The sequence below is a fragment of the Pseudoflavonifractor hominis genome, assembly GCF_014288125.1.
Lineage (GTDB): Bacteria > Bacillota > Clostridia > Oscillospirales > Oscillospiraceae > Pseudoflavonifractor_A > Pseudoflavonifractor_A gallinarum.
Window position 1 is genome coordinate 1 of record NZ_JACOPR010000006.1, and the last position, 114155, is coordinate 114155.

The following is a 114155-nucleotide window of genomic DNA, read 5'->3' on the forward strand; positions in this document are numbered from 1 at the left end:
TTGTCCATGAAGCGGTCAAAGGTGAGGACGGAAGCCGGGAACAGGAGGTAGAAATCTTCTACCGCTTTATCGGCAAAATTGATTAAATGACACCAATATTTTTAACTATGTGATACCGGGTTGAGCCTGCCCGATGTGACGCTCCTTCTGCCGCTGGCCGACTGCCTGGGGGTGAGCGTCACCGAGCTGCTCCGGGGGGAACGGAACCAGACAAGGGAGCTTCCGGTGGAGGAGGTGGAGGCTCTGGTGAACGCCTCCCTGCGTCTGAGTGAGGGGGAACAGAGCGCGCGTGCGCAGCGCCGGAGGAGATGGCAGCTGGCTTTTGTCCTCTGCGCGCTGGCCGGACTGGTGCAGACCGTGCTCCTGCTGACAAGGGGTGGGTATGGCTGGACCGATCTGGAGGACACGGTGATACTGGTGGAACTGCTCTCCCTTCTCTTTGGAGCCTATCTGTGCTTTGGCGCAAAGGAGCAGCTGCCTGCCTACTATGATCAGAACCGCATCAGCAGTTACAGCGACGGGCCTTTCCGGATGAATCTGCCCGGAGTACGCTTTCATAACAGCAACTGGCCCCATATTCTGAACGCCATGCGGGGGTGGCTGCTGGGGGCGCTGGTCCTTTTTCCGGCACTGTGGTGGGGGCTCCGGCATCTGTGGCCCGGATTGGCCGGACAGGGGGAGCGTTTTTTGGCCCTGGCGGCCATGCTGGGCATGCTCCTGGCGGCGACCATCGTGGGCAAACGATACGAATAGAATTACCATTGGAGTGACGGAAAGCCCAGAAGGCCTCTCCAAAGGGTAATTGACAAGAAATCGAACTTAAATTAAAATAAAAATATCCAGAGAACCTAAATTTGAGTCAAAACAGAAGCAGCTGGCAGAGGAGAGGACGAGTCATATCCGGAGGGAGGATTGCTATGCTCATGGTATGGAATCGCTGTGAATTGACCTCTTGCTTTACCATGGAAGAATGTCGGGACATTACCTCCCGTTTGCGGGAGAATCAGATCGAGTGCACCGTGAAAACGATCAACAGAAGTTCTCCGTCAGTCCTCAACAGAGGAACAAGACCGTCCTGCGGCACCCTGTTTGAGGACAACAGCTACCGCTATCGGATTTATGTGAAGCGCGCAGATCGAGAGGCGGCAAAAGAAGTGCTTGGGATCTCAGACATTCGATAAGGAGCCGCATACAAAAAGAAGCCCGGAAGGCCAATGGCCTTCCGGGCTTGTTGTTATGATGGGATTTAGTTGGAGGCAGTGTCCAGATCCTGGTCGCCGCCCCAGATCATGTTCTTGCGCAGCTCCTCGCCCACGACCTCCATCTGATGCTTCTTGAGGAGGGCGCGCTTGGAGTTGAAGAAGGTCCGGCCGTTCTTGTTCTCGGCGATCCACTTGCCGGCGAAGGTGCCGTCCTGGATGTCGGAGAGAACCGCGCGCATGCGGGCCTTGGTCTCCTCGTGGGGGATGACACGGGGACCGGAGACATACTCGCCGTACTCGGCGGTGTCGGAGATGGAGTAGTTCATCATGCCCACGCCGCCCTTGTTGATGAGGTCGATGATGAGCTTCATCTCGTGGATGCACTCGAAGTAGGCGTTCTCGGGCTCGTAGCCGGCCTCCACCAGCACCTCGAAGCCGCAGCGCATCAGGTCCACCACGCCGCCGCACAGGACGGTCTGCTCACCGAAGAGGTCGGTCTCAGTCTCATCGTGGAAGGTGGTTTCCATCACGCCGGCACGGGCGCCGCCGATGCCCGCGATGTAGGCCAGAGCCAGCTTCAGAGCGTTGCCGGTGGCATTCTGCTCCACAGCCACCAGGCAGGGCACGCCCTTGCCGGCCACATACTGGGAGCGGACGGTGTGGCCGGGGCCCTTGGGGGCAGCCATAAAGACGTCCACACCGGCGGGAGGCACGATCTGGCCATAGCGGATGTTGAAGCCGTGGGCAAACGCCAGGGCCTTGCCCTCGGTCATGTGGGGGGCGATCTCGCTCTTGTAGACATCGGCCTGGACCTCGTCGTTGATGAGGATCATCACGATGTCGCCCCACTGGGCGGCCTCGGCGATGGTCTTAACGGTGAGACCGGCCTTCTCCGCCTCGGCCCAGCGCTTGGAGCCTGCGCGCAGGCCCACGCACACGTCGCAGCCGGAATCCTTCAGGTTGAGGGCGTGGGCGTGTCCCTGAGAGCCGTAACCGATGATCGCGATCTTCTTACCGTCCAGGTAGCTGAGTTCGCAATCCTTCTCGTAATACATCTTAGCCATGATCATACACTCCTTTTGGTTTGAGGTGGATTATTATTGTTCCTATGATACCATGAATGGGGAAAAAAGAATGATAACTAGGTTACAATCTCGGAAAAGATTTGGGCGGCATCCCCAATGCGGGCGTGCCCTGCAGGGCACGGAAGTCAATCCAGTACTCGTTCCAGCTCGATCTCATCCTCGTCTGCCCGGCCGGTAGCAGAGAAATGCAGGGTCTGGTACAGATGACAGGCGGCGGAATTTTCCGGGTTAACGGTCAGCCGGACGATGTTGGAATCTCCAAAGGGCTTAGAACGGATATAATCGAGTGCCGACTCCATGGCCGCTCGCCCATAGCCCCTGCCCTGGTACTGGATATCAATCATTAGATGCCAAATAAAGTAAGCCTCTTCGTCGTAGTCATAGATGACCATCAGGTATCCGATCGCTTGACCGGCGCGGCAGACCGCAAAAGGAGTACACTGCTTGCGGTATACATACGCCTGGGCCAGACTCCGAATAGGGTGGGATACAAATTTCTCCTGCTGGGCATCTAATTTCAGGGAAAAGCAGGCAAGAAAGTTGGATTCATCAACTTCCTGTAAGGTAATACAGTCCATATTTCCTCCTTTACAGCGGGAGGGCTAACGGATGAAAACCCTCCCTTTGGTTGACAGGAACTTGTTTTCATACAATTTCATACCTGATCTCCCCCTTTCCTTGAAGAAAGAAATATCTATATATGAAAACACAGAGGCCTCTGTGGAATTTGCTAAGGCCCATGTTTTTCGTGCGAAACGCTTGGCCCCTGTCGGGGGGCTGGTGGCCCTTACAGGAAATTCTTGCCCAGGTTGAACTCGGCCTTTTCCTTGTTGTCGTCGCTGATGGTGTAGGCGCCACGCTCCAGCGCCACCATGCCGGTACGGACCAGCTCCAGAATGCCGAAAGCCTCCAGCAGGCCCTGCATGGCCTCGGCCTTGTTCTCATCACCGATGAGGGCAAGGGTCAGGGATTTGAGGGAGACGTCAATGATGGACGCCCGGAAGATGTTGGCGATCTGGATGATCTCGTTGCGGATGTCGGGGGTCTCGGCCTTGACCTTGAACATGACCAGCTCCCGGCGGATGGAGCGCTCGGGCAGCAGCTCCTGCACCGAGTAGACGCAGAAGAGCTTGCTGAGCTGGTTCATGACCTGCTCGATGGTCTTGGCGTCCCCCATGACCTCAATGGTGATACGGGAGACTGCCGGGTCATCGGTGGTGCCCACCGCCAGGGATTCGATGTTGTAGCCCTTGCGGGAGAAGAGCCGGGAGACCTGGGAGAGAACGCCGGCGGAGTTCTCCACCAGGACCGACAGGGTGTGGCGGGTTATCGTGATCGGATTGGATTTCATGGCGTTCCCCTCCTTTTAATCCAGCAGAAATTCGGTTGCGGGTGCGCCGCCGGGCACCATGGGATGGACCATGGCGTCCTTGTCGATGGCGCAGTCGATGACCCAGGCCTCACCGCTGTCCACGGCGGTGCGCAAGGCGGCCTCAAATTCTGCCTGGGTCTTGGCCCGGGCGCCGCGGAGGCCATAGGCCTCTGCCAGCTTGACAAAGTCGGGGCCGCGGTCCAGGTCGGTCTGGGAGTAGCGCTCCCCGTAGATGAGGTGCTGCCACTGGCGGACCATGCCCAGCGTGCCGTTATCGAAGATGACAATGATGACCGGGATGCGGTAGTGCTCCACGGTAGCCAGCTCGTGGCAGTTCATGCGGAAGCAGCCGTCGCCGGTGCAGAGCACCACGGTCTGGTCGGGATTTCCCACCTTGGCGCCCATGGCGGCCCCCAGGCCAAAGCCCATGGTGCCGAAGCCGCCCGAGGTAACCAGCTGGCCGGGACGGGAGAAGTGATAGTACTGGGCCGACCACATCTGATGCTGGCCCACGTCGGTGGCGATGATGGCCTGGCCATCGGTGACATCGGAGATGGTCTCCAGGATCTCGTGGGGGTGGAGGATACCGTCCTGGACAAAGGGGACCTCCTTGTGGGAGAAGACGAACTCCTTCCACTCGGGATAGTCGTGGGCGGGGAGTTTTTCATTGAGCAGTTCCAGCACACGTCTTGCGTCGCCGATAATGTGGTGGTCGGTCTGGACGTTCTTGTCGATCTCGGCCCGGTCGATGTCGATATGTACGATCTTGGCCTGGCTGGCAAAGGTGGCCGGATCGGTGGCCACCCGGTCGGAGAACCGGCAGCCGATGGCGATGAGCAGGTCGCACTGGCTGGAGGCGATGTTGGACGCATGGGAGCCGTGCATACCGATCATGCCGGTAAAGAGGGGGTGGTTGCCGGGACAGGCACCGCCGCCCATGATGGTGGAGGCCACCGGCGCACCCAGACGCTCAAAGAATCTGCGGAACTCGGGCACCGCGCCCTTGGAGCGGATGACGCCGCCGCCCACCAGAATGAGGGGACGCTTGGCCTCCTCGATCATGGAGAGGAGCTTTTCAATGTCTCCATAGTCGGGCTCAGGTGTCTTGAGGTCGTGGCTGGAGCGGCGCAGCATGGCGCCCAGGCGGCCGTGGCGGCCGTGCTCCGAGACGGGGAGAGGCTCATAGTCGGCCTCCGAGGCGGTGACATTTTTGGCAATGTCGATGAGCACGGGGCCGGGACGGCCCGAACGGGCGATGGCAAAGGCCTCCCGCACCACGTCGGCCAGCTGGTCCGGGTCCTTGACCAGGTAGTTGCACTTGGTGATGGGCATGGAGATGCCGGTAATGTCCACCTCCTGGAAGGAGTCCTTGCCGATGAGACTTTCCACCACGTTACAGGTGATAAAGACCACCGGAGAGGAGTCGTAGTAGGCGGTGGCAATGCCGGTGGTCAGGTTGGTGGCGCCCGGTCCGGAGGTGGCAAAGCACACGCCCACCTTGCCGGTGGAGCGGGCATATCCGTCGGCGGCGTGGGAGGCGCCCTGCTCATGGGCGGTCAGAATATGGCGGATCTTGTTCTTGTATCCGTGCAGCTCCATCTCATCATAGATGTTCAGGATCGTGCCTCCGGGATAGCCAAATACCGTATCCACGCCCTGCTCCAGCAGACACTCCATCAGAATTTGGGAACATTTCATTCTCATAGGTCTAGGGCCTCCTTCATACTGGTCTATATACGCAAAACGGCCTCGTCCTGAAAGGACGAAGCCGCTATACTCCGTGGTACCACCTTAATTCGCGGAAGCCATGCTCCCGCGCACTTGCTGCCCCGCTAACGGAGGGGAAACCGGCAGAGCCTACTGGCGGGGTATGTCCCCGGGTTCAACCCGCTGCTCCTGGGTGATGTTCGAGGTGCGGCGGTCCCGGGAGCTTACACCATCCGCTCCCTCTCTGCGCATTTCCACCGCTTCTACTTGCCCAGTCATCGCCTTTGACGATTCATAATTTCCGCCCGACGGAAGCCTGGAACGAGGCCTCTGCGGCGGAGAGTGAAATTATGATAAGAATACTCCTGAGACGGACATTTGTCAACTGTGGTTTTTTACAAAGACAGCGCACTAGCGCTTTAAAGTATAGTGAAAATGGAAAGAAAAGCAAGCCAAGATCGACCTCTGGCGGAAAAAAGAGGCGATATTTTCGAACGAAAAAAAGTGATATAAGGATAAACTGAATGGTTTATAGAAAAAAGCGTAATTTTTTTGCGGAATCACTAGACTTTTTCGGCTGGCTGCGATATGATAGTATCTGTTTGAAAGTGCGGTTTCGCACGGAAAAGAGAGCGGCGGAAACGTGCCACAGTTTCCGTCCGAGACTGGCCCCGGGAGGGGCCTGATTTGTGAGGTGGACCTATGAAATTATCCTTTTATGGCGGCGTGCATCCCAACGAGCACAAGGAGCTGACCTGTACCAAGGCAGTCGAGCCGCTGCGCAAGGCCCCGGCTCAGGTGGCTCTGGCCATGTCCATGCACGTGGGAGCACCCTGCGCACCTGTGGTGAAGGTGGGCGATCAGGTGACCGTCGGTCAGAAGATCGCGGAGGTGACCGGCCTGGGCGCGCCCATCCATGCCAGCGTCTCCGGCAAGGTCGTGGCCATTGAGCCCCGTCCCTACTGCGGCGGCGGCAAGGTGATGGCGGTCGTGATCGAGAACGACTTCCAGAATACCTTTGGCTCCGAGCTGACCCCCCATCCCGACTATGAGAAGCTGACCACCGACGAGATCATCAACATCGTCAAAGAGGCCGGCATCACCGGTATGGGCGGCGCGGGCTTCCCGACCCACGTGAAGATCAGCTCCGGCATCGGCAAGGTGGACACGCTCATCATCAACGCGGCGGAGTGTGAGCCCTATCTGACTTCCGACCACCGGCTCATGCTGGAGGATGGCGAGCGCATCATCAAGGGCCTGAAGATCCTGATGAAGACCTTCAACCTGAACAAGGCCTATATCGGCATTGAGGACAACAAGCCCGACGCCATTGAGAAGATGAAGAGCCTGGCGGACGGAGGCATCGAGATCGTGGTGTGCCGCACCCGTTACCCCCAGGGCGCAGAAAAGCAGCTCATCCAGCGCATCACCGGCCGCGAGGTGCCCCCCGGCGGACTGCCCGCCCACGTGGGCTGCGCCGTGTTCAACGCCAGCACCACCGCTGCGGTGTATGACGCCGTGGTGGAGGGCAAGCCCCTCACCCAGCGCATCGTCACCCTCACCGGCGGCGCTCTGGCTGAGCCCCGCAACGTGCTGGTGCCCTTCGGCACCCCCATTGAGCACCTGGTGGAAGAGGCCGGCGGCTTCAAGGAGACCCCCGACCGGGTCCTGCTGGGCGGCCCCATGATGGGCATTGCCGCCTACGACCTGTCCGCCTGCACCATCAAGGGCAACAACGGCGTGCTGTGCATGACCAAGGCCGAGGCGGCCGAGCATGTGGAGAATCCCACCTGCATCCGCTGCGGACGCTGCGTCAACGTCTGCCCCATGCACCTGACCCCTGTGTACATGCACCTGTATGCTGAGAAGCGCCGCTGGGATGAGGCCGAGGGCCTGCACCTGATGGACTGCATCGAGTGCGGTTCCTGTAACTACATCTGCCCTGCCCGTGTGCCCCTGGTCCAGTCCTTCCGGATGGCCAAGTTCGAGATCCGTACCCTGGCCATGAAGCGTAAGGCCGAGGCAGAGAAGGAGGCTAAGAAAGCATGATTGACACCAAGAATCTGAAGCTCTCCGTGGCTTCCTCCCCCCATGTCTGTTCCCCGGTGAACACCAGCCGGCTGATGCTGGATGTGCTCATCGCTCTGGTTCCCGCCCTGTGTATGGCGGTGTATGTCTTTGGTCCCCGCGCCCTGACCATGACCGTGGTGTCGGTGCTGGGCTGTGAATTCTTCGAGTGGGGCTACCGCAAGCTCCTGAAAAAGCCCTCGGCCAACGGAGATTTCTCCGCCGCCGTTACCGGCGTGCTGCTGGCCTTTGTCTGCCCCGTGACGCTGCCCTACTGGACCCTCCTGATCGGCGACTTCTTCGCCATCGTGGTGGTCAAGCAGCTCTTCGGCGGCCTGGGTCAGAACTTTATGAACCCCGCGCTGGGCGGCCGTGCCTTCCTGATGATGTGCTACCCCATCGCCATGACCACCTGGGTGCTGCCCGGTGTGAAGAACTGGGCGGGCGTCTTTTCCGCCGCTGACGCGGTGACCGGCGCCACCCCCATGGCCTCTCTGCACGCCCATCTGGATGTGGCCACCGGCACCAATGTGCACACCCTGCCTGCCGACGGCCTGGCCAACCTCTTTGTGGGCAACGTGGGCGGCTGCCTGGGTGAGGTCTCCGCGCTGCTCCTGCTGCTGGGCGGCATCTATCTCATCTGGCGCGGCGTCATCCGCGCCCGCATCCCCGTGGCCTATCTCGCCACCGTGGCGGTGCTCTGCTTCCTCTTCCCCCAGGGCGGCATTGCCCGGGTGGACTGGATGCTCTACAACCTGTGCGGCGGCGGTCTGATGCTGGGCGCCTTCTTCATGGCGACCGACTATGTGACCAGCCCCGTGACTAAGATGGGCGAGATCTACTTCGGCATTGGCTGCGGCCTGCTGACCATCTTCATCCGCTACTTCGGCGGCTATCCCGAGGGTGTCAGCTACGCCATCCTGCTGATGAACATCTGCGTGTGGCTGCTGGATAAGGCCGGAAAGCCCGGCCGCTTCGGCGTCACCAAGGAAATGAAGGCCAAGGCAAAGGAGGGCGCGGCGAAATGAGCGAGATCGTGATGAACAAAAAGAAAGAGCCGAGCCTGGCCATGCTGGTTGTGGTTCTGACCGCTATCAGCCTGATCACCGCCCTGCTGCTGGGTGCGGTCAATATGGTCACCGCGCCTCAGATTAAGCTGAACACCGAGAAAAAGACCGCGGAGGCCATGCAGGCCGTGCTCCCCACGGAGGACGGCGTCTACACCCCCGTGGAGTACACCGGAGAAGATTCCACCGTGCAGGCCGTGTACCAGGCCGGCGACGCCGGCTATGTGGTCCAGGTCAAGCCCGCCACCTCCTTCAGCGGTACGCTGAGCGTGATGGTTGGTGTTGGGACCGACGGCACCTGCACCGGCATCTCCATCGTTGAGACCGGTGAGACCTCCGGTCTGGGCTCCAACGCCGGCAAGCCGGATTGGCAGGCCCAGTTCGTGGGTAAGAGCGGCAAGGTCTCCGTCACCAAGGACGGCGGCGAGATCAACGCCCTTACCGGCGCCACCATCACCTCCCGCGGCGTGTGCGAGAGCGTCACCAGCGCGCTGGCGGCCGCCGCCAGCCTGGGCTAAGGAGGGTATTGTAAATGAATGTGAAAAAGCAATTTCTGGACGGCATGATTTATCAGAATCCCGTCACCGTTCAGCTCCTGGGCATGTGCTCCACCATGGCGATCACCACCACGCTCTTCAACGGCATCGGCATGGGTATCTCGGTGCTGGTCATCCTGACCTGCGCAAATATCGTTATCTCCCTGCTGCGTAAGATCATCCCCAGCAAGGTGCGTATCGCCTGCTACATCGTCGTGATCGCCGGGTTCGTGACCATCGTGGACCTGCTGCTCAAGGCCTATCTCCCCAGCCTGTCGGAGAACCTGGGCCTCTTCATTCCCCTGATCGTGGTGAACTGTATCATCCTGGGCCGTGCCGAGTCCTTCGCCTCTAAGAACGGCGTGGCGGCCTCCGCCCTGGACGGTATCTTCCAGGGGCTGGGCTACACGGTGATCCTGGTCATCATGTGTGTGGTCCGTGAGCTCCTGGGCAACGGCACCTTCGGCGGCGGCATCCTCAACGGCGGCGACGGCATCCGCCTCATTCCGGAGGGCATCCCCGCACTGGGTATGATCCTGCCCGTGGGCGGCTTCCTGACCCTGGCCGTGGTGATCGCTGCCATGCAGTATTTCCTCAATAAGCCCAAGAAGGGCAGCGACAAGAAAGAGGAGGTGGCCAAGTAATGCTGAGTTTCACCGAACTCTTTGGCATCGCGCTGGGCGCAATTCTGGTCAACAACTTCATTTTCGCCCAGTTCCTGGGCATCTGCCCCTTTATGGGCGTGTCCAAGAAGATCGATACTGCCATGGGTATGGGCATGGCCGTTATCTTCGTCATGGGCGTGGCCAGCGCCGTGTGCTGGCCCATCAACCACTTCATTCTGGAGAAGTTCAATCTGGTCTTTATGCAGACCGTGACCTACATCCTGGTCATCGCCTCCCTGGTGCAGTTCGTGGAGATGTTCCTCCAGAAGGCTATGCCTTCTCTGTATGAGGCTCTGGGCGTGTACCTGCCCCTCATCACCACCAACTGCGCCGTGCTGGGCGTGGTGCTCCAGAATACCCAGAACAGCTATGGCTTCATCGAGAGCCTGGTCTACGGCGTCACTGGCGGCGTGGGCTTCCTGCTGGCCATCGTGCTCTTCGCCAGCGTGCGGGAGCGGCTGGAGTTTGCCGAGTGCCCCAAGGCCTTTGAGGGCTTCCCCATCGCGCTGGTGACCGCCGGCCTGCTGGCCCTGGCCTTCCTGGGCTTCTCCGGCCTGAAGGTATTTTAAGGGAGGCTGGAAAGAATGAACACTGTTATTGCTGCTGTTGTCGTGCTCGGCGTGCTGGGCGCGATCTTCGGTCTGATCCTGGCCTATGCCTCCAAGGCCTTTGCCGTGGAGAAGGACCCCCGTGAAGAGGCCATTTCTGCCTGCCTGCCCGGCGCCAACTGCGGCGGCTGCGGCTATCCCGGCTGCAGCGGCTATGCCGCTGCCGTGGTGGCTGGTAAGGCTGCCACCAACTGCTGTGCTGCCGGCGGCGACGCCGTGGCGGTCCAGATCGCCGAGATCATGGGCGTGAAGGCTGAGGCCTCCGCCAAGATGATTGCCCAAGTGCAGTGCACCGGCGGCTGCCGTGGCCACGAGCAGTACGAGTATGTGGGTATCCACGACTGTGCTGCTGCCGCCCGCCTGCCCGGCGGCGGCCCTGCCGGCTGCTCCTTCGGCTGCCTGGGCTTCGGCACCTGTGAGGCCGTGTGTCCCTTTGACGCCATCCACGTGGTGGACGGCGTGGCCAAGGTGGACGAGGAGAAGTGTAAGGCCTGTAAGAAGTGCGTGGACGCCTGTCCCCGCCACATCATCCTGCTGGCTCCCTACAAGACCAAGCGCCACGTGGCCATCACCTGTTCCTCCAAGGACAAGGGTGCTGACGTGCGCAAGGTGTGCGACAACGGCTGTATCGGCTGTGGTCTGTGCGCCAAGGCCTGCCCCAAGGAAGCCATCACCGTGGACAAGAATCTGGCTGTCATTGACTATGACAAGTGCGTGGGCTGCGGCCTGTGCGCCCAGAAGTGTCCCCGCAAGCTCATCACTGTGGACGGAAAGGTCCCCGAGGTGAAGCCCGCCGCCCCCAAGGCGGCCCCCGCTGCTGCCAAGCCTGAGGCAGCGGAGTAAAATCTGCAATTTGTACGACCAGCCCCGGACGATTGTCCGGGGCTGGTCGTATTTATTTGCCTGTTTTAATTGGAAAAATTTTCATTAGTACTACTAATGCGTTGAAAACCTGAATTTTATGCTATAAAATCAAAATATAACCGCAAAAATAAAATGATTTGCGGAATTTAAGCGCGGAAGGATGAAACGGTAGATGGAGAAGTTTGTAACGATGGATTTCCCGGTAGAGCAGATCCGGCTGACACCCCTGATGCGTGATGAAGAGGCATTGGCAGCCATTCGGGCCATTTCCCCCGACGCACCCACGCCGGAGAAAATTCGTCAGGTGTATAGCGATGTGTATTTTCCCCCGGCGCCCGCAGACCGGCCCTATCTGTTTGCCTCGATTGTAGAGTCGGTGGACGGAAAGATTTCCTTTACCGACGACCGGCATGGCGAAAAGATTGCGGGAAATAATTTCCGGGACCCCGATGGGGCGCTGGCCGACTTTTGGGTACTGAATATGCTGCGCTTCTATGCGGATGGCGTGATCATCGGGGCGCGGACACTGCATACCAACGAGGTGATGTGGGCCAACTGCTTTGATGAGGAGCTTGCCAGCCTGCGCACCACGCAGATGGGGATGAAGCACTACTGTCCGGCCCATATCGTGGTCTCTTTTGACGGCACGGATCTTCTCTTTGACCATATGCTCTTTGATGTGGACGCCCCTGTGGTGGTGGCGACTTCTCCGGATGGATTGGAGTATGTCCGGGCCCATTGTCCCTGGAGCTTCCGGGCACTGGGGCCCTACACCAGCGCGGAAGAGGTGGACGTGGACGCGGTACAGGCGGCCGCCGCATCCGGAGAGCGAATCGTTTTGGCCACGGGAACGGGAGCGGTTACCGACGGGCTTGCCATGCTGAAGGTACTCAAGTACCTGGGGATGGAGCGTGTGATGGTGGAGTCCCCCTCCTATATGACCTATCTCATGAGCATTGAGGCTATGGATGAGATGTTTATGAACTATTCCACCGTGTTTGCCGCAGGACAGGTGGGGTTTGGTGCGTTTCTGCATTTTGGTGCGGAGGAGCATCCCCACTCGGACTTCCTCTCCATTGCGCTGCACGAAAAGAACTTTATCTGCACCCGGCAGAAGATGATCTACGGACTGCGCCGCGGCGCGGAAAAATAAGTAGAAACGTCCCCGGTTCCCATTGTGTGGGAACCGGGGACGTTTGCGTCAGGCCGGAGCAGCCTCCGGACTCAGCGGCCTCAGCCTCTGCTGCGCAGCTGGAACGAGGCGCACTCGGTGGAGTCGCAGCTCTTGGGAGCGGCGGCGCCGCAGCAGCCCACCTTGATCTCGTTGAGGGTGCAGCAGTTCTGCTCGCAGTGATGCGCACAGCTGGAGACGGAGCACTTGATGTTGTGATTGACCTGGTTGTTCATAACGCATTTCCTCCTTTGCGGTGATGATCTTAGTATATCCGCACAGGAGAGAAGCATACGTACCGGGCATTATTTTTTCGGTTCAGAACTGGGGGTTTCCGGAAGCACCTGGGGGATGAAGCGCCGGGCGAAGCGTCCCTTGCCCCGGGACTTTACATAGAAGTAGCCAATGAAGGAAAAGACCACTGCGCCGATAAAATTCACGAACAGGTCCTTCATGGTATCCAGAATGCCGATATCCAGATAACCTCCCAGGCCCAGCGGGATCTCGCTTCCGTCCGCGGTGACCACAATGACGTCGGTGATATTATGGATGGCCGTGGGGACATTGCCGCCGTTGGGGTCCAGCATGACCGAGGAGATGGTGTTTACGACGGTATCCTTCTGCATATCCAGATGGAAAAACACGTCCATGGTGCACTCAAAGAACTCCCACAGCACGCCGATGGTCATGGAGAAGCAGAAGGCCATTATGGCCAGATACAGGGGAGAGAGGGAGAAGGAGAGCCGCTCATGCCGGTTGAGGATATCCAGCAGGGAGAAGCCAATGGCGGCGCAGAGAAAGCCGTTGAGGGTGTGGAGCATAGTATCCCAGTAGGGGATGGAGATGTAGTAGGCACGGATTTCACCCAAAATTTCCGCGGCAAAAATAAAGAGGAGAATGATGACTTCCAGCGTGTCGGGCAGATCGATCTGGATCTTCCGCTCAATAAAGCTGGGAACCAGAAACAGGATCAGGGTCAGGATACACAGGAAGACATTTTCAAAGTTCCCGTTGAAAAACTGGGCGATCATAACCCAAATTACCAGAAACCGGAGAATTTGATAAAGACGGGCCACCATGGGGGAACTTTTCACCTGGGCGCGGAACGAGGAATCACGCCAACGTTTCATCGGGAGCCCTCCGCCGAAAGCTGGAGGGAGAGATGCTCATATTCCCGGGCGGACTCCAGGTTGCCCGCCTTTTCCTCCTCTGTGAGCGCACGGCGGACTTTGGCGGGAGAGCCCATGACCAGACTGCCCGCCGGAATCACCGTGTTCTGGGTCACCAGGGCCCCGGCAGCCACGAGAGAGTCCTCGCCAATCACACAGCCGTTGAGGAGGGTAGCGCCCATGCCGATGACACAGCGATCGCCCACCGTACAGCCGTGCAGGATCGCCCCATGGCCCACGGTCACGTCCTGACCGACCTGAACGGGGAATCCCTCGTCTCCATGCACCATGCAGCCATCCTGAAGGTTGGAGCCGGTCCCGACATGGATGGTGGTGGTATCGGCGCGGAGGACCGCACCATACCAGACACTGGAGCGCGCCTCCAGGGTGACCTGTCCCACCAGGGTGGCATTTTCCGCGACCCGGGCATCGGGATGGAGCTGGGGTGTATGTCCTTCAAAGGATTTAATCATATGTGAATTCCTCCGTTCTTGGATTGCGGCATGTGGACAAGGCCGGACAGGGCCGTTGAGCCGCCAGACCGTCACTTTTATTATAATGCGTATGCGAGAAAGCCGCAAGCCTGGGAAAAAGAGGATGAGTCCCCGGGGGGCGCGTGTAAAATTTGATTTGGGTCGTGCATAGAGTGAGGTATCACCACAACAGGAGGAATGTACCATGGACTTAAAGCACAATCAGATCACGGTGGGCCAGCTGCTGTCAGATCCCCGGAGCCGGAGCGTCCTGCAAAAAAAGCTGCCCGCCGTCCTCAAGCATCCCCTTACCGGAGCGGCCAATACCGTGACCTTGGAGCAGCTGCTGGCCTTTGCGGGAGCCTATCTGCCGCAGAAGAAGATCGATGAGGTAATGGAAGCGCTGCAGAAAGCCTGAGCAAAGACGTTTGATATGGGGAGGGGCGGAGCTTCCGTCCCTCTCTCTGCATCAGGAGTCGCGCAAAGGCAGTCTGGAAACACGGCGATACCAGCATAGAATGTCGGTGCTGTGGGTGCGCCGCAGGAGGACCAGCGTAAGGGCTCCGTCCAGCAGAAGCAGACATGCCGCAAGGGGCCATAAAAAAGACGGAATGAGCGCGGTAAACTGAGCGACCAGCGGGTGAAGAACACGGACTGCACCCACACCGAGCATGCCCCAAAAGACAGAAAAGAGCAGGCATACCCTGCCGTGGAGCTGGAAGGGGAGATGCCGGTAATCCCAGAAATGTACTCCGGTCAGCCGCTCATAGAAGAGGGACATGAGATACTCTGCTCCGGTTGCGGCCAAAGCGGAGCCAAAAAACAAGAGGAGATTACTCTGTAGGACAGGGGCGGGGAGCGCCAGAATCCATAACGCACCCAGACCATAGACCGGGCAGAGAGGCAGGAGAAAAAAGCACTTTCGATCCCGCTTGGACTGGTGTGTTGCCCGCGCAAAAAGCACTTCCAGACAGAAGCCCAGGAAACTATAAATCCCAAAATACCAAAACCATTCCACGTCGAATTCCTCCTCCGGCCTGTTTTGTCTAGCATGACCGGGGGAAAGAAAAAAATACAGGCGAGATTTTGGCAAAATGGCAAGAAAGAAAATGGCTTGAGATTCTTGTCGAGTTCCTTAAAATGTGGTAAGATAATACGAAAAAAATACGACAAGGAATGGAGAAGATGGTATGCGACATCTGATCGATTTTGGGGATCTGTCTCGGGCGGAGTGGGAAGCGCTGTACAAGAGCACCAGTGCTATTATTGACCACCCCGCCGATTTTATGGATGTGTGTCGGGGTCGTGTGGCCTCCACACTTTTTTTTGAGCCTTCTACCCGGACCAACTTTTCCTTCCAGACCGCCATGCTGCGGGTGGGCGGAACGGTGTTTGGCTTTGCCGATCCCAAATCCTCCTCGGTGGCAAAGGGCGAGTGCCTGAAGGACACCATCAAGATGGTGTCCGGCTATGCCGACGTGGTTATCATGCGTAACCCCCGGGAGGGCGCGGCCAAAGCCGCTTCCCTGTATTCCGATGTGCCTGTGATCAATGCAGGCGACGGCGGACACATGCACCCCACCCAGACCACGACCGATCTGACCACCATTACCCGGATGCTGGGCGGTGTGGATGGCATCTCCATCGGTCTGTGCGGTGACCTGAAGAACGGCCGTACGGTCCACTCCCTCATCAAGGCGCTGGCCAAGTTTGACAATGTGAAGTTCTACCTCATCTCTCCCCGCGAGCTGGCCATCCCGGAGTATATCCGTGCCTTCATGAAGGAGAAGAACCTGTGGAGCGTGGAGGTTACCGGTCTGGAGAACGTCATTCCCCAGCTGGATGTCCTCTATATGACCCGTATCCAGCGGGAGCGTTTTGTGGACCCCCTGGAGTACGAGCGCAACAAGGGTATCTATGTCCTGACCAAGCGCAAGCTGGAGCGGGCCCGCAAGAACATGCTGGTCATGCATCCCCTGCCCCGTGTGGATGAGATCGCCCTGGACGTGGACGACGATCCCCGTGCAGCCTATTTTGAGCAGGCCCGGTACGGCATGTTCTCCCGTATGGCTCTGCTGGCGGACCTGGCCAACCAGCCCCGCATCAAGCCGGAGGCGGTGGAGATCGGTACGACTCCGGTCTGCTCCAATCCCCGCTGCATTACCCAGACCGACCCCTATCTGCCCCCCCTGGTCAAGCAGAACGGCGGTGTGGATTGCTGTGCCTACTGCGACGCAGCCCTGCATTAATTGAGAAAAACCGGCGCGCGGAATGTTTTCCGTGCGCCGGTTTTGTTATTCCTGTATTCCAAGCCGGTCAGCCCAGTCGGGCGCCTTGAAGCCCACCAGAACAAAGTCTTCCGCGATGAGCATGGGGCGTTTGACCAGCATTCCGTCCGAGGCAAGCAGAGTGTATTGCTCTTCTTCCGGCATGGAAGGAAGGCGGTCCTTGAGTTCCAGGGCCCGGTACTGAAGGCCGCTGGTGTTGAAAAAGCGCTTGAGGGGCAAACCACTGCGGCTGTGCCAGTCTTTCAACTCGCTGAGGGAGGGATTGTCCAGCTTAATATCCCGCAGGGTGTAGGAAACGCCATGGGCATCCAGCCAGGCCTTGGCCTTTTGGCAGGTGGTACACTTAGGGTAGCAGAGAAAGATCATGTTGTTTCACTCCTTTTTCTCTACTTTAACGGAGAATCCCAAAACTTGCAAGAGGAAGCTGGAAAGAAATCCGCAAAGAGCCCTTTACAAAATGAGGAAAGCCTGCTATAATAATCGGGTACTTGGGAAAAGTTCATATGCGTCCGTAGCGCAATTGGATAGCGCATCAGATTCCGGTTCTGAGGGTTGGGGGTTCGAGTCCCTTCGGGCGTGCCAGAGCGAGAGCCTGTAACTGCATTGGTTACAGGCTTTTTTTGCATTTATATTTAGCTGCGCCGGGGAAAAATTCACTGACCGGCAGCATGAAAAAAGGAGTGGCGCTGCTGATGCAGCGCCACTCCGATTACTATCTTATATTGTGCGATTACCGCGGATTTTTGATAGCAGCCTGGGCGGCAGCCAGACGGGCAATAGGCACACGATAGGGAGAGCAGGAGACATAGTTCAGTCCCACGCGGTGGCAGAACTCCACGCTGGTGGGATCGCCGCCGTGCTCGCCGCAGATGCCCAGGTGCATTTCGGGACGGACCGAGCGGCCCAGCTTGACGGCCATGTCGACCAGCTTGCCAACACCCTTCTGATCCAGGTGGGCGAAGGGATCGGACTCGTAGACCTTCTTGTCATAGTAATAGCTGAGGAACTTGGCAGCATCATCACGGCTGAAGCCGAAGGTCATCTGGGTCAGATCGTTGGTGCCGAAGGAGAAGAACTCGGCCTCCTTGGCGATCTCGTCCGCCGTGAGAGCGGCGCGGGGGATCTCGATCATGGTGCCCACTTCATACTTCATGGACAGACCGGACTCGGCAATCAGCTTGTCAGCGACGGCAACCACCACGTCCTTGACGTACTTGAGCTCCTTGACCTCGCCCACCAGGGGGATCATCATCTCGGGGACCATGGTCCAATCGGGATGCTTCTTCTGCACGTTCAGGGCGGCAGTAATGATAGCGGTAGCCTGCATCTCGGCGATTTCGGGATAGGAGACAGCCAGGCGGCAGCCGCGGTGACCCATCATGGGGTTAAACTCGTGGAGGCTGCTGATGACATTGTGGAGCTTTTCCACGGTGATGCCCATCTCGTTGGCGATCTCCCGGATATCCTCTTCCTTAGTGGGAAGGAACTCATGCAGCGGGGGATCCAGGAAGCGGATGACCACCGGATGGCCCTCCATAGCCTCATAGATGCCCTCAAAATCGCTCTGCTGGAAGGGGAGGAGCTTCGCCAGAGCGCGGCGGCGGTCGGCCTCGTTGTCAGCCACGATCATCTCGCGCATGGCCTTGATGCGGCTCTCCTCAAAGAACATATGCTCCGTACGGCACAGACCGATGCCCTGGGCGCCAAAGGCGCGGCCCTGGCGGGCGTCAGTGGGGGTATCGGCATTGGTGTAGACTTCCAGCTGGCGGTAGCGGTCAGCCCACTCCATAAAACGGCCGAAGTCGCCGGAGGAGACATCGGCGGGAACGGTGGGGATGGCCTCACCGTAAATGTTGCCGGTAGAGCCGTCCAGAGAGATGTACTGGCCCTCCTGATAGACCTTGCCGCCCAGCTCAAACTGCTTCTTGGCGTAGTCCACCACGATCTCACCGCAGCCGGAAACACAGCAGGTGCCCATGCCGCGGGCCACCACGGCGGCGTGAGAGGTCATGCCGCCGCGAACGGTCAGGATACCCTTGGCCGCGTGCATGCCCTCGATATCCTCGGGAGAGGTCTCCAGGCGGACCAGGATGACCTGCTCGCCCCGGTCGGTCCACTCCTTGGCGTCCTCAGCGGTAAAGACCACCTTGCCGCAGGCAGCGCCGGGAGAGGCGGCCAGGCCCTTGCCGATGGGTACTGCCTTCTTGAGGGCGTCGGCATCGAACTGGGGATGGAGCAGGGAGTCCAGCTGCTTAGGCTCCACGCGGAGGACGGCCTCCTTCTCGGTGATGGCACCCTCGTCCACAAGATCCACCGCGATCTTCAGGGCGGCGGCGGCAGTACGCTTGCCGTTGCGGGTCTGGAGCATATAGAGCTTGCCGTTCTCAATGGTAAACTCCATATCCTGCATGTCCTTATAGTGCTGCTCCAGCTTGGAGGCGATGGCGGCGAACTGGTTGTAGACCTCGGGCATCTCCTCCTGGAGCTTGGAGATATTGCTGGGAGTGCGGACACCGGCCACCACGTCTTCGCCCTGGGCGTTGATGAGGTACTCGCCGAACAGGTGCTTTTCGCCGGTGGCGGGGTTGCGGGTGAAGGCCACGCCGGTACCGGAGGTGCTGCCGAAGTTGCCGAAGACCATGGACTGCACGTTGACGGCGGTGCCCCAGTCATAGGGGATCTCGTTCATGCGGCGATAGACATTGGCGCGGTCGTTATCCCAGGAGCGGAAGACGGCCTTTACCGCCTCCATCAGCTGCTGCTTGGGGTCCTGGGGGAAGTCCTCGCCCTTCTCGTCCTTGTAGAAGGCCTTGAAGCGCTCTACCAGGGTCTTCATATCCTCGGTATCCAGGTCGATGTCGTGCACGACGCCCTTTTTGGCCTTGACATCGTCGATGATCTCCTCAAAGCGGCTCTTGGAGAGCTCCATGACCACGTCGGAGAACATCTGGATAAAGCGGCGGTAGGAGTCATAGGCAAAGCGGGGATTTTTCGATTTTTCAGCCAGGCCCACCACGACGCTGTCGTTGAGGCCCAGGTTCAGGATGGTGTCCATCATGCCGGGCATGGAGGCACGGGCGCCGGAGCGCACCGAGACCAGCAGAGGATTGGAGGCGTTGCCAAACTGCTTTCCGGTGGTCTCCTCCAGTTTGGAGAGGTACTCCAGGATCTCAGCCTGGATCTCCGGGGCGATGGCACGGCCATCCTCATAATAACGAGTGCAGGCCTCGGTGGTTACGGTAAAGCCCTGGGGTACAGGCATACCGAGATTGGTCATCTCGGCCAGGTTGGCGCCTTTACCGCCCAGCAGCTCACGCATTTTGCCGTTGCCTTCACTGAACTGATAAACATATTTGTGGCCCATGTGACATTCCTCCTCAAAGCTTTGACACTTTGCATTATAGCATTTTCACAAAAGAATGCAAGTAAAACTGTCAAAAATTATATATAGTCTAAAAAGAGACAGAGATATTCATTTAATTGCACAGAAAAGAAAAAAAGCGCCTTTTCTTGGATGAGGATTGCAAAAGCAGGTGCCAAAAGCCTGTATGATTTGGAAAAAGAGGAAGGAAAAGATAGGTATAAAAAAGCGGCCTGGTGGAGAATGGTACATTCTCCACCAGGCCATATCAAAATTCTGCTTACTTCAGGGCGTCCAGCGCCTTTTGTGCAGCATCCGCATCGGCGGCCACTGCCAGCAGGACGGAGTTGCCCCGCTGCTCCAAAATAGCGTTGTCCAGCTTGGAGACCTCGTTGGGCTGGTAATTCTCCAGCGCCTCCTTCTGGTCCGCGACCCGCTGGGTCAGAGCGTCCAGGGCACTCTTCGCGGCATCCTCATCCACCAGGGTGAAGACAGCGATCTCTTCCGCGCCGGCGGTGGGCGTGGTGTAGACGGCACATCCGGTCACATCGGCGCTGTCAATGGCGTAGAGAGTCCCGCAGGCCAGGTCCTGAGACATGGACTCCAGAGGCTCAGAAAAGGCGCCGGAGTCCTGAAGGGCTTGGGCCGTGGCCGCAGGATCAAAGGGAGTGGCAGCTTTTCCGCCGCAGGCAGAGAGCAGGAGACAGAGGGCAGCCAGAGGAAGAAGCCGCCGGAAGAGGGAGGGACGCATGGAGCAAGACTTCCTTTCTATTGTTATAGTGTCATGTAGGTCACATGGGTTACAGGAGAGCGGGGTCCACGGTGTGATTCATCAGATAGGTGAGCCAGGTCTTGTACCAGCTGGTGGTGAAATGCACGCCATCCACGGTGTTTTCCTGGGCCAGGATCCCGTCGGAGTTGGAGAGGGCAGAGGCCACATCCAGCAGAACCACCTGCTTCTCCTCGGCGAGCTGCTCAAAGATGCCGTTGTAGACGGCGACCTTGTCGTTGTTCACATAAGAGGGCCAGTTTTTGGCGCAGAGCGTGGGATTGACCGGCACCTGATTCTGGAGATAGATAATGGCGTTGGGCTGGGTTTCCCGAATGTGATCGATGAGGGCGGCGAATTTGTCGTGGAAGCCCTGGTCGTCGTAATAGCCCAGCTCGTTGATGCCGAGGGAGATGTACACCTTGCTGTACTTCCCGGCCTCAGCGGAGAGCGCGTCCACAATGGAATATTTCTGCCCGTTGATGGTGATGAGCTTTTTGGGATTCTCCTGCATCACGTCAAAAATGGTGATGCCCTTATAGCAGTAGAAGGAGGCGCCCTCAATGCCGCTGTAAAGCTGGAGGCCCTCGGTACGGGAGTCTCCGATAAAGAGCGCGTCGGAGAAATAGGACATATCGACCGGGTCGGAGGCGGGAGCCGGCTTGGTATAGTCGTAGGTACCGTTACCGGCAGGCGCAGGGGACTCGGCAGCAGGTGTGGGGGTGGGAGAAGCCTGGGGCGCGGCGCTCAGCGCGGCAGGAGGCGGCGTGGCAACGGAAGGGGCCACCGGAGTCACGGAGGGAGCGGCCGCAGAAGGGGAGGGGGTGGGACTGGAGGAAGAGGGGGAATCCAACGAAAATGCGCGGGTCAGCGTAGGCGCCAGCAGCAGTCCTGCGCAGACCACCAGGCCGGCGGCCAGCAGAGGGAGAGAGGGACGCCGGGGCGGGCGGCGGTAAGAGGAACGCTTGACGTTAGACATGGGATATGTACCTCATTTCAGGAAATAAAATCAGCACAGGAGCAGCGTGCGCAGCGCGTCAAAATCCGATACCTCAAATGTGGGGAACGGGCCGTTGGGATTGGGAAGCTTCCGGGGATTGTACCAGATGGTGTCAAGACCCGCGTTGATCCCGCCCTGAATATCGGAGAGCAGATTATCCCCTACCACGACAGTACGGGCATGGGACGGGATATGCAGGTCCTGAAGGACTGCATCAAAAAAGGCCTTTTGGGGCTTGCTCACGCCCAGTTCGCCGGAAATATACAGTCCGGAAAAGAGAGGCGGGAGGGGCGAGGCATAGAAGCGGCCCCGCTGGGCATGGGAGACACCGTTGGTGACAATGGCCAGGGTGCAGTGGGGCGCAAGGGCGCGGCAGAGGGCCTCTGCACCGGGAAGCAGATCGCTCCCCTCGGCCAGGCGGTCCAGATAGAAGCGGTTGAATTCCTCCGGATCGTCCTCTCCGCCCATCACACGGGAAAAGACGGCAAAGCGCTCCCGCAGGAGGGTATCCTTGTCAATGGTGCCCAGATCAAACCGGTGCCAGAGCGCCCGATTCACGGAGAGATAGAGCTGCTCCGTCAGGTCATTGAAGGGATAGCCGTGGGCCTCCAGCGCAGCCTGGAGCGCCCGGCGCTCGGCCAGATCGAAGTCAAACAGGGTGTTGTCCGCATCAAAGAGCACATAGTCGTAGCGGGGCAAGAGATCATCTCCTTTGCGCGGAAGTCCGCCTGGTCCGGCGGCAGAAGAGGGTCCACATACGCATGATGGAGGTCACCAGCAGGATGCCCAGCGCCAGCGCGCCGGCCAGGCTCAGCGTCTCCATTCCCTGCTGAAGGAAGAGGGCGGTCTCACCGTGGACGGCATACTCCATCGTATAGTAGATGCCGGCGCCCGGGACCAGAGGGAAAATCGAGATCAGAAGATAGGAAGTGGCGGGACATTTGCGCACCCGGGCCATCCCCTCGCAGTAAGCGGTGAGGGCCAGGGAGGCCAGAAAATACCGCACGACCTCACCCGGGAACCAGGGGGCGGAGAGCAGATAGACCAGCCAGCCTACCGCGCCGCCCAGGGCGGAAATGGGGATCTCACGGCCGTGGATATTGAAGGAGACGGCAAAGGCCACGCAGCCCACAAAGGCGTAGAGGCAGGGGAGAAAGTAGGAGAAGGTGAACAGTTCCAACACATCCACCCCCTTAGACCGCCGGAGCCAGGCTCAGAACAAAGCCGGTTCCCAGTGCGATGGCGGTGGCGATGAGGAGGGCCTCCACCACTTTGTTGACCCCCGAGGTCAGATCGCCGGCCATGATATCCCGCATGGCATTGGTAAAGGCGATCCCCGGCACCAGGATCATCAGCGCGCCGATGGTGATAAAGTCCGGATTGTGTCCCAGACCCATGCCCACCAGAACCAGTGCGCACAGGGCGGCTACCGCTCCGGCAGCCATGGTGCGCACAAAGGAGTTGGCGCCAAGGGGGCCCAGCAGCCGGAGACACAGCCCGATGGCCACGCCGCACAGTCCGCCGCAGATGCCGTCGGTCCAGTCCCCGCCAAAGAACAGGGAATATGCCCCGCCGCCCACAAAATAGGCCAGGAGCATCACGGGGAAGGGGTAGACGAAGTGCCGGGCGGAGATGGCCTCCATGCGTTTCAGGGCCTCCTCTAGCGGGGGAGGCGACTGTACGATGTTCCGGCAGAATTCGTTGTAGGACTCCAGAAGCGAGATGTCCGTTCCGTGGGCGGGGATCCGCCGCACCCGTGTGCTGGCGTGCCCTGCGGTATCGGTGAGACTGACGATCAGGCAGTTGGGAATGGCAAAGACCTCGCCGGTCTCCACACCGTATGCCCGCAGAATGTATTGTACGGATTCCTCCACCCGGTAGATCTCGGCTCCCGTCTCCATCAGACGGAAGCCAAGCTCGGTGGCCAGATCCAGAAGCTGGTCATAATTGATGCTCAAAGTGCGCCGCACCTGCCTTTCCATAGACTGACGGCAGGGGTAAGCCCTGCGTCCGATCGCTACCGAACACTAAGCTTACCTCTTTTTGACGCACGGGACAAGCAAAAAGTTGTTTTTGAGAAAAATTTTATAATCTTGCTTAATAAAATAGAGGATTGTCGAAGTCAATCGGGAGAATTGCCATCTTCAATGGCCTGCCGCTCCTTACAGAGCTCCTGATAGAGCTGATAGAAAGACCAGGAGGCATTTCCAGGGGTCAGGACGGCCTTGTAGACCGAGCGGGGGATCCCGGCCTTGCGCAGGGCGGCCAGCGTCTGATCCAGCGCACGCCCCGGAAGGCCGGAGAAGACCAGAATGCTCTCCTCAATGGAAACAGGATCGGCAGCGGGAGGGGGCGGTACCTCCAGACCCGCAAAGGAGCCCACCGCCTGTCCCAGTTCTTCCATGGAGATCAGCTTGATCCGCAGACCCATACGGATGAAAACGAGACGGGCTTTCGCGGCTTCCTGCGGGGTGGAAGCGTTATAATAGAGGACAAGTCCCTGGGATTTGGGCATGAAGAAGACCTCCTGGCACAATAGATTTTCCACAACGGAGCCGTAAAATGTGGAGAATTCAGTTTACAATTTCAGCCTTCGGATAGATCCGTTCCATCCGTGCGTCGGGGAAGCGGGCATCCAGGAAAGCGGTCACGGCATTCTGAGGGGCATCCGGCTGGGTCTGGCGCTGGGAGTAGCGGGCCAGTGCCAGGGCGGAGAGGGACATATTGCACACCATAAAGACCAGAAGAATCCAGGTCCCCACACGGCCCCAGCGGATGGGAATGCGCTCGATGAGACGGGAGAGCGGGGGGTAGATGTACTTGAGCCAGACCACTGCGGCAATTCCCCAGAAGAAGCAGAAGAGCAGATTGATCCGCCCGCCCAGGTTGAAGGGGAGGTGGCTGTAATCCCAGAAGATGGTGCCGAAGACCAGCTCGGTAAAGACGCTGCACACATATTCATAGGCGCCGCCCAGGATGGTCCCGGCCAAAAAGATGGAGCCGTCGCTCTTATCCTTATATTTATAGAGGGCCGCGGTGAGCATGACTGCGCCCAGTCCCCACACCACGCTGAAGGGGCCCCACACCACGCTGGAACGGCTCATCCACCAGCCAAGGGTAAAGCGGCAGAAGACCGTCTCAATGATATCGCCCAAAAAGGCGGCGATGACAAAGAGCCACACCAGCTTGTGAAAGCAGCAGCCCTGTGCAAAGACAAGGGACTTTTCCCGGCGGTTAGCTTCCTTCTGTGTTTTGACGATTTTTTCGGTTTCCAGGTTGGGATAGGCGTGGATCACACGGCGCTGAATGCGTCCGGTAATGGCATTTCCGAACTGATTGGACAGATTGCGGAAGTCCTCCTCCAGTTCGGTGAGCTTTTTGACCCGGAAGCGCAGCTGGAGGACCGAGACCAGGGAGAGCAGGAAGTCCAGCCCCACCAGTCCGTAGACCACAGCCAGAATGGTCTGGCCGACGGAACGGGGGATGAGCTGTGTCAGATGCAGAAGAAGGGGATTTCCCAGCCGGATGCATACCACGGCCAGGGCGCCCCAGAGGGCCAGAAGGGGAACCGAGATATACCCCTCAAACTGAAAACGGTGCTGGGTGAAGTCCCACCACTTCCGGTGAAAAATGCGCTCCAGCAGGAAGCCGGTCACAAAAATCAGGAAGGCGGAGAGTACTGCGCCGCCCAGGAAGAGGAAGAAGAGGTTTTGGGCCAGTTCCGGGAGAAAAATGGAAAAGAGGACGGCGGCCGTGCCGTAGATGGGGCACAGGGGCAAGTTGAGGAAACCGGTGTTGATAAACGCATGTTTGCGCAGGGAGGACGCCACGACGCCGGCACACCAGCCCAAAAGGGAGTAGAGCAGGAAGAGCCAGAGAAGTTGATAGAGAGAATAGGTCATAAAGACTCCTTTTCAGTGTGCCCCGGGTCAGCAGGGGCGGACATGGCGGACGGTGAGGACGCCTTCCCAAATGGTAAATTGGATATCCCATCCGGCGAAGGCCAGGCCGTAGAGACGGTCGGAATCCTTCTGATAGCTGGGACGGGGGTCCCGGGAGAGCACCCCCAGCAGGGCGGAGCGGTGCACCTCGGGAATCTGCTCCAGAAGAGCGGGGGGAAACTCCACCTCCAGTCTGCGCTCGTCGAGACCGGAAGTAAAGCCGCCCGCGGCATCCGGATGGAGGTCGGTGGCGATATAGGGCTTGATGTCATAGATGGGCGTGCCGTCCATCAGGTCAGCCCCGGCCACCTGGAGCACAGGTCCCAGCTCCGGATGGTGTTCCACGCCCAGAAGGCGCACGGAGGAGAGCCCGATGGGGTTGGGGCGGAAGGGAGAGCGGGTGGCAAACACACCCATCCGCCGGTTGCCGCCCAGACGGGGCGGGCGGACGGTGGGGGACCAGTTCTCCCGTACCGCACCGGAAAACTGCCAGATCAGCCAGATGTGGGAAAAGGCCTCCAAACCCCGCAGGGCGTCGGGATTGCGGTATTCCGGCTCAAAGACCACCGTCCCCCGCAGTTCTTCCACCAGACCACTCTGACGGGGGATGCCGAATTTCGTGGGGAACTGGGTGTGGATGTGGGCGATGACATGGATGGAATGGGTATCAGACATAGTATCCCTCGTTTCACGGTTGGGCGTCGGTACGCCCTCTGGCCACGTCGCGGAGCAGAGCGGCGAGCTTTTCAAATTCCACGGGTTTGGCGATGTGGCCGTTCATACCTGCCGACATGGCCTCGGAGACATCGCTGGCAAAGGCGTTTGCAGTCATGGCGATGATGGGAACGCTGGAGGCGTCGGGGCGGTCCAGCGCCCGGATGGCCCGGGCGGCCTCGTAGCCGTTCATCACCGGCATCTGGATGTCCATGAGCAGGGCGAAATAGGTCCCCGGCGGGGTGGCCTGGAACCGCTCCAGAGCGACCTGCCCGTTTTCCGCCACATCCACCAGAAGACCCTTTTCCTCCAGAATGGTGGCTGCGATCTCCTGATTGAGCTCATTGTCCTCCACCAGCAGTACGCGCTGCCCGTCAAAGTGGACCTCCTGGGCCTGTTGTCTGTGATGGCGGGCCGACGAGGTGAGTACGGCGCGCAGATTGTGGGGCTGAAGCGGCTTGGAGACAAAGAAGTCCACACCGGCCTCCCGGGCTTCTGTCTCGATATCACTCCAGTCATAGGCGGACATGACGGCCACCAAGGTCTCGCCGCCGGTCAGGGTGCGGATCCGCCGTACGGTCTCAACGCCGTCCATGCCCGGCATTTTCCAGTCCACCAGAACAATGTCGTAGTGCTGCTGTTTTTCCAGCTCGTGTTCCAGCATGCTCAGGGCCTTGGCGCCGCTGCCGGCGATCTGAGCCGTGACCCCCATCTGGGAGAGAAGGGTGACAGCCTGTTCCAGAACGGTGGAGTCGTCATCCACCACCAGCACCCGCAGGTCCACGGGGAGATCATCCTCGGCAAAGCCGGATTGGACATCGGGATATTTCAGGGGGATCTCCACCGTAAAACAGCTTCCCTTGCCAAATTCACTCTCCACAGAGATGTTGCCGTTCATGAGATGGACCAGGTTTTGAGTAATGGCCAGGCCCAGGCCGCTGCCCACCCGGGCGTCGGTCTGGCGGTCCTGGGAAAAGGCGTCGAAGATATGGGACAAAAAGTCCTGCGTGATGCCGATGCCGTCGTCCTGCACCTGGAAGGTGAGCAGATCGGAATCTGCCGTCAGCCGTTTGCAGTCGGCGCGGAAGGAGATATGGCCATGCTCGGGCGTATACTTCAGGGCGTTTCCGAGCAGGTTCATCAGGATCTGATGGAAGCGCAGGGCATCGCCGGTATAGGTGCGCCGCAGCTGGGGAGAGACAATCATGCGAAACTCCTGCTCTTTGAGCAGGGCCTGGGAGGAACACACCGCGTTCAGATCCTCGATCAGCTGTAACAGATCAAAGGGCTCCTGGGCAATGGAGAGCTTGCCGCATTCAATGCGGGAGAGATCCAGAATATCGTTGATGAGAGAGAGAAGATACCGGGAGGAAGAGGTGATCTTCTGCAGACAGTCGGCGATTTTTTCCGGTTCCTCCAGGTGGGAGGAGGCAATGGTGGTCATGCCGATGATGGCGTTCATAGGTGTCCGGATGTCATGGCTCATCCGGGAGAGAAAGTCCGTCTTGGCGTCGTTGGCCTGTTCGGCCAGCTTGAGGGCGTCTCGCAGGGCCTGCTGCCGGCGTTCCTGTTCGGCCTTCTGCGCCTCGATATCCTTGAGGTAGAGCATGATGCGCAGAACATGCTCCTCCCGCTCCACCAGCTGGACCTGGAGGCTGAACCAGTGGTATTCACCGGAGACGAGAAGGTTGGGCGCCTCCATGGAGCACTCCTGCCCACCGCTGAGAAAGAACTCCAGCAGCCGTTCCTGGGTGAATTGGGCCAGGAAGCGCTCCCGGTAATCCGGATGGACAAAATGGTCAGCCACCGTCTGGATGTGCTCGGACAGGGTAACACCGCTCTCCATGGGGGTGAGGCCCCCCTCCGACTCCTTCCAGATAATCAGATCACCGGAATAGAGCTCTGCCTCATAGATGGCATCATAGAACCGGCTCACCGCGCTGGAGAAGCGGCGGTTGGCCCGCCGGTTTTCCTCCAGAGCCTCCGCCAATTGGTGCTGGGCGGTCTGGATTTGGGCCTTTGGCTCGTCAATGAGGCGGAAGGTGCCGATCACCCGGGTGATCTCCCCGCCGTCCAGAAGCGGATTTCCCTGGAGCAGATACCAGTGGGGCTCGGCCTCCTGGTAGGGGATAATGCGGACCTCAGCCTGCCGGAGACTGCCGCACAGGACTTGTCGGAGCCGCTCCAGGTCTGCGCCGGAACAGCGTTCCCGCTGCACGACATCGCCCAGATATCCGGGAATGGCAAGGCTGGATTCGCTCTGGCTGTATTGGATACAGAGGTGGTCCTGATGAGGGAAGTACTCAAAGACGATATCGGCGGCCCCTTCCGCCACCAGGCGGTACTTGGCCCGCTCCTGTTCCAGTGCCTCCACCGCTTCGTGGCGGAGGGTCACATCCAGCAGCAGGAAGAGATAGACCGGGTATCCGCCGTCTTCCTCCACACAGGTTCCCTCGCACTGGGCCCAGATGGAGCGGCCATCCCGGCACAGCATGGGAAATTCCAGCGAGATGGGCAGGCGGCGCCGGGCCTTGCTGTGGATTTCTGAGAGAATATGGGCCCGGTATTCGTGGAGAATGCTGTGCCCCATACCCTTGTGGGGCGGGGTACCGAACATCTCCAGGAAGGTGGAACTTCCGCCCAGGAAGGTAGTCTGTTCGTCGATCCGGAACTTGGCCACCCCGCCGGGGAGAGAGTCGTAGAGCGCCCGCTGCTCGGCGGCATGCCGTCGGGCAGCCATGGTCTGGTGCTGGGTGCGGCCGGTGAGCAGGACGCGGTCCGGACCGCAGGCGGAGGGAGAGAGGGGCAGCAGGGTGAGGACGGCATGGTGCTCGCTGCCGTCGCTTTGCTTCAGATCCAGCTCCAGCGGGGGGAGGGGAGCGGTCAGTGCCTGACGCAGCTGCTCCGGGGAGAGGAAATGCTCCAGCAGAGAGACACGGTCCGAGGAGACCTGGCTACACAGCTGCGTGCGCAGCTCTTCTAATGTGCCCCGCTGACCCGAGAGAGCGGGCGGACAGATGCAATATGTGCCCGCGGTAAGGTCCAGCACGTAGGAAAACAGATCGCAGCAGGCGGAGAGCGCCGATACCGGTACCGCACCGGTACAGGGGGAGGAAGTGTCCCCCACCTCCCGCGGAAATGTGCGGGAGAGCATCTCCGCTTCTGTGTCGTCCTGCCAGTGAATGGGCGCGACAGAGGCGTCCGGAAAGGCGGGACAGGGACTTCCGGGCATCAGTTCGGGTGTCAGGGCAACGGCGGCCTGATTGCGGAAAAGAAGTTCCCGGGTCTGGGGATGGACGATGTAGACCGCAGTGGTCTTTAGGCCGTCCAGAATCTCCGTGAGAGAAGAGCGGGGATTTGTCATAGCAGTACCTCCATGGGCACACAGCAAAAGTCCGGGATAGGCCGGCCCGGAAGGCGCTGCGAAGTATCAGTGAATGTAGTTGAGGCGGAGCGGTTGACTCAGCGGCTGGCCCGGATGAGCTGACAGACCGTCTCCACATGGGCGGTGCGGGGGAACATATCCACGGCCACGGCCTTCTGGGTGGAATAACCGCACTGGGCAAAACGGGCCAGATCCCGTGCCAGCGTGGCGGGATCACAGGAGACATAGACGATGCGCTGGGGAGCCATGGAGGCCACCGTCTCCACCACGTCCTCCCGCAGACCCTTCCGCGGAGGGTCCACACACACCACATCGGGGCGGAGTCCCTCCTGGGCCAGACGGCGGGCGGCCTCACCGGCATCTCCGCACAGGAAGCGGGCGTTGGTGATGCCGTTGCGCTGGGCGTTGGCCTGGGCGTCCCGGATGGCCTCCGGGACCACCTCGGCGCCGATGATGGAGCGGGCCTTTCCGGCCATGGTCAGACCGATGGTGCCGATGCCACAGTAGAGATCCAGAACGGTTTCCGTTCCGGTGAGGGCCGCAAATTCGGCCGCTTTGCCATAGAGGATCTCGGTCTGCTCCGGATTGACCTGATAAAACGAGGGGACGGACAGGCGGAAGGTAAGTCCGCAGAGGGTGTCATCCAAAAAGTCATTCCCCCACAATGTGCGGTAGGAGTCACCGAGGATGACGTTGCTGCGCGTCTCGTTGACGCCCAGTACAACACCGATCAGGCCGGGCTCGGCGCTGCGCAGGGCCTGCACCAGCTCCTCCTCGTGGGGGACACTGGTTCCGTTGACCAGAAGGCAGAAGAGAGACTGGCCGCGGCGGTTGGTGCGGACATAGACATGACGTACCAGGCCCTTGCCGCTCTTCTCCTGATAGGCGGGGATGCGGAAGGCGGTCATCCACTCCTTGGCGGCGGTGCGCAGCCGGGCGGCCGCTTCGCTCTGGAGAAGGCAGTCGGCGACATCGGTGACAGTATGGGTCCCGGCCTGATAGAATCCGATCCGGGGACCGGGACAGACGGGGAACTGTGCCTTGTTGCGGTAGCGCTCGGGATGGGCCGCGCCCAAGATCTCCTCCACCGACAGATCCAGTCCGCCGATGCGGCGCAGAGCATCTTCTACCCGCTGGCGCTTGGCGGAGAGCTCCTCCGCATAGGTCATATGGCGAAAACGGCAGCCGCCGCACTGGGCGTCATAGGGACAGTCAGGAGTCAGCCGGTTGGGGGAGGGAGTCAGGACCTCCACCACATGGCCCCAGACCGCGGTGCGTCCCACCTTGTCCAGGTAGACCCGGCAGGTCTCACCCCGCAGGCCGCCCGCCACAAAGACGGCCGCGCCGTCCAGACGGGCGATGCCGGCGCCGTCGCTGGAATAGGCATCGACAGTCAGTGTTTGTATGGTGTGTTCCATCATCCGATCCATGAGACAAGATACTCCTTCAAGGCAGAATAGGGGACGGGGATCTCCACAGGGCTGTTGTTGGCGCCCAGATCCCCGGATTGGAACCAGAAAACGAATCCATCCTTGGTCAGATAGAAGTTCTCCGGCTGAAAAGCGGCCTGGAGCTGTGCTTTCTCCACGCCCTGCTGCATCAGTCCGGCAGCCGTATCCGAGGCGAGAATATACTCCAGCGCCTGTTCCGAGGCGGCAATGGCGTCGGTAAAGCACTGGGTAAAGGTCAGCGAGGCACCGGTGGTCAGGTCAAAGAGCTCCCCCATACGGAAGACAGTGGGGTGCGCGGCCCCCTCCGAGGAGGCATAAAATTCCCGGGCAAAGGAGATGACTTGCTCATTCTGATAGAGGGAGGTGTAGGTCATTTCCTCTTTCATGGGCTGAAACGGAAGCCTGAGAGGACCGGAGAGCTCATAGTCACTGAGGGCGTCCTGGGCGGTGGTGGCGGTGGTATTGTCCAGAAGAGCCTGCCCCTCGGCGGCATACCAGGCGGAAATGGCGGCGAGGGCGGGGGACTCGGATTTATTTTCGAAATCCGGCAGAGTATAGGACACCGACAGTACGGTGGTGCCGTCGTCGGCTGTGTAGTCCTGGGTAAAGACCTGCTCGGAGAGAACAGGTGCAACATAGGTATAAGTGGGGGTGGGAGAGGGAGTAGGAGGAGCCGAAGGTGTGGGGACTGGTGCCGTGGAAGAAGACGGAGCAGGCGCTTTGGGAGAACAGGACACCAGGGCCAACAGCAGAGCGGTCAGCGGGAGAAGTGCGGATCGTTTCATACAGATCTCCTTTCCGGTGCGGCAAAGCCCGCACCTTAAGAGCGCTAGAATATCTTATTATACTCTTCATCTGAGCTGGCGTAAATGGGCAAAGCTTGCATATGGGGGAAAAGAGCAGTAAAATAAAAAAATATAAAATAAATTAGGGAGGGACGGTCGAGATGGACTGGTGCAAAAAGGCGCAGGAATTTGGGTTTGAGCATGTGGGAGTGGTGCGTGCACAGGACCTGGAGTGTCTGCCGGAGGTGCGGGATATGTGTGCGGCAGGCCGGTGCGGGGCCTTTGGTACCCGGTGGACCTGCCCTCCCGGCTGCGGAAGTCTGGAGGAGTGCGCGGCCCGGCTGAAGGAATACGGGGAGGGCGTGCTGGTACAGAGTACCGGCATGCTGGACGACCCCTTTGACGCAGACACCATGATGGAGACAGAGCGGATCCACAAGGAGCGCTTTGCCGCCCTGGCAGAGGCGGCCCGGGCGGAGGAAGCCGACTGCCTGCCCCTGGGGGCTGGGACCTGCCAGCTGTGTGCTCAGTGTACCTATCCGGATGCGCCCTGCCGCTTCCCCCAGCGGGCGGTCATCTCCATGGAGGCCTTTGGACTGCTGGTATCCAGCGCCTGCGAGCGGGCCAGCGTACCCTATTACTACGGACCTAACACCATTACCTATACCAGCTGCGTTCTCTTTCACGGGAAGTGTGCGACAGATACGCCAAACGGCTAAAAGCGCAGCGCCAGTTTGCCGCCGCAGCGGCAGCGATAGCGCTCCGGGTGCTGGGTCAGGCGGGAGGCGCGGGAGCGGGGGAATTCCCGGCCGCAGGAGAGACAGACCACCAAGTGACGCACCAGCTTTTCGTCGGCAAGCCCCAGAGAACTGGGGAGTGCGGTGCGGGTGATGGAGTAGCCGTAAGCGGCATTCATTTGCCCAGCATAGCGCTGCCAGAGCGGCCCGTGGTTCTGGCAGCCGGGACAGGTGTGGAGCAGTTCGTGGGCCAGTGTCTGGCGGATGGCCCGCTCCGGCGCATCCAGAAGGCGGTGGGTCAATTCAATGTGGTATGCTCCGTCCCGAAAGGAGCAGCGGCCAAATCGGGTGAGTGCCCGGGTGTTGATGTGCACGTGGGGGACGATCTGAGCAGAGATCGGGATGCTCAGAGCATGTGCCTCCTGCTGTACCTGGAGCAGGAGCCTGTCAAATGGATGCAAAAGATCCCCTCCTTTTGGAGTATGATACCATGTGCTTCGGTGAAACAGAAGTGGGTAGAGGGATCCTTTTTTTACACAGAAGTTGAATGAAACGCGTTGAAACATATATGTTTCAACGCGTTTCATTTTTTGAAACAAATCGTGAAACAAAATGAAGCAATTGTTCCAAAGCGCAACTTCATAAAAAAATTGAAAACTTTTTGTTAAGAATTTCTGGGGGGAAATATAAGGACATTTTTTAAAAAGACACAGGATAATTTGTACAAAAAGCACCGAAAGAAAAAAGAGAAGTTTGAAAAAATGGGAGATTGGCACAGGCGTTGCTTTTTTATTTGGGCAGAATGAGGCCCGCGTGAGGGTCTTGACCGCCTGCAACTGCATCGGAGGAGGGTAATGTACAGTCGATATGCGTGAGCGGGCAAACTCCGGCGACTCCGCCGGACGGCTGGGCCATAGGAGCACCGGCCGGAAGCAAGAGAGGAGAGATAGAACGTGGAGAAAAAGAAACTCAACACACGGGCACTGATCCCGGTAGTCACTGCCATTGTGGCCATCGTGTTCATTGCAGTCGGCATGATCGACTTTGGATTTTGGGACGCGGGTCCCACCCCTGGATTTTTCCCCATCATCATTGCGGTCGTCCTGCTGCTGGCCAGCATCGCCAGCTTTATCCAGGTGGCCCGGGATAAGGACGGGAAGGACGTTCAGTATAACCGTGCGGAGCTGATGGTCATTCTGGGCGCCGCCGGTATCATCATCGGCAGCATGGTGATTGGTCTGATCCTGAGCTGCCTGGTGTACCTGGTGCTGTGGCTCAAGCTGGTGGAGCATGCACCCTGGAAGCATGTGATTATCATTGAGGCCATTCTGGCCGCCATCATCATCGGCGTGTTTGTGGTCTGGCTGCAGGTTCAGTTCCCCATGGGCCTGTTTGAGCTCTTCATGTAAGGAGGTCTGAAAAAGTATGGAAAACTTTGCAATGCTGTTTGCCGGATTTCAGACCGTTCTGGATCCCGTAAACATCGGCGCCTGTATGCTGGGCGCTATCCTGGGCCTGGTGGTCGGCGCCATGCCCGGTATCGGCAGCCTGGCCGGCGTGGCTCTGCTGCTCCCCCTCACCTATAAGTTTAACCCCACCACCGCGATCATCATGCTGGGCGCCCTCTATTACTCCAACATGTACGGCGGCTCCTTCAGCGCCATCCTGCTGAACATCCCCGGCGATACCCCCGCAATTACGACTGCCCTGGACGGCTACCCCATGGCCAAGAAGGGCCGTCCCGGCCAGGCTCTGGTGGCCGCCAACCTCTCCAGCTTCATCGGCGGCACCATCGGTATCCTGATCCTGACCATTACCGCCTCTGGTCTTGCCCAGGTGGGACTGATGTTCGGCTATGCCGAGATGACCGTGGTGCTGCTCATCGCCATGACCAGCATCAGCTGGCTCATCGGTGAGAACCCCATCAAGGGCATCGTTATCACCATGCTGGGTATTCTGGTGGCCAGCATCGGTATGGACACCCTCTCCGGCGTGCCCCGCTACGACTTCGGCAACATCTACCTGCTGGGCGGCATTACCTTTACTCCCTTTGTCATCGGCTGCGTAGGCTTTGCCCAGGTTATCAAGCTGGTCAATGAGCGCAAGGCTGACGAGGAAAAGCGTCATAATGAGGAGCAGAAGGTGAAGCTCTCCATCCGTGGCAGCCTCCTCAAGGGCCACGATTTCCGCCGCATCCTGCCCCCCATCCTCCGTTCCGGTGTGCTGGGTACCTTTGTGGGCGTTCTGCCCGGCTCCGGTGCCACCACCGGCTCCATGGTGGGCTATGCCATGCAGAAGAAGTTTAAGAGCGAGGAGCCCATGGGCACCGGTGCCATTGAGGGTATCGCCGCCTCTGAGGCCGGCAACAACGCCGCTGCCGCCGGCGCCTTTGCTCCCCTGCTGGCTCTGGGCATTCCCGGTTCCGGCACCGGCGCCGTTCTACTGGGCGGCCTGATGATGTGGGGCCTGAATCCCGGTCCCCTGCTCTTCGATACCAACCCTGAGTTCTGCTGGAGCCTGATCTCCTCCCTGTATCTGGCCAACGTGTTCACCCTGCTGGTGGCCATCCTGATCATCCCTGTGCTCATCAACATCCTGAGCGTGCCCGTCAAGTACATGATCCCCATCATCACCTGCGTGTGCATCGTGGGCGCTTACAGCACCTCTTACTCCATGTACGGCGTGGTCATCATGTTTATCTCCGGTATCATCGGTTACCTGCTGGAGAAGAATGGCTTCCCCACCGCCCCCATGCTGCTGGCCTTTGTTCTGGCCCCCATGCTGGAGGAGAACATGCGCAAGGCCTTTATCGCCTCTCAGGGCAAACTGGGTATCTTTGTCAACAGCCCCCTGAAGCTGGTCCTGCGGGCCATCTTCCTGGTGCTGGTTCTGACTCCCGCGGTCAAGAGCATCCTGCGCAAGGTCAAGGGCAGCAACACCAAGGCTGCGGTCTGATATTCTCTGGACGTATCCTATATCTATAAGAATTCATAAGGAGAAGATGAATCATGAATATGAAGAAGAAACTGCTCTCCCTGTCTCTGGCGGCCATGATGACCGTCTCTCTGGCGGCCTGCGGCGGTGCCTCCGACATCAATGAAAACGGCGAGTTTAACCCCACCAAAAATATTACCTGGATCTGCACCTCTTCCGCGGGCGGCGGCTCCGACCTCTTTACCCGCAAGCTCAGTGAGATTATGACCAACGAGAAGTTGGTCAATGACCAGACCATCGTGGTCTCCAATGAGACCGACGGCGCCGGTGAGGTGGGCCGCAACAAGATCGCCACCATGAAGAGCGGCGCGGACTACAATCTGCTGACCTTCAACTCCGGCGACCTGATGCCCATGGTGGACAACACCAAGAACCGCGCGGAGAACTTCCGGATCCTGGCCATCATGGCGGTGGATAAGCAGCTGCTCTTCACCAGCGAGACTGCGGCCGAGCACAAGACCGACTATGCCAAGGCTGGCGGCGATCTGACCGACTTTGGCGCTGCCATTGAGGCCGCCAAGAACGGCACCTATGTGGTCATCGGCGGATCCAAGGGCGACGATATCGCCACCTACAACGCCCTCCTGGAGGAGCTGGGCCTGACCCAGGATCAGATGGGCTACATCACCTATGACTCCACCGGCGACGCCATCACCGCTGCTCTGGGCGGCAACCTGGACCTCGTCATCTCCAAGCCCGCCGCCGCCTCCCAGTATGTGGAGTCCGGCGACCTGACCCCCACCCTGGCCCTGTCCACCGAGCGCTTCACCGGCAATCTGGCCGACGCCCCCACTCTCTCTGAGATCGGCGACTATGAGAACGTAGAGAAGCCCGTGTGGCGCGGCGTGGCTGCCCCTGCTGCTATGAGCGATGAGGCAGCGACCTACTGGAGCAACGTTCTGGGCCAGTGCGCCGAGAGCGAGGCCTGGAAGGAGTACCTGGAGCTCAACCAGCTCATCGACGAGTACAAGGCCACCGAGGAGGCCACCCAGTATGTGGCGGACTTCCAGGCTGACTACCTGGCTTCCAAGGAAGGTTGAGCCGAAGGCTAAAATATAGTATCATGGGAGCGGACCTGCGAGATCAGAGGGTTCGCTCCCTATTTTCTGTGAGTGCCCCGGCCGGTGGACCGGGGGGAATCAAAACGGATGGGAAAGGAGAGGTCTGATGGTCAATGTCATCGTATTTGTCCCTGCGCCGGAGATGCTCAAGCCGGTGGAACGCCTGGTGGAACGGATGCAGAGCGATGAGGTCCACATTGACGCCGTCCATTGCTTCGGCACGCCGGAGATCCTGCACCATCTGGAGCGCTATGACGTCATTGTAGCCCGAGGGATCACCTATGGAAAGGTCCAGGAACTCTATCCGGAAAAGCATGTGACCCACCTCAGCTTTGACGGGATGGATATCATGGGCGCGCTGCTCCAATGCCGGGAGGACTTTCACCCGAACCGGATCGGCCTGTGCCTCAAACGGGAAGAGGTACAGAGTATTCTGGGCGGTCTGGAGGAATTGTGCCGGGCAAAGATCCGCATTTATGAGGTGACAGACGAGCAGAGTGCCATTCAGGCGGTGGACGCCTGTCAGAGCGACGGGATGGACGCCGTGGTCTGCGGTGGAACCGTCGGGCACATCTGCCAGGGCAGAGGGATGCCATATACCTATATCCACATTCGCTCCGAGACGCTGGAGCATGCTCTGGTGGAGGCCAAGAATACGGCGATCAGCATCAATACAGAGCGGACCAAGAGCAATATCATCCGCATGATCCTGGATGGGAATGAGGACGCTGTGCTGGCCGTGGATGAGTCCGGCCGTATTCTGGAGGCCAATGACCAGGCCTACCAGCTCTACCATCTGGCCTTCGTGGCGGACTGGAAGGGACGGCGGGTGAGCGATATCCACCCGGACCTCACCTTTATTGGGAACCGGGAAAATCCCTGCCGGGACGGCGATGAAAATTTCCTCAATCTGTACGGGCAGCGCTTTCTCGTCAAATACAAGCTCATTTCCGGCGAGACCTCCGGTCTTGGAACGCTGATCACCACCCAGGCAGCGGATAAGATCTTGCAGGAAGAGCGCAAGATACGCCGGGGCCTGCTCTAGAAGGGACTGAGCGCCAAGTACTCCTTCCGGGACATCATCGCGGTCAGTCCCGCTATGCAGCACAAGGTGGAGATGGCAAAAAAATTCAGCCAGGCCCCATCCAATGTGCTGATCACCGGGGAGACCGGTACCGGAAAGGAGCTCTTTGCCCACAGCATTCATGCCGCCAGCAGCCGGGCGGGCCAGCCCTTTGTGGCGGTCAACTGCGCCACCCTGCCCGAAACCTTGCTGGAGAGCGAGCTGTTCGGCTATGAGCCGGGGGCCTTCTCCGGGGCGTCCCGGGAGGGAAAGACGGGCCTCTTTGAGCTGGCCCACCACGGGACCATTTTCCTGGATGAGATCGGGGAGATCCCCGTCACCCTCCAGGCCAAACTCCTGCGGGAGCGGCCGGACGATATTTTGCCTCTGGTAGAGAGCCAGATCCGTGTGTTGGCTGCCGAGCAGGGAAAAAGTCCGCCTCTGCTGACGCCGCAGGCCCGGGACCTGCTGCGCCGCTACGCCTGGCCGGGCAATGTGCGGGAGCTGCGCAATGTCTGTGAGCGGCTGGTGGTGCTCAGCAGCGCCCAGGCGGTGGATGAGGAGGCCCTGCGGGATCTTCACCTCTTTTTCCCGGAGCGGGAGAGTCCGCGGACGGTGGAAGTGGAGCGGCCCATGCAGGAACCCATCACCTTCCAGATTCCGGTCACCATGAAGAAAAAGGACCTGGCCAAGGAGTTGGGGATCAGCCGTACCACCCTCTGGCGTATGACCAAGCGGCAGGAGGCCCTTCGAAAGCAGCAGGAAGAAAAGACACCCTGAGCCCTCCTGTGGCATACCCTGAGGCAGGAGGGGATGCCATATGCCGTCACAGAGACCGCCCGGATGCTGCCTGTGCTGTGTCCCGGGCCCGCCGGGTCCACAGGGGCCAGCAGGCCCGCCGGGTCCACAGGGGCCAGCAGGCCCGCCGGGTCCAACCGGCCCGACCGGCCCCATCGGGGCAACCGGCCCGGCTGGCGCTGCCGGCCCCACCGGCCCTCAGGGGTTGTCTGCTTTTACGGACTATGCCCAGTTCTTGGTCAACCAGGGCAGCTACAGCGATGGGACCTATGTGCGCTTCCATGATTTTTTGCCTGGTCAAGGCACCTTTACACTCCAGAACGGAGATACTGTGCTGACTCAGCCCCGGCGGATTGCCTACTGCGCCTGTCATCTGGTGGCGCAGCTGCCGGCCGGGGGAAGCTGTGCGGTGATTCCGGTGACCGGTCTGGCGGAGGAGGATATGCTGCGTGCCGTGATACATGCTGCGGATGAGCAGCCGCTGTCCATGGTAACACAGTTTCTCTTTGTGGTGCCGGTCCAGACCGGACTGCGGTTTCTGGTCCGCAGCAGCGGGCCCGTGACCCTGGATGGCGCACTTTCTCTTTTTTCGGTTACAGAGTACTGAAAATCCCCCGGAGGTATCCTCCGGGGGATTTCAAATGAACATACGTTATCCAAACAGGGGCTGTGCGGTAAGCGTGGGGCCGTGCCCGCTTATGCCATAAAAGGCGTACTCATCTGCCCGCAGCTCCGAATGGGAGAGGAGCGAGCGGGCTTCATCGGCCGCGTCAGGGGCGAGACGGACGGCAATGCCGCAGCTGGCCGAAATCTCCCGCAGGACCGGCATGGTCTGAAAGGGAAGGTGGCCTTTCAGGGCCCGCTGAGCCTGGATGGCCCCGCTGGAGGAAGAGAAGGTAATCAGACAGTAATCCATGACTTAGAGAGAGATCACCTTGCCCGCTTCCTGCATACGGGTGAGAATGTCATACATATTGCTGACGGTACCGGCGGCGAGCTGATCGGCGATCCCGTAGAAGTTCAGGCAGGTACCGCAGACCAGTACCTCCACGCCGCGGTCAAGCAGGGTCTGGAGGTGCTGGGCCACCTGCTCATCCCCGGCGGGCAGTTTTACGCCGGCATTCATGAACAGGATGGAGCGGGGGAGATCGTCGGACTGGGCCAGCGTATAGAAAAACATCCGCATGAGATTGGTGCCGAGCTCCCGGTCACCGTCGCCAATGATGTCCCGGCCCACAAAGATGGCGTAGCCGGCAGAGGAAGCGGGCGCGCAGACCGGCTCCTCCGCAGAGGCAACAGGCAGGGAACCATTTTTCAAAAAGGACAGGCAGTAAGCCCCGTCCTTCTCCTCCACCGAGGCGTCAAAACCCTGGTTCGCGGCAAGACGCTGGAGGTTTCCAACGGCAGTGGTATTGTCCACCAGAACGGTGAACTGACTCTCGCCCGCGGAGATGGCCTCCTTGGCCATGAGCACCGGCATGGGACAGGCCTTTCCCTTGGCGTCAATGATACGAGACATAGTAAAATCTCCTTCAAATGGTTTCTTTTTGTGAAAAATATTATAGATTTGAAGCGGGAAACTGTCAACTGGAGTGGAACGGCAGGGGGAGAAGAAAGCGGTTTTCTTCCGGAAAAACCGGACTGGAGAGGAGCACTTTCCGCGAAAATAGAGGGATATGATCCCTTTATAAAAAAAATCAATATTAGCTTGCGTCTTTATTGAATAAATGACGTGAAATGGACACTGGAAACTGTTGTGTCGGATACGAAACTTCTTGACAGGGGAAGCGCTTGGTTCTAAAATAGATTCGGTGTAATATTTTGAAAAACAAGAGGGGAAGTTTTTCGAATTTTGTGTGGATTGGCCAAAGGAAACCGATTCCACAGACATCATAACAACAAAAATTACAAATAAACTATATGGAGGTGTGTTCAAACCTTGATGCAGACAATCATTGCCTGTGTGATCACAGCCGTGGTCGCACTTGCCATAGGAATCCCCGCCGGCATTCAGTGGCGGAAAAACGTGGCCGAGAAGGAGATCTCCAGCGCGGAAGAGGAAGCCAAGCGCATTATCAACGAGGCCATCAAAGGCGCGGAAGCGAAAAAGCGCGAGGCCCTGGTGGAAGCCAAAGAGGGGATTCTGCAGGCCCGCAACGAGTACGAGCGCGAAGTAAAGGAGCGCCGTGCCGACCTGCAGAAGCAGGAGCGCCGGCTCCAGCAGAAGGAAGAGAACCTGGACCGCAAGACCGAAAATATGGAGAAGAAGGAAGAAAACCTTCAGAACAAGCTGACCGAGCTGGAGAATGCCCGGGAAGAGGTGGCTGTGGTCAAAAAGACCCAGATGGAAGTTCTGGAGCGGATCTCCGGCTTTACCGCGGAGGAGGCCAAGGCTTACCTCATCCATCAGATCGAAGATGATGTGACCCACGAGGCCGCCATGAAGGTCAAGGAGATCGAGACCCGCTATAAGGAAGAGGCCGACACCAAGGCCAAGGAGATCCTCTCGCTGGCGATTCAGCGCTGTGCGGCTGACCATGTGGCCGAGGCCACCGTCTCTGTGGTTCCCCTGCCCAATGATGAGATGAAGGGCCGTATCATCGGCCGTGAGGGCCGCAACATCCGCACGCTGGAGACCCTGACCGGTGTGGACCTGATCATCGACGATACCCCCGAGGCCATCACGGTCTCCTGCTTTGACCCGGTCCGCCGGGAGATTGCCCGTATTGCCCTGGAGAAGCTGATCCAGGACGGCCGGATCCATCCCGCCCGCATCGAGGAGATGGTGGAGAAGGCCAAGCGCGAGGTGGACGCCACCATCAAGGCCGAGGGCGAGCGCGCCGTGTTCGAGACCAATGTGCACGGCCTGCACCCCGAGCTCATCAAGCTCCTGGGCCGCATGAAGTACCGCACCAGCTACGGCCAGAACGTGCTCAACCACTCCATCGAGGTGGCGCACCTCTCCGGCCTGCTGGCTGCCGAGATCGGCGCCAATGTGGCGGAAGCCAAGCGCGCCGGCCTGCTGCATGATCTGGGCAAGTCCATCGACCACGAGGTGGAGGGCTCCCATGTCCAGATCGGCGTGGAGCTGGCCCGGAAGTACCGGGAGAATGAAAACGTGGTCCACGCCATTGAGGCGCACCACAACGATGTGGAGCCCCGGACCATCGTGGCCTGCCTGGTGCAGGCGGCCGACGCCATCTCTGCGGCCCGTCCCGGCGCCCGGAGAGAGAACCTGGAAAACTACATCAAGCGTCTGGAGAAGCTGGAGGAGGTCACCTCTTCCTTCCCCGGGGTGGAGAAGTCCTTTGCCATCCAGGCCGGACGTGAGGTGCGCATCATGGTCAAGCCGGATCAGGTGTCTGAGGATCAGATGGTCCTCCTGGCCCGGGACATTGCCAAGAAGATCGAGGACGAGCTGGAATATCCCGGACAGATTAAGGTTAACATGATCCGGGAGACCAAAGTCGTCGAGTATGCCAAATAAGCCGCGGCGGACAGTCGCTGCGGAACACCAGGCGGAGGCCCCGGCGGTAAACGCCGGGGCCTCCCCGCGCAGAAGGAGAAAATACTATGGCAGACACACAGGCAGTCAAGAAGGAGAATGAGCCGGAGGAGCAGGCGACCCTGGGGCAGAGTCTGTACAGCTGGCTTCAGGCAGTGGCGCCTGTCATCATCGGGATCGTGCTGGTCTTCACCTTTGTGGGACGGCTGACCCCCGTGGACGGACCGTCCATGGAACCGACCCTGTGGCATGGGGATATGATGGTCGTGCGTAGTCTGGGGTATACCCCCAAGCAGGGGGATGTGGTGGTCCTCACCAAGCCATTTGAGAATATCACCGGGCCCATTGTCAAGCGTGTCATCGCCGTGGGCGGACAGACGGTGGAGATCGACTATGCGGCCAATACGATCTATGTGGATGGCGAGGAGATCCCCCAGGACTATATTCTGGAGCCCATGGAGCAGAAATCCTGGCAGACCATCTCCACCATTACGGTGCCGGAGGGAGAGGTCTTTGTGATGGGAGATAACCGCAATGTCTCCAATGACAGCCGAAATCCCGATCTGGGTACGGTGGATACCCGCTATATCCTGGGAAAGGCGGAGCTGGTCCTCTTCCCCTTTGGAGATCTGGGACTGATTCGCTGAGCCACAGAATCATTCATCCATAAAAGCGGCAGAGCGTCCCCGGAGCCATCGGCTCCGGGGACGCTCTCTTTTCCGATCCGGGACGATGTTGCCAGTTTTCGTGTAACCCGCTATAATAAAAGCATATTTGTTCCACGCAATTGGGCATGGCGGAAAGGCGGGAATGCAAGGTGGAGTGGAAGGGGAAAGCGAAGGAGATCATGCCATGGGAAGGCCGGGTGACCCTGGTTTCGGGTCTGGTGCTGGTGCTCCTTCTCATTGCGTTCGTATTTATGACCATTCTGAACACCTATCGTCTGATGGAGCAGTTGGAGCAGATCTCCGAGCATCCCTTCCGGGTGCTGGGCTCCGCCTCCATCCTGCAAAATGACCTGGAGCGGATACAGGTCTATACGGAACGCCTGCAATATAACAACGATCCCGACATGGTGGCCGAGGTCCGTGAACAGATCGAAACGATCTATTTGGAGGTGGAGGAGCATCTTCAGATAGTGGAAGAGCGCTATCTGGGAGAACATTCGGAGGTCGCCGCCCTGCGCGAGCAGCTGGAGCGGCTGAAAACAGCCAACGAACAGCTCTTCCAATATGCCGCCGCGGAGGAGCGCAGCGAATCCGAGATCGTTGCCTTCACACAGCAGGAGATTACATCCAGCCAGGCCGAGATGGAAGAGATCCTCTCGGGCATCATGGACTATGCCAGAGACCGTTTTGATTACTATTATAGCGCGGCGGGAGACATCCGTACCGAGGGTACGATCTTTGTCATCCTTATTACGGCCGCAGTGGTAGCGGTATTGAATTTTTACCGCACGCGGATCCGCCGTCAGACCAGAGAAATCCTGCGGCAGAACCGGCTCTTTGATCTGCTGGGCAGAACCGTGGATACCGTCTTCTTCATCAGCTCTCCCAGAAGCGGCCGGGAGGACTATATTTCCCCCAATGCGGAGCGCATTCTGGGCGTACCCGTGGAACAACTGATGAAAGACCCCTATGTCCTCAGACCCTATATTACCGAGAAGGAGCGGGAGAGCATTGCGGCCGCGCTGAAAGACGGCGGGGAGAGCTGCTGGAAGAGCACCGTGTGTTACCGCCATCCTCATACCGGTGAGGACCGGGATCTGTTGATTCAGGTCTACCGGGTATCCGGTGGAGAAAAAGAGGATGAGCCCCAGTATATCACGGTCTTTACCGACGAGACCCAGCTGCTGCGTACCCAGCGGGAGCTGGAAGAGGCCACCGCCCGGGCGGAGCAGGCCAGCCGGGCCAAGAGCGAGTTCCTCTCCCGCATGTCCCATGAGATCCGCACGCCTATGAACGGCATCATCGGCATGACCCTCATCGCGCTGCAAAAATCCGATGACCGGGAAAAGGTGGTGGAGTGCCTGCGGAAGATCAGCATGTCCTCCAAGCACCTATTGGTGCTCATCAATGATGTGCTGGACATGTCCAAGATCGAGAGCGGAAAGCTGGAACTCAAGCGGGAGCCCTTTGATCTCCGGCGGCTGCTGGAAGGCGTGGCGGATCTGGCCTATGGACAGGCGGCCCAGCGGGAGATCACCTTTGGAATGCAGCTGGTGGGGGATATGGACGAGCAGCTCATCGGCGATTCGCTCCGGGTGAACCAGATCCTGATGAATCTCCTCTCAAACGCGCTGAAATTCACACCGCGTGGCGGAAAGGTTGCTCTGCGTGTGGAGCTGCTGGAGAGCAATGTCCAGACCCAGCAGATCCGCTTTGAAGTGCAGGACACCGGGTGCGGCATCGCGGAAGAGAACTTTGGAAAGATCTTTGAGACCTTTGAACAGGAGAGCGCCGGAGTGGCCCACCAGTATGGCGGGACCGGCCTGGGCCTTGCCATCTGCAAACGCTTTGTGGAGATGATGGGGGGGCGGATTGGGTTGAGCAGTACCCTGGGGAAGGGGAGCACCTTCTTTGTCCACATTCCCTTCCAGCGTGTGGAGAGTGCCGGTACACCGCCGCGGGAGGAGTACCGACAGCTGCGGGCTCTGGTGGCAGATGACGATCTGGAGAGCTGTGAGCACATCGCCCTGCTCCTGCGCAAGCTGGGCGCCCGGTGCGACTGGGTGGACAACGGCTATGAGGCCCTGGCCCGGGTGGAGCGCGCCCGGGATGAGAGCGATCCCTACGGTCTGGTGCTGGTGGATTGGAAAATGCCCTTCCTGGACGGCGTGGAGACCGCTCGCAGACTGCACGGAGAGGCCCCGGAAACGGCGGTCGTACTCATCACGGCCTTTGATGAGGATGAGGTGCGGGAGAAAGCAAAGAACGTGGGTGCCCGGGATGTACTGAACAAGCCGGTATTTGAGTCGGCTCTGGTGGACCTGCTGGACCGGCTGTGGTCGGAGCGGGGGGCCTTTCCGGCCCGGGAAGAGGGCCCGGCCGACTATGATTTCCGGGACAAGTGCATTTTGATCGTAGAAGATAACGATTTGAACCGGGAGATTGCTGTGGAGCTACTGGGACCATCCGGCGCCCGGCTGGAGACGGCCTGCGACGGCCAGGAGGCGGTAGAGCGGTTTGCGGCCTCCCGTCCGGGACACTATGATCTGATCCTGATGGATGTGCAGATGCCCCGGATGGACGGATATGCGGCCACCCGGGCCATCCGCGCCATGGAGCGGCCCGACGGAAAGTGCATCCCCATTCTGGCCATGACGGCGAATGCTTTCTCCGAAGATGTGGAAAAGAGCCGGGAGGCCGGGATGAACGGGCACATCTCCAAGCCCATCGACCTGGCCGAGGTGTACCGCACTCTCTCTGCTGCGCTGGGCGGCGGAATGTGAACGCCCCTTCCGGGAAGAATGAAAACTGTGTGCCTTTTCAATTGCTTTTTCCCACGTCATGGTGTAAAATGAGGAGAAATCAGACTTGAAAGCGCTGCGATTGCCGCGTGAAAGGAGACTTCCGCATGGACGAGCGTATGCAAGAATTCCTGGACCGAACGAAAGCGGCGGCGGCCACGATGGGAACAGCAGCCCAGGCGGCGGCGTGCTATGCCGGGAAAAAGACCGGGGAAGCCCTCGGCGCGGCCAAACTGAATATGAAGGCGCTGGAGTTGGAGCGGGAGTGTAAGGGCCTGCTGCGTGACATCGGAGAAAAGGTCTATGAGTCTCTCCAGACCGGGGAAGACCACAGCGATTTTCTGGAGGAGCGCATGGAAGAGCTGGAAAAACGCTACGCCCAGATCGAGCATCTGCGGGAGCAGGCTGCCGCGCTGCGGGATGTTAAGGTGTGCCCGGCCTGCGAAAAGCACTGCGGTTTACAGGATCGATACTGCAAACACTGTGGAGCGGTTCTATAAGAGGCCAACCAACACAATCAAGAGGGGAGGACGCCGGACGGAAGTTCCGTCCGGCGTCCTGTTCCCCCATCCATTAGGAGGAATTGAACGATGAACTATACCTTTGCACAGTACCAGGAGAGCGCCGACTACATCCGCGGAAAGATCGGAGATTTTAAGCCCCAGGTCGCCATGGTGCTGGGTTCCGGTCTGGGCTTTATGGGCGATGTGGTGGAAAATCCCATCGTGGTCTCCTACCGGGACATCCCCCACTTTAAGGCGTCCACCGCGCCCGGCCACAAGGGCCAGCTGGTCTTCGGCACCCTGGAGGGACGCCGGGTGGCGGTCATGCAGGGCCGGATGCATCACTATGAGGGCTACTCCTACGAGGAGGTGTCCTATGCTGTGCGGGTGCTGCGTCTGCTGGGCTGCGACACCCTGGTGGTCACCAATGCCGCCGGCTGCGTGAATATGGACTGGAAGGCGGGCGACCTGATGCTCATCACCGACCAGATCAAGATCTTTATGGAGTCTCCTCTGCGCGGCGAGAACCTGCCTGAGTTCGGCGTCCGCTTCCCCGACGCCTCCAAGCTCTACACCCCTGCCCTGCGCCAGGTGGCCCGCAATGCGGCCAAGAACCTGGGCATCGAGCTGAAGGAGGGCGTGTATATGTACTTCCCCGGCCCGCAGTATGAGACCCCTGCCGAGGTTCGGTTTGCCCGCATCGCCGGGGCCGACGCGGTGGGCATGTCCACCGCGCCCGAGGTCATTACGGCCGGCCACTGCGGCATGCAGGTGCTGGGCTTTACCCTGCTGTCCAACATGGCGGCCGGTATTCTGGACCAGCCCCTGAGTGAGCAGGAGGTGCTCGAGGCGGCCGAGGCCTGCAAGGATAAGTTCTCCCGCCTGGTGCTGGAGTGCCTGAAGCAGATGTAAGGGGGCGCGGTATGAAGACCCTGATTTCCAATGTCCGTGCCGTGCTCATGGATGCGGCAGACACCGTTCTCTCCGGCGCCTTTGTGGCGGTAGAGGACGGCAAGATCTGCTCTGTGGGCACCCAGCGCCCCGACGGTCCCTTTGACCGGGAGATCGACGGTGGCAACAACGTCCTGATGCCCGGCTTCGTCAACGCCCACACCCATGTGCCCATGACGGCCATGCGTGGCTACGGCGACGGTAACAACCTTCAGGACTGGCTGGAGAAGTATATTTTCCCCACCGAGGCCAGATGGGATGACCGGGCGGTAGCATGCTGCACCGATCTGGGCCTGGCTGAGATGATCGCCTCCGGCGTGACATGCATTGCCGATATGTATATGCGCACCGGGGTTATCGCCCAGCGGGTGGCCCAGTCCGGCATCAGCGCCAATCTGTGCTGCGGCGGGGTGCTTTTCTCCGATACCTTTGACCCGGAGACCGACCATGAGTGCCAGGTGCAGCGTGCCCTGACCGAGGAGTGGCACGGCTACAACGACGGCCAGATCCGGATCGACGCCTCCATCCACGGGGAGTACACCTCCCGGGCCGACCTGTGGGAGTGGATGGCGGCCTATGCCCGGGAAAAGGACCTGGGCATGCACGTGCATATCTCTGAGACCCGCACGGAGCATGAGGCCTGCAAGGGACGCCATAACGGCCTTACGCCCATCCAGACCCTGAACCAGTACGGCGTGTGGGACACCCGGGCCATCGCGGCCCACTGTGTCTGGACCACCCCTGAGGATTGGGCCATCATGGCCGAGAAGGGGATCTCGGCCATTCACAATCCCATGTCCAACCTGAAGCTGGGCTCGGGCATCGCGCCGGTGTCCGCCATGCAGAAGGCGGGGGTCAACGTGGCGCTGGGGACCGACGGTGTCTCCTCCAACAACTGCACCGATCTCTTTGCGGAGATGAAGCTGGCGGCCATTCTCCAGAACGGCGCCAACTGCGACCCGCTGGCCGTTCTGCCCGCACAGGCCCTGCGCATGGCCACCGCCAACGGCGCCGCCGCTCTGGGCCGCAAGACGGGGCGCATCGAGGCGGGCTATGACGCCGACCTTATCCTGATCAACTTTGACGCGCTCAACCTCACGCCCTGTCACGACGTGATCTCCAATCTGGTCTACGCCGCCCGTGGATGCGACGTCATCATGAATATGGCTCGCGGTCAGGTCATATACCAGAATGGTGAGTTCCTCACCATCGACATTGAGCGGGTCAAGCGGGAGGTCCAGGACTACGCCCTGCCCCTGCTGTTCCAAAAGTAAGGGGGAGAACCGTTGTCCAGTCAGCAGAAAAAAAATACCTTTTTCGGCGGTGTGGCCGTGCTGATGGTGAGTACCATCATCATCAAGGTCATCGGTGCCATTTATAAGATCCCGCTGGGCATCATCCTGTCCGATGAGGCCTACGGCGATTTTGGCGCGGCCTACAACATCTATTCCTTTTTCCTGACGATCTCTACCGCAGGACTGCCCGTGGCCCTCTCCAAGACCGTGTCGGAGGCCAATGCTCTGGGCCGGTATAATCAGGTGCAGAAGGTCTTCAAGGTGGCCTTCTTTGCCTTCCTGACCATGGGCCTGTTCAGCTTTATCTGTATGTCGGTCTTTGCGCTGCCCGTGGCCACCTATGCCCTTCAGAACGAGAAGGCAGTGTGGTGTGTGGTGGCCCTCTCGCCGGCAGTGCTCTGTACCTGCTGCTGCTCGGCCTTCCGGGGCTATGCCCAGGGGCATATGAATATGATGCCGACGGCCATCTCCCAGGTCACCGAGAACCTCTCCAAGCTGATCATCGGCATGGGGCTGGCCCTCTTCATCGGCTCGCTGGCCATCCAGCCCGCCGATCTGGGCGACCGGATGATGGCGGTGGGCGCCATTGCGGGCGTGTCGGTGGGCAGCATCCTGTCGGTCTTTTATCTGTTCTTCAACCACCGGCGCACCAATCGGCTGCGCCCCGGCCCCTTTACCGACCGGGCGGACAGCTCCAAGGTGATCCTGGGGCGGCTTCTGAAGCTGGCCATCCCCATCACCATCAGCTCTTCCACCAGCGCCATTGTGACGCTCATTGACACCAACCTGGTCAACGGACAGCTTCAGAATGTGTTCCAGAGTATCCAGGACGCGGGGCCCACGGTCACCGAGGGCGTGCGCGGACTCTTTGACATCGGCAACAAGGCGGTCCTGATCCTCCAGCAGAACATGCAGGCTGCCCTGACCGATCCCAGCGTAGTCCCGGTGCTGGACTCTGCCCGCGGACTGTACGGCGCCTATCAGAAGTGTATGAGCATCTACAACCTGCCCTTCAATCTGATGGTGCCCCTCACCGCCAGCATCATCCCCGCCGTGTCGGCGGCCCGTGCCCGCCGCAATGACCTGGAGGCCCGGAAGGTCTCCGAGTCGGCGCTGCGCTTTGCCGCGCTCCTGGCCCTTCCGGCCGGCGCCGGACTCTTTGTCCTGGGTGAGCCCATCATCCGCCTGCTCACCGGCGGCAGCACGGACTACACCATTGCCGGTCCTCTGCTGTCCATCCTGGGACTGGCGTCCATCTTCGTGTGCGTGCAGCTCATTGCCACCTCCATCCTGCAGGCCAACGGCATTGTGAACCTGCCCATCGTCACGGTGGTGATCGGCGGCGTGGTGAAGATCCTGGTCAACTACACGCTGGTGGGCAACCCCAACATCATGATCTACGGCGCGCCGGTGGGCACCCTGTGCTGCTTTGCCATTGCGGCAGTGCTCAACCTGCTCATCATCAAGGCGCGGGTCCCCAGTGCACCCAGCTATACAAAAGTCTTTGTGAAGCCGGTCATCGCGGCGGCCATTATGGGCGGCGGCGTATGGGCGGTCTACGGAATGATGGAGCGCATCCTGGGCGGCGATCAGCTCGGCTTCCTGGACAATGCCGTGGCGGTGGCCGTGGCCATCGGCGTGGGCGTGGTGCTCTATCTGGTGCTGGTACTGGCCCTGCATGTGATTTCCAGGGAAGATTTGGAACTCATGCCCAAGGGAGAGAAACTTGCAAAGATTCTGCACATTCATTAAAATGAAGTGTAGGAGCTGTTGCAGGAGGAATGAAAATATGGTAGATTTTGAATACAAGCAGCACTATACGGTAAAAGATTTAGAAGAGATCGTGCGCATCCTCCGGGCCCCCGGAGGATGCCCCTGGGATGCCGAGCAGACCCACGAGTCCATCCGCCGCAACTTCCTGGAGGAAGCCTATGAGGCGGTGGAGGCCATCGATGAGGGCAGCGCCGAGCACCTGCGGGAAGAGCTGGGAGATGTCCTGCTCCAGATCGTTCTCCACGCCCGTATGGAGGAGGAGCAGGGACGCTTCGACCTGGACGGTGTGGCGGATGGGATCTGTCAGAAGCTCATCTACCGCCATCCCCATGTCTTTGGGGATGTGAAGGTGTCGGGCACCGGGGAGGTCCTCTCCAACTGGGAGGATCTCAAGCGCAAGGAGAAGGGCCAGAAGACCAACACGGATGCCCTCTCTGCCGTGGCCCGGAGCCTGCCCGCCCTGTGGCGGGCCGAGAAGGTCCAGAAGAAGGCGAAGAAGGCCGGATTTGACTGGCCCGATGTCTCCGGTGCGCTGGACAAGCTCTCCGAGGAGATCGAGGAGCTCAAGACCGCTGTTGCCGAGGGCTCCAACATCGAGGAGGAGCTGGGGGACCTGCTCTTTTCTGCGGTCAATGTCTCCCGTTTTGTGAAGGTGGACACGGAGCAGGCGCTCACAAAGGCCACCGATAAATTCATCGACCGGTTCCGCAAGGTGGAGGCCCAGGCCAAGGCCGAGGGACGCCCCATGGAGGAGATGTCCCTGGCGGAGCTGGACGCGCTCTGGGAGCGCGCGAAACACGCATAAAAGCGGGAGACTTCCGGCCCAGAGAGGGAACGGCGCGATTCGCGCGCCTGGAAGCCGCTTTTAGGATACAGGGTGAAACCCGCCCGCAACAATGCACAGGAGGAAAAAACCATGAATAAAACTGAACTCATCGCCGCTGCTGCCGAGAAGTCCGGCCTGTCCAAGAAGGATACGGAGAGCGCTCTGAACGCTGCCATCGACGTCATCACTGCCGCCCTGACCGAGGGTGACAAGATCCAGCTGGTGGGCTTTGGTTCCTTCGAGGTGAAGAACCGCGCCGCCCGTACCGGCCGCAACCCCAAGACCAAGGAGCCCATTGAGATCCCTGCCTCCAAGCTGCCCATGTTCAAGCCCGGCAAGGCCCTCAAGGATGCTGTTTCCAAGTAAGCATTGAAACGGATCGCGGCCCCGGGCATCTGCCCGGGGCCGCTGTGCAGCTGGAAGAGGAGGTATGCGGATGCGTCTGGACAAATGGCTGAAGGTCTCCCGTCTCATCAAGCGCCGTACCGTGGCCAATGAGGCCTGTGACAACCAGCGTGTCACAGCCAATGGCCGCCCCGTCAAGGCGTCTTACGACGTGAAGGAGGGGGATGTGCTGGAGCTGCGGTTTGGAGAGCGCACCGTAAAGGTGCAGGTCCTCACCGTGGCCGAGCATGTGGGTAAGGCCGATGCCCCCGCCATGTACCGGGAGCTGTAAGAAGCGCACCAGAAACAAAATATCCCGCTCCGGTAAAGCCGGAGCGGGATATATTTTTTTACTTTCGGCCGCCGCGGCGGGAACCACGCTTGTCCATGTAGCGCAGCTCGGAGAGCTTGCTGTCCGAAGCCTGCATGAACTGCTTGAGGCGATCCTCAAAAGAAGTGGGCTCCTGGGGAGCCGCACGGCGGAATCCGGCGCCTCCGCCGGCCGCCCGAGGGGCGCCATTGGGCCGTCCGCCGGAACGGGGACCACCGGCGGGACGGGGAGGAGGATCCATAGCCTTCTTGATGGAGAGATTGATCCGGCCGTTCTCGTCGATCCCGATGACCTTGACCTTGACCTCCTGTCCCTCCTTCAGATGGTCCTTGACATCACTGACATAGGAATAAGCGATTTCCGAGATGTGGACCAGACCGGACTTGTTCTCCGGCAGGGACACGAACGCACCGAACTTTGTGATACCTGTTACTTTACCTTCCAGAATCGAACCAACACCGAACTCCATACTGACTGAAATATCCTCCTTTAAGTTAAAACGGGGACACAAGGCCCGCGTCAGTCGGTGAACAGGATGACCTGATCGCCGGGAGCAGCCAGCCCAAGCTTGGTGCGGGCCATGTCAGCCTGACGGTCGGGATCGTCGCTGTTGTCTACGGCGTCCTGCAGATCGGCGTTGATCTGAAGCTGAGCATCCCGCTCCGCCTGCAGTGCGTCCCGCTCCGCCTGGGCGCTGAGAATCTGGGTGCGCAGATTGAGCAGTGCGCTTGCGGTGACCACCAACAGGGCAAACACGACCAGTTTGGTCAGAAATCCCGCCGGTTTTGTCTTCATGGGCTCCGCCCCCCTTTCGCTGCGCGGCCCCGCGGGGCACGGCATCATCCATTTCACCGATTAGTAGCTTTATTCTATACCATTTCCGGCGATAATGGAAGTTCTTTTTTGTGTTCTGTACTATTTTTTTACGGATCCGCCGCAGAAGGATCAGAGGAGAGACCGCCAGACGAAAGAGAATGCCGGCAAAATCAGCCATCCGGTAACCCAGAAAGAGAAACAGAGGACTGAGCAGCAGGAAGTAGCCGATGGCGCCGCCCAGTACGGCGGCCACCATGTAGAAGCGGAGGACCCCGCCGCCGGTATCCAGAGCGTGGAGGAAGAGGCCAAGAGTCACCAGAAGCCAAAAGAGAAAATCCAGCAGACCGCCCAGCCAGCGCCACCGGCACCGGCAGCGGAGGATGCGGAAGCAGTCATACACCATCCCGGTCCCCAGGCCCAGGCCCAGGGCCGAGAGGAGGGCGGTGAGCTGGCCGGAAATGGAGACACCCATGGCTCAGCGGAACAGGCGGGCAAAGAGACCGCCCTGTGCATTCCGGCGTTCTTCGTAGGTCAGGGAGTCAATGCTGCCCTCTACTTTCAGATCGCCCCCGTCCAGACTGAGCTTTTCAATGTGGAGGTTTTCCCCCCGCACGATCAGAACACCCTTGATGGTATCCATTACAATGCTGTTTTCGTCAAAGCTCTCCACCTCTTCCACGCCGGAGACGGTAAGCTGCTCCCGCCCTTCGAGAATGATGTGGTGGAGCACATCCGCACCGGGGCGTGCTTCGTCATATGCCATGGTACATCCCGCCTTTCCCAAATCTTGCTACTATGTATATGGAACGACAGGAGAGGATATGCCCGGGAGGGAGTTGACGTAAGTCCCTGCCAGCAGGTACAATGGGAGCAATGGAAACGAGAAGGAGGAACCGATATGCTCCGGGAAGATGTGCTGAAACTGCTGAAAGAGGGGGAGGGGCCCCAGTCCGGGGAGGAGATGAGCCAGCGGCTTGGTGTGAGCCGGGCGGCCGTCTGGAAGGCTGTGAGCGCCCTCCGGGACGAGGGCTATCTCATCTCGTCCGCGCCCAATCGGGGCTATCGGCTGGAGGCCTCGCCGGACCGGATCTCTGCGGGAGAGCTGGCCGGAAGTCTGGCGGGATGCGTTCTGGGCCGGGAACTAATATGCTTGGATACGGTGGACTCCACCAACAGTGAGATCAAGCGCCGGGCGCTGGAGGGCGCTGCGGAGGGCCTGACCGTGCTGGCAGATCAGCAGACGGCGGGCCGCGGACGGCGGGGCCGTGGATTTGTCTCCCCGGCGGGGAAGGGGCTATATCTCTCGGTCCTCCTGCGGCCGGAGAGCGCCCTGCGGGAGCTGCTCTGGCTCACGGCCTGGACCGGCGTGGCGGTCTGCGATGCGGTGGAGGAGGTCTGCGGCTTCCGTCCGGGCATCAAATGGACCAATGACATCGTCTGGAATGGGCGGAAGCTGTGCGGCATCCTCACGGAGCTGGGGATGGAGGGCGAGGGCGTCCAGCCCCAGTATGTGGTCATCGGCGTGGGAATCAATGTCTCCCAGACTGCCGAGGACTTCGGGCCGGAGGTGGCGCCTCTGGCCGTGTCGCTGGGAGAGATCCTGGAACATCCACCCCGCCGGGCGGAGCTGGCAGCGGCGCTGCTCCGGTCGCTGGACACCCTGCGGGCGGAGTTTCCCCGGAGCAGGGAGCGCTATTTGGAGCAGTACCGGAGAGACTGTGTGACCTTGGGGAAAGAGGTGCGGATCCTCCGGGGCAGCGAGAGCTGGGCCGGTGTGGCGGAAGAGATCGACGAGGATTTCCAGCTGGTGGTCCGCCGGAGCGATGGACGGCGGGAGATCGTCAACGCGGGCGAAGTCTCTGTGCGGGGCATGCTTGGTTATGTATGAGAAGAGCCGGCAGGCCGGAATTATTCCGGCCTGCCGGCTTTTGTATCGCATATCGCGGGACAGGAGCTCAGGGGAGGGAGTGGATGCAGATCCCATCCTTCCGGTGGTGTTTGACCTGATAGAGCAGCTGATCCGCCTGGACATACAGGGAAGAAAAGGAACGAGACTGGTGGAAGAAGAGTCCCCCAATACTCATGCCGGCCTGATGGCCTGCACAGAGGGTGGACAGACTCTTCCGATAGGCCTCACAGAGAGACTGGGTGCGAAGCTGAAAGACTTCAAGCTCGGAGAGGTTGGGGACCAGGACCACAAATTCATCCCCGCCCAGACGGGCACAGATGCCATCCGGGAAATGGGCCCGCAGCTGTGCCGCGGCCATCTGGAGTACCCGGTCTCCGGTCGCATGGCCAAAGCGGTCGTTGATCTGCTTGAAATCGTCCAGATCCAGCAGCAGGAAACCATAGGACGCCCGCTCTGCCGCCAGGAGAGCGGACATGCATTCCTCTGCGCCCCGGCGGTTATAGATCCCGGCCAGGAAATCCCGGATGGAATTGTCCTTCAGAAGGGTTTGATAGGCCACCCGCTCCGAAATATCCACCAGGACGCTGATGATCGCGGGGCGCCCTTCCTCTGTGACGATCTTTCGCCCCACGTCATGGACCCAAAGATAGGAGCCGTCTTTTTTGCGCAGGCGGTATTCCACATCGTACTTGTCACTGGCGGCAAAACTATCCGCGATGGCCCGGATCACGCCGGGGAGGTCATCGGGATGGATCGTGTTGGCGATCTTTTCCTCTGTGTCGGCGCAGAATTCCGAATAAGTATAGCCCAACATATCCAGGGCGTGGTCGTTGATGATGTAGAGGGGAAAATCCGGCTCCAGATAGCCGCCCATGATGCCGCCCGGTACGATTTCATTGAAGAGCTCGGCGAGTTTGCTCTGGGAGTCGGCATTCATTTTTTTCAGTTCCTGAGCGGCGTAATGGAGCGGGAAAAATTCCCGCTCCTGCTGAATGGGATTGGCGCAGGACATGTGCAGGCTGAAGGCCCGGTATTTGCCCTCCTCGGCCCGAAAGCCGGCCGTAAGACGGGTGGAAAAGTAGGCGCGGCCCTCACCGGGGACCTCGGCGGAAACCTCGATTTGACAGAGGCAGCTGTAAATCCCCGGGGCAACTTCTTTTTCCCAATAGGAATGGATCTGATAATGATTGGGGTTTGGTTCCGAGTGCAATTCCTCCTGGAGCAGGGCGGCAAATTCGGCCCGGCCATGGGCTTCCTCGTGAACACCGGTTCCAAGACTGTAAATATCCTCTGTGACCTGGGCAAGGGCGGCATCCAGATCGCGGCGGACAAGATAGGCGTCAAAAAACGCGCAGAGAGACTGATATACGGGGGAGGAGGTCGATAAGTTGGTTCCCAGCATGATATGGCTCTCCTAATAATGAATGGTAGATGCGCGAAACGCAAGAGTTTATTTACAATTATACTAAATACAGATAGGAAAAGCAAGTTTATATGGAAGGCCGGGAACCGGGAAAGCAAACCGCCTGCACGGTTACGGCGTCCATGCGATTTTGCGGGAACCCCAATCCAGGAAATGCAAAAAATGCCGCCCGGAACGGGCGGCATTTTTGAAAATCCAAAGGAAAAAATCAGCGCTTGCTGAACTGGGGAGCGCGGCGGGCAGCCTTCAGGCCGTACTGGCGTACAGTTTAGCGCCGGTTTTCCTTGATATTACGGGCTTTTTGGACCCTGCCCTCAAATGTTGCCCCAGTATTTAATCATAAAAATGGGGGCATTTTAGACACCAACAGATGGAGCAAATGCAGCATTTACAACACTCAGAAGTTCCTCCGGTTTATTATACTTCACCTGCGCGTAAATGTCCATAGTCGTCTTACTGTTTTCATGCCCGGCAAGATATTGAACAGTTTTTGGGTCAATGCCTGCATACAGCAGGTTAGTAATATAGGTGTGGCGAAGTTGATGTGGGGTCACATCAAAGTCAATAGCATACACCAACTTAGGGTTATTTTTCTGATGACTGCCAGGGGTGGGCGTTACCGTACACTTCACGCACTGGTCATTTACATACTTATAATAGGTATGCGGTTTTGTGGATCGGACGGTTACATATTTCCAAACCCGCTGGAACTGCGAAGATGAAAGAGGCTGTCCATTTCTGTCAGCAATCACATATTCCGATTCGGTTTTCTCTTTCACTTCCCGCAGGCAGTCTGTCAAACACTTTGGGATCGGAACATCTCTCCGGGCCGCCTTCGTTTTCAGCGTTGTGGAAATCACCGGCCTGTTATTTTCTGAGCGCCATGCTCTCCGTACAGAGATGTACGGCGTAGGAACATCCAGAAATACGCAGTCCCATTGCAGACCCAAAATTTCTTCGCGCCGCAGGCCGGAATATAAAGCGATCATTATAAAGGTATAGGGCGGAAGCCCTCGGACAGTATCTAAAAGTAGCTTCACTTGCTCATCCGTCAAGGCATTTATCTTTTTCCCCGGTTTTCCCCCTTTGGCCGAGAGTCCCTCACAGGGATTATATTCAAGTAATTGGCTTCGCTCTGCAGAATAAAAGACACATTTTAGGAGCATATTTACCTTACTATACAATCCAGCAGATTTTGAAGCCAATGGAATCATCGCAAGCCGAATATCGTCTGCAGTCACATCCTCAAGATACATATCGCCTAAAGGCTTGACAATATAGTTGTTCATGGTCTGGGTATATCCTCTCAACGTGCCGGAAGATACCTTTGCCGACTGCATAAGCAGCCACTTCTCACAATACTCTGCCACCGTTGGATGTTTTCTGCGGAAAACCGCATCCTCTACTTGGCGTCGGGCCTCCAATTCTTTTTGGTAAAGTTCTTCGCTGGTTTCAGCATACAAATCCACCCTCTTTCCATCGGCATCGGTAATCCGAGTCCTGTAATATTGAATCCCCCTCCGCATGGTAGTGCCATACCGGGGAACATTTTCTTGTTTTTTCGCCATGATTTCAGTTCCTTTCTATTTAATATGTATTTCAGCGCCGATACCTTCTTTATACTGAAAAATCATGGCTCTATCAAAGGTGCGATTCTGGGAAACGCAAAGGGCGGGGAACACTCCCCGCCCTTTGTACGTTTTCCGTCAAATTATTGTGCCGCTTCGTATTCACCGCCATCCCATTCTGCAAAGGCTCCGCTTAAAACTCCTGCCAGTTGCTCCGGCTTGTTGTACTTTACCTTCGCATAAATGTCCATTGTGATTTTACTGCTCTCATGGCCAGCCAAGTATTGAACTGTTTTAGGGTCTACGGAAGCGTGAATCAAATTTGTGATGTAGGTATGACGAAGCATGTGTGGCGTAACGTCAAAATCCAGGCTATATACCACATGACCATTGTTCCGTGCTTTTTCACCCAGCTTCGGGTAAAGCATATACTTCACATATTTCCCGTCCACAAGTTTGCGGGCTATCCTCGGTTTTGCTGTCCGTGTCACAATATACTGCCAAAGACGCTTAAACTGCGTATAAGACAGCGGCTCTCCATCCTGGTTAGCAATTACATAGTCTGATGTCGATTTTTTCTTTGCCTCTCTCAAGCACTCTGCCAAACGATCCGGGAGAGGGATATTCCGCTCCGCAGCCTTCGTTTTTAACTCTGTGAGAATGACCGGCCTGTTATGTTCCGTGTGCCACGCCCGCCGGACCGTCAGATACGGCGCTTCTGTATCCAGATATACCGAATCCCATTGCAGCGCAAGGATTTCTTCCCGCCGCAGCCCGGCATACAGGCCGATCATCACAAATACATAGGGCGGCAACCCGCGAATGGCATCCAAAAGCCGTTCTACCTGTTCATCCGTCAAAGCCTGCCGCTCCTCCTGCGGAACGCCTCCGCCTTTTGCCTCAAGGTATATCGTCGGGTTTGTATCAATCACATGGCTTTCCTTGGCCGCCCGGAAAATAGACTTGTAGAGGATTACCACAGACTTATAGACCGAAGCTGACTTTTTAGAAACTGGCACAAGGGCAACCTGGATGTCGTCCAGGGTTACATCAGCCATTCGTTTCTCGCCCAGCTCCTTGATAATATGCCGCCGCACCTTGGATGTATAATCAATCAATGTGGTGGCACGGATATGGACGGACTGCATCAGAAGCCACTTTTCACAATACTCGGCAACCGTGGGGGATTTACGCCGGAATGTAGCATTGTCGATTTGCTCAAGAGCTGCCATTTCCTTGTCGTAAACTTCCTCGCGGGTTTTTCCGTAAAGAATCACCCGTTTGCCATCTGCGTCCTCAATATCTGTTTTGTAATACTCATGCCCATTTATCTGGACTTTGCTGTACCTGGGAATTCGTTTTCTTTTTGCTGCCATTTTTCTACCTCCAAATGCAATCAGTGTTGTATCTTTGTTTTACCAAAACCACACGATCTGCTCAAAGGTGCGATTTCGCATCTTACACTCTGAACATAAAACAGCCGATTGATTCTTTCTGAAAAAACCAATCGGCTGTCCATCTCAGATATGTGAAGTTTTTTAATTCCCTAAGTGGAGAGACATAGCATAAATTCCATCTAAAATCAAGTTTATAACATCAATCTTATAAACTTTTATTTTTCAGAAGTTTATAAGATCGTAGTGATGTTTGTCGGAACGTGCCGCTTTCACAGCCGATTCTGCTAAATGCACCTTTGGGGTTTTTACAAATGCTGTGCTTTACCATTACGCACATTTCGGTAGGTTGCTTTCTTTTCCACAGGTTTTGCCCGATAGGTGCATTTAGCAACATATTCCTGAAGGTAGGCAGAAGTGAAATATACGCATCCATTCGGCACATACTGAATATAGGAAATCAAGCCACTGTTTCTGGCTTCATCCAACGTGGCAAGGCTGATTCCCAACAGTCTTGCCGCCTCCTTACGAGTAATCAGCTTTTCCATATTCAATCTTCACTTCCTTTCCTTCTTTTTTACCACTTCATAGTCAAAACCGGGCCGCTGGCCGCAGTAGGTACAGATGTCCTTTTCCACCCGGCCAGGGTGAACCCTGCGCAAATAATAAGAGCCTGTACCGTAGAAGTTGTTGGCACAGGCCGGACAAAGGCACATGATTAAATTTGGGGGTGTTTCTTCGATCAATCCCACACTGACAGCCAGGGCGCGGTTGAGCCGGCGAATATGCTGTTCCTCCAGATGTCCGATGTACGTTTCCAGCCGCCTTTTATCAATGGTGCGGAGCTGCTCCATCAGCACCAGAGAAGGCAGCTCCAGGCCGTTCTCTGCTTTGAGAAGGTAATGGGTAGGCAGCTTGGCCTTGGCGTCCACTTTGCTGGATATGGCTGCCACAATGACCGTGGGGCTGTGCTTGTTTCCAGTATCATTCTGAATAATAAGGACAGGGCGATAACCTTCCTGCTCGGAGCCGATTCCCCGGCCCAAATCGGCATAGTACATATCGCCGCGATGATATGTTCTGTTCATGCTTTATGACCTCCCTTTGAAATGCAGGCGGCTGATGCCGCCTATGTAGAGCCGGACAGCAGAACAGAATGAAGGCCGGGGAGAGATAAAACAATCCTCTTGTTTTCATTGGCCCGTCCTGCTGTACGGCTCGTATTTCAAAGATGCTCCTATTTGTCCTCGACACCCCGAAGCACCGTGGTGGGAAGTCATCAAACGGCTGGCAGCTCACCAGCTCCACGGGGAATCTCACCCCTCGCGTGGTTCTCACGCAACCGCCCCCATTGCCTGCGACGGATCACGGCAAAATAGAGCCGCTTCAACGCTCGGACGTTAGGCTGGACGGGAGTATCGCTCCGCTGCTGGTCATGGCCGTACCGGGAGCCGCCCGGTACTGGCAGCCTGCTGTTTCTCGCTCCTTGCCGGGAAGAACAAACCAAAGACCTACAATTTCTTTTTTCGGTGGTGTCTCGTTGTTTTCTCCCGGCAGATCGCCGCGCAGCCGCTACCTGGGCTTTGGCTTTCGCCAAAGCAGCGGGAATGTGCTTGATGAATGGGTATGCAGTTTTCAAGGTGCCGTGAGGCCATAAAAAGAACCTCTCACCCTATTTGCCGTTGAGGGTGAGAGGTTGCACAACGATTATTCCAAAATTTTTTTAAGTTTTTTGAGGACCTTCATTTTCCGAACATGAACAGCATTGCGGTACACGCCAGAGCGCCAGCCATGCAATGCCGTTTTGCAGGTCGTCTTGATATTCTGATACCATGTCCCTAAGACTTGCCATCGGCGGCCCTCCTTTCTGAAAAATGACATAAGAAAAGCAGGAAACCTTTCAATGATTTCCTGAATTGTAAAACTTGCTGAACGGGAACAACAGCTTTCCTCCTTTCTCCCGGTGTCCGGGCATAAAAAGAGCAGGGAACCTGTTTCAAGATTTCCTGCTCGGTGGTGCCGCCGGTGGCGGCGGGTATTCAGTTTTGAAAGTTCGGGGTAGGTTGGCCCGAAAATGAAAAGCGTAATATCTTTTCATAATCACAAATACCTCCGCAACTTCCTATTTTCGCTGACTGTTGGACAGAGACAGATTACAGCGCAAGGTAATCATGGCTCTTTCCAGAAGCCGCCCTTATGAAAATTGGGGTTTCCGAGAGGTTTTGCTGTTAGACGGAACATCACACAACCATCAGGACAGACAATAGTTTTACTATATTTACTGTCCCCACCCAAATTTTCTAAATCACCGCCACTTCTAATTGCTTCCATTAACGGATACAACATAATCATTGTTTTAGAGCAAATTCCGTATCCATCCTTATTGACCGGACAGCCATAAGTACAAGTGTATTTGTCGCCAATTTCTTCGCCATTGCGGCAGTATCTCTCTGTATGGTCGCCTCTCAAAAAGCCGGTAACTTCAATTTCAAATTCATATTCCTCATCATACCATTTCTTCATAGCTATCCTCCGCAAATAGTTTATGTCGTTGGCTTTATTATACTATGGCAGCTTACTTATGGGAATAGATGATTTGTAAACTTGCGGAATCGAGACAAGAGTTTGGGGATATTCCCCAATAAGCAAAATCCCCGGCCCGGCAGGAGTGGCCGGGTCAGGGATTTGCCCGTATTTATAGGCTTTGAGATAATCAGGGCTGCTCTATAAAGCCTTCCAACAAAGACTTGAGCTTTTTAAGGACCTTCATTTTCCGAACATGAACAGCATTGCGGTACACGCCAAGCTCGTCTGCATATTGCCGTTCTGTCTTTTCCTCAAAGAACAGCGCCTGGATCAGCGCACGTTCTTCTGGGGTAAGCAGGGAAAGCGCGGTATGTAGCCTGTCCACTTCCAGCTTGTGAAGCACCACGCTCTCCACACTTTCCTGCTCATCGGAGAACTGCTGGGCATTTTCATCCACCAGCCGGTCCAAAGAATCTTCGCGGCTGGGGATGATCTGCACCACTTGGCCCTCCTTTCCGAGAACGAATCGCTCGGTTTTCAAATCGTTCTCAAAATAGCGCATTTTCCGGTCGCCCTGCATATAGGCCCGGTACACTTCATCCGTGACCTCAACATATTGGCCGCGAATCCATATTCTCTTTTTATCAGCGTCCACGCTGTTTTACCTCCAATCAGTCTGAATTGCGAGAAATTCAGACTGGCCGGCGGTCCCCTACAACGTGGGAATGGGGTTCCTCTATATTGAAAAACGCACCTGCAGAATGGGACAACAGCCCCAACAGCAAGTGCGTTTCCTTTTAGTTCGTGTAAATCATGGCATGATGGTTCAGTATGAAGGGCATAATATCCCGTTGAAAAACGGGAAGTTTTTTTGACCGTACACCGTCAAGCAGGCGGCCTACGACATAGAATCATACTCGCTGCTTCTAATGAGCAGCGGTGCGCAGGATGACCAACGCATGAAATATCCCTCCAGGCCAAAAACGTGGTCTGGAGGGATGGGCATGACAAAGCACCCTGCCAAAACCTCGTTTTTTTATTGGCAGGGCCATCTATACGATTCGGGTCAGTTCACTTTTCTCTGCACTGTCAGTTCTCTAAAATTTGAACTGCTATGCCATTACAAATCTGGCATAAATCTGTAAAATAGAAAGAGAGGTGAACTGTAGGTGCAGAGTAAACATGAAACGCTTGGTGAGATCATCAAGAATGCCCGCATAAAAGCAGATATTACGGTCGAAGATCTGGCCGCCAAGGTCGGAGTAGGCGAGAGATTTATATATCGTATCGAGAACGAAGGCAAAAAGCCCAGCTACGACATCCTGTATAAGTTGATTCGGGAGCTGTCCATTTTACCCGATCAGATTTTCTTCCCAGAAAAGCAGATTGAGGATTCCGAAATGGAAAGCCTGGTCCGTATGCTGTATAACTGCGATGAGCGTTCTATGCAGATCATCAAGGCGACAGTTAGGGCGGCCTTGGACAGCCAGCCCAAAGAGTGAAAAAGAGCCGATGTCCGTGGGAAATTCTCACAGGTTCATCGGCTCTGCGTCTATGCGTCTGGCTCTTTGATGACAACGATATGTAGTTGTTTCGCCTGGATCAAGCTCTCTCGTTTGCACTTCGGGCAGTAGAGAGGATAATTGATTAAAACCGTATCCTCTCTGATTCGATCACGGGTTTTATTCCCGCAGACGGGACAATAAACCCACTCTGTTTGCTGCATGGGAATCACCTCCGTTCTCCTGTTTTCAAGACATGGCCGAGGGCTTGCGTCTCTGCAAGCCTGCCGGCATGTCTTTTTTATTTATTCTTCCTTTTTCCGGAATCCCCAAGCCTCAAAATCCGCATCGTCCTCCTCCGGCTCCACTTCCTCGGTATAATCGGAACCGGTGGCCGCTGCCGGGGCGTTGAGCATATAGGGCGTGACCTGTACCGGCGCTTCGCTCTTGAGCGCCAGCACCTTGGCGGCTGCCTTGCCGCAAAACACCATGGCGGCGGCAAAGGCGAAATACTGCACACAGCTTGTAAGATAGAGATTCACAATGGCCAGTTCATTTCCCTGCACAGGGACACCCTGCTCAAGCTGCCGAGTGATATTTTGATGGCAGGCCGCCAGGGAGACAAAAGCTGTAATCAGCAGCACCACCGCAAGAGCATAAAAAACTGTGGAAAGGATAGCTCCTTTTTTCGAGGGCTTTGTGATTGGATTGCTGTCCATCTCCATCAATGCGCCCTCCTTTCACTGCGGGGAACGTTGTTCCTGCGGGATTGGGGCTGGGCGGCTCCATCTTGAACGCGCTCCAGAACCTGCAGCTCACCCTTTTTCAGACGGAACACCACATCGGCCTGCTTCGCCAGCTCATTGGAGTGGGTAACGACCACCACACACTTGTTCATCTTGTGGGCGCTCTCTTTGAGAATTTCCGTGATGTCCTGGGCGGTATCCTCGTCCAGATTGCCCGTAGGCTCGTCTGCCAGGATCACCGGGGCCTCGCTTGCCAGGGCGCGGGCAATAGCCACCCGCTGCTGCTGGCCGCCGGAGAGCTTCAGCACATTGCGCTTGGCTTCTTCTTTCGTCAGCCCCAGCCGCTCCAGAATGGGCAGCGGCGGCAGCTTGGAAGTCAGGGACACGTTCTCCGTAGGAGTCAAGTAGTCGATGAGGTTGTACGCCTGGAAGATAAACGCCACATGGTTTTTCCGGTGGTCAGAAAGGCCAGTCTTGGCAATGTCCTGCCCGTCAAAATAGATTTGACCGCTACCGGGGCTGTCCAGCCCTCCGATCAGGGAGAGCAGGGTGGTTTTGCCGCAGCCGGAAGGCCCCAGGATGGCGTAGAGTTTGCCCTGTTCCATTTCGGCGTTGACGCCTTTTAAGACTTTCTTTTTATTATCGTAGGAATATCCCACTTGCTTGATTTCCATGATACTCATAGTGATTACCTCATTTCGTTATTTTAGGGGTGGATAGTCTTATTCCATCTGAGACAAAATCTGCTTGGGCTTCAACCGCAGGGTGGAAATGCTGGAAACCAGCACCGCCGCCACCAGCAGGATGCCGCCCACGACAGCCACCAGCATAAAGTGTTCCGGCGTGACGATGACATTCTCTGCGGCTTTGCCGAACAGCGTACCCAGGGTGCCGGCAACCTGCTTGCTCGATAGATACGCCAGCGGGAAGGCCACCACTGCGATCAGCAGAGTTTCCAGCACATATTGGAGAATGACCGCAGGCTTGGCGATACCCACCGCCAGCAAAATCCCGGTCTCCCGTTTCCGGCTGCGGATGGACATGGAGAGAATGAGAATTATCAAAACCATGCTCACAGCAGTAATGACAATAATCAGCGTCGTAACCAAAGCGGTTGTGTCAGAGAGAGAACTTGAAATGTTCTGATACACTTCATCGTTGGCTGTAACAATAAAGTTGTTCCAGTTGATAGAAGAAATGCTCTGTACTTCGTTTATCACGCTCTCTAACTGTGCTGCGTCAGTTACATAGAAATCTGCCTCTTGAATTTTGTTGCCATCACCATAATTTACACACATTGCCTCCATCGCAGCTTTGCTACAAAAGGCATAGTTGGAAAAATCCCACATGGTAGACGCATCATACATTGTGGCCTCATCGTTCTTGTCAGCCACTACTTCAAAAATCCCCACAATTTCCATATCCACTTCGGGATCATCGGTATAAGGGTCATTGATTCCAACAACTTTGCTGCCGACTTCCAGTCCATTCTGTTCGGCACGTTCCCGGCTGATGATAAGGCCATTGGTCATATCCTCTGTGATATGGGACCCTTCAACCAATTCAAATCGTCCTGATACGAATAAATCGTTATACTCCGTATTGATAGAGCCATAGGTATAAAAACTGTTGGTGTAGCCCGTTGTAACCACGCTGTCGCCCGTTTCCTTGAAGTAATAAGGCATGGAAACAATCGAGGCATCATATCCGGCAATCCCGTCTACTGAGGCAATCTCCTGAAGCATTTCATCTGAAATAAATTCCTGAGTGCTATATGAGCCGCCATTGCCGCTTGTCCAACCTCCGGTAGATAGGTTTCGTTCCACGGTAAAACTGGTTCCCGTCACACCCCGCAGTTCCTCAGCCTGTTCCTCCTGGGCGTCGGCAATCGCCAGCCCGGAAAGCACCAGGGTGGTAATAGCCAGGAGCAGGAAGAACACCAACAGCGTCTTTTTCCATTTCCGTGCGCTGTATAAAATTGCTCGTATCCCTAAATTCATATTGCCTGTGCCTCCTTTACTCCATCTGAGACAAAATCTGCTTGGGCTTTAACCGCATGGTCGAGATACTGGACACCAGCACTGCCGCCACCAGCAGGACGCCGCCCACGATGGCTACCAGCATGAAATGCTCCGGTGTGACGATGACATTCTCCGCCACCTTGCCGAACAGCGTCCCCAGGGTGCCAGCCACCTGCTTGCTGGACAGATACGCCAGCGGGAAGGCCACCACTGCGATCAGCAGGGTTTCCAGCACATATTGGAGAATGACCGCAGGCTTGGCGATTCCAACGGCCAGCAAAATCCCGGTTTCCCGTTTCCGGCTGCGGATGGACATGGAGAGGATCAGAATAATCAGAACCATGCTCACAGCAGTAATAACAACAATGAGGGTGGTGATCAGAGTCCCGGTGTCGGAAAGGGCGCTGGAAATATTCTGATATACCTCGTCATTGGTAGTGATGTTAAAGTTGTTCCAGTTGACAGAGGAAATCTTTTGCACTTCTTCAATCACGCTATCTAACTGAGCAGCGTCAGAGACATAGAAATAGGCTTCGGAAATACCTTCGTTTTCGTCTCCCCAACCTTCGAGCAATCCTTCTGCTGCTTCCATACTGCAAAAGGTGTAGTTTGAATAGTCGAAATAGGACGCATTATCATACAGATTCACGGCATCGTCTTTGTCAGCGACAATATCAAAAATACCCACAATTTCCATATTCACAGCCGGGGTATTGCTTTCAGGATAATAAATCCCTGTCAAGGTATCTCCAATTTCTAATCCATTCCAATCAGCAAGGTCCCGACTGATGATAAGTCCGTTTTCCATATCTTCGGTTATATGAGAACCCTCTACCAGTTCAAATCTTCCCGATAAGAACATAGCGTTGTACTCAGAATTATAAGAACCATAAGAATAAAAACCGTATCTTTCTGTTTTCAATGCCTCTCCATCTTCATTAAAGAAATCTTCATGTACAATAAGAGAAGCATCATAACCAGCGATTCCGTCCACAGACGCAATTTCCTTAATCATATCCTCAGATATAAATTCCTGAGTGCTATATGAACCACCGCTGCCATTTGACCAACCACCAGTAGATAAGTTTCTTTCCACCGTGAAGCTGGCCCCAGTGGTTCCCCGGACTTCCTCAGCCTGTTCCTCCTGGGCGTCGGCTATGGCAAGCCCGGATAACACCAGGGTGGTAATAGCCAGGAGCAGGAAGAACACCAGCAGCGTCTTTTTCCATTTCCGTGCGCTATATAAAATCGCTCGTATTCCTAAATTCATATCGCCTGCACCTCCTTAACTCATCTGCGACAAAATACTCTTGGGCTTCATCTTCATAATGGGATAGGCCGCCAGTGCGGTAGAGGCCACACACAGCACCATGCCGAAAGCCCACACCAATGCGTAATCCTCGGCGGAAACAGCCACCTCGATTTCGGCAAGGCCCAAATCCTCAGTAGCTTCTTCTTCCGCAGATTCGCTTTCCCCGGTCAAGTCCACCGTTTCATAGGTTTCGCTTGTCACCTGGGAGAGCAGGCTGCTCCCGATCTGATGGGAAATGGCTGTGCTGGTGCCGAAGGAGATCACCAGGGCGATGGCCGCCACAAGGATCACTTCCAGCAGGTATTGCAGCAGCACCGAGCCTTTGGAAATACCCATGGCCAGATAGACGCCGGTTTCATGGATTCGCCCACGGAGCCGCAGCGTCAGGAACAGGGCCAGCACCAGGAAACAGATCACCGATACCACCGCAATGGCGATAAAGACGATGTTCTGCAGGCTCTCCAAGGATTCCTTGGCGTTCTGATAGTCGTTGTCATAGCGGGTCAGGGTGCAGCTCTCCCAATCCACGCCATCCAGTTCCTGCACATCGGTCATAATGCGCTCCAACTCGTCCGGGTCGTTCACATAGAAATCCCCGTACTGGACGTTGGTGGTTTCCTCGGTGCCGTAGAGCAGGAAAGAGGCGGTGGAGAGGTCGGTGAAAACGATATTGTCGTAAAGGTCATAGGACGGGGCCATGCCGATAGAATCCTGTTCCTCGGTATTGGTGAAGATCCCGGCCACCGTCACGGGGATGGTCTTATCTTTGTCCTCCACATTCCCCAGCAGCATGATGTCGCCCACAGACAGGCCGTTGCGCTGGGCGAATTTCTCGTGGATCAGCACATGGCTGCCGGTTTCGGTGGTGATGGGGCTGCCTTCCACCATCTCAAAGCCGCCATCGGTGAAATAGCTGTCCTCCTGGGAATTGGAGTTGGCCACCACCCGTCCGGCGTTCTCATAGCCCTCCGGCACCTGGGCAGCGCCCTCGGTGTTGATCTCCAGAAGGTTCCCGTCTGCGTCAAAATAAGTAGCGTAGGTATAGGAGCGCAGGGTGTACCTGCCGCTCAAGCCATCCACATCAAGTATCTGGCTCACTGTATCCTCCGGGATACCGTTTTCCAGCGTCTTGGCGTTGATGGTGAAATAGCCCAGCAGGGCTTTTTTGATATTGGCGTTGGCCGTTTCCGTGGCCGATTGGATGGAAAGGCAGGTCAGCATCAGCGTGGCCATGACCAGCAGAAACGCCAGCAATGTGAGGGTCTTGCCCTTTTTTCGGATGGAATACAGGCAGGCCCGTTTGCACAGGTTCATGTCTGAGCCACCTCATTTCCTTTTTGTAAAACCAGTGGGTTCACTTGTGTACCTCCTAACGTATTTTTTCGCCGGGGCGTTTCTCGCTCCGGTGGTGTTCCTGTCTGCTGGGAACACCCTTATGGTACACTACGAAGGTGGAGTTGAGGTGGAGTTGAGATATTTTTTAGGTGGAGTTGGCATTTTTACAAAGTAAAATCAGTGTACTCTCTCCGCATCAGGCATAAAAAGAGCAGGAAATCAGTTTTCAAGATTTCCTGCTGAATGGTGCCGCCGATAGGCGGCTGATATTCAGTTTTGAAAGTTCGGGTCAGGTTGGCCCGATGATGGATAGCACGATAAATTTTTATTTTCCCCTTTAAGGCATTATACATTTTTGTTATTTCTCTTGATGATTATTTTTTTCATAATCAATCAATGTACCTATAACAATTCCAATTAACATTCCGATACCTGCACAAATAGGAATAGCAAAAAGATTTTTCAAAAACGCCCATGCCAACACACCTATGCAACCACCGACAATAAATCCTGTTAATAAGCCAATAGTTAAGTATCTATTGCTTTTCATATTGCTATATCCCCCCTAAAAGTATATTTGTCGTTGGCTCTATTATACTATGACCGGCTGCCTTTGGGAATAGATGAATTTTAAACTTGCTGAACGGAAATAGCTTGTCCGCCTTTCACCACAAAAACGCTGTAAACTTCACGCCATTTTCCGTATTAACCATGTTGTGGATGATTTCGTGGTGGTCGAGAATGGTTTTGGTGATATACAGCCCCAGGCCGCTGCCGCCGCTATTCCGGTTCCGGGATTTGTCCACCCGGTAGAAGGGCGTGAAGATACGCTCCAAATCTTCCTCTGCAATGTGGACGCCGGTATTCTCCACGGAAAACACCTCGTCCTTTTGGGTGACAGTGATCACCGCGCCCACCGGTGAATAGGCCACGGCATTTCCAATCACATTGGTGAACACCTTCTCCATGAGCCGCCGGTCCCCCTGGTAGTGGTATGCCGGCTGGATGTCCATGCGAAGCTCGATCTGCTTATCTTCCATCCGGCCACGGAACTGCTGGCAGACCTTTCGCAGCATTTGGCTGATGTCCAGGTCAGTGCGCTCCAAGTGGAAATCGCTGCCGCCCATCCGGGCCGCCGACAAAATCTCCTTGACCAGCGCCTCCATGTCATTAGTGGTTTTCATACACCGGCGCAGGTAAGTATCCCGGTCTTTGTATTCGCCCACCTGATAGATCATACCCTCCAGTTGCCCCTTGATGATGGCGATGGGAGTTTTCAGCTCATGGGAGACGGCGGTGAAAAATTCCACGCGCTGCTTTTCCTGCTCACGTTCCCGCTCAATATCTTTCTTCAACTGCCAGTTTGCCGAGCGCAAGCTGGCCAGAGCACTGTTGAGCTGCTCCGCCATCTCGTTCAGGCTGGTGGCCAGCACACCGATCTCGTCTTGCCGGTTGACTTCACACTTCCAGGTCATGTCCAGGGTAGCCATCCGTTTCGCCACGTTGCTGATACTAACCAGCGGCTTGGAGTAGTACCGGGAACAAACCACCGCCCCCATGACGGAGATCAGCAGAATCACAACGGCGATAAAGGGAATGAGCTTCAGCAGAATGTCATAAGATTGCGCCACCGCGACCAGGGCGGCATTGGCAAATACATGGTAGGTCTGCCCGCCTTGCTGGAATATAGCGGAACAGCTCATAGAGGGAGCGGAAGTGTCCAGGTTCTCCATATCGGCAAAATTCACGGAGAACAGATTATTCCCATATTCATCGTTGATTTCCACCGAGGCGTTGTTCGTCATGGAAAATTCCATCAGACTGTCCGAACTGGCCTCCCAGCCATTCCGCTCCAGAACCTCCACCAAGTCATAAAAATCAGAAGTGACCTGTCCTTCCAGTTCCGTATGGTAATTCCTCGGCAGGAAAATCATCACCATGCCGTAAATGATAATGCAGCAGACCACCAGCAGCGCCAGCATACTGAGGAAGGTTTTGGCCTGAATGCTTTGACTAATCTTCCTTCTCAATTTTATATCCCGCCCCTCTCATGGTTTCTATGTAGTCCACACCCAGCTTCTTGCGGATGTTCTTGATATGGGTGTTTACGATTTTTTCGTCACCAATATAGTCGTAACCCCAAACCGTATCCAGCAGTCTTTCTCTGGACACCACCCGGCCCTGGTTTTCCAGAAGGAGCTTCAAAATCTCAAATTCCCTGGTGGTCAGGGGAACGCTTTCTGTTCCAACAAGGACGGTAAGGCTGTCCGTATCCACCGTGATTTCCTTATAACGGATCACATTATTGGGCGCAGCGCCGCCCTGTTCGGCCCGGCGCAGCACCGCTTCGATGTGCTTCATCACAACCGGCATGGAAAAGGGCTTGGTAATGTAATCATCTGCCAGGGCGTCAAATCCCTTCATCTGACTGTCGTCATCGTCCAAGGCGGTGAGCATGATGATGGGAACATGGCTCTCTTTCCGCAGAATCTCACACACGGCAAAGCCGTCAATTTTCGGGAGCATTAAATCCAAAAGCACCAGGTCGGGCTTGTTCTCCCGGAACTGTTCGATCCCTTCCAGGCCATCAGCAGCCAGAACCACCGTATAGCCTGCGTCCTCCAGGAACGCCTTGATGATATTCTGAATGGATTCTTCATCCTCTATAATCAAAATCATTTTTGACATTGCTTGCACCTCCAAGGGTAGTGTACCATACAAAGGTGGAGTTCAGGTGGAGAAGGAGATCTTTTTTGAAAAATCTCGCTGTTCATATTATACCTGAACTATAATGCCAGAAAAAGAGTGCGAATTTGAATTTTGTATATCCTCATAGTACGAGATTGTATGACAGGCTGTTTCTATTTGAGAAAGTCAAAAATGCCCCTCACCCAATATCCAGGTGAGGGGCATTAGATTTAACTCTCCAATAAGAGCTTCAACTTTTTGAGGACCTTTATTTTCCGAACATGAACAGCATTGCGGTACACGCCAAGCTCATCTGCATATTGCCGTTCTGTCTTTTCCTCAAAGAACAGCGCCTGGATCAGCGCACGTTCCTCTGGAGTCAGCAGGGAAAGCGCGGTATGTAGCCTGTCCACTTCCAGCTTGTGAAGCACCACGCTCTCCACACTTTCCTGCTCATCGGAGAATTGCTGGGCATTTTCATCCACCAGCCGGTCCAAAGAATCTTCGCGGCTGGGGATGATCTGCACCACTTGGCCCTCCTTTCCGAGAACGAACCGCTCGGTTTTCAAATCGTTCTCAAAATAGCGCATTTTCCGGTCGCCCTGCATATAGGCCCGGTACACTTCATCCGTGACCTCGACATATTGGCCGCGAATCCATATTCTCTTTTTATCAGCGTCCACGCTGTTTTACCTCCGATCAGTCTGAATTGCGAGAAATTCAGACTGGTCGGGCGGCCCCCTACAACGTGGGAATGATGGGGTTCCTCTATATAGAAAAACGCACCTGCAGAATGGGACAGCAGCCCCAACAGCAAGTGCGTTTCTTTTTAGTTCGTGTAAATCATGGCATAATAGTTCAGTGTGAAGGGCGTAAAGCCACGATGAACAGCAAGCGGCTTTTTTGATAGCCTGCGCCCTGTCGCATTATGTCGAAACGCTCTTTGTTTCATGGCGGCTCCCTCCGTAAGCCGCCGTGTCAGCGTGTAGGCGTCACTCCTTTGTCGAGGGCATAAGGAACGGCGGCCTTGATGTACTCAAAACCGCCGCAGTACCCTGAAAATCCATTATGGGCGCACGAAACTACCTACCCCAGCAACGGTTTTTTTCTTTCCCCGTTTACCGGGGCAGGATAGTCTCGATTATTTAATTTAGTCCTGTTCTTGTTCGGCTGCCTCTTTCAGCCGTGAAAAGCTCTCATCACTGATGATGTGTTCAATCCGGCAGGCATCGGCCTCCGCAATCCTGGGCTCAACGCCTGCGGCGATAAGCTGCTCGGTAAAGAAACAATGGCGTTCATAGATTTTTTCGGCAACCTCGCGGCCCACATCGGTCAGATGGAGAAAGTGATCTTCGTCCATTGTAAGAAAGCCGCCGTCCCGCAAGGTAGCCACTGCATGGCACACGCTGGGCTTTGACACCTCCATGTGCCGGGCCACATCTACGGAGCGCACCATACCAAGTTTCTTTTGGAGAACAAGGATGGTTTCCAGGTAGTCCTCCCCGGACGCATGAAGTTTCATTAAGACCTCCCTTTACTGTATCCGCCAGCCCTCGGCTTGTTCGCGGATTTGGATAAACTTTTTATAAGTACCTTCCTGTTGCAGCAGTTCTTTATGTGTGCCTCTCTGAGCCACAGTCCCGCCATCAATCACAAGGATTTGGTCGGCGTTCTCAATCGTGGCCAGGCGATGAGCAATCGTAATAATGGTCTTGCCATGTGTCAGGGCAGAAATAGCTTCCTGGATCAAATGCTCATTCTCAGGGTCAATGCTTGCTGTTGCCTCATCCAAGATAACAATGGGAGCATCCTTGAGCATCGCCCTGGCGATAGAAATTCTTTGCTTTTCACCGCCGGAAAGAGAAGAACCCCCTTCCCCAATCACCGTGTCATATCCGTCCGGTAAAGCCATTATGAAGTCATGGCAGCGGGCCGCTTTTGCGGCGGCGACAATCTGCTCATCCGTAGCGTCCGGGCTGCCGAATTTAATGTTATTCTTGATGGTATCCCGGAACAGATAGACATTCTGAAAAACCATGCTGATATTTTTGAGCAGACTATCGCAGGTAAATCTGCGAATATCCGTTCCACCAATGGTAATCGTTCCGCTGCCCACATCGTAAAAACGGGCAATCAGGTTACACAGCGTAGATTTTCCGCTGCCAGATGGCCCCACGATGGCCGTTGTGCTATTCTGAGGAATTTTGAAGTTCAGGTCATGCAGAACAATCCGGCTGTCATATCCGAAAGAAACATCCCTAAACTCAATATCATAGGTTGCCGGTTTTATGTCGGTGCCATCCTGGTCGATATAGTTTACATTTTCCAATGCTTCCAGCTTATTCATGGCAGAGTCCACAACTCCAAGCGTATGGGCTGCGTCATTGATATTCTCCACACTGCCGAACATCACAAAAGAGAACAGGACAAACATCAGGAAGAACGCCATACTCATTTGTCCCTGTAATGCCTGCCATGCACAAATAAAGACAATTCCCATCGAAGCCAGTTTTAAGGCAAACAGATGCAGACAGTTAAAGGGAGTAAAGCCTTTTTCCACCTTGATATGAATATCTTTCAGATCTTTACTGGCATTACGAAAGTTCTCAATAGAGGCCCCTTCCTGTCCAAAGGACTTCACAATGGAAAGCCCCCGGATGTATTCAATCGTTGCGCCGGACATATCTTCCATTGCTTTATGGGTTGTTGCAGCGGTTTTTTCACTGTGTCTGCTGATCCCCTGCAAAGCCAGCGCCGAAAGAGCAACGCCGACAATGGAAATAACCGCAGCAACGGGGCTGAAGAAGATCAGGCATAAAACGATGGCAATAAACTTTGCGTATCCATTGATGATGACATCCACCATTTTCATGCCCTGTAATTCCAAAGTAGACAATTCCGTGGTAACACCTGCCAGAATGTCACCAACACTGTTCTGCGAAAAGTACCCAAGGGGAACCCGTTTCAGTACATCGCCCAGATGAATACGCTGCCCGGCGGCCACTTCATATCCAATGCTTTCCTGCAACACTGCCCGGAGATAAGAAAGCAAGAAGTTCAGCACAATCGAGCCAATAATGATCCACAGCGTTTGCCAGATTAAAACAGTATCAATCGCAGTATTCGTCCAGTATGCCTGGATCGCTTTATCCAGTGCGAATGCGGCTGCCATTGTAGGAATAGCAGTAGACAAACTGCTGAAAAAGGAACACACAGAACCAAGATAGAGGCGGCCTTTATATTTACCAGCCCATCGGATAATGCGTTTCATTGACTTAAACATTGACAGCCACCTCCTTTTTCTCGCCCACAGACCAGTTCTTTGCACCAATATGCGCCTGCCACATATCCGCATAAAGCGGGCAGCGTTCCAAGAGTTCCTCCTGCTTTCCGCAATCAACAATCTGTCCTTTCTTCAGAACGACAATCTGATCTGCGTTTTGAATGGTAGACAGACGATGTGCAATCACCAGCAGGGTCTTTCCTTTGGAAAGGGCCATGATGGATTTCTGGATTTTATCTTCATTCTGCGGGTCAGTGAAGGCAGTTGCCTCGTCCAAAATCACAATAGGCGCATTTTTCAGGATTGCTCTCGCAATAGCAATTCGTTGCTTTTCTCCGCCGGAGAGCCGCTTGCCAGCATCACCGGCCGGGGTATCATATCCTTTTTCCAGTCGAACAATGAAATCATCACAGCAGGCCGCTTTTGCGGCGGCATATACTTCCTCATCCGTAGCATTTGGATTACCCAGGCGGATGTTCTCTTTGAGAGAGCAGTTGAACAGGAAATTGTCCTGTGTCACGAAACTGACCAATTCGGAAAGCTGTCGGATGGAAAGTTCCTTGATATTCGTACCGCCTATGGAGATACTGCCGCCGGTCACATCCCAAAATCGAGCAATCAGCCGGGCCACGGTGGACTTGCCCCCGCCGGATGGCCCAACCAGGGCTGTAAAACTTCCTTGCGGCATTTTCAGGCTGATGTCATGCAGCACTTCGTTTTGCTCGGTGCCGTCATAGGAGAAAGACACATCCTGTAAAACAATATCTGTGTGCCTAATCGGAACAATCCTGCCAGAGTCCAGCAATACAGGCAGGTTCAGAAGTTCATTTGCAGCTTCTACTGCATACTCCATTGACTTTGCCTCGTTGATAAAAGTAGTAGCTTTCATCAGCGGGCCGACAATACTCAACGAAAGAATAATTCCCATCGCCAATTCAGCAGGCGTGATACTCCCGCTCTGCGTCAGCAGCAAACCGATGGGAAGTACCCCCAACAGGGTAGTGGGCATAATCGCCATCATCAGGTTCATTGTTTTCCAGGTACTCTTGAACCATGCCAGGGTAAAATCCTTAAAGGACTTTACCGCTCCTACGAACTTTTCATAGGAACTGGTGCTTTGATTGAACGCCTTAACAACCTCAATGCCTTCCACATACTCAATAATGACATTGTTTACATGATTGTTTGCCTCCATATAAGCTGCGTACTGGCTGTTATAGTTCCGCATGAGAAAGAACATGGGGATCATAGCCAGAACCGGGGCAATCAGAACTGCAAGGCCCAAACGCCAGTCAATCGCCAGCAGCCAGATAAAAATAGCAACCGGAAGGAGCAGGTTCGATGTCAGCTCCGGGATCATGTGGGCCAGAGGCGGCTCCAAATCCTCCACCTTGTCCATGATAATATTCTTCAAGTAACCGATCCTTCGTCCCATTACTTCGCCAAGGGGCGCTCTCATCAGGCGGTTTGCAATTTTCAGGCGGATGCCTTCCAGTATCGTGTAAGCGGAGATATGTGCCAAAATTGTGGAAATGCCAAAGCAGATGACACGGATCAGGTATCCGCCTACTCCTACCAGACACCAGAGCATGATGTTGTTCAAAGTAGCGGTCCGGTTAATGAACAGGAGCAGGATTTCATACACCGCCCAAAACGGAACAAAGCCTCCGGCAACACTTAAAATGGCACACAAAACCGAGAGGGTCATTTTTCCTTTGCAGGGACCTGCAAAAGAGAAAAGCGTTTTGACCCAATGCTCTTTTTGCTGCTTCATATCAATTCACCTCTCTCGATCAATTTAGCCAGCAAAGAAAAAAGGATGGTTAATCCTCGCTAACCATCCTTAATGCTATCATATTTCAGTTTTTCTTTCCGCTCCACACGGCCTTTTTTATTCCAATCAGATAATTGATTTTCGATATTCCAGCGGCGTTTTCCCCATTGTCTGATGAAATGCGGACGCAAATTTGCTGGGACTGTCATATCCCACAAGTCCCGCAATCTCCGCCACCTTCAGCGACTTATCTGATTTCAGTAAAGAGGCAGCATAGTTCATACGATAGTTTCTCATGTATGTAAAAATCGGGCTGCCATATACCGATTTGAAACAGTTTTTCATAGGGGTCAGAGCAATATCAAACCGCGCAGAGAGTTCTTCCAGAGTATAGTTTTTGGTCAAATCCTGCGTCAGAAGTGCCTGGATCGCTTTGATTTTTTCAACCTGGCCTTTATAAAAATAGGGGCGTTCTTCTGTATGGCCTGAAAGTTCCAGTGCGTCCAGATACAGCAGCAGTTCCAACACTTTGATCCTGAAATAGTCCTTTTTGATTTTGACCGGCACATTGTAGAGTTCGGAAAAAATATGCTCAATGGCCGGTTCTCCTGGAATGACATAGGGTGTACGGTCGCTGCAATACTTTTTCTGCAATTCATAAAGATCCACAGAAAAACCTTTCATAGAGGCCGGGATTTCCTTTGCCGCAGTCTCCATCTGAAAGCCAATGGAAATACCGTGGTAGTGAGAAAGTGGAAATTCCACCTTGCCGGAATGATGGATGCGGCGATCCACCCGAAGATCGCCAGCTTCTAAGTAGCTAAAAGCGTTTTGGCCGACTTCCTGTTCAATGCGCCCTTCCCGGCAGTGGTCGATACAAAGCAGGTCCATATCTGTCTGGAAACCCGAAACGCACTCCTTCATGTGGAAATCATTATACATGAGAAATACACCTGGAAAAACATGATAGAGCGTCATCATGCCTTCACCGGAGTTATCACTTAAACGCATGACCTTACAATCATCGGACTCGACCAGGTTTTGAACATTCGGGCCGTAGTACATTTCCTGGAATAATTCCGGCATAGACGCTACCCCCTTTCTTTGGAGCATCCCTCCATATCAAATATTTTATCACAAGTCCGGCCCAAAAACTCAAAATCATGGGAAACAATGATGATAACTTTATTTTCATCATTCAACTTGCGGATCATGTTGCTCACTTCCAGCATACGATGATAGTCCAGCCCACTGGTCGGCTCGTCAAAGACAAGCACATCCTTGTCGGAGAGAATAGCGGTTGCCACCGCAAGGCGCTGTTTCTGACCTCCTGACAGGGCCATCGGATGACGGTCTTTGAAATCCAGCAAATCAAAAGACCTGAGAATTTCTTCAATCCGCTCCGGCGGACAATCCGGCTGCGCCAGTTCACATTCGTTCCATACGCTGTCTGAAAAAAGCTGATGGTTCACATCCTGCATAACACAAAAGCTGGCCTTATTACGCTGTTTTGCTTTCAGTGCTTGGCCATCCAGCCGGACCGTTCCAGCCACTTCTTTCAAAAGTCCGCACAGGCAGCGCGTCATCGTCGTTTTCCCTGCGCCGTTATGACCGACAATTCCCAACACTTCGCCCCGTTTTGCAGAAAAGCCAAGGCCGCTGAATACCGGCTGCTTATCAAAGGCACAGGAAAGATTTTCTACGGATAAGCCTTCCTGCGCTCCTGGCGGATCGGCGGGAGGCAGCTCCAACACAGGATAGACAAGACTTCTAAGCCCCATCCTGATACGCTGCTCATCCGAAAGATTGCGAAACTCATCCCCGGAAAATATCTGAACGATTTTCCCCTTTTGAATGAAGATTGCCCGGTCGATCAGATCCATCAGGAAATATAGGCGGTGTTCGGCAATAACAACCGTCCGTCCTTCTTCTTTAATCTGGATAATCTGCTGGCGTAAGGTGTCAATCGCGTCAGCATCCAGATTTGCCGTTGGCTCGTCCAGTACAAAAATTGACGGGTTCATGGCATATACAGAGGCAAACGCAAGACTTTGTTTTTCTCCGCCAGACATGGAGAAAATGTTTCTTCCCAAAAGCGATTGAATTTTCAAGGCGGAAACAGTGGCCTCATATCGCTCTTTGATTTTCTTTGGTTCGACACCCGCATTTTCCAGACCGAAAGTAATCTCACTGTCCGAGTCAATATTGAAAAACTGTGATTTCGGATTTTGGAACACGGAGCCAACCTGCTCTGCCAGATGGTACATTTCTGTTTTCGGCACTTCCATACCGTTTACAATCGTTGTGCCGGATAAAGTACCGCCCTCGACAAAATGAGGGATTAAGCCGTTAATCAGTTTGGTCACTGTCGTTTTGCCGCAGCCTGACTCCCCTGTAAGGACAACACATTCTCCCTGCTGAATATTCAGATCAATATGGGAAAGCGTTCCCTGCTCTTTCTCATATTCAAACGATACATCCTGAATTTGGATCACATGGAACACCTCCTTAACCTACCGTAATTGAAATCACACAAAAAATCAAACCTGCCGCCAGACACAAAAAGTCCTGCACACCGAACTTCATTTCAATCATGCTTGTCTTTGGCGCAGGATTTTCAATCCCCCGCGTAACAGCGGCAGCGGACAATTCTTCCGCTGTCGTTGTTGCAGAAATCATGGTCGGCACCAATATGCACTCAATTTTTTGTACCCCATGAATATTACGGAGCTTCATGGCATCCCGGATATAGCCGGTTTCTTCTTTTAAGGCCGGAAAATACCGGACGGTTACAGACAAAGGGATAATCAATCCCTGCGGGATATGCCATTTCCGAAGTGCAACCATCAATTCCCGGACGGGCGTTTTCTGTAAAACCATCGTACCGACAATCAAACAAGGGAAAATCTTTCTTGCATAAGATACAATGATCGTGAAGCTGCTGGCTAAAATTTTCGGCCCGTTTGGGAATACATAGTATTGCAGCGCCAGACAAATCCCAAATGCGATTGCCAGTTTGCCTGCGGATTTTTGGCACCCGCAGGCAACGATCAGCAGGAGCAGAAAAACAACCCATGTAATTTCAACCCATACGGAATGCTGGGTAAAGGCCACAATATTTGCCAGCACCAACAAAAGCAATTCCGTCCGTGGATCGAACCTTAATGTATGTTTTTTGCCCTCCCCATTCATCACACAATTCCTGCCTTTACAAAGTGCTTTTTGAACAGACCTCTGGCAATAAATGCGCCGATGATACCACCGATGATCGGAGCAACAAACAGAACGATTAGCATTGTATTAGATGACAGAGCTTCAACTGCCGCGACATAATCAGCGGGCATTCCCTGTTCTGTAATCTGCGCCAGGAAATCAGCCTTAAACAACCAGATGGGAAGGGGAGAACCAACCATCCCCAGCGAAAAAATCACATAGGCAATCGAATTTCCCTTGAAGCTGTTATACTTAGTCACAGCTCGGACAACTTCGGCCAAAATGCATGTAGAAGCCATTGAGATCAGGATTACCAGGGTAAATTGTCCAGTGACAAAATAGATAAGAGCAGTGATAAGCCCCATTAGGAAAACTGCACCCAGTTTTTGAACCTTTGCGACCATCAGCATAAAAGGAATGCCTGCAAACACAGCAATGAAGCCGGGCATCAGCATCCAAAGAACAGGGTGAATACCCCCCAGAAGCATGAAGGCAAAGTTGATGACAAAGTAGATTGCGGAAAAGATACCGATGGTAATGAGGTCTTTTCCTTTCAGTTTTTTGTCCGTACTCACTTCAGACATTAAAAATTCCTCCTTTTAGTTAGGTAGTGCTAACCCGCAGGCTTTTTGAAAGCGCCCTTCGGCGCTTACAGTAACCATCATAGCAGACCTGAAAAGTCTTTTCCGCTCCAATCGGCCTTTTTTGCTCCAGCAAGACTTTTCTTTATTTACTCATTTATGTACCCAGCCAGAAATTCGGCTGGGCTTCTCTTTTTAAGAAAGTTAATAGGCCGGAGTGCCGTACCCATAAATCTCATAGTACCCAATTGGGTAGCTGTTCTGGCGCACAGAGTCGCCGGAGTTGCCTTCTACGGTATAGACACGGCCATTCTCAACTTTCTCCACAATACCCACATGGTCAGATTGTCCGTCTTGGCCCCCGTCGTTCCAGTCAAAAAAGATGATGTCGCCGGGGCGCGGCTCATAGCTGTTGTCCTGCCACAGCCCGCGTTCCTGGAACCAGGGGACGCCCTGGGACGCGCAGGCTGCAAATTTCGGGATCACGCCGGCTTCAATATAACCGCACTCATTGGCGCACCAGCTCACAAAGCAGGCGCACCATTCTACACGGCTGCCAAAACCGTACCAGCTCCAGTACGGTTCGCCGCCGACATTGCCCACCTGGGAGAGCGCCACCGTGACGATTTCGCCATCCCCTCCGGTAATGCCGTAAAGCACCTGGGACCAAAGGGAATTGTTCTCATCGGCCAAAAGTTCCGCCATCTGTTCCCGCTGGTCCTCGTTAAAGCCGAACTGGCCGGCCATTTCCTCCGCAGTCTTGTGACTGACAGTGATATACAGATAGGTTTGCGTGACCGTGGTTTCCGTTTCCACGATATTGCCGTTGCCATCATCGGATGTTTCAATCACCGTTTCCGTCTGGGTGGACGTGCTGGACGAGATCTCATTCATCTGCCAGAAGATGTCCTTCAAAAGCTCCAGCTTCTCATCGTCCATGGTGGCCACTTCCTGGGCGTTGTCCGGGTCGGTGGTGGTTTTGACGGCGTAAACCGCCAATACCTCTTTCCATACAGCGCGGGAACCGGTCATCTCCAGCACATCATAGCTGTGGGACGCCTTGATCTCATCCAGGTTCTCCTGGTAATCCGTATTGATCTCCTGTACGGCAGTCTGCATGGTCTGCCCGGTGCCGGAATCTTCACCAGAAAAGAAAATCCCGAAACAGGAACCAATAATCATACCGATGAGGCAAATTACCACTATTATCAGCACGACAATCCAACCGCCCGCAGCGATAGCCGCAATCAGCGCCTTGGTTGCCGCAATGATGGCCTTCACCGCCGCGGCGGTGGCTTTGGCTGCAGCCTTGATCGCATGAGCAGTGGCGATGGCTGCTGCACGGGCGGCATGGATCGCAGCCCTGGCAGCCCGCGCCGTGGCCTGGGCAGTGCGCTGGGCGGCTTTAGCCGCCTGTTGGCTGGTCTTGATACTGGCCTTGGCAGTCTTTTCCGCCGTCTTAATGGATTTGCTGGTGGTTTTTATGGTCCCCTTAGCCGTGGAAGAAGCCTGCTTGATGGTTTTTCGGCCCCTGTCCACTGTCTTAATGCCTTTCTTGCCGCGGTCCAGGGTCTTGATGGCCCCGCGCTCCTGACGGACCGCCTTGGCCGGCTCGGAAACCGTATCGGCTGCCTGACGGCCACTCCAGCGTGTGGTGGACTGCCCAGCCTGCCGAGCCGCTTGTTTTTTCGGCTGTTCGGCTGCGGCTTTCCGCTTTTGGATTTTCTCCTTGACCTTGGAGATGTTCTCCTTAGTCGTCTGAACCCCCTTGCGGCCCTGTTTATCAAACTGGTGGACCGCTTCATGGGCGACGTTATCCACCCCAGCGGAAAAGCGGTCGGACGCATACTCACCAGGAGAACCTTCCTCGGCATACATCCCATGCTCGGCTTTATCCTTGGTGCGGATATATGCCTCCTTCATCCGTTCCGAGGCAACCGCCGCTTTGTCAATGGCTTTAATGCCTTTTTCGGCCACTCTTGTTTTAATGCCCTTGCCCATGGGCTTCACCTCCTTCCCTGGGCGGGGCCGCCCTTATTCCTCCAGCAGCTTGGCCACAACCACCATCCGCCCGTTGGTCCGGGAATACTCGCAGGTGGAAAGGGTGATGAGCTGGTCGCCATATTCCGCAGTCACGCCCGTATCATAGAGCGCCAGTTCCTTGCACTTGGCGATAAACTCATCAAAATCTTCTTCCTGCTCGGCCCGGACGAAATGGTAATACTTAAAGCCAGATTCTGAGTAGGCCACCGTCTTAAAAGCGGCGATCACCTCATATTCGCCAAAACTGTCCAGGGTATCAAAACGGATGGTCTTGTGTTCCTGGTAGAAATCCTCACTCTCGTACTTGCACAGGTCGGAGAACATACTGCCGTTGTTCATGTGATGGCCGTACAGCACCAGATTGTCGGAAATGCCGACGTCGCAGTTTTCCTGCATATAGGGCACCCCATAGCTGCTGTACGACTTATCAAAAGCGTGCTTCAGATAGAAATTGGGGTTATCCTTGGTCTGCATGACGGGGTAATCAATCCGGGTACCGGGAATGGAAATCCAGCCCACCAGGTCGCTGTTCTGAGCGTACACATCCGCATACTTTTCAAAGGCCGTGAGTTCTTCCGGCTCCTGGTCCGGCTCGCCGGCAAGCTCCAGCGTGGGCAGCTCCACATCTTCTTTGACCAGCCCGGCCACCTCGTCAAAGGCTTCGGCACTTTGCTTCTGGTCCAGGTATTCACGAGCCAGCATAGCCCCGGAGAAAAGGAAAAGGGCGGTACAAAGGGCCGCCCCAGCGATCATCAGTCTGCTTTTAACTTTGTCACTCATATTTTCACCCTCCTGTACTTATCGCGCCTGTTCTTTACTGGCCGCTTGGCGGCGCTGCCCGGTCTGGGCCGATTTCAGCCCCTGCAGCTCGGTTTTCACGGATGAGCGCCCTCCATTGATTCGCTCCACCGTGAGCGCCGTGTCACGATCCATCTCAGAAAATGCCTTGCCGCAGTACAGCACAAAGCTCCGCAGCTTGGCAAGTACACCCTTATCCGCAGATAATTCCTTGCTTTCCTGGGATTCCTTCCCCGCAAGGGCAAGCCCGGCGTTTTTGATGTGGCCGCCCGCCTGGTGCAATTCTTCCCGCATGGCGTCCAGTCTCACAGCGAGCTGCCCCATGCTTTTTTCCGCATGGGCAAAGCCCCTTCCCATCCGGGAAAGAACTGAAGGGATGTGCAGGGCCTGGGCCGCACGGCACAGGGCAGAGCGCCCTTTTTCCCGGAAGGTCTGCACCATCTGCTTTGCAGATGAAATGAGATTTTCCTTTGCCGTGGAAACCATAGATTTGACCTGGTGGATTTTTCCCTCTGTCGTCCCCAAAAGCTGGGAGCACCGTGCGCGGATTCCCTTGTCGTGGAGCTTGCCCACCTCCAGGCGCATTTCCTTCATTTCGTCCATCATCTGGGACAGCTTTTCTTCCATGCCGTCGATATAGCCCACCAGGGCCTGTACTTCTTCCTTTTGTTTTTGAAGCCCGCTCTGTTCCAGAACGGAAATCAGGTCTATGATCTGCGGATGGTCCCGCAGCGCAAGAGCCGGTTCAGCCATGGTTCATTCCTCCATTCTCAAAATTATCATCGCGCCGGTTCCGCCTGCTTTCTGACAGGGGGCAGCTCCCGGCAGTATTCCGGGTAACGGATTTTCACGCCTTCCATAAAGTAGGGGGCGAACTCGCAGCAGAACAAATCCTCCGGGGAATAGGCGTTGCTGTGTTCCGGGTCGGTATAGCCGTTCCAGAGATTAAAAGCAAGGCGGCACACCCGGACGGTGCCGCTGGTCTGCCAGCCGCCGTGCATACCATCCGGCTCGATACAGTCCTGCTTGAAGTCAAACATCCGGCGGATGTTTGCCCGCGTTTCCGGGGCAATCCCCATCACATAGAAAAAGGCCCGGTGGTAACAGTCGTTCCGCCGCGCCTCGCTCATCATATCCAAAAAGAAATCCCGGTGTTCCGGGGACGCAAAGCGAAGATTGCTCATGCCGGCACCTCCTCGCCGCCGAATACGCCTTCACCGGGCTTGGTGGTCATCAGGGCATAGAGCTTGGTGTCACGGGGGAACCGGTTGATGAACGGCACCAGGGCGCTGCCATACCGGATGAGGCCGCAGCCTGCGTCCGCATTGGTGACATAGCTCATCTGCTCGTTGGAGATATTGAGGAGCTTCGCCAGCTTTGCCCGGTCGGACGCCGCTTGGTTCAGCATGACGATGAACTCCGAGTTGGAGAGCATGGTGCTGGCCTGGACGGAATCCAAAAGGTACTCCACATTCTGGGTGATAGCAGTCGGGTAGGCCCCACGTTTTCTGAACTGCCGCCATGCGCTGTTAAAGAAAATGCCGCTTTGCTCATTCTCAAACATCACATGGAACTCGTCGATGAACACATGGGTGCGCTTGCCCCGTTTCCAGTTGAGGGTGACGCGGTTCAGGATCGTATCGGTGATGACCAGGGAACCGGCAGGCTTTAGCTGCTCGCCCAGGCCGTGGATGTCGAACACCACATAGGGCTTGTTCAAATCCACCGTGCTTTCCCGGCCAAAAATGTCCAGGGAGCCGGTGGTGTACAGCTCCAGGGAAAGGGCGATCTCCTTGGCCTTATCCTCCGGCTGCTCCAGCAGTTTTTGGCGCAGGTCGCAGAGGGTAGCCACCCTCCCGGCATTCTCCGCCTCCGGGTACACCAGGGCGGTGCAGCGGTCGATGATGGATTTATGCTGCGGCCCCACGCCGCGCTTGTCGATCTGCTCGATGAGGGACATGACAAACTGGCTCTTTTCCACGATGGGGTTTTGCTCACCGTAGCCCTCCACCATATACATGGCATTGAGGCGGTCCTTGCCGCCTGCCACCAGATGGGCCACCGTCGCTTTCTCCCGGCCCAGGGCTTTGACGAGTGCGCCAAATTCTCCCTCCGGGTCACAGATCAGGATGTCGTCATTTGCGTAATCCGGGTGGAGCATGAGGAACGCGATCAGCTCCTTGGCGCTGAAGGACTTGCCCGCGCCGGGGACGCCCAGCAGGAAGGCCGACTGGTTCAAAAGGTTCGCTTTGTTACACATGATGAGATTGTGGGAAATGGCGTTCTCTCCAAAGTAAATGCCGCCCTTATCCTGGATCTCCTGTACCTTGAAGGGGATGAATACCGCCAAACTCTCGGTGGTGAGGGTGCGGAAGGCGTTAATTTTCCGCACCCCGATGGGCAGGGCGGTGTTCAGGCCATCAAGCTGCTGGAACTTGAGCACCGCAAGCTGGCACATGTGCTTTCGCGCCACGGAAAGCACCGCTTCGGTATCGCTGTCAAGCTGCTCCTTGGTGTCGGCGGTGATGGCCAGGGTCATCACCGCGAACATCATCCTCTGGTCGCGGGTGGTGAGGTCATCCAAAAACTCCTTGCTCTCTTTGCGCTGCAATTCCATATCGTAAGGGACCACAGCAGAGAAGTTGTTGTTGGCGTTCTGGCGGCGCTGCCAGTTGGTGATGTTGGTTTCCACACCCAGCAGGCGGTTTTCCACCTCCCGCACGGCCTCATCCGTGGGAACCGGCACAATGTCGATGGAGAACATCAGATTGCGGTTAAAATCCGTCAGCTCCGTCACCATGTTATCCTTAATATAAGAGGCATAGTCTTTGAGGAACAGCACCCGGCAGAATTTGCCGCCCAGCTTCAGATAGTCGCTGTTTTTCTCGATTCCGTCCGGGCAGATATAGTCCTTGAAGCTGTGGCCCCGCTTCATCATCTCACGGGCATTGAACACAAACTCGGATTCCTCGCCCTGGCGGTAGAAGTCGTGCAGGATACGCAGGCGCTCGGTGGCGTCCAGCTCCACGCACTTGGAGCCAAGGGCCGCAAAGTGAGAAATCAGGTCGGCTCCCACACGAGAAAAATAGGCGCGGGCCTCCTCAACGTCCTTCTTCACCACGGAGATGGTGATATACTTTTCCTGCATAATGCCGTTGGCTCCGGTGGCTTTATCCAGCAGCATTTGGTTATATTCCCCCCGGTACTCATCCCGGAAATCCCCCTGCATGGGCATGAGGATGGACGTTTCAAAGCTGGCCTGATTCATACGGCGGTTATTGATGGTGATTTTCGTCACCGCGCCGGAATCCAGGGAATTGAGCAGCTCCGAATAGGTGAGGAACATGGATTCCTTGTCCTCGCGGCTGGCCACCAGATAGTTGATGTCGCTGAATTTATAGGTTTTGGAGAACTTGTTCCCCACAAGGAAGATGCCGTCCGGCCAGATACGGCGGACGGGGATCACATCCTGCACCTTCCGGGGGACGGTATAACGCTCCTTTTCCTGTTTGGACATAGTTTTGATGGTCTTAATCATGCTTGGCCTCCTTCCGTTTGCTAAAGTGTTTCGGCTCCTTCCGGCGCTTCTTGCCGGGCCGCCCGGTTTGCAGCTCCTCGATGGTATCTTTCAGAGCCGCATAGTAGTAGTTGCTGTCCTCGAACCTAAATTCTTTCGGCTCCAGCATTTCCGAGCGCAGCCACGCCCAGATGAATTGTTCCGCCGTCATGCCATGGTAGGTGATGAACCCCAGCATGGCAAAGGGGGCCGCCCCCAAAATGCACATCCAGGACAGGGTTTCCACCCCGAAGTAGGGGCGCAGGATAAAATAAAGGCCCACGGCCACGCCGCAGGCGAGAACAGAAAAGATGAACTGCCGCATACTCAAACCGAAAAACATGGATTCGGTGTAGTTGCGGATTTCCCGGTTGATCTTGACTTCCAAAATATCACCTCCCGTTATCGTTCAGGTTCCTGAGATGTTTTTCCCCGGCTCTCTTTTGCTGCCTGACGGTCATAGAGCGTCATCACATCCATACCGTCATAGCCCGTTTCACGGGCCAATCGCTCTTTCGTAATGCCATGCTGCTTGCAGTAGTGAAGATATTTCTGCATACCTTGTACGCACGCGATCCCACTGGTGCCGTGGTACTCAGCAATCTCGCACCATACACCTGTATGGGCATCCGGTGTCATCGCAATCAAATCGAATCCACCCTCCAGGTATTGAAACAGATCGTAGTCAAAGTTGAAATCCCAATCATTTAGCAACGATTCATACATCGGTTTCTCCATCGGGTGGAAAAGCAAAACGGCTTGATCATTGACTGCATAGGCAAGCACTCTTTCTGGTTTGTTTATACTGCCTTCAACCAAAAGATAGCTCATTTTATAATTTTCTTCATCCGGCATCCCCATCTCACAATTACGTTGATAGATTGCCGTTTGTTTTAATGCGCTCTCGGCAAATCTCATCAACTGTTCTTTGCTCGTACTCACTCTGAAATTCCTCCTTTACAGGCCCATCATCTCGCGCACCACGCGGTCGGCCATTTTCACCGCGCCCACGAGGACGAGCATATTAAAGACCAGCTCCCCGATATAGCTCCACACCTGCGTGACTGCCGCCGCATTGGGGTCAATGGCAGGCGGGGCCGCCGCGAACAGGGAAAAGATGATACAGGCCAGCACAATGATGGCCCCTTCCAAACACACGGCGGCATAGCTCTTGATAAAGCTCTTGCCCACGTTTTGGGTCGGTTCCCCGGCGAAGGTGGAGAGAGGCACCGGCGCGATGGCCGTATATAAATAGAGCTTAAAAAACCGCCCGTAAACGGTCATTATCATAATGAAGCTGAGGACTGTAATGAACAGCCCGCCGATGAGCGTGACCGCCCAGAGGGGGATACTCTCGAAAAAGCCGCAGCTTTCCACCGCGTCAATGATTTCCTGTGGCAACACAGTCTGTTGGGCCGAACCGAAGCCCGCCGCGTTCATTATGGTCGAAACGAGGCCCTGGACAATATTAAAGAGGGCCATCATCAGCTCCAGCCCATAGGTCACGACGCCCTTGGCAATGGCGAACCGGATAAACAGTTTCAGCGCGTGCTCCGGTTTCTTTACCTCGGCAAAGCTGCCGCAGGTGCGCATAACGCCCACCACAAAGAACAGCACCAAAAGCGCAAGACCGATGGCCCGCACCGCGTCGTGGATGTTGACAATGACGCCCCAGATGGAGCCGCCCTTAAACTGTTCCGGGCTTTGGGTAATGAGCTGCCAGATCTCAGACAGGTACTTGTTCCAGGTATCGAGGGCGTTTTGCAAATTTTGTACAACCCAGTTATCGGACATTCAACAACCTCCTTTCCGGCAACGGTAAGGGGCAGGCCGCCATGGATCTGCCCCCGTACTGCCGTTATTCAAATCAGCCGGTAATCAGGGTCAGAATCTCCTTCGCAAACGTAATCACAACGCCGCCGGCCAGGGTAAGAAAACCGTTGGCCCGCTGGCTGGGGTCGTGGGATTTGAGAGACAAACCGATCTGTACCACGCCGAAGCCCAGCAGGATCATACCTACGGCGCGGATCAGGCCGAAGATGAAATCACTGAGGTTGTTGATAACCGTCAACGGGTCGCTGGCGGCAAAGGCCGTAGTGGTGCAGCAGCACAGCATGAGCACCAGGGCCGCATAAACGGCAAAGGCGCTCCGGCCCTTTCTGCCCATGGGCAGGCTGCGGGTTTCTTTCTTCTTGTTTTCCTTCTTAATCCATTTCATTTTGGGTGTCCTCCTTGAATTGAAAGATATTCTCCATGTCCTCATCGGACAGAAGCTCGTAAAGGGTTTCCGGTTCCCGGATATTGGCAAGGTCGCCGGGGGTGAGGCGGCCAATGACCATATCCGCCACAGCGTTTTCGGTGCCGCCGTGGGAATAGACGGGCGCGCCGCCATCGGTGGTGTACTTGATGTTGGGGTGTTTCAAAAGGTCGTACTTTTCATCCATCAGCGGCGCTTCGCCACGGATAAAGAGCAGGGCCAGATTGTTGTCCAGCATACGGACCTCATCGGGCGTCATCAGCTCCCGGCCTGTGATCTGGTTATTGGTGGAGTAGCTGCCGGAATGCCCGGTGCTCTTGCCGTAGGTGTCCAGCCAGAGGGTGCTTTTCCCCAGATAATTTTCGGAGATCAGCTTGTGGGTGGACGTTTCGTTGCCGCCCAGATACAGAAATTCATCGCAGTTGCCGATGATGGATTCCCATTGCTTTTCAAACAGCGCCTTGAGCTGGGCAATGTTCTGGATGATGATAGAAACGCTGATATTCCGGGAGCGCATGGTGGCCAGCAGCTTGTCGAAGTCATCGGGCAGCGAAACATTGGCAAACTCGTCCATGAGAAAATGCACCGGTACGGGAAGGCTCCCGCCGTGTATCCGGTCAGCAGAATAAAAAAGTTCCTGGAAAGTGCTGGCATACAACAGGCTTACCAAAAAATTGAAGCTGGCGTCGTTGTCCGGGATGAGGGCAAAGAGTGCCACTTTTTTCTCGCCCAGGCTGGAAAGGTCCAGTTCATCCGTGGCGGTGAGGGCCGCCACCGAGGAAAGATTGAATTTTTCCAGGCGGGACGCCAAGGTGATTTGAATGGATTTCAGCGTTTTGGCCGAGCCGGAACGGTAATCCTTGTAATACTTCACGGCGATGTGGTCCGGGGAGCGCATTTCCAGCCGGTCAAACAGCTCGTCCAGGGGGGATTGGTAGGAATCATCGTCCTCCCGCACTTCACCGGCTCGGAGCATCTCCATAATCATGGGGAAATTCTTCTCGTCCTCCGGCGCTTCGTACCACAGATAAAACACCAGCGCCATGAGGAGCATACTGGCCGCCGTGTCCCAGAAGGGGTCGTTAGACTGGCTCCCTTTCGGGGTGGTGGCTTTGAACAGGTTCGTCACCATCTTCTGCACATCGTTGTCGGATTTCAGATAGGCAAAGGGATTGTAGCAGTGGCTTTTCTCCATGTTCAGAAGGTCTACCACCTTGATCTCATAGCCCATCCGTTCCAGCAGACCGCCGCAGTCACGAAGCAGCTCCCCCTTACAGTCCAAAATAAAAAGGGACGTATTGCATTGGCAGATGTTCACTTTGGCATAGAACCGGCTCTTGCCCGCGCCGCTGCCGCCCACCACCAAAGTGTTGAGGTTGCGGCGGTGTTTCCGGCCATCCAGCCCCATGCGGACATGCTGGGTGAAAATGCGGTTTTTGAACAGGTCCCTGTCCCGGTATTTCTTATTCACGGCCCGCGGATCGCCCCATTTGGCGGAACCGTGTTCTTCGCCTCTGCGGTAATTGCGCCGGGATGAAAGATAAATGCCAATGCCCAGCCCATAGGCGGCAATAAAAATGAGGACAGTTTTTACACTGTCCTCGCACCACACGATTTTGAATGGATGGTTCATTGCCGCAGGCAGGGCGTTTACGATCTCCGAAAGCCCCCCGGAAATGGCAGGCGCAATCAGCAGGGCGAACCAGATCACCGGAACCAGCCCCAGGGCATAGAGCCAGGGGCCGCCCGCCTTGTTATCTGGCTTCATCCCGGCGCTTCGCTTTCTTGTCTTTTTGGGCTGGGGCGTCAATGGTTTTCAGCAGAACGTCCTCCACCGGGCCGGGGTCGCGCTGTTCCTCCAGCATATCGTTCCGCAGCTCATTGAGAGCGCGGATCATAATGCCGTGCTCGTAGCTGTCCAGGGTGAGAACGACTTTTTCCTGTTTTTCCATGGGTCTACTCCTCCTTTACCGTTCCTGTTCCTTCTGCTTGCTGTCGCGGGTGAGGCCCATGGCCCTGGCCATACGGCCATTCAAGGATTTGAAGGCGTCCCGCATATCAGTGAGGGCCGCAGGAATATCCTCCCTTGGAACCTGCCCCTGAAACACGCCGTCCAGCTTGGAAATCTCATACTCTTTGGCGTCCACGCCATACCGCTTGCAGAGCATATAGCTGACCGCATAGGCTTTGTAGCCGTCCGTTTCCCTGGAATAGCCGTCCATGCTTTGGGCAAGCTGCACGTTGGCAACCTCCAGCGAAACACAGCGGAAGATGTCCGGCGCGTCCATGCCCTTTTTCACCAGGATGGCGTTCTGCTCTGCGGAAAACATGGCACCACGGCCCTGGGGCAGCTCCTCCACAGCCCGGATAGGCACCGGGGAACTGGCGATCAGGCCCTTCAAGAGCAGGCGGTCATCGTAGCTCACCTGGGGCCGCGCCTGATCCCGCGCCGTGGTCTGGGAAATATCATAGACTTCCTTGGCGTAAAAGTTCTGGCCCACGCTGCCATCCTCACGGCGGTATGCCTTGCCCGGCTCCAGGATGATAATGGGCAAACGCTTCTCATCCTCCAAAATCTCGATCCCCTGGGAATGCCACTCCTTGTAGCCGCCCACACGCACCGCGTCGGGGCATTGTTCCCCAATCAGCAGCGCATTGCGGGCAGAGTGGAAGGGAAACCGGCTCTGCACATCCAGATATGCCTCCATACTGCCCGCACCCTCAGAGAACTCTCCAAAAATCTTATCCAAGGTGGCATAGGCTTCTTTTCGCTGCTTTTCCTCTTTTACCTGCCACCACTGGCGCTTAGGGCGCTCTTTCCGGCTTTCCTGTTTCTGCGGCGCGGCCTCCGCCTGGGGCTGCTGTTCAAACAGATCATCAAAGTTATTCATCACAGATTACCTCTCTTTCGATTTGGGTTTCTTTTTGGGTTTGGGCGGCTGGCGCCGTGTGGTTTTCTGAGCCGCCTTCTTCTGGGGCGCAGCCGGCTCCTCGGCCCTGGCAGCCTCCGCCTCCTTCTTCCGCTGGGCCTGGATGTCCCGCAGCTCCTGCCGGACGGAAGGCTTTTCGGCCCCATCAGAAGTACCCCTTGCGGACTTGCTGCTGTTCTCGGAGATAGGCGCGGACGGATGGGATTTTTCCGCCGCTGGTGTAAAAGAATCGGTTTTCTCCGCTGCCGGGTGCTCTGGCTGGGCCTTCTCCTTCTGGACGGGCTTCTCCATCAGCTCATCCAAAAGCTGGTCGTCCTCGCTTTTTTCCGGCATGGCCTGCTCCGGCGCGGCGGGTTCGCTGCCGCGCTGTTCACGGGATTTCTCAATATCCTCCTTGATCGAAGCCGTGTCCACTACCGTGAGCTTGAACTTCTCCACGATCCGGTTGGCTCTGGCGGCGTCATCCTCGAACACCAGAATGTCGATGGTATCGTCGCCTTTCTTCACCGGGATAGGCGCATAGAGAATCCCGTACCCCTTGGCTTGCTTGGCAAACTCCGGGCAATCCTCCTTCTTGATGGTGTAAACCTTTAAGGGGCGCTTCTCCCGCAGCATAGCCTCAATGCGGGCTTTGCCCTTGGTCTTTTTCTGGTCTTTCAAAACCGTGTAAAGGGCGGCGGCCAGATTTTTAGCGGCAGAACCGGTGATTTTGAGGGCAAATTCAGCACCCTCCAGGCTCATCCGTACCACTTGCTCCGCCGCGTCGCCTGAGTTATACATCGAAAATCATCTCCTTCCTGGGGGAGCCGCCCGGCCCTGCTCCGGCTCCTGGCGGGCTTTCTCATCCCTGCCGGAGACTTCCTCACGGGCGGCCTGTATCTTATCCTTGATGGAAATGGAGCGCAGGGCAATATCCCCGCACAGCTTCACCTCCCGGCGCAGCTCCTTGATCTGTGCAGATAGTTTGGAGATCTCAGCCCGGATATGCTCCTGCCTGGCAGGGTCGACCAGCACTGCCTTGGTGCGAAGTTTCCGGTACAGGCTTTTCCGCTGTTCCGTCAGGCCGGCAAGCTGAGATTCCACATCGGACCGATAGGCGTTAAGCTGCTCCAGGGTGTCAATGCGGTGGCGGGAGAGAAGGCGGGCTTCGTCGGTAAGCTCCTGCGCCCGGATCAAATCTTCCCGCAGTGTATGAGGCACCCGCCTGGGCGGGCGGTTCTGCTTTTGGGGGAATACCCCCAGCAGATAGCAGTAGTGGAAGTAGAGGGCGCGGAACCCCGTCACCTTTTTAGCCTGTTTCAAATCCCCGTGGAGCCTGCACCGAAACGGCTCCGGCCTGTGTTCCCGCTGGGGGCGGCGCTGGGCTAAAATCCGCCTGCGGATGCTCTCCATCGAGTAGTCCTCGCCAAAGTTACGCATGAGCTTGCGTCCACGGGGGTAATTCGGCGGGCGGACCGTAATATCCTTGCCCACCTTGACGTCGTAGCCCATCTGCCGCAGATGATAAAAAAACTGCCGTTCCGTCATAGACTGGCGGATGGCAGTATCCACATCGGCTTTGATGAGGGAGAGATAGGTGGGGCGGCCTTCCTGCTCGGCCCGCCATTCCCCGTAGTGCTTGGATTTTTCCCGCTGGGGGTTCTCAATGACAGAAAGCCCATACTCCCGGCACAGCCGGTCGGATTCCCGCTGCATATCGAAATAATCCTGCTCGGTACGATGGTACTTGATGCCGTCCACGAAGGAAACCGTGTTTACTACAAAATGATTGTGCAGATGATTTTCCCTGTCCAGATGGGTAGCCACCAGCACCTGGTATTTTCCACCCCACAGCTTTTTTGCCAGGGCAAGGCCGATCTCATGGGCCAGCTCCGGCGTGGCCTCGCCGGGGGCAAAGCTCTGATAGCCGTGGTAGGCCACAGTCCCGTCCTCCTTTCCAAACCGCTTTTTCACCGCTATCATCTCATCGCGGGCAGTAGAGGGGCTGCAATTCACCCCAGAAACAAACTGCCGCATAACTGTTTCGCCTTCGCTTTCCACCGCCTTGCCTGTTTTTTGCTGCTGGACAGCATACTCGATCACATCGGATAGGCCCTGGGCCTCCTTGCCATCCATATCCTGTTTTTCAAAAAAATCAGGATTTTCGGTCTTGTCTGGATTCTCGATATAGATGAGGACCTTGCCCAGCCAGCCGTTCACCCGCCAGATGGACGTAGTAGCCACGTCACACCGCGCTCCGCTTGCCGCTTTGTTGGCGCTCTTTCTCCATTGGCTTGGGCAGGATCACCGCTTTGGTGATGTCCCGGACAAGCTGGTCAAACTTCCGCATTTCCTCATCGTAGCGGCGCTCATCAATGACGCCCAGCACATGGGCTTTTTGGGCGATCTGGTTGAGGTTGCCGCCGATCCGGTGAAGCTCCCGCATAAAGTCGTAGTAGGCGGGAGGCGGCGCGTCCTGTGGAACCAGGCCGTTCACCAGATGGCGCAGGTACGCCTCACGGGAAAGGCCGCTGCGCTTTACTTTTTTGTTGAAGGCTTCTGCCTCTTTTTTGTCCAGCCAAAACTGTACGTGTACGTTGCGTTTTCTCATTCTTCCGAATCCTCCTTTCTGCCTATACGGTTGATTTGAAGCAGGCACATAATCAGCACGCCGACCACACCGCCCAGCAGAAATCCAATGGCGAAAAACAATCCTTCCATGAAAACCTCCATCCTTTCAAAAGGGGTATTAGGGGGCGTTCCCCCTAACAAGCGGCCTTTGTGGTATCACAAAGGCGATGCTTGCTGGTACAGCTACATTCCATTCCCCTGCGGGGAATCTGGGACAGTCGAAAAAAGAACTCATCGCTCGCCCCGGTCACGGGAATACCGCTTGGCATGGAACTCCACGCCGGTAAAATGGCTGGCGTCCAGAACGACTTCGCCGCGTTTCCATTGGTCCCTGGCAAACTGCTCGGCCTCCTCCCGGCTGTTTGCCGCCACCTTTATTTTCACCTCCAGCGTTTCCCGGATGGTAACATCATAATGGTTCATCGCTCACGCTCCTCTCTAAAAATGGGCAGCAAAAAAGAGCGTCCATTTTCAGAACGCTCTCCAAAAAAGATATTCGTTTTTACCGCGCCTTCTCCTGTTTCAGATGACGGGTGGGGATTGCCAGCAGCTTACGCACCCGGCTCTCCAAATGCTTCTCAATGGCCTGCAAATGTTCTTCCGGCAGGCCCAGGCTTTCGTGGCGCTTGAACCGGAACCCGATCATGCGGCGAAGCTGCTCTTTCTGCTTTGGCCCCATGACCTCTGCACACACTTCCTCATAGGAGATGTTGTAGGGGTTAGAACGGGTTTTTGCATACTCGTCCAGATTCGCATAATCTTCCTTACCGGCATAGCAGAACAGGGACAGCCCGTTGTCAAAAATGGGGGCGGGCGCAATAATGTTGCCGCTGTGGTTATCCCGCAGGACGCCAAAGTTTCCAAAGTGGCGGTCCTCATTGTAAATCAGGGCGTCAAACACCAGCATACTGCGGATTTGCTCGGAAAACTCCGGCCCCAGCTTGTCGTAGTAGGCAAGGCAGGCGGCAATGCCCCCGGTTCGGACAATGCGCCCGATGGGGATATAGGCTGTGTCGATGTTGGTAAACAGGGCGCACTTAGAGGCGGTAATGCCTTTCCAATTCTCCAGGTCATAATGCACGGCGTTCAGACGCATGGTTTCCGCAATCTGCGAAGCATAATACTCGCAGTACGGCTCCCGGCCCGTATTGGACGCGCCGGTCGTGCCGCCCTTATAGAGATAAATCCCATCGTGGTCCACATAGCGCCACGCCTTGGGCAGCATACCGCCTGTGGTCAGCTCCGGGGATGTGGTAAACGCCTGCCGGCTCCCGCCTGCGCCGGTATAGGCCACCAGCGCCAGTATCTCGGAAAAGCGGTTTTCGTAAAGATTGTATTGGAAGAATTTCCCCTCAAATCCTTCCGGCACCACCCAATAGCTGTCGTTCAGCGACAGCCCCTTGCACACGTCGATGATTCCCTTCGTGTCGTTATGGCCGAGGCCAAGGGTTTTCAGAATCTCGTCCACAAAGGCGCGGTTTTTAGGGATAACCCGCCGCTCCAGCCAATGGATGACGCCCTCGCCGGTGCGCTCCATATCCAAAGGCAGCAAATGGGCCTGCTCCTCGTTGGTGTATAAGATTTCAGCCACAAGGCCGGACAAGCCCTGCTTTTCCATAGAAAAGCGCATTAGCTCCGTATCATAAATGCGGAGACTGTAAACATGACTCATAGGCTCCTCCTTGTCGTTCAGTTCCAGTGAAACATCCTTCCCCAGCGCCGAGGCGATTTTTAAGATCATATCAAGCGTGGGGTTCTGTGTCCCACTTTCCAGGCGGTTAATGCCGGAACGCTGGATTCCCAGCCGCCTTGCCAGTTCTGCCTGGGAAATGCCCTGCTCCAGACGGGCCTCCACAAGCTGGGATATGATTTTCTGCCGTTTGCGCAGTTCATCCATACTCTCACCTCACTGCTTTAATGTTAACATATATGATAACAATTTGCAAGAGGGAGAATCTGTCGAAGCTGCAAAACCGGCACTCACCGCTCCGGCTCTTTGCCGTGGCTACCCCGAATGGGAATCCCCAGCCGGTGGCACAGAAAATCATTCACATCCTTTCCACGGGGCGGCGGTTTGTTCTCCACCCGGTAGCCCTCCGGCATGACAGCCATGATTGCCTTGGCCGCCAGCCGGCCAGCCGTGTCATTGTCCAAATGGAGATAGACGGTTTTCACATGGGGGTGGTCATCCAAAAATCGGGTGAGGGCCACCGGCAGCTTGCTTTCCTCCATCTTTTTCTTCGGCTGGTACACCCCGGCCAGGGACAGCAGATTGTGCCGCCGCCAGTCGATCCCGTCCAGCTTGCAGAGAGTGGCATAGGACATCACATCAATGGCGCACTCGCACAGATGGACTGCCGGATTTTCCACGCAAGCGGGCAGGGCGAAGGAAAAGTGCTTATCACTGCCGCTTAAATCCCCGTGGAACCGGGCTTCACTGATTCCCCGCAGGCAGCCGAACCGCGCCTTGCCATCCTTGTCGAAGCCCACAAAAACCACGTTGCTGTGGCCCTTGTTCCGGCTCTCATAAATCCGCCCGGTCTGAACGCAGTAGTCCAAAATCTCCTGGTCAATGCCCCGGCCTTTGAGATAGGCCATCATCGCCCGATTATCCGGGGCGGCCTGGGGCAGAAGCAGGTGCTTGGGCTTTTCCTCCTTCGGCGCTGGCACAAAGGAAGGCGGCGGGATGGCAGCCCTTCCGGAGATAGTTTCCATGGCCTCCAAAAAGGAATAGCCGTTGACCTTGATGAGATAGTCCAGCGCACTGTAACCGCCAATCCCGCGGGAAAACCAGCACCATTTGCCGTTGGAAATCCGCAGGCTGTCATGGGTCTTGGTACAGTAGACGTTGCCGGACACATGGACCAGCTCCTGGGGTTCGCAGGTTTGCAGGTAGGTGAGCAGGTCCACCTGCCTTGCCCGTTCGATGGCTTCTGAATCGTAAAAAGGCATAAAAAATATAGCCCCCTTCACATAGCCATAGATTAGCCGCCCCATGTGGGGTAGCTGACTATGTAAAAGGGGCTGTACTCTTTTCAGATATGGAAAAAGCCGACTGGATTGCTCCAATCGACTTTCTGCATATACTTTTGCGATTTATATGCAGATATGAATGGGGAATGTGCAGTTTTGGGCGGCAGCTTTAAGCCATAGCCAAAAACTCCAAGAATTTCAATAGTTTTTACTCCTAATCCGTAAAAACTTGTTTTGTTCAAGACCTTTTTGGGGGTGCGAATGAATTTGGATATGTAAAAGCGGCATGGATTTTTCCATGCCGCCCAAAAAACTATTCAGTTTTGAAAGCGCCGATTTTCTTCAGATAGGCAAATCCGTCTGCATGGCCCCGGAAGTAGATGTGTTCCCGTTCCATATTATCGGCCCGCATATACAGCCGGATAAATTCTTTCAAGGCTTCATGCTCCTCAGCGGTAAAAGAAAGTTCTCCCTTGCCCTCCAGCAGAGCGCCAATCACAGGATTTTGGCGTTTCAGTTCTTCCATCTGGGCCTTCAACTCGGTATATTCCGGGCTGGCAGCCGCCAAATCCATCACGATGTCGCTGTCGATTTCAGAAAACTGCTCGGAAATGCGCTCCGGGAGCAGGCAGTAGCTATCGTCCATCTATCATCACCCCTTGTTACGATTTTTATTATACTATACCTGCCCCGCAGCGCAATGGCAAATGTGCGATCATCTTTCCTTCTGCGCTTTGGCTTTCTGTTTGGCTTCGGCGGCCCTGGCCTGTTCCTGGACGGTATCCCATACCGTATCCATATAAGAGGTTTCCTGGTTCTCCCACCGCTCAAAAATCTGCTTCAAGGGCTTGCCGGATTTCAGCAGTGCCCTGGCCTGCCCGTCCTCCAAATCACGGGTTTCCAAGGTCATCAGAATGTCCTCCCGCACCGTGTACTCATAGGCGTGGTTCAAAATCTCAGCCGGCGGCTGGGAAAGCAGCCAGTCCCGGAACTGCTCCTGTTCCGCAAACATTTTCTCATAGAGCCTGGTATTCAATTCTTCGTTGGTCATCGTATCCTCCTTTACCGTGCCAGCTCCGCAACCCTCCGGGCAGGCACATCCTCGCCCTCGTCTGGGGTATCGTCCATCAACGTCTTGTCTTTCTCATCCATGTTGAGCAGAATATTCAGCTCTTTCAAACGGGCTGTTTTCTCCGCCAGCTCCTCCTCGCGGGCAAATGGGGCAGCCAGTTCGGTGCGGGCGTTTTCAAGCTGGGTCTTGGTTTCCTCCAGGCTGTTCTGCTCGGCCTGCAGGCTGCCCGCAAGGTTTTCCAGCGCGTTGTCCAGGCGGGTGATATTGCCGAACACATCTGCGCCCAGCGTCACCGTATGGGAAAGCGTGCCTTTGAGTGTGATCCGGTACTCGTTGCTCCTGCCATCATAGGCCAGCACCATGGAAAAGCCCCGGTACTGCCCCAAAAGAACAGCGTCGGAACCAGTCATGCGGGTGCAAACGTCAATGATAGCCTTGCCTGCGTCCTCTTTTTCGGTGTAGTGTTTGCCATCCACCTCCATGCCGCAGAAGCCCTCCTGAGCCTTGGGGTGGTCCGCTACCAGCGCCACATCCTGCTCATAACCCTCGATCCGTTCTGTGAGCCGGGTGATTTCCTCCGGGTACTTGCGGTACACCAGCTCCTCCAGGGCATATACCTGGTTCAAGTGGCTGGCTTTCAGCATATTCAGCCGCGCCACCTCCATATCCAGGTTGCACTTCTCGATAATTAACGGATTGCCGGTGGCCAGCGCCTTGATCTCCGAATAGCTCAGGGCGGTTTCATCCACATCATCCGCCACACGGACGGGGGCCTTGCTGGTCATAATCTGTGCGATAAACTTCTGTTTGTTTTCGACCAGTTGGTACAAATAAGCGTCAAAAGTGCCTTCCGTTACATACCGATAGATTTCCACCTCCTCATTTTCATTGCCCTGGCGGACGATACGCCCCAGCCGCTGCTGCAGATCGGAGGGCCGCCAAGGGCAGTCTAAATCGTGCAGGGCAATCAAGCGGTCCTGCACATTGGTGCCTGCGCCCATCTTAGCTGTGGAACCCAGCAGCACCCGCACCTGCCCGGCGCGCACCTTGGAAAACAGTTCCTTCTTTTTGGCTTCGCTGTCTGCCGTGTGGATAAAGGCGATTTCCTCCTCCGGGATTCCGGCGTCCATCAGTTTCTTTTTTAGGTCGTCATAAACACTGAAAGAGCCATCGGTGGTAGGGGTGGACAGGTCGCAGAACACAAGCTGGGCAGAGCGTTTTTCTTTGGTCTGTTCCCAGATGCGGAACACATTCCGGGCGCAGACAGCCACCTTGCCATTGGGGTCGTCGGCGGCAAGGGGATTGATGAGCCGCATATCCAGAGCCAGTTTTCTTCCGTCGTTGGTAATGCGCAGCATATTGTCCACATGAGGATCAACACCGCCGCCGCGAATCTTCTCAGCCCGTTCCGCCAGCCCCTTTATCATCTCCTTCTGAAGCTCCGAGGGCTGGATTACTTCCGTGTGGAAGTTGGCCTTGGGCACGGGGAGTTTGAGCATATCCGCTGTTTGGATGTCAGCCACCTCCTTGAAAGCAGCCATCAGCTCCGGCAGGTTATAAAACTTGGCAAACCTGGTTTTAGCACGGTAGCCGGTGCCCTCCGGCGATAACTCGATGGCGGTGACAGTCTCCCCAAAGTTACTTGCCCAATCGTCAAAATGGATCAGGCCCATCTCCTGCAGGAGCCGGTACTGTAAATACCGTTGAATGGTATAAAGCTCTACCATGGAGTTGGAAATGGGGGTGCCAGTAGCAAAAATTGTGCCGCGCCCGCCCGTCAGCTCGTCCAGATACTGCGTTTTCATAAACAGATCGCTGGATTTCTGGGCTTCGGTCTGGGCAATGCCGCCCACGTTGCGCATTTTTGTCGCCAAAAACAAGTTCTTAAAATAATGGCTCTCATCAATAAAGAGCCTGTCAACACCAAGCTGCTCAAAGGTGACGGTGTCATCCTTGCGGCTCTGGTCATTGAGCTTGGCCAGCTTTGTCTCCAGCGATTTCCGGGTGCGCTCCATCTGCTTGACCGTGTAGCGTTCCGCCTTCTGCGCCTTGGCCTGTTCGATCCCTTCCAGGATTTCCTCAATCTGGCGCTCCAAAATAGCCTGCTGGCGCTCCACGCTCATGGGGATTTTCTCAAATTGCGAGTGCCCGATAATGATGGCGTCATAGTCCCCGGTGGCAATGCGGCTGCAAAACTTCTTGCGGTTCTGGGTTTCAAAGTCTTTCTTCGTGGCGACTAAAATGTTGGCGCTGGGATAGAGCTGGAGCCATTCCGCCGCCCATTGTTCCGTGATGTGATTTGGCACCACGATCAGCGATTTGGTGCAAAGCCCCAGGCGCTTCATCTCCATGGCGGCTGCCACCATCTCGTAGGTTTTGCCTGCCCCTACCTCGTGGGCCAGCAGGGTGTTTCCGCCGTACAAAATGTGCGCAATGGCATTGATCTGATGGGGACGTAAGGAAATTTCCGGGTTCATGCCTTCAAACCGGATGTGCCGCCCATCATATTCACGGGGGCGGACGCCGTTGAAGGTTTCGTTGTAAATGCGGCACAGCAGTTCCCGGCGGTCGATGTCTTTCCAGATCCACTCGGCAAACTTCTGCTTGATGAGTTCCTGCCGGTCCTGGGCAATCGCGGTTTCTTTTTTGTTGAGGACAGGCTTTTTCTTGCCGTTCTCGTCCTCAATATAGTCAAATACCCGCACATCCCTTTGATTTAGAGTCTGCTCCAAGATGTGGTAGGCGCTCATCCGCTTGGTGCCGTAGGTGGTATTGGCTTTTACATTGCTGCGGTCGGCGTTTTTCTCCCGGATGCTCCATTGGCCGGTGGCTTCGGAGCGCAGGATTTTGATACGGTCCCGCACATAGTAATTGGGGGTGAGCAGCTCCACCATGAATTGCTGGTACACCTCGATGGGCACCCAGTTCGCGCCAATGCGCACGCCAATTTCTCCAGCGCCCAAATCCTGGGGCTGAACGGCTTCCAGGGCCTCCACATTTCTGCGGGCGGTTTCCTTCTGATTGTCAGGGGCCACTTCCAGGAATGCTTTTGCCATCCGCAGCTTTTGGCGCACTTTCCCGGAAAGGTACTCATCCGCCGTGACAAGAGGATAGCGGCTCAAATCCGCCAAAGAAGGCAGGATGTCCTCCGGGTTCTCCGCACAGCGAATATCCCGGTAGATCACCCCGGCAAGCTCTTTTTCCAGTTCCTCCGGGGATTTACCCGACAGCTCTGCCATATAGTCCATATCCACACGGGCTTTTTCCGAAATGGACACCGCCAACGCTTCACTGGCCGTATCCACGCTGGTAACAGCCACATGGGGCCGGATGGTGCGCCGGGTGAACATATCGGCTTTTCTTTTTAGGTTGCCCTGCTCATCCAGCACCTCCAGAGAGCACAAGAGGCAGTAGCTGGAGTCCTCCGAAAAGGCCAGCTTGTTGCCGCGGCTACTGATAAGGCCGTACTTAGAGGTGAAGCTGTCGTAAAGGGCGTTGAGTTTCTGCTGCTCGGATTCAATATCCTCGTCCGGGTAGCCTTCGGTTTGGTACTCAATGAGCCTGCGGACACATTCCCGCAGCTCGATCATGCCACGGATACGGTTTTCCGCCGTGACGGAGACTTCCACCGGGTGCATGAGGCTGTTTTCCCGGTAGTATACTTGCCCATCTGCAATCGTGTAGCTGAAATTCTTCACTGTGGGGTCGGCAGGGATGGAGCGATCTTCCTCCTCGTCCAGTTCCTCCAGCTCGTAGGGCTTGATTTCCGCCTGCAAAAACTGGATGGCATTGGCAAGCTGCTCGGACAAATCTTCCCCCTCGCGGGCTTTGCAGGCGCTGTCCGGCCCGAACCGGGTGGATTCCATCACCATGTCACCCAAAATCATCTCCGGGTGCTGCACAAAATAGCTATTCATGCGGATTCCGTTTTCATCCGTGTCCAAATGCACCCAATCCGGCTCCAAATCGGTGATGTGGTCGCGCTTTTGCAGGAAAATGATGTCGCTGGTCACTTCCGTTCCGGCGTTCCGCTTGAAGGTGTTATCCGGCAGGCGGATGGCCCCAATGAGATCGGCGCGCTGGGCCAGGTATTTGCGGACGGCGGAGTTTTCCTTATCCAGAGTTCCCTTGCTGGTTATGAACGCCACAATACCGCCAGGCCGCACCTTGTCCAGCGTTTTGCCAAAGAAATAGTCGTGGATCAGCCAGTGGTGCTTGTCGTACCGCTTATCCAACACCTTGAAATCCCCAAAGGGGACGTTGCCCACGGCCACATCAAAAAAGCTGTCGGGCATTTGTACGGTTTCAAAGCCGTTTACGGAAATGCTGGCGTTCTGGTAAAGCTGCCCCGCAATCCGCCCGGAAATGGAATCCAGCTCTACGCCATAGGCTTTGCTGCCCGCCAAATCTGTGGGGAGCAAGCCAAGGAAATTACCGGTGCCGCAGGATGGCTCCAAAATGTTCCCTTGGGTAAAGCCCATCTGAGCGAGGGCCTTATAGATTCCCCGGATGACCACAGGCGGCGTGTAAAAGGCGGTGAGGGAGCTGGCCCTGGCCGCTGCGTATTCCTCCGAATCCAGCAGAGATTTCAGTTCCTCATAATGGGGGCTGGTTTGTTCAAAGCAGTTTGCAAGGCCGCCCCAGCCCACATAGCGGGATAGGATTTCCTGTTCTTCGGGTGTGGCCAGCCGTTCCTCCGCCTCAATCTGCTTCAAGGTGCGGATGGCGGCAACATTGGCCGCGTATTTCTCGCTGGGGGTGCCGTGGCCCAAGGCGTCGTCGGTGATGTGGAAATCATGGCGCTGGTCCCTTGGGATCTCCGGGTGCAGAGTGGTGAAGGTAATGCGCTCACGGCGGGGGCGCTTCGGCGGCAGGGGGAGTGCTTCTTCTTTTTTAGGCTGTAAATCGGCCTGCTCTGGGCTGGCTGGCTGTTCCTCTGCGGCAGGGGCTTGTTTTGCCTGCTCAATGGCTCGTTCATCAGGGAAGTTCCCGTAAATCCTCAGCCATCTGTTCTCCTGAAGGTCATAGATACCAGCGCCATCATAGGCAAAGCCATCCTCGCCCTCCATGGTGCCGGCCACATATTTCTGCGCCGCCTGTTCGGCCTCCGCCAGCGTTTGGTAATCCAGCCGTTCATCATAGCCATTTTCGAAGTGGTGGTAGACCACCACTTCGTAAGGCGGCTCCATGCGCTGGGCGTAGCGGTCGATGTCCTCCATGGTGAGCCATTCCGGTTCATCAGGCAGGGCAGCATAAAGTTCCCGCATTTTGGCGATCTGTTCCCGCACGATCCCAGCCCACAGGTGCTTTTCCGCCCGTCCACCAGCGCCCAGGAAGTAATCGCAGTCGGCTTTGAGGCGGCTGAGTAAGCGGTAGTCATCCGAACCCTGCTCCGGCGTGGTACTGATGGATTCCAGTTCCGCATCAGAAACGGAAATGAGGTCGTCAAAGTCCAGTTCGGCCAGCTCGTTTTGGATGAGTTCATCCAGGCTCTCATACTGCCTGCGCTCCAAAAACTGCCCGCCCAGATAACGCTCAATGCGGTAATGAACCAGATCGGCATTGACCTGGATGGGGATTTCCTCATCGGTGACGGTGGTGTAGGCAATGCCCACCTTTTCCAGATCACTGAAATCGGCTGGGCTGTCATACTCGGCCTCGCAGAAATCGTTGATAAACTCTTTGGCGATCTCCAATGAAGCAGGTTCCGCCTCCTCGGACAAAAACTCGCGCTCAATGAAGTCGGCAACATCCTGGCTGTTACCTTTGCCGCCATGAGCACGGTAATCCATCAAGCCTTCTTCGACCAGTTCTCTGGAAGCCGCATATCCGGCCTCCTCCAGATAACCGGCGATTTCTTCTATCTGCGCCTGTTCCGGGGTAAGGGCCGGGGACAGCTCTGCGATCTGCTCCATACAGAGGGTGATGTCCACCGCGATTTCTTCTTCCGGGTCCGCATGGTCCAGGAAGGATCGAAGCAGCCTGCGGATTTCCTCACTCTGAATGGGGTCATGAAGCTGCTGGGCGATATTTTCCACCGCCTGGGCATCATCTTCGCCATAGCCCATGCGGGAACCATCAAACTCTCCAACAAAGCGCAGCACCTGGGCGGCCAGCTCCGGGTAGGGGTCTGCCAGTTCTTCTTTTTGAGGCGGTTCCTGTACCCTGGGCGGCACGGCGAACACCGGCGCGTCCTGGGTGGCGGAAATGGCCATTTCCGAAGTGTCAGCAATCCGCTGGATTTCCTCCCGCACTGCCTGGGGCATTTCCTCATCATAAATCGTCACCGTGCGGTCTGGCGCGATGTGGGCAACCGTTTTGTAGTCCCCGTGTTCTTCCTCCAGCCGGTTCCACACAGTAATTCCATTTCCCAAATGGCCATAGCCCAGATCGTAGGCTTTGGTTTGCGGCATAGCAGGAGCCACAGGCTCCTTGTGCACTGCAAAGAGCGTGAAGGTTCCCTGCCGGAAGGCGGTGAGGTTTTCAAATGCCTGCCGGCGCAGGGCGTACATCCTGTCATCCTGCGGGGTGGCCTCCCAAATGGGGACCATCATCTGATAGATTTCTTCCACACGGGCCGGGTCGTCAAGCTGCGGCTCAATGAGCTTCACCGCGTCCCAATAGTCAAAGCCAAAGGGATAGGGGTGGGGCTGTTCCTGCGGCACGTTCTCAAAGAAAGCGCGGATATTCTGGGCAAGCTGGTGCTTCTCATACTGCGGCATGGCGGCGCGGTCCTCATCGGTGAGGAACCGCCCCTGGGCGATCATGGCGCTGACGCGCTTTTCCACAGCGGGCCATTTCAGCTCCACCTTGGCGTAGGGGGCGGTGATACTGCCGTGGCTGAAAGAAACGCCTTTACTGAGCTGGTAGGTCACATCATCATTCCCACCGGAATGGCCGCTGTACTCGCCGTGGTAGTGCTTTAAGAAATTCTCCCGTTCCTTGCGCTCTGTGTGGTTGCGGTAGAAAGAATACACGGCCAGCCGGTAATCGGTGCTGCGTTTTCCACCACGCAGAAGATTGTCAATCTCGTCCCCGGAGATGAAAAATCGCCGCTGGGGGTCGTACCCTTCGGCGGCGGTAAAGTGCAGCGGTTCCCGCTGCAGGTCGGAAAGCTGCTCCAGCAATTTTTGCGGACGGTGGAAATGGAACCGCAGCAGTTCCCGGTTTTCTCCGTATGCTGTGACAAACTGCTCCAGTTCATCCCGCAGGTTCTGCAACCCCTCTGGATGGCCTAACAAATCACTTATGGCGGCGCTTTCCTCTGGAAAGCCTTGATGCGTGTTGTAAATAGTATTTACGGTGGGAAGGAATCCCGCGTCGGCGGTGCCTTCTGCAAAATCCTGCCGGAGATACCATAGCTGCGCGGCCCGTTGCTGGCGCTCGTACTCGTCCACCCGGTCAAGCTCACTCTGGGACATATACCGGCCCAAATCCAGCAGTTCACGGATACGGGCCGCCGCCTGTTCCCAAGAGATGAGGGTGGCGCTGGAACGCTTGGCGCTTTCGCCCTGGGCAATACGGATTCCCTCGGCATTGTACCAGATGGCGTACTGGCGGCCATCCAGATAAAAGCCAGCGCCGTTCTCGCCATAGTGCTCTGCCAGGAACCTGGCATTGTCCGGCTTATCCTTTTTGAAATAGGCGCAGATGATGAGGCGGCTGTTCTGGTCGTTGGCACCAATGCACAGCGCCTCGTCGATTACCTGCTGAGGCAGAGCCGGGTGAGGGAAAATAGATGGTTGGGCCGTACCCTCGGCCTGGGCTGGCTGCTGAAACGCCGCAAAATCAAAAAGGGACATCTGCTGGCTCTCCTGGTCGGGGAGCGTTGGGATGTCCGTCTGAATGAAATATTCTTTTTTGTCAATGAGCTGGGCAGTCCACTGGGCCACAATATCCCAGGAAAAAACGGATTCCCTGGTGCGGGATGGGTAAGAGCCTTCCCACATGAGCAGGCCATTCTCCTGGGGCTTATATCCCAGGCGCTGCCCGTCAGAGATGATCTCGGTGTACCGGTCCTGATAGGCTGATCTCAGATATTCCGCCCGTTCCTGAACGTCGCTGTGAACAGAGAAGAAAAGCTCGATCTGATTTTTCTTATATTTCAGGTCATCGTCCTTATTGGCGATGATGGCCATGATCTGCTTTTCATCCAAAAGCGCAGGGAGCTGTTCGCCGCCTGCGCTTTCTTCCGGTTCATCAATTAGCTGTAAATCAGCTCCGCCAGCACCGTTTCCTCCGCCGCGTTCTGCAGGTTGTTCATCATCTGCACCCACTTCATCTGGTCGCTGGCTTTCAGTTCCTCTGTCACGCCCTGGTTCTTGGCCATCTGCGCCACGATCTGCTCCATCCGGCGCTGGGCGGTCTGCTGGATCTCCGCCAGATGGCTGTTCAGCTTGCCGCTGGTCAGCAGGTTGGTATACGTCACCCTGCGGTGCTCCTTGAGGAATTTCTTCCGAAGCAATGCGTATTTCCCATGGGGAACCGGCTCCTCCTGGGGCGGCAGAAGGTTCGGCAGATTGTAGTCGCCCTGCCTGGTGTAAGTGATCTCGGTCATATTCAAAACTCCTTTCCGGCTGTGTGTTTTCCTGTTCAGTTACAGCATACTGGTTTTTCTGCTGGGGTTCAAATGTGCGATTTTCTTTTTGGGGCTGTCTTTGCAGGGCAAGGACCGTGCGGGAAATGGCGGAAAGGCACATCTGGGAGATGTCTCCGGTGGCCACGCCCAAAGCGTTCAGGGTCTGTGGAGTGTTGAAATTCAGCACATCCCGAAAATCCTCATCCTCAAAGTATTCAGACGGGTCAAGGCCGCAGCGCACCAGCAGCATATATCCAATGCTGTTTTGCACCGCTCTGCGGTATTCCACCTCCAGGTTCAGCTCGTCCAGTTCTTCCAGAAAGCTGCCTTCCGTGAGGGTTTTCAATTCAGAAAGATAGTCGGGCATATTATCCTCCACGGCGTTCTTTGCCGCAGAGAGCAGGGCTTCGCCCAAATCCTCCTTGTGCTCCAGTTCTCCAAAGCTGTTTTCCAGCGTTTCAATGATGTCCGGCGCGTATTCCTCCCGCACCGTCCAAAGGGGGACGGGGCGGGGGAACCGGGCCTCATGGGTATCGGAAATATCAAAGTAGTATTTCAGTCGGGGTTTTCCATTGTGTTCACCGTCAAAAACGGCAATGCCGTTTGCGCCCCGGTTTACCCAGCGCCCAAATTGCCGGTTCCATCGCTCGATCTCCAGGACGGCGGTGGCGTCTGGGCGCTGGGCGTAGACAAGCAGTTGTTCATCGAAAGAAAGCCGGTAGTTGCGGCAGGCAGAAGCCAGAAACGCCCGCCACTGGTCAGGAGCTGTCACGCTGCGCTGCGTTTCCTGGTACAGCTCCGTCAAGGCTTTATATCGTATCGCCATCGGTTGCCCCTCCTTTTCTTATTCTTTTTTCGCAGCTTTCAGTTCTGCGCTGTAATCCTTATCAGGGTCATATTGATTGCACAGGGAGAGCAGCAACAGCCAGATGGTATTTCCGGCCTCCTTCGGGTACATCCGAAGCGCCACGCAGGGCGCATGGTCACTGTCAACAAAGGGCCTCCCATAGCGCATAAACTGGTCGATCAGCTTTTGAGCCATCTCCCGGTATTCTTCATAGGGGTTCTGTTCCGCCTGCTGATGGAGAACCGTCATCAGCAAGTTGAACCAGTCCTCATGCGTATCCAGTTTTACGGGCGGTAAAGACGCCATTTTTATCACCTCATCTTTCCATGGCGACGGCCTGCCGCTGCCGGGGAATGGAAAACCCGTAGACTTTGGCGATGTCGTCGCCCAGCCTGCGGGTCACTCTCGTAATATCGGCGCGGGTTGCAATGCCGCGATATAGTTTTTCTTTCAGCAGTTCAATTTGAGAAGGGCTGGCGCTGTCCTTGTAAACGCGGTAAAGATAAAAGTTCGTGCCATCATGGTGGATGGCGTCGCACCGCAGATCACCCAGCCGGTCCACATACCAGGTGGAATAATCCGTATCGGAATACAGGCAGTCCCGGATATTGCCGCTGGGGATTTCCTTATATCCCATGCGCCGACCATTCCACAGGCCCAGGTCGCCTACAACCAAAATCGGCTGGGAAAGCTGTACATTGAGGTTAGCGCGTTCATCATCCAGGTAATCCCCATTGATCTCATACATCAGGGAAATGCGCTCATCTTCGGATAAATCCGGGTAGTCCGCCTCCAGGTCATCCCTCCAGTCCTCATAGTCCAGGCCATAATTGCTCCAGATAACGTGTCTTTCCTCCTTCATCGGGCTTCACCCCGGTCTTTCTGCCTGGGCTTGATGGGCTGCCCCTGCTCGTCATAGTTTCTGGGATCGGCGGCGGGGGTCTGCCAGCCAAACATGGAGCCGGCAAACATGGCGGCCTCCTGTGCTTTGGTAACGCCATTCTTCACATTGCGGTCGTCTGCAAACTCTCGGTTCTGTTGGGCGTCAGGAGTTGAAAAATCATAGCAAGGGCTGTAGCCTTTTTCGCCCCTGGTCAGAAGAATCAGCTCCCCGGATGAGGGCAGTACACTAAAACACTGCACCGGCAGAGAAGAACGCAGCGGGATCACGCTCCCGTGAGTTTGCTCCAATCGTTCCGCAAATTCGCAAATATGATACAGGGCGCTGGAATACCCGCCGCTGGTTTCAAAATGGGTTTCGTCGATGAACCGGCAGGTGCGGTCGCGGGTTTCTCCGCCGCCAGTGAAAATGCGGATGTGGTCGCCGTCGGGAATGCGGAACAGCTCCTTGTAGCCGGGCGTGATAAACCGGATACCCTGTTTGGCCTTTTCCATGTGGTGTTCCAGGAATCGGGCAACATAGGCGTAGAGGTAAAAGTTGTAGTCTCCATAATTGGGATTGCACCGGAGCATATAGGTGTGCTGGGGCGTCTGCACCTTAAAACCGTACTCGGCGCAGTAGTTTCCCTCAAACTCAGCCTCCGGGTTCTGATAGCAAAACCTGGTCATGCTGTCACGGGTACAGAGCAGCCCATTCTTCTCCCGCAGAGTGATGACCACCTCATCAAGCTCCGCCTTAAACTCGTCCGTCTTGTATTCCCTCCGATGGTCGAACCAGGAAGTGTAAAACTCTTTTCCAGCGCCAAAATCCCCGCGCAGATGGCCGATACAGCCGGTTTGCCCTTCAAGCTGGCTGCTCTGGTTGTACGCATACAGGCGATCCTCCGGGGTCATGCTGGTAATTGTCAGTTCCATTATCGCTCACGTCCTTTCTTTTTCGCTTGTCGTTTTTGCTCCGATATGGCTTTTTCCCTTGCCTGCCAATATTCGGGGTGGTGAATTTGCACGCTGCTATTGATAACAGCCTCATACGCGCCGGGGCTAAAGCGCTCGTTCACTGGAGCCTGGATCATCTTTTTATCCATCAGCTCCCGGAGAGCCACCTGCGCGTCGCAGTCCTCCTCAAAGCAGAGGTAGCCGCCCTCAACAAAGCCGCAGCCCATCGCTTCTTTTCGGAATACCTTTTCCGCCAGCTCCCGGCGCACCATAACGCCGCCATGCCCTGGGGTAGAAACGGAATAAACGCCGGGGCAGAGCGTTTCACATTCCTGGATATTGCCCCATGGGGAATAGGAAGGGGCCTCCGGCACAATAGTGTTTTGCCGCTGATCCTCCAGGCACTGCACCTCCTCCTGCGCCCGCGCCACCAAATCCTTCTGCGCGGAAAACAGATCGCTGAAATAGTGGCCCCAATCGTAGTCCGTCCGGTTACTGCATTTCCAGGTGACAAACTGCTGGGGCGCTGTCAAATGAACGCCCAACACAAACTCGCTGTCGCCCACATGACAGGAATCCGTAATGATATATCCGGCGTTTTCTCTGTAATCCATCATCGTTCACGCTCCTTCGTGGTTTTCTTTTGAACCTGTTCCTGCTGAATCGAGGTAAGTCCATGTTTGGCCCAGCCGGGAAGGTCCTCCGGCTGTATCGTTCCCAGCACGTCCATGCGTTCATAGCGGCTTTCTTTGCCAGTATAAAGGTCAACGCAGTAACAGGCTGACCCCCTGCTGTGTGGGGAAGCCCCAAAGCCTCCCATACAGAGCTTGAGCTGACGGGTAGCCCTGCGGTATTCCCGGCGCAGCACCTCCGGCTTTATCACTATGATTTTCCCGTGCAGATCATCCTCATGGGAAATGGGGATGCAGCCCTCCGCTGTGATGGGGCGGTCGTCTATGCCCTGTATGCGGGGCTTGTTCAGCTCTATGTGGGTTTTCTGTGCCTGTTCGGCAATCCGCTGGCCGAACAGCTCCACAATCTCCGGGAAATCATCACTGGCCATCACTTCGCTGTATTCTGCAAATAAGGCGTTTTGCCGGCAAAAGGCGCACATATACTTCATGCCGGTTTCATCCTGCGGATTTTCCCCCAGGACAACCTCGCGGTCGCCTATATGCACCGCCTGGATAATCTCATAATCACCGGCCATGCGTTTTTCTGTGGAATCATCGTTCATCCCTCTGCCTCCATATCCTGTTTGATAAATGCTTGGATTTCCTTTACACTGGCAAAATCCCGTTCATCCCCGGTAAGGTAGCGCACCGTATCTCTCCATTGGGACAGCGGGTAGCTGTTCTCATCCATCCTGCACAGGTCCAAAAGGGCCGCCCGCCGCAGGATAGGCGAAAGATTTAAGTCGGAGATGAAACAGCCATGCCGGGCCGCCAGTATGTCCAGCAGGTGCAGTTCATTCATGGCAACACCTGCTTTCTTCGGCTTCTTTCAGCAATTCCTCCACCAGCCTGCCGCTGCGGACTTTATTCCGGTCTGCCAGCACCTTGTTCTGGACGCACAGCACCGCCCGGATGTTGGGAACGGTAATGCCGGGGATCTCCACCATCTCCTCCGGGGTGATGGTGAGAAGCTGCACCGGGGAGTAACCAGCCTGGGCAAAGATGCGGAACAGTCGTTGCTCAAATCGTTCTCTCATCTGCAAAGCTCCTTTCTTTTTTGGTATGTAAAAGGGGCGGCCCCGCATGGCCGCCCCTGGCTGGTTACTTCTTCCGGCTTCTGACTTTCAGGAAAATCAGGCCGCCGATGATGAATACCACCAGCCCGATGGCAATAATCGCTTTCAGTTCCATAAAATCATTCCTCCTTACACAGATTCAAACCGCCGTTATTTTGCGGTATTTTTGCCTTTCTTGCGCTTGCCCACATAGGCCGCAACGCCCAGGGCGGCAGCCCCCATAGCGGACACGCCCATCAGGGCCGCCCACAGCCAGGGCTTGCTGTCGTCGCCGGTTTTCGGGGTATCGCGCAGCTCGTTGTGCATTTCCGCCACGGTGGTCTTATCCGCAAAAATCGTCACCGTCTTATCCGCAGGCAGCACATAGTTGGCGCTGGCCCCATCCGACACCTCGGACACGGTGTAATCGCCTACGCGCAGCCCCTCGATGAAGATTTCGCCATTTTTATCGGTTTTGAAAGTCTGGTCGTAGCCGTTGGCCCCGGTCACGCGGAAGGAGAAGCCTTCCACCTTGCCGTCGCTGGACGTCTTTTCAATCCGCAGGGAACCGGTCTGGGCCATGTTGGTAAATCCAATCCCGGCCTCGTTCTCTACCTCGTAAATCTTGCCGTTCTCGGTGATCTCCACATAGTAGGCGTTTTCATCCAGCAGGAAGCCCTCCGGTGCTTTGGTTTCCTTTACGAACACGCCGCCGTAGAGGATGTGGGCCATCTCGTAAATGCCGGTGCTGGTTTCCTCCAGCTTGCCCAGCAGCTCGTCACCCTCGTCCAGTTCTTTGTTGCCGTTGGTGTCGCGGTATACCTCGAACTCGGCCCCGGTGAGCTTGTTGTCGGGATAATCCTTATCCACCTTCGTCAAACGCAGGTCACCGTACACGCGCTCATTGGCAAGGGAGATTTCCACAACCTGCCCATCTTCCTCCACGGTAACGGGGATCACTTCATCGGAGAGGATGAACCCTTCCGGGCTTTCCAGCTCTTTCAGCACCCAATTTCCGTAAGGCACACCTGCGAAAGAGAAGCTGCCATCCTCCGCTGAGGTGGCGGTGGCCAGGGCATTTTCTGCGGTAAACTCGGTTTCGTCGGACTTAAACAGGCCGATGACAGCCCCGCCCAGGCCCGTGCCGTTTTCGTCAGTTTTGAGGCCCTTGATTTCGCCGCGGATCAGCTCGTTGGTGACAGCCTCGCCATCATTGGCGGAAATCTCTACCACAGCAATGGAAGGCCCGCCGTACTCAAAGGTGAACGGGAAGGTTTCGCCGTTCAGCAGATAATGACTGTCGGTGGACAGCTCTTTCAGGTAGAAGCTGCCGAAAGGCAGGTCGGTGCTGCAAACGGCCTGGCCGTTCTCATTCACAGAAACGATTTCCAGAAGCCCATCTGCCGGGATCACGGAACCATCCGCTGCGGTGATGTCCTCCTGGGCATAGAGGCCAAAGGTCACGGCGGAGATTTCTCCATTCATGCCAATGCCAAAGGTTTCATCCTGCTCCAGCACCTTGTCAAGCGTCACAAGGGCTTTTTGGCGCAGGTTGTAGAAGCTGGCAGAGGTTTCGGTGACTTCCACCTCCTGGCCTGCGTACACCAGCTCCACGTTGGTGACGTTCTCGCCGGTATCCACCATGCCGTGAGGGAACTGGATTTCCTTCACCTGGAACTTGCCCAGGTAGAGGGGCTGGCTCTGGGCCGTCCCGTCCTCGCCGGTGGTGATGGTGTCCACTACCTCGCCCGCAGAATAGCGCAGGGTGCCGTCCAGGGTGTAGACGTCCTCCAGGGCGGTGATTTCAAACACCGCACCGGGCAGGCCCTGCACCTCATACACCGGCTGGTAAACGCCTTCGCTTTCTGCCACAGAGGAGAACACCTCGCCGGTCTTGCTGACTTTGATGATTCCTTTCTGGGCCATGTTGGGCTTGGTGACTTCGATCACCGTCACGCCGCCTTCCTCGCTGGAATGATCCTCGGTCACATCAAAGTAAACCGGGGTGCTGTCCAATACATAGCCATAGGGGGCCTGTACTTCAACCAGGGAATATCCCGTGCCGTATTCCAGCTTTTCAGGCGTTACCAGATAGCCCTCGGAATTGGTGTAGAACGTATCAATGGTGGTCGGCGTCGGGTAAGTGAAGGTCATTTCCACCTTGCTGCCATCGGGACGGTAAATTTGGAACCCGGCCCCCGCATAGGGGATGGTGACGCCGGTTTCCGCGTCCACCTTGACCACCTTGATGAAGCTCTCAAAATTGGCGTTGTTGATAAGGTAGCGGTAGGTCTGGCCGTCCTGGGCGATATACACTTCAAAATCGTCCATCAGCTCGCGGCCTTCCCAGCCCTTGGTCTGGCGGACGATATAAGTGCCGTAGGGCAGCTTCTTCGACTGTGCAAAGCCGTTCTCATCGCAGACGAGAACATCGCGCTCGGATTCCTTGGCATTTTCATAGCTGCCGGCTGATTTCAAGAATACCTGGAACTCTGCGCCGGATTCCGGAGTTTCGATCTGGGTTTCCCCATCATCGGTGTGCTTGATGATGGCAATGTCGCCCTTGATGACTTGCTCCGTCACATCGTTGGCTGTATCGTTCAGCTCAATGGTATAAAGCTCCGGTTCCGCGCCTACCTTGTGGATGGTGGAATCCAGCAGGTAGCCCTCGCTGGGGCTGATTTCACGGATTGTCCAGTCCGAATCGCAGACGTAATATCCGGTAGTGAACTGGCCGTTCTCATCCGTGGTGAAGCTGTCGATGAGGGTATCTCCCTTATACAGCCCATACACAGCGCCGGCCAGGGAACCGTCGCCCTGGGGCGCACCCGTTTCCACATCGCTCTTGGTGACGGTGACGCGGAACTTCTTCAGCACGTTGTTCACACTCTTATGGGTAACTTCATTCCACTCGATGGTGGCTGTCTGGGAATCCGGCACCACATAACGGATGGGGGTATCCACCTCCTCCAGTACATAGCCCGTGCCGATGAGCACGTTTTCAAAACGCGCCACACCGCTGGAATCCGTCACAGCATACTCATCCACCGGCTGCCCGGAGAGGGATGTGCCGTACAAGTGGAAGGTCATGCCCTCCACCAGCCCGTCCTCGCTGGTTTTCGTCACTTCCAGGCTGCCGCGCTTCAGCTTGTTATTGAAAGTTACGGTGGCGGTCTGGCCGCTGACGATGGTCACGCGCTGGGTTTCCTGGGGTTCGTACTTATCAATCGACTGCTCGGTTACGGTATAAACGCCGGGATTGAGGTCGGAGATGTCGATCTCGCCCGCCTCATTGGTGGTCTTGGTGGCGCTGTACCCCTCGCCGGTGATGGTGAAGTTGATTCCGGCTACCTGTCCATCCTCGGAAGTCTTAATCAGCTTCATATTGCCGGTTTTCACTTCCAGGTTCAGATAGCCTACCATCTGGTCGGAAACGGTTTCCCCGTAGGTGGCAAAGTCCTGTTT

The 114155-nt window shown here is 56.1% G+C and carries 115 protein-coding genes, 1 tRNA gene, 1 pseudogene and 1 other annotated feature (1 of these 118 running past the window's edge); of the genes and pseudogenes, 34 read left to right on the forward strand and 83 right to left on the reverse strand.

Annotated features, from left to right (window positions below; all coding sequences use genetic code 11):
• From H8S34_RS10125 to H8S34_RS10135, 3 genes are all read left to right on the forward strand, one after another.
• Positions 1 to 86 (forward strand): DUF4368 domain-containing protein (locus H8S34_RS10125; protein WP_176850317.1); only part of this gene is annotated, 86 nt, incomplete at its 5' end.
• Positions 87 to 120: 34 nt separating this feature from the next.
• Entirely contained in the window at positions 121 to 753 is a 633-nt protein-coding gene (locus H8S34_RS10130; protein WP_186963911.1) for a hypothetical protein, read from the forward strand.
• A gap of 164 nt (positions 754 to 917) precedes the next feature.
• On the forward strand, positions 918 to 1181 hold the full coding sequence (locus tag H8S34_RS10135) for a hypothetical protein (RefSeq protein WP_186963912.1): 264 nt from the start codon (positions 918 to 920) through the stop codon (positions 1179 to 1181).
• 65 nt (positions 1182 to 1246) lie between these two features.
• Here H8S34_RS10135 and ilvC read toward each other — a convergent pair whose 3' ends face one another.
• From ilvC to ilvB, 4 genes are all read right to left on the reverse strand, one after another.
• On the reverse strand, positions 1247 to 2266 hold the full coding sequence (gene ilvC / locus H8S34_RS10140) for a ketol-acid reductoisomerase (RefSeq protein ID WP_186963913.1): 1020 nt from the start codon (positions 2264 to 2266) through the stop codon (positions 1247 to 1249).
• A gap of 146 nt (positions 2267 to 2412) precedes the next feature.
• Complete coding sequence (locus H8S34_RS10145; protein WP_186963914.1) at positions 2413 to 2865, reverse strand: GNAT family N-acetyltransferase; 453 nt, start codon at positions 2863 to 2865, stop codon at positions 2413 to 2415.
• A 209-nt stretch (positions 2866 to 3074) separates the two neighbouring features.
• The gene (gene ilvN / locus H8S34_RS10150; protein ID WP_101691554.1) at positions 3075 to 3638 is read right to left on the reverse strand and encodes an acetolactate synthase small subunit; all 564 of its coding nucleotides are present in this window, start codon (positions 3636 to 3638) and stop codon (positions 3075 to 3077) included.
• 15 nt (positions 3639 to 3653) lie between these two features.
• The gene (gene ilvB / locus H8S34_RS10155) at positions 3654 to 5363 is read right to left on the reverse strand and encodes a biosynthetic-type acetolactate synthase large subunit (protein ID WP_101691553.1); all 1710 of its coding nucleotides are present in this window, start codon (positions 5361 to 5363) and stop codon (positions 3654 to 3656) included.
• Between the two features lie 51 nt (positions 5364 to 5414).
• Positions 5415 to 5654 (reverse strand) — a binding site (T-box leader).
• Between the two features lie 414 nt (positions 5655 to 6068).
• Between ilvB and rsxC the strand changes: the two genes are divergently transcribed.
• The 7 genes from rsxC to H8S34_RS10190 all read left to right on the forward strand — a co-directional run bounded on the left by rsxC (position 6069) and on the right by H8S34_RS10190 (position 12326).
• Positions 6069 to 7415 (forward strand): electron transport complex subunit RsxC, encoded by a 1347-nt coding sequence (gene rsxC, locus H8S34_RS10160; RefSeq protein WP_186963915.1) that lies wholly within the window; start codon positions 6069 to 6071, stop codon positions 7413 to 7415.
• Positions 7412 to 8461, forward strand: a complete 1050-nt coding sequence (locus H8S34_RS10165; protein ID WP_101691551.1) for an RnfABCDGE type electron transport complex subunit D — start codon at positions 7412 to 7414, stop codon at positions 8459 to 8461. Before rsxC ends, H8S34_RS10165 begins: the two co-directional genes overlap by 4 nt.
• Positions 8458 to 9018 carry an RnfABCDGE type electron transport complex subunit G gene (locus H8S34_RS10170; protein ID WP_186963916.1) on the forward strand — a complete coding sequence of 187 codons (561 nt, stop codon included), beginning with the start codon at positions 8458 to 8460 and terminating at the stop codon, positions 9016 to 9018. Before H8S34_RS10165 ends, H8S34_RS10170 begins: the two co-directional genes overlap by 4 nt.
• Before the next feature lie 14 nt (positions 9019 to 9032).
• Complete coding sequence (gene rsxE, locus H8S34_RS10175) at positions 9033 to 9680, forward strand: electron transport complex subunit RsxE (protein ID WP_186963917.1); 648 nt, start codon at positions 9033 to 9035, stop codon at positions 9678 to 9680.
• On the forward strand, positions 9680 to 10270 hold the full coding sequence (gene rsxA / locus H8S34_RS10180; protein WP_207724952.1) for an electron transport complex subunit RsxA: 591 nt from the start codon (positions 9680 to 9682) through the stop codon (positions 10268 to 10270). The genes rsxE and rsxA overlap by 1 nt, the downstream gene beginning before the upstream one ends.
• A gap of 15 nt (positions 10271 to 10285) precedes the next feature.
• Positions 10286 to 11152: an RnfABCDGE type electron transport complex subunit B gene (locus H8S34_RS10185; protein WP_186963918.1), complete on the forward strand. Its 867-nt coding sequence runs from the start codon at positions 10286 to 10288 to the stop codon at positions 11150 to 11152.
• 193 nt (positions 11153 to 11345) lie between these two features.
• A complete protein-coding gene (locus H8S34_RS10190) occupies positions 11346 to 12326 on the forward strand; it encodes a pyrimidine reductase (RefSeq protein WP_186963919.1) in 981 nt (326 codons plus the stop codon).
• 80 nt (positions 12327 to 12406) lie between these two features.
• Here H8S34_RS10190 and H8S34_RS10195 read toward each other — a convergent pair whose 3' ends face one another.
• The 3 genes from H8S34_RS10195 to H8S34_RS10205 form a co-directional block, all read right to left on the reverse strand.
• A complete protein-coding gene (locus H8S34_RS10195; RefSeq protein WP_101691546.1) occupies positions 12407 to 12580 on the reverse strand; it encodes a DUF1540 domain-containing protein in 174 nt (57 codons plus the stop codon).
• Between the two features lie 69 nt (positions 12581 to 12649).
• Positions 12650 to 13423, reverse strand: a complete 774-nt coding sequence (locus H8S34_RS10200) for a DUF2238 domain-containing protein (protein ID WP_243207995.1) — start codon at positions 13421 to 13423, stop codon at positions 12650 to 12652.
• 47 nt (positions 13424 to 13470) lie between these two features.
• Positions 13471 to 13986: a gamma carbonic anhydrase family protein gene (locus tag H8S34_RS10205; protein WP_101691544.1), complete on the reverse strand. Its 516-nt coding sequence runs from the start codon at positions 13984 to 13986 to the stop codon at positions 13471 to 13473.
• A 205-nt stretch (positions 13987 to 14191) separates the two neighbouring features.
• On the opposite strand from H8S34_RS10205, the gene H8S34_RS10210 reads away from it, so the two are divergent.
• On the forward strand, positions 14192 to 14404 hold the full coding sequence (locus tag H8S34_RS10210; RefSeq protein ID WP_101691543.1) for a hypothetical protein: 213 nt from the start codon (positions 14192 to 14194) through the stop codon (positions 14402 to 14404).
• 51 nt (positions 14405 to 14455) lie between these two features.
• Here H8S34_RS10210 and H8S34_RS10215 read toward each other — a convergent pair whose 3' ends face one another.
• Complete coding sequence (locus H8S34_RS10215; RefSeq protein ID WP_101691542.1) at positions 14456 to 15004, reverse strand: putative ABC transporter permease; 549 nt, start codon at positions 15002 to 15004, stop codon at positions 14456 to 14458.
• 172 nt (positions 15005 to 15176) lie between these two features.
• Between H8S34_RS10215 and pyrB the strand changes: the two genes are divergently transcribed.
• Positions 15177 to 16235 carry an aspartate carbamoyltransferase gene (gene pyrB / locus H8S34_RS10220; protein WP_101691541.1) on the forward strand — a complete coding sequence of 353 codons (1059 nt, stop codon included), beginning with the start codon at positions 15177 to 15179 and terminating at the stop codon, positions 16233 to 16235.
• 45 nt (positions 16236 to 16280) lie between these two features.
• Here pyrB and H8S34_RS10225 read toward each other — a convergent pair whose 3' ends face one another.
• Positions 16281 to 16640 carry an arsenate reductase family protein gene (locus tag H8S34_RS10225; RefSeq protein ID WP_101691540.1) on the reverse strand — a complete coding sequence of 120 codons (360 nt, stop codon included), beginning with the start codon at positions 16638 to 16640 and terminating at the stop codon, positions 16281 to 16283.
• 139 nt (positions 16641 to 16779) lie between these two features.
• Here H8S34_RS10225 and H8S34_RS10230 point away from each other — a divergent pair.
• A tRNA-Arg gene (locus H8S34_RS10230) sits at positions 16780 to 16856 on the forward strand.
• Positions 16857 to 17004: 148 nt separating this feature from the next.
• Here H8S34_RS10230 and ppdK read toward each other — a convergent pair.
• The 12 genes from ppdK to H8S34_RS10290 form a co-directional block, all read right to left on the reverse strand.
• Positions 17005 to 19638: a pyruvate, phosphate dikinase gene (gene ppdK, locus H8S34_RS10235; protein WP_101691539.1), complete on the reverse strand. Its 2634-nt coding sequence runs from the start codon at positions 19636 to 19638 to the stop codon at positions 17005 to 17007.
• A 277-nt stretch (positions 19639 to 19915) separates the two neighbouring features.
• On the reverse strand, positions 19916 to 20386 hold the full coding sequence (locus H8S34_RS10240) for a DUF4358 domain-containing protein (RefSeq protein ID WP_186963920.1): 471 nt from the start codon (positions 20384 to 20386) through the stop codon (positions 19916 to 19918).
• 49 nt (positions 20387 to 20435) lie between these two features.
• Positions 20436 to 21383, reverse strand: coding sequence for a GDSL-type esterase/lipase family protein (locus H8S34_RS10245; RefSeq protein ID WP_186963921.1), 948 nt, complete (start codon positions 21381 to 21383; stop codon positions 20436 to 20438).
• Positions 21384 to 21413: 30 nt separating this feature from the next.
• Positions 21414 to 22103 (reverse strand): YjjG family noncanonical pyrimidine nucleotidase, encoded by a 690-nt coding sequence (locus H8S34_RS10250; protein WP_186963922.1) that lies wholly within the window; start codon positions 22101 to 22103, stop codon positions 21414 to 21416.
• A gap of 4 nt (positions 22104 to 22107) precedes the next feature.
• Entirely contained in the window at positions 22108 to 22584 is a 477-nt protein-coding gene (locus H8S34_RS10255; protein WP_101691534.1) for a threonine/serine exporter family protein, read from the reverse strand.
• Positions 22585 to 22597: 13 nt separating this feature from the next.
• Complete coding sequence (locus H8S34_RS10260; protein ID WP_235964301.1) at positions 22598 to 23362, reverse strand: threonine/serine exporter family protein; 765 nt, start codon at positions 23360 to 23362, stop codon at positions 22598 to 22600.
• Between the two features lie 164 nt (positions 23363 to 23526).
• Positions 23527 to 23919 carry a DUF3783 domain-containing protein gene (locus tag H8S34_RS10265; protein ID WP_101691532.1) on the reverse strand — a complete coding sequence of 131 codons (393 nt, stop codon included), beginning with the start codon at positions 23917 to 23919 and terminating at the stop codon, positions 23527 to 23529.
• A 58-nt stretch (positions 23920 to 23977) separates the two neighbouring features.
• Positions 23978 to 25306: a putative ABC transporter permease gene (locus tag H8S34_RS10270; protein WP_186963923.1), complete on the reverse strand. Its 1329-nt coding sequence runs from the start codon at positions 25304 to 25306 to the stop codon at positions 23978 to 23980.
• 27 nt (positions 25307 to 25333) lie between these two features.
• Positions 25334 to 26020: a tRNA (N6-threonylcarbamoyladenosine(37)-N6)-methyltransferase TrmO gene (tsaA, locus tag H8S34_RS10275; protein WP_186963924.1), complete on the reverse strand. Its 687-nt coding sequence runs from the start codon at positions 26018 to 26020 to the stop codon at positions 25334 to 25336.
• 13 nt (positions 26021 to 26033) lie between these two features.
• Complete coding sequence (locus H8S34_RS10280; protein ID WP_186963925.1) at positions 26034 to 29423, reverse strand: PAS domain-containing hybrid sensor histidine kinase/response regulator; 3390 nt, start codon at positions 29421 to 29423, stop codon at positions 26034 to 26036.
• A gap of 98 nt (positions 29424 to 29521) precedes the next feature.
• Positions 29522 to 30874 carry a 23S rRNA (uracil(1939)-C(5))-methyltransferase RlmD gene (rlmD, locus tag H8S34_RS10285; RefSeq protein ID WP_101691528.1) on the reverse strand — a complete coding sequence of 451 codons (1353 nt, stop codon included), beginning with the start codon at positions 30872 to 30874 and terminating at the stop codon, positions 29522 to 29524.
• Complete coding sequence (locus H8S34_RS10290) at positions 30862 to 31680, reverse strand: DUF3298 and DUF4163 domain-containing protein (protein WP_186963926.1); 819 nt, start codon at positions 31678 to 31680, stop codon at positions 30862 to 30864. Before H8S34_RS10290 ends, rlmD begins: the two co-directional genes overlap by 13 nt.
• A gap of 161 nt (positions 31681 to 31841) precedes the next feature.
• Here H8S34_RS10290 and H8S34_RS10295 point away from each other — a divergent pair, with 161 nt between their 5' ends.
• Positions 31842 to 32399, forward strand: coding sequence for a DUF2284 domain-containing protein (locus H8S34_RS10295; protein ID WP_186963927.1), 558 nt, complete (start codon positions 31842 to 31844; stop codon positions 32397 to 32399).
• Here the strand turns inward: H8S34_RS10295 and H8S34_RS10300 are convergent.
• Positions 32396 to 32878 (reverse strand): SprT-like domain-containing protein, encoded by a 483-nt coding sequence (locus H8S34_RS10300; protein WP_101691525.1) that lies wholly within the window; start codon positions 32876 to 32878, stop codon positions 32396 to 32398. The genes H8S34_RS10295 and H8S34_RS10300 overlap by 4 nt on opposite strands.
• A 492-nt stretch (positions 32879 to 33370) precedes the next feature.
• Here H8S34_RS10300 and H8S34_RS10305 point away from each other — a divergent pair, with 492 nt between their 5' ends.
• The 6 genes from H8S34_RS10305 (at position 33371) to H8S34_RS10330 (ending at position 38940) form a co-directional block, all read left to right on the forward strand.
• Positions 33371 to 33826: a tripartite tricarboxylate transporter TctB family protein gene (locus H8S34_RS10305; RefSeq protein WP_328821072.1), complete on the forward strand. Its 456-nt coding sequence runs from the start codon at positions 33371 to 33373 to the stop codon at positions 33824 to 33826.
• Between the two features lie 16 nt (positions 33827 to 33842).
• Entirely contained in the window at positions 33843 to 35372 is a 1530-nt protein-coding gene (locus H8S34_RS10310; protein ID WP_186963928.1) for a tripartite tricarboxylate transporter permease, read from the forward strand.
• A 53-nt stretch (positions 35373 to 35425) separates the two neighbouring features.
• On the forward strand, positions 35426 to 36451 hold the full coding sequence (locus H8S34_RS10315) for a Bug family tripartite tricarboxylate transporter substrate binding protein (protein ID WP_243207990.1): 1026 nt from the start codon (positions 35426 to 35428) through the stop codon (positions 36449 to 36451).
• 127 nt (positions 36452 to 36578) lie between these two features.
• Positions 36579 to 37517 (forward strand): PrpR N-terminal domain-containing protein, encoded by a 939-nt coding sequence (locus tag H8S34_RS10320; protein WP_101691523.1) that lies wholly within the window; start codon positions 36579 to 36581, stop codon positions 37515 to 37517.
• A 36-nt stretch (positions 37518 to 37553) separates the two neighbouring features.
• Entirely contained in the window at positions 37554 to 38315 is a 762-nt protein-coding gene (locus H8S34_RS10325; RefSeq protein ID WP_366485883.1) for a sigma 54-interacting transcriptional regulator, read from the forward strand.
• A gap of 223 nt (positions 38316 to 38538) precedes the next feature.
• Complete coding sequence (locus H8S34_RS10330; RefSeq protein WP_243207991.1) at positions 38539 to 38940, forward strand: hypothetical protein; 402 nt, start codon at positions 38539 to 38541, stop codon at positions 38938 to 38940.
• 45 nt (positions 38941 to 38985) lie between these two features.
• Here the strand turns inward: H8S34_RS10330 and H8S34_RS10335 are convergent, their stop codons facing one another.
• The gene (locus tag H8S34_RS10335; protein ID WP_101691520.1) at positions 38986 to 39249 is read right to left on the reverse strand and encodes a putative Se/S carrier protein; all 264 of its coding nucleotides are present in this window, start codon (positions 39247 to 39249) and stop codon (positions 38986 to 38988) included.
• 3 nt (positions 39250 to 39252) lie between these two features.
• Positions 39253 to 39852 (reverse strand): sulfurtransferase-like selenium metabolism protein YedF, encoded by a 600-nt coding sequence (gene yedF, locus H8S34_RS10340; protein WP_186963931.1) that lies wholly within the window; start codon positions 39850 to 39852, stop codon positions 39253 to 39255.
• A 30-nt stretch (positions 39853 to 39882) separates the two neighbouring features.
• Here yedF and H8S34_RS10345 point away from each other — a divergent pair, with 30 nt between their 5' ends.
• The 11 genes from H8S34_RS10345 (at position 39883) to H8S34_RS10395 (ending at position 51331) form a co-directional block, all read left to right on the forward strand.
• On the forward strand, positions 39883 to 40056 hold the full coding sequence (locus H8S34_RS10345) for a hypothetical protein (RefSeq protein ID WP_186963932.1): 174 nt from the start codon (positions 39883 to 39885) through the stop codon (positions 40054 to 40056).
• Positions 40057 to 40275: 219 nt separating this feature from the next.
• Positions 40276 to 41820 (forward strand): ribonuclease Y, encoded by a 1545-nt coding sequence (gene rny, locus H8S34_RS10350; protein WP_186963933.1) that lies wholly within the window; start codon positions 40276 to 40278, stop codon positions 41818 to 41820.
• An 86-nt stretch (positions 41821 to 41906) separates the two neighbouring features.
• Positions 41907 to 42485: a signal peptidase I gene (gene lepB / locus H8S34_RS10355; RefSeq protein ID WP_101691517.1), complete on the forward strand. Its 579-nt coding sequence runs from the start codon at positions 41907 to 41909 to the stop codon at positions 42483 to 42485.
• 200 nt (positions 42486 to 42685) lie between these two features.
• Complete coding sequence (locus H8S34_RS10360; RefSeq protein WP_180956720.1) at positions 42686 to 45289, forward strand: response regulator; 2604 nt, start codon at positions 42686 to 42688, stop codon at positions 45287 to 45289.
• Positions 45290 to 45414: 125 nt separating this feature from the next.
• Positions 45415 to 45807, forward strand: a complete 393-nt coding sequence (locus H8S34_RS10365; protein ID WP_101691515.1) for a hypothetical protein — start codon at positions 45415 to 45417, stop codon at positions 45805 to 45807.
• A 90-nt stretch (positions 45808 to 45897) separates the two neighbouring features.
• On the forward strand, positions 45898 to 46722 hold the full coding sequence (locus tag H8S34_RS10370; protein WP_101691514.1) for a purine-nucleoside phosphorylase: 825 nt from the start codon (positions 45898 to 45900) through the stop codon (positions 46720 to 46722).
• Positions 46723 to 46733: 11 nt separating this feature from the next.
• The gene (locus tag H8S34_RS10375; protein WP_101691513.1) at positions 46734 to 48035 is read left to right on the forward strand and encodes an amidohydrolase family protein; all 1302 of its coding nucleotides are present in this window, start codon (positions 46734 to 46736) and stop codon (positions 48033 to 48035) included.
• 12 nt (positions 48036 to 48047) lie between these two features.
• Complete coding sequence (locus H8S34_RS10380; RefSeq protein WP_186963934.1) at positions 48048 to 49808, forward strand: putative polysaccharide biosynthesis protein; 1761 nt, start codon at positions 48048 to 48050, stop codon at positions 49806 to 49808.
• A gap of 37 nt (positions 49809 to 49845) precedes the next feature.
• On the forward strand, positions 49846 to 50634 hold the full coding sequence (gene mazG / locus H8S34_RS10385) for a nucleoside triphosphate pyrophosphohydrolase (protein WP_186963935.1): 789 nt from the start codon (positions 49846 to 49848) through the stop codon (positions 50632 to 50634).
• Positions 50635 to 50706: 72 nt separating this feature from the next.
• Complete coding sequence (locus H8S34_RS10390; RefSeq protein ID WP_328821073.1) at positions 50707 to 51021, forward strand: HU family DNA-binding protein; 315 nt, start codon at positions 50707 to 50709, stop codon at positions 51019 to 51021.
• 70 nt (positions 51022 to 51091) lie between these two features.
• Complete coding sequence (locus H8S34_RS10395; RefSeq protein WP_101691509.1) at positions 51092 to 51331, forward strand: RNA-binding S4 domain-containing protein; 240 nt, start codon at positions 51092 to 51094, stop codon at positions 51329 to 51331.
• 58 nt (positions 51332 to 51389) lie between these two features.
• Here the strand turns inward: H8S34_RS10395 and H8S34_RS10400 are convergent, their stop codons facing one another.
• The 4 genes and pseudogenes from H8S34_RS10400 to yabP all read right to left on the reverse strand — a co-directional run bounded on the left by H8S34_RS10400 (position 51390) and on the right by yabP (position 52949).
• The gene (locus H8S34_RS10400; RefSeq protein WP_494545931.1) at positions 51390 to 51851 is read right to left on the reverse strand and encodes a S1 RNA-binding domain-containing protein; all 462 of its coding nucleotides are present in this window, start codon (positions 51849 to 51851) and stop codon (positions 51390 to 51392) included.
• A 38-nt stretch (positions 51852 to 51889) separates the two neighbouring features.
• A complete protein-coding gene (locus H8S34_RS10405; protein WP_180956719.1) occupies positions 51890 to 52165 on the reverse strand; it encodes a septum formation initiator family protein in 276 nt (91 codons plus the stop codon).
• Between the two features lie 235 nt (positions 52166 to 52400).
• Positions 52401 to 52658 (reverse strand): annotated as a pseudogene (gene yabQ, locus H8S34_RS15465) (spore cortex biosynthesis protein YabQ); the annotation flags it as partial.
• A 3-nt stretch (positions 52659 to 52661) separates the two neighbouring features.
• On the reverse strand, positions 52662 to 52949 hold the full coding sequence (yabP, locus tag H8S34_RS10410; protein ID WP_101691506.1) for a sporulation protein YabP: 288 nt from the start codon (positions 52947 to 52949) through the stop codon (positions 52662 to 52664).
• Positions 52950 to 53084: 135 nt separating this feature from the next.
• Here yabP and H8S34_RS10415 point away from each other — a divergent pair, with 135 nt between their 5' ends.
• A complete protein-coding gene (locus H8S34_RS10415) occupies positions 53085 to 54074 on the forward strand; it encodes a biotin--[acetyl-CoA-carboxylase] ligase (protein ID WP_101691505.1) in 990 nt (329 codons plus the stop codon).
• Positions 54075 to 54141: 67 nt separating this feature from the next.
• Here H8S34_RS10415 and H8S34_RS10420 read toward each other — a convergent pair whose 3' ends face one another.
• From H8S34_RS10420 to H8S34_RS10450, 7 genes are all read right to left on the reverse strand, one after another.
• Entirely contained in the window at positions 54142 to 55497 is a 1356-nt protein-coding gene (locus tag H8S34_RS10420; RefSeq protein ID WP_101691504.1) for a diguanylate cyclase domain-containing protein, read from the reverse strand.
• 377 nt (positions 55498 to 55874) lie between these two features.
• Positions 55875 to 57086 (reverse strand): tyrosine-type recombinase/integrase, encoded by a 1212-nt coding sequence (locus H8S34_RS10425; protein ID WP_186963936.1) that lies wholly within the window; start codon positions 57084 to 57086, stop codon positions 55875 to 55877.
• 143 nt (positions 57087 to 57229) lie between these two features.
• The gene (locus tag H8S34_RS10430; protein WP_186963937.1) at positions 57230 to 58462 is read right to left on the reverse strand and encodes a tyrosine-type recombinase/integrase; all 1233 of its coding nucleotides are present in this window, start codon (positions 58460 to 58462) and stop codon (positions 57230 to 57232) included.
• 326 nt (positions 58463 to 58788) lie between these two features.
• Positions 58789 to 59028, reverse strand: coding sequence for a helix-turn-helix domain-containing protein (locus H8S34_RS10435; protein WP_186963938.1), 240 nt, complete (start codon positions 59026 to 59028; stop codon positions 58789 to 58791).
• Between the two features lie 9 nt (positions 59029 to 59037).
• Positions 59038 to 59541, reverse strand: a complete 504-nt coding sequence (locus tag H8S34_RS10440) for a type II toxin-antitoxin system PemK/MazF family toxin (protein ID WP_436277850.1) — start codon at positions 59539 to 59541, stop codon at positions 59038 to 59040.
• 1108 nt (positions 59542 to 60649) lie between these two features.
• Complete coding sequence (locus H8S34_RS10445) at positions 60650 to 61003, reverse strand: TIGR04076 family protein (protein WP_186963939.1); 354 nt, start codon at positions 61001 to 61003, stop codon at positions 60650 to 60652.
• Positions 61004 to 61193: 190 nt separating this feature from the next.
• Positions 61194 to 61661, reverse strand: a complete 468-nt coding sequence (locus H8S34_RS10450) for an RNA polymerase sigma factor (RefSeq protein ID WP_186963940.1) — start codon at positions 61659 to 61661, stop codon at positions 61194 to 61196.
• 514 nt (positions 61662 to 62175) lie between these two features.
• Here H8S34_RS10450 and H8S34_RS10455 point away from each other — a divergent pair.
• A complete protein-coding gene (locus tag H8S34_RS10455) occupies positions 62176 to 62508 on the forward strand; it encodes a helix-turn-helix transcriptional regulator (protein WP_087168760.1) in 333 nt (110 codons plus the stop codon).
• A gap of 50 nt (positions 62509 to 62558) precedes the next feature.
• On the opposite strand, the gene H8S34_RS10460 is transcribed toward H8S34_RS10455, so the two are convergent.
• The 41 genes from H8S34_RS10460 to H8S34_RS15020 all read right to left on the reverse strand — a co-directional run bounded on the left by H8S34_RS10460 (position 62559) and on the right by H8S34_RS15020 (position 106257).
• Positions 62559 to 62732 (reverse strand): cysteine-rich KTR domain-containing protein, encoded by a 174-nt coding sequence (locus tag H8S34_RS10460; RefSeq protein WP_058966900.1) that lies wholly within the window; start codon positions 62730 to 62732, stop codon positions 62559 to 62561.
• An 81-nt stretch (positions 62733 to 62813) separates the two neighbouring features.
• On the reverse strand, positions 62814 to 63233 hold the full coding sequence (locus H8S34_RS10465; protein WP_242868483.1) for a hypothetical protein: 420 nt from the start codon (positions 63231 to 63233) through the stop codon (positions 62814 to 62816).
• On the reverse strand, positions 63233 to 63937 hold the full coding sequence (locus tag H8S34_RS10470; protein ID WP_186963941.1) for an ABC transporter ATP-binding protein: 705 nt from the start codon (positions 63935 to 63937) through the stop codon (positions 63233 to 63235). Before H8S34_RS10470 ends, H8S34_RS10465 begins: the two co-directional genes overlap by 1 nt.
• Before the next feature lie 39 nt (positions 63938 to 63976).
• Positions 63977 to 65254: an ABC transporter permease gene (locus H8S34_RS10475; protein WP_058966904.1), complete on the reverse strand. Its 1278-nt coding sequence runs from the start codon at positions 65252 to 65254 to the stop codon at positions 63977 to 63979.
• A 16-nt stretch (positions 65255 to 65270) separates the two neighbouring features.
• The gene (locus H8S34_RS10480) at positions 65271 to 66545 is read right to left on the reverse strand and encodes an ABC transporter permease (protein WP_186963942.1); all 1275 of its coding nucleotides are present in this window, start codon (positions 66543 to 66545) and stop codon (positions 65271 to 65273) included.
• Positions 66546 to 66560: 15 nt separating this feature from the next.
• A complete protein-coding gene (locus tag H8S34_RS10485) occupies positions 66561 to 67901 on the reverse strand; it encodes an ABC transporter permease (protein ID WP_186963943.1) in 1341 nt (446 codons plus the stop codon).
• 185 nt (positions 67902 to 68086) lie between these two features.
• Positions 68087 to 68275, reverse strand: a complete 189-nt coding sequence (locus H8S34_RS10490; RefSeq protein WP_186963944.1) for a hypothetical protein — start codon at positions 68273 to 68275, stop codon at positions 68087 to 68089.
• 5 nt (positions 68276 to 68280) lie between these two features.
• Positions 68281 to 68472, reverse strand: a complete 192-nt coding sequence (locus tag H8S34_RS10495; RefSeq protein ID WP_186963945.1) for a hypothetical protein — start codon at positions 68470 to 68472, stop codon at positions 68281 to 68283.
• Positions 68473 to 68587: 115 nt separating this feature from the next.
• Positions 68588 to 69904, reverse strand: coding sequence for a sensor histidine kinase (locus H8S34_RS10500; RefSeq protein WP_186963946.1), 1317 nt, complete (start codon positions 69902 to 69904; stop codon positions 68588 to 68590).
• Between the two features lie 31 nt (positions 69905 to 69935).
• Positions 69936 to 70610 (reverse strand): response regulator transcription factor, encoded by a 675-nt coding sequence (locus tag H8S34_RS10505; protein WP_186963947.1) that lies wholly within the window; start codon positions 70608 to 70610, stop codon positions 69936 to 69938.
• 230 nt (positions 70611 to 70840) lie between these two features.
• Entirely contained in the window at positions 70841 to 71293 is a 453-nt protein-coding gene (locus H8S34_RS10510) for an RNA polymerase sigma factor (RefSeq protein ID WP_186963948.1), read from the reverse strand.
• 467 nt (positions 71294 to 71760) lie between these two features.
• Positions 71761 to 72132: a metal-dependent transcriptional regulator gene (locus H8S34_RS10515; RefSeq protein ID WP_186963949.1), complete on the reverse strand. Its 372-nt coding sequence runs from the start codon at positions 72130 to 72132 to the stop codon at positions 71761 to 71763.
• A gap of 12 nt (positions 72133 to 72144) precedes the next feature.
• Entirely contained in the window at positions 72145 to 73893 is a 1749-nt protein-coding gene (locus tag H8S34_RS10520; RefSeq protein ID WP_186963950.1) for an ABC transporter ATP-binding protein, read from the reverse strand.
• The gene (locus tag H8S34_RS10525) at positions 73886 to 75667 is read right to left on the reverse strand and encodes an ABC transporter ATP-binding protein (RefSeq protein WP_186963951.1); all 1782 of its coding nucleotides are present in this window, start codon (positions 75665 to 75667) and stop codon (positions 73886 to 73888) included. Before H8S34_RS10525 ends, H8S34_RS10520 begins: the two co-directional genes overlap by 8 nt.
• 126 nt (positions 75668 to 75793) lie before the next feature.
• The gene (locus tag H8S34_RS10530; RefSeq protein WP_186963952.1) at positions 75794 to 76753 is read right to left on the reverse strand and encodes a helix-turn-helix domain-containing protein; all 960 of its coding nucleotides are present in this window, start codon (positions 76751 to 76753) and stop codon (positions 75794 to 75796) included.
• 5 nt (positions 76754 to 76758) lie between these two features.
• Positions 76759 to 78171 carry an ABC transporter ATP-binding protein gene (locus tag H8S34_RS10535; protein ID WP_186963953.1) on the reverse strand — a complete coding sequence of 471 codons (1413 nt, stop codon included), beginning with the start codon at positions 78169 to 78171 and terminating at the stop codon, positions 76759 to 76761.
• 4 nt (positions 78172 to 78175) lie between these two features.
• Entirely contained in the window at positions 78176 to 78859 is a 684-nt protein-coding gene (locus H8S34_RS10540; RefSeq protein WP_186964005.1) for an energy-coupling factor transporter transmembrane component T, read from the reverse strand.
• Entirely contained in the window at positions 78859 to 79464 is a 606-nt protein-coding gene (locus H8S34_RS10545) for an MptD family putative ECF transporter S component (RefSeq protein ID WP_186963954.1), read from the reverse strand. Before H8S34_RS10545 ends, H8S34_RS10540 begins: the two co-directional genes overlap by 1 nt.
• Positions 79465 to 79665: 201 nt before the next feature.
• The gene (locus H8S34_RS10550) at positions 79666 to 81462 is read right to left on the reverse strand and encodes a CHAP domain-containing protein (RefSeq protein WP_186963955.1); all 1797 of its coding nucleotides are present in this window, start codon (positions 81460 to 81462) and stop codon (positions 79666 to 79668) included.
• A gap of 33 nt (positions 81463 to 81495) precedes the next feature.
• Entirely contained in the window at positions 81496 to 82284 is a 789-nt protein-coding gene (gene srtB, locus H8S34_RS10555) for a class B sortase (RefSeq protein ID WP_186963956.1), read from the reverse strand.
• 18 nt (positions 82285 to 82302) lie between these two features.
• Positions 82303 to 83055, reverse strand: a complete 753-nt coding sequence (locus H8S34_RS10560) for a DUF6674 family protein (RefSeq protein WP_186963957.1) — start codon at positions 83053 to 83055, stop codon at positions 82303 to 82305.
• 26 nt (positions 83056 to 83081) lie between these two features.
• On the reverse strand, positions 83082 to 83486 hold the full coding sequence (locus H8S34_RS10565; RefSeq protein ID WP_186963958.1) for a DUF6075 family protein: 405 nt from the start codon (positions 83484 to 83486) through the stop codon (positions 83082 to 83084).
• On the reverse strand, positions 83483 to 85840 hold the full coding sequence (locus tag H8S34_RS10570; RefSeq protein ID WP_186963959.1) for a VirB4-like conjugal transfer ATPase, CD1110 family: 2358 nt from the start codon (positions 85838 to 85840) through the stop codon (positions 83483 to 83485). The genes H8S34_RS10565 and H8S34_RS10570 overlap by 4 nt, the downstream gene beginning before the upstream one ends.
• Positions 85833 to 86246 (reverse strand): PrgI family protein, encoded by a 414-nt coding sequence (locus tag H8S34_RS10575; protein ID WP_186963960.1) that lies wholly within the window; start codon positions 86244 to 86246, stop codon positions 85833 to 85835. The genes H8S34_RS10570 and H8S34_RS10575 overlap by 8 nt, the downstream gene beginning before the upstream one ends.
• Before the next feature lie 14 nt (positions 86247 to 86260).
• A complete protein-coding gene (locus H8S34_RS10580) occupies positions 86261 to 86800 on the reverse strand; it encodes a hypothetical protein (RefSeq protein ID WP_186963961.1) in 540 nt (179 codons plus the stop codon).
• A 15-nt stretch (positions 86801 to 86815) separates the two neighbouring features.
• Complete coding sequence (locus tag H8S34_RS10585) at positions 86816 to 87652, reverse strand: VirB6/TrbL-like conjugal transfer protein, CD1112 family (RefSeq protein WP_154259052.1); 837 nt, start codon at positions 87650 to 87652, stop codon at positions 86816 to 86818.
• A 73-nt stretch (positions 87653 to 87725) separates the two neighbouring features.
• A complete protein-coding gene (locus tag H8S34_RS10590; protein ID WP_436277851.1) occupies positions 87726 to 87974 on the reverse strand; it encodes a glutamyl-tRNA amidotransferase in 249 nt (82 codons plus the stop codon).
• 88 nt (positions 87975 to 88062) lie between these two features.
• Positions 88063 to 89883 carry a VirD4-like conjugal transfer protein, CD1115 family gene (locus H8S34_RS10595; RefSeq protein ID WP_186963962.1) on the reverse strand — a complete coding sequence of 607 codons (1821 nt, stop codon included), beginning with the start codon at positions 89881 to 89883 and terminating at the stop codon, positions 88063 to 88065.
• Complete coding sequence (locus H8S34_RS10600) at positions 89870 to 90067, reverse strand: hypothetical protein (protein ID WP_015535516.1); 198 nt, start codon at positions 90065 to 90067, stop codon at positions 89870 to 89872. The genes H8S34_RS10595 and H8S34_RS10600 overlap by 14 nt, the downstream gene beginning before the upstream one ends.
• Before the next feature lie 15 nt (positions 90068 to 90082).
• Positions 90083 to 91006, reverse strand: coding sequence for a hypothetical protein (locus H8S34_RS10605; protein ID WP_186963963.1), 924 nt, complete (start codon positions 91004 to 91006; stop codon positions 90083 to 90085).
• 6 nt (positions 91007 to 91012) lie between these two features.
• Positions 91013 to 91825: a PcfB family protein gene (locus tag H8S34_RS10610; RefSeq protein WP_186963964.1), complete on the reverse strand. Its 813-nt coding sequence runs from the start codon at positions 91823 to 91825 to the stop codon at positions 91013 to 91015.
• Between the two features lie 6 nt (positions 91826 to 91831).
• Positions 91832 to 93268: a relaxase/mobilization nuclease domain-containing protein gene (locus H8S34_RS10615; RefSeq protein ID WP_186963965.1), complete on the reverse strand. Its 1437-nt coding sequence runs from the start codon at positions 93266 to 93268 to the stop codon at positions 91832 to 91834.
• Between the two features lies 1 nt (position 93269).
• Positions 93270 to 93635 carry a plasmid mobilization protein gene (locus H8S34_RS10620; RefSeq protein ID WP_186963966.1) on the reverse strand — a complete coding sequence of 122 codons (366 nt, stop codon included), beginning with the start codon at positions 93633 to 93635 and terminating at the stop codon, positions 93270 to 93272.
• Positions 93632 to 93745 carry a DUF3789 domain-containing protein gene (locus tag H8S34_RS10625; protein ID WP_015535520.1) on the reverse strand — a complete coding sequence of 38 codons (114 nt, stop codon included), beginning with the start codon at positions 93743 to 93745 and terminating at the stop codon, positions 93632 to 93634. Before H8S34_RS10625 ends, H8S34_RS10620 begins: the two co-directional genes overlap by 4 nt.
• A 141-nt stretch (positions 93746 to 93886) precedes the next feature.
• The gene (locus H8S34_RS10630) at positions 93887 to 94078 is read right to left on the reverse strand and encodes a DpnD/PcfM family protein (protein ID WP_177310577.1); all 192 of its coding nucleotides are present in this window, start codon (positions 94076 to 94078) and stop codon (positions 93887 to 93889) included.
• Positions 94079 to 94157: 79 nt separating this feature from the next.
• On the reverse strand, positions 94158 to 95552 hold the full coding sequence (locus H8S34_RS10635; RefSeq protein ID WP_177310578.1) for a helix-turn-helix domain-containing protein: 1395 nt from the start codon (positions 95550 to 95552) through the stop codon (positions 94158 to 94160).
• A gap of 83 nt (positions 95553 to 95635) precedes the next feature.
• A complete protein-coding gene (locus H8S34_RS10640) occupies positions 95636 to 96607 on the reverse strand; it encodes a DUF3991 and TOPRIM domain-containing protein (RefSeq protein ID WP_186963967.1) in 972 nt (323 codons plus the stop codon).
• 334 nt (positions 96608 to 96941) lie between these two features.
• Positions 96942 to 97274, reverse strand: a complete 333-nt coding sequence (locus H8S34_RS10645; protein WP_186963968.1) for a DUF6664 family protein — start codon at positions 97272 to 97274, stop codon at positions 96942 to 96944.
• 69 nt (positions 97275 to 97343) lie between these two features.
• Positions 97344 to 97679: a DUF3848 domain-containing protein gene (locus H8S34_RS10650; RefSeq protein ID WP_186963969.1), complete on the reverse strand. Its 336-nt coding sequence runs from the start codon at positions 97677 to 97679 to the stop codon at positions 97344 to 97346.
• A gap of 11 nt (positions 97680 to 97690) precedes the next feature.
• Positions 97691 to 105856: a helicase-like domain-containing protein gene (locus H8S34_RS10655; RefSeq protein ID WP_207724955.1), complete on the reverse strand. Its 8166-nt coding sequence runs from the start codon at positions 105854 to 105856 to the stop codon at positions 97691 to 97693.
• 47 nt (positions 105857 to 105903) lie between these two features.
• Positions 105904 to 106257 carry a TnpV protein gene (locus H8S34_RS15020; RefSeq protein WP_207724956.1) on the reverse strand — a complete coding sequence of 118 codons (354 nt, stop codon included), beginning with the start codon at positions 106255 to 106257 and terminating at the stop codon, positions 105904 to 105906.
• Here H8S34_RS15020 and H8S34_RS15025 point away from each other — a divergent pair.
• On the forward strand, positions 106244 to 107422 hold the full coding sequence (locus H8S34_RS15025; RefSeq protein WP_207724957.1) for a hypothetical protein: 1179 nt from the start codon (positions 106244 to 106246) through the stop codon (positions 107420 to 107422). The two genes, H8S34_RS15020 and H8S34_RS15025, sit on opposite strands and share 14 nt — an antisense overlap.
• A gap of 19 nt (positions 107423 to 107441) precedes the next feature.
• On the opposite strand, the gene H8S34_RS10665 is transcribed toward H8S34_RS15025, so the two are convergent.
• The 7 genes from H8S34_RS10665 to H8S34_RS10695 form a co-directional block, all read right to left on the reverse strand.
• Complete coding sequence (locus H8S34_RS10665; RefSeq protein ID WP_015535528.1) at positions 107442 to 107987, reverse strand: hypothetical protein; 546 nt, start codon at positions 107985 to 107987, stop codon at positions 107442 to 107444.
• On the reverse strand, positions 107984 to 108940 hold the full coding sequence (locus tag H8S34_RS10670; protein WP_148429302.1) for a hypothetical protein: 957 nt from the start codon (positions 108938 to 108940) through the stop codon (positions 107984 to 107986). The genes H8S34_RS10665 and H8S34_RS10670 overlap by 4 nt, the downstream gene beginning before the upstream one ends.
• Entirely contained in the window at positions 108940 to 109578 is a 639-nt protein-coding gene (locus H8S34_RS10675) for a DUF7007 domain-containing protein (protein ID WP_186963971.1), read from the reverse strand. The genes H8S34_RS10670 and H8S34_RS10675 overlap by 1 nt, the downstream gene beginning before the upstream one ends.
• Positions 109575 to 110198 carry a hypothetical protein gene (locus H8S34_RS10680; RefSeq protein WP_186963972.1) on the reverse strand — a complete coding sequence of 208 codons (624 nt, stop codon included), beginning with the start codon at positions 110196 to 110198 and terminating at the stop codon, positions 109575 to 109577. Before H8S34_RS10680 ends, H8S34_RS10675 begins: the two co-directional genes overlap by 4 nt.
• Positions 110195 to 110437: a hypothetical protein gene (locus tag H8S34_RS10685; RefSeq protein ID WP_117685575.1), complete on the reverse strand. Its 243-nt coding sequence runs from the start codon at positions 110435 to 110437 to the stop codon at positions 110195 to 110197. The genes H8S34_RS10680 and H8S34_RS10685 overlap by 4 nt, the downstream gene beginning before the upstream one ends.
• Positions 110430 to 110672 carry a hypothetical protein gene (locus H8S34_RS10690; protein ID WP_087242929.1) on the reverse strand — a complete coding sequence of 81 codons (243 nt, stop codon included), beginning with the start codon at positions 110670 to 110672 and terminating at the stop codon, positions 110430 to 110432. Before H8S34_RS10690 ends, H8S34_RS10685 begins: the two co-directional genes overlap by 8 nt.
• 189 nt (positions 110673 to 110861) lie before the next feature.
• Positions 110862 to 114155, reverse strand: the 3' portion of a protein-coding gene (locus tag H8S34_RS10695; protein WP_186963973.1) for a SpaA isopeptide-forming pilin-related protein. It continues 936 nt past the right edge of the window; the window shows 3294 of its 4230 coding nt (coding positions 937-4230); the start codon falls outside the window, past its right edge; it ends in the stop codon at positions 110862 to 110864.

Bases quoted from the DNA above. Each gene is read 5' to 3' on its own strand.
- H8S34_RS10395 (WP_101691509.1), top strand. From the start codon at position 51,092: ATGCGTCTGGACAAATGGCTGAAGGTCTCCCGTCTCATCAAGCGCCGT.
- H8S34_RS10405 (WP_180956719.1), bottom strand. From the start codon at position 52,165: ATGAAGACAAAACCGGCGGGATTTCTGACCAAACTGGTCGTGTTTGCC.
- srtB (WP_186963956.1), bottom strand. From the start codon at position 82,284: ATGAGTGACAAAGTTAAAAGCAGACTGATGATCGCTGGGGCGGCCCTT.
- H8S34_RS10310 (WP_186963928.1), top strand. From the start codon at position 33,843: ATGGAAAACTTTGCAATGCTGTTTGCCGGATTTCAGACCGTTCTGGAT.
- H8S34_RS10630 (WP_177310577.1), bottom strand. From the start codon at position 94,078: ATGAACCATTATGATGTTACCATCCGGGAAACGCTGGAGGTGAAAATA.
- pyrB (WP_101691541.1), top strand. From the start codon at position 15,177: ATGCGACATCTGATCGATTTTGGGGATCTGTCTCGGGCGGAGTGGGAA.
- H8S34_RS10165 (WP_101691551.1), top strand. From the start codon at position 7,412: ATGATTGACACCAAGAATCTGAAGCTCTCCGTGGCTTCCTCCCCCCAT.
- H8S34_RS10290 (WP_186963926.1), bottom strand. From the start codon at position 31,680: ATGAAACGATCCGCACTTCTCCCGCTGACCGCTCTGCTGTTGGCCCTG.
- H8S34_RS10445 (WP_186963939.1), bottom strand. From the start codon at position 61,003: ATGAAGAAATGGTATGATGAGGAATATGAATTTGAAATTGAAGTTACC.
- H8S34_RS10435 (WP_186963938.1), bottom strand. From the start codon at position 59,028: ATGGAAAAGCTGATTACTCGTAAGGAGGCGGCAAGACTGTTGGGAATC.
- H8S34_RS10645 (WP_186963968.1), bottom strand. From the start codon at position 97,274: ATGGACGATAGCTACTGCCTGCTCCCGGAGCGCATTTCCGAGCAGTTT.
- rny (WP_186963933.1), top strand. From the start codon at position 40,276: ATGCAGACAATCATTGCCTGTGTGATCACAGCCGTGGTCGCACTTGCC.
- H8S34_RS10185 (WP_186963918.1), top strand. From the start codon at position 10,286: ATGAACACTGTTATTGCTGCTGTTGTCGTGCTCGGCGTGCTGGGCGCG.
- H8S34_RS10685 (WP_117685575.1), bottom strand. From the start codon at position 110,437: ATGAATGAACTGCACCTGCTGGACATACTGGCGGCCCGGCATGGCTGT.
- rsxE (WP_186963917.1), top strand. From the start codon at position 9,033: ATGAATGTGAAAAAGCAATTTCTGGACGGCATGATTTATCAGAATCCC.
- H8S34_RS10525 (WP_186963951.1), bottom strand. From the start codon at position 75,667: ATGAAGCAGCAAAAAGAGCATTGGGTCAAAACGCTTTTCTCTTTTGCA.
- ilvC (WP_186963913.1), bottom strand. From the start codon at position 2,266: ATGGCTAAGATGTATTACGAGAAGGATTGCGAACTCAGCTACCTGGAC.
- H8S34_RS10475 (WP_058966904.1), bottom strand. From the start codon at position 65,254: ATGAATTTAGGGATACGAGCAATTTTATACAGCGCACGGAAATGGAAA.
- yabP (WP_101691506.1), bottom strand. From the start codon at position 52,949: ATGGCATATGACGAAGCACGCCCCGGTGCGGATGTGCTCCACCACATC.
- H8S34_RS10530 (WP_186963952.1), bottom strand. From the start codon at position 76,753: ATGCCGGAATTATTCCAGGAAATGTACTACGGCCCGAATGTTCAAAAC.
- H8S34_RS15020 (WP_207724956.1), bottom strand. From the start codon at position 106,257: ATGACCGAGATCACTTACACCAGGCAGGGCGACTACAATCTGCCGAAC.
- H8S34_RS10605 (WP_186963963.1), bottom strand. From the start codon at position 91,006: ATGAATAACTTTGATGATCTGTTTGAACAGCAGCCCCAGGCGGAGGCC.
- H8S34_RS10440 (WP_436277850.1), bottom strand. From the start codon at position 59,541: ATGTACTATGCCGATTTGGGCCGGGGAATCGGCTCCGAGCAGGAAGGT.
- H8S34_RS10195 (WP_101691546.1), bottom strand. From the start codon at position 12,580: ATGAACAACCAGGTCAATCACAACATCAAGTGCTCCGTCTCCAGCTGT.
- H8S34_RS10210 (WP_101691543.1), top strand. From the start codon at position 14,192: ATGGACTTAAAGCACAATCAGATCACGGTGGGCCAGCTGCTGTCAGAT.
- yedF (WP_186963931.1), bottom strand. From the start codon at position 39,852: ATGTCTCGTATCATTGACGCCAAGGGAAAGGCCTGTCCCATGCCGGTG.
- H8S34_RS10675 (WP_186963971.1), bottom strand. From the start codon at position 109,578: ATGATGGATTACAGAGAAAACGCCGGATATATCATTACGGATTCCTGT.
- H8S34_RS10585 (WP_154259052.1), bottom strand. From the start codon at position 87,652: ATGTCCGATAACTGGGTTGTACAAAATTTGCAAAACGCCCTCGATACC.
- H8S34_RS10370 (WP_101691514.1), top strand. From the start codon at position 45,898: ATGAACTATACCTTTGCACAGTACCAGGAGAGCGCCGACTACATCCGC.
- H8S34_RS10565 (WP_186963958.1), bottom strand. From the start codon at position 83,486: ATGAGCAATCTTCGCTTTGCGTCCCCGGAACACCGGGATTTCTTTTTG.
- H8S34_RS10625 (WP_015535520.1), bottom strand. From the start codon at position 93,745: ATGGAAGGATTGTTTTTCGCCATTGGATTTCTGCTGGGCGGTGTGGTC.
- rsxC (WP_186963915.1), top strand. From the start codon at position 6,069: ATGAAATTATCCTTTTATGGCGGCGTGCATCCCAACGAGCACAAGGAG.
- H8S34_RS10270 (WP_186963923.1), bottom strand. From the start codon at position 25,306: ATGACCTATTCTCTCTATCAACTTCTCTGGCTCTTCCTGCTCTACTCC.
- H8S34_RS10320 (WP_101691523.1), top strand. From the start codon at position 36,579: ATGGTCAATGTCATCGTATTTGTCCCTGCGCCGGAGATGCTCAAGCCG.
- H8S34_RS10415 (WP_101691505.1), top strand. From the start codon at position 53,085: ATGCTCCGGGAAGATGTGCTGAAACTGCTGAAAGAGGGGGAGGGGCCC.
- H8S34_RS10550 (WP_186963955.1), bottom strand. From the start codon at position 81,462: ATGGGCAAGGGCATTAAAACAAGAGTGGCCGAAAAAGGCATTAAAGCC.
- H8S34_RS10360 (WP_180956720.1), top strand. From the start codon at position 42,686: ATGCCATGGGAAGGCCGGGTGACCCTGGTTTCGGGTCTGGTGCTGGTG.
- H8S34_RS10540 (WP_186964005.1), bottom strand. From the start codon at position 78,859: ATGAATGGGGAGGGCAAAAAACATACATTAAGGTTCGATCCACGGACG.
- H8S34_RS10650 (WP_186963969.1), bottom strand. From the start codon at position 97,679: ATGACCAACGAAGAATTGAATACCAGGCTCTATGAGAAAATGTTTGCG.
- H8S34_RS10365 (WP_101691515.1), top strand. From the start codon at position 45,415: ATGGACGAGCGTATGCAAGAATTCCTGGACCGAACGAAAGCGGCGGCG.
- H8S34_RS10295 (WP_186963927.1), top strand. From the start codon at position 31,842: ATGGACTGGTGCAAAAAGGCGCAGGAATTTGGGTTTGAGCATGTGGGA.
- H8S34_RS10280 (WP_186963925.1), bottom strand. From the start codon at position 29,423: ATGACAAATCCCCGCTCTTCTCTCACGGAGATTCTGGACGGCCTAAAG.
- H8S34_RS10225 (WP_101691540.1), bottom strand. From the start codon at position 16,640: ATGATCTTTCTCTGCTACCCTAAGTGTACCACCTGCCAAAAGGCCAAG.
- H8S34_RS10375 (WP_101691513.1), top strand. From the start codon at position 46,734: ATGAAGACCCTGATTTCCAATGTCCGTGCCGTGCTCATGGATGCGGCA.
- H8S34_RS10470 (WP_186963941.1), bottom strand. From the start codon at position 63,937: ATGAGTATCATGGAAATCAAGCAAGTGGGATATTCCTACGATAATAAA.
- H8S34_RS10145 (WP_186963914.1), bottom strand. From the start codon at position 2,865: ATGGACTGTATTACCTTACAGGAAGTTGATGAATCCAACTTTCTTGCC.
- H8S34_RS10265 (WP_101691532.1), bottom strand. From the start codon at position 23,919: ATGCCCAAATCCCAGGGACTTGTCCTCTATTATAACGCTTCCACCCCG.
- H8S34_RS10135 (WP_186963912.1), top strand. From the start codon at position 918: ATGCTCATGGTATGGAATCGCTGTGAATTGACCTCTTGCTTTACCATG.
- H8S34_RS10190 (WP_186963919.1), top strand. From the start codon at position 11,346: ATGGAGAAGTTTGTAACGATGGATTTCCCGGTAGAGCAGATCCGGCTG.
- H8S34_RS10595 (WP_186963962.1), bottom strand. From the start codon at position 89,883: ATGAAGCCAGATAACAAGGCGGGCGGCCCCTGGCTCTATGCCCTGGGG.
- H8S34_RS10465 (WP_242868483.1), bottom strand. From the start codon at position 63,233: ATGGAGATGGACAGCAATCCAATCACAAAGCCCTCGAAAAAAGGAGCT.
- H8S34_RS10665 (WP_015535528.1), bottom strand. From the start codon at position 107,987: ATGAAGGAGGAAAGACACGTTATCTGGAGCAATTATGGCCTGGACTAT.
- H8S34_RS10680 (WP_186963972.1), bottom strand. From the start codon at position 110,198: ATGAACGATGATTCCACAGAAAAACGCATGGCCGGTGATTATGAGATT.
- H8S34_RS10460 (WP_058966900.1), bottom strand. From the start codon at position 62,732: ATGCAGCAAACAGAGTGGGTTTATTGTCCCGTCTGCGGGAATAAAACC.
- H8S34_RS10600 (WP_015535516.1), bottom strand. From the start codon at position 90,067: ATGGAAAAACAGGAAAAAGTCGTTCTCACCCTGGACAGCTACGAGCAC.
- lepB (WP_101691517.1), top strand. From the start codon at position 41,907: ATGGCAGACACACAGGCAGTCAAGAAGGAGAATGAGCCGGAGGAGCAG.
- H8S34_RS10420 (WP_101691504.1), bottom strand. From the start codon at position 55,497: ATGCTGGGAACCAACTTATCGACCTCCTCCCCCGTATATCAGTCTCTC.
- H8S34_RS10490 (WP_186963944.1), bottom strand. From the start codon at position 68,275: ATGTATAATGCCTTAAAGGGGAAAATAAAAATTTATCGTGCTATCCAT.
- rsxA (WP_207724952.1), top strand. From the start codon at position 9,680: ATGCTGAGTTTCACCGAACTCTTTGGCATCGCGCTGGGCGCAATTCTG.
- H8S34_RS10205 (WP_101691544.1), bottom strand. From the start codon at position 13,986: ATGATTAAATCCTTTGAAGGACATACACCCCAGCTCCATCCCGATGCC.
- H8S34_RS10485 (WP_186963943.1), bottom strand. From the start codon at position 67,901: ATGAACCTGTGCAAACGGGCCTGCCTGTATTCCATCCGAAAAAAGGGC.
- rlmD (WP_101691528.1), bottom strand. From the start codon at position 30,874: ATGGATCGGATGATGGAACACACCATACAAACACTGACTGTCGATGCC.
- H8S34_RS10245 (WP_186963921.1), bottom strand. From the start codon at position 21,383: ATGTCTAACGTCAAGCGTTCCTCTTACCGCCGCCCGCCCCGGCGTCCC.
- ilvN (WP_101691554.1), bottom strand. From the start codon at position 3,638: ATGAAATCCAATCCGATCACGATAACCCGCCACACCCTGTCGGTCCTG.
- H8S34_RS10505 (WP_186963947.1), bottom strand. From the start codon at position 70,610: ATGTCAAAAATGATTTTGATTATAGAGGATGAAGAATCCATTCAGAAT.
- H8S34_RS10240 (WP_186963920.1), bottom strand. From the start codon at position 20,386: ATGCGTCCCTCCCTCTTCCGGCGGCTTCTTCCTCTGGCTGCCCTCTGT.
- H8S34_RS10335 (WP_101691520.1), bottom strand. From the start codon at position 39,249: ATGGATTACTGTCTGATTACCTTCTCTTCCTCCAGCGGGGCCATCCAG.
- H8S34_RS10670 (WP_148429302.1), bottom strand. From the start codon at position 108,940: ATGGAACTGACAATTACCAGCATGACCCCGGAGGATCGCCTGTATGCG.
- H8S34_RS10620 (WP_186963966.1), bottom strand. From the start codon at position 93,635: ATGAGAAAACGCAACGTACACGTACAGTTTTGGCTGGACAAAAAAGAG.
- tsaA (WP_186963924.1), bottom strand. From the start codon at position 26,020: ATGTCTGATACCCATTCCATCCATGTCATCGCCCACATCCACACCCAG.
- H8S34_RS10610 (WP_186963964.1), bottom strand. From the start codon at position 91,825: ATGTATAACTCAGGCGACGCGGCGGAGCAAGTGGTACGGATGAGCCTG.
- mazG (WP_186963935.1), top strand. From the start codon at position 49,846: ATGGTAGATTTTGAATACAAGCAGCACTATACGGTAAAAGATTTAGAA.
- H8S34_RS10545 (WP_186963954.1), bottom strand. From the start codon at position 79,464: ATGTCTGAAGTGAGTACGGACAAAAAACTGAAAGGAAAAGACCTCATT.
- H8S34_RS10500 (WP_186963946.1), bottom strand. From the start codon at position 69,904: ATGCTGGCGCTGCTGGTGGTCTGCTGCATTATCATTTACGGCATGGTG.
- H8S34_RS10690 (WP_087242929.1), bottom strand. From the start codon at position 110,672: ATGAGAGAACGATTTGAGCAACGACTGTTCCGCATCTTTGCCCAGGCT.
- H8S34_RS10515 (WP_186963949.1), bottom strand. From the start codon at position 72,132: ATGAAACTTCATGCGTCCGGGGAGGACTACCTGGAAACCATCCTTGTT.
- H8S34_RS10640 (WP_186963967.1), bottom strand. From the start codon at position 96,607: ATGCCTTTTTACGATTCAGAAGCCATCGAACGGGCAAGGCAGGTGGAC.
- H8S34_RS10315 (WP_243207990.1), top strand. From the start codon at position 35,426: ATGAATATGAAGAAGAAACTGCTCTCCCTGTCTCTGGCGGCCATGATG.
- H8S34_RS10425 (WP_186963936.1), bottom strand. From the start codon at position 57,086: ATGGCGAAAAAACAAGAAAATGTTCCCCGGTATGGCACTACCATGCGG.
- ppdK (WP_101691539.1), bottom strand. From the start codon at position 19,638: ATGGGCCACAAATATGTTTATCAGTTCAGTGAAGGCAACGGCAAAATG.
- H8S34_RS10560 (WP_186963957.1), bottom strand. From the start codon at position 83,055: ATGGCTGAACCGGCTCTTGCGCTGCGGGACCATCCGCAGATCATAGAC.
- H8S34_RS10480 (WP_186963942.1), bottom strand. From the start codon at position 66,545: ATGAATTTAGGAATACGAGCGATTTTATATAGCGCACGGAAATGGAAA.
- H8S34_RS10495 (WP_186963945.1), bottom strand. From the start codon at position 68,472: ATGAAAAGCAATAGATACTTAACTATTGGCTTATTAACAGGATTTATT.
- H8S34_RS10170 (WP_186963916.1), top strand. From the start codon at position 8,458: ATGAGCGAGATCGTGATGAACAAAAAGAAAGAGCCGAGCCTGGCCATG.
- H8S34_RS10570 (WP_186963959.1), bottom strand. From the start codon at position 85,840: ATGATTAAGACCATCAAAACTATGTCCAAACAGGAAAAGGAGCGTTAT.
- H8S34_RS10520 (WP_186963950.1), bottom strand. From the start codon at position 73,893: ATGTTTAAGTCAATGAAACGCATTATCCGATGGGCTGGTAAATATAAA.
- H8S34_RS10635 (WP_177310578.1), bottom strand. From the start codon at position 95,552: ATGGATGAACTGCGCAAACGGCAGAAAATCATATCCCAGCTTGTGGAG.
- ilvB (WP_101691553.1), bottom strand. From the start codon at position 5,363: ATGAGAATGAAATGTTCCCAAATTCTGATGGAGTGTCTGCTGGAGCAG.
- H8S34_RS10430 (WP_186963937.1), bottom strand. From the start codon at position 58,462: ATGGCAGCAAAAAGAAAACGAATTCCCAGGTACAGCAAAGTCCAGATA.
- H8S34_RS10200 (WP_243207995.1), bottom strand. From the start codon at position 13,423: ATGGTGGCCCGTCTTTATCAAATTCTCCGGTTTCTGGTAATTTGGGTT.
- H8S34_RS10590 (WP_436277851.1), bottom strand. From the start codon at position 87,974: ATGCTGTGCTGCTGCACCACTACGGCCTTTGCCGCCAGCGACCCGTTG.